The following is a 104464-nucleotide window of genomic DNA, read 5'->3' on the forward strand; positions in this document are numbered from 1 at the left end:
ATGGCCTGGCCCTGCTCGTCGGTGAAGCATTCGACTGTCAACGGATGGTGTGTGAGTTTGGGTGCGTCGTTCATGGCGCGAGCCTTTCAATGAGTGGTGTGTGCTGCATGTACAGATGGCTTCTCTAGATGGTCTCCGTGAGACGGTGTAGAGAGATGGGCAAAAGTGGCCCGGATAGCACCGTGAGACGGTGTAGGCGACACCTTCCCTACACCGTGAGACGGTGCAATAGGAGGCCTCTCTACACCGCGAGACGGAGTAAGAGGTGCGTTTTTGAGCAGGGCAGAATCTTGGTACGCTCCGCGCCTGAATGTCTCCAACGTGCCCACGTCGTAACCGGGAATGCGGTCGAGGGTCCGCCACGTAACGGCATACCAGCTGGCTCTATTGGGGCGATGGCCCTTGACTGTCTCAAAGATGAAACCAGCCTCCAGCAACTCGCGCTTGGCCCGGGTGATCACGTCAGTGCTCTTCCAACCACGTTTGGCCAGGTAGGCAGCAGACGCCAGCAGCCGCCCGTTGTTGTCGCGAACGAACTGACGCGCAAACTCAAAGAGCAGAGCACGCGCAGGATGCGACAAGCCAGCGTAGGCGGAGCAATCCAGGACGGACCATGGCATGGCAGCAAACCCGCCCGCATCGCGCCCAGAATCACCTTTGCGGCCAGGGTTACGACCATTCGCCATGAGCCTCCAGCGCCCCCGCGCTGCTGTCGAGCGGTCCATCACCCAAGGGATCAACCAATATTCCCAGCGGATCTCCAGGCGGCTCGCTAACCAGGGAGTACAACGCCACCCCACGATGCTCGTAGCCGTCACGGTCAAAGATGGTTACCGGGTCGGTGCTAATTCCAAAATTGAACTTGTCGCGCAGCTCCTTGATGCGTGCCGGGCATTGGTAGCAGCCCAGGCGGCGCAAGTCATAGGAGGTTTGCGGCCTGCGGCGCAGAGCCTGAATAATCCGCTTGTGCTGAGCATTGGCGCTGGTAGGCTTCGCGCTGTTGAGTGCTTTTCTAGATCCCTTGGATGGCCGTCCAGGGGATTTTTCATTTCCGGGGTTGGTTTCTGGATGGCTCATTTCAACACCTCCAGCGCACGGCCTAAATTGCCAAGCACGGCCTTGGCTTCCGCGTAGGCCTCATGGTGGTTTGCAGCACCATGCATTGCTTTGGCGGCCAGATCCTGCGCCACAATCAACAGGGATTGCTTCGGCGCTTGCAGGCCGGCACGCTGTCCAGCGCCGATGCCCACCACGCGGTTGACCAGCTTGTTCAGGTTCATGTGCGAAAAGCGCTCGTTCGGCGAACCTGCGGCCAGGGCGTGCAATTGATCGTGCAGCTCGTGGTAGCCGGGCAGGTATTCCGTCGCGTGCACCTGCGCGGCGCGGCGGGCCTCAGCGAACGCCTTTACCAGCTTGCCCTTCAGCTCCACCACGCGGGGGCTGTTGCGGGACAGTGCCACCAGGAAGAACGCCTGATCCTCGTTGAGCAGGGCGAAGCGCTCTTTCTGCCTGGTCCGGCTATCAGGCAAAGGTTCCGTTTTAAACAGAATCTTTCCGAATGCTGCCATCTGGTCGGCGTAGCGATCGATCAACGCCAGCGTGTTGTGATGTTGGTTACCAATATTGGCGGCCAGCAATCGACTGTCGACTCGGGGCATGTCTTTGATGACAAGCGGCAGGGGTTGGAGGCCATTTTTTGCGCCTGCCTGCTCGGTCAGGTCGGAGCAGATGTGGCGGGGGCTCATGCTGCGACACCGTCCATGGCGTCCGCGCGCTTGGCATGCAGGCGATTCACCAATTCTTTAATTTGCACCTGTGTCTGCCCGGCGATGCGAGCAGCATTGATCGCGGCAACCTCCGATGAAGGCCAGCCCACAGACCGCTCACCAATAGGCACAGGCTTTGTGAATAGCCCGGCACGGATGGCGGTGTAGATGCTGGCGTGGCTGCGGTGCCCGGTTTCGGCCTTAACAGCCGGCATGCGTAAGATTGACATTGCTTACCCCTATCTATCCGGCTTTGTCAGCCGTTGTTTCGATGGGGTGAATGCTCGGTTTTCAGACTACTTTACTGAATACCTAATGCGATGCAGAGGCTAGCCAATGCGATGCAGCAGCTAAGCTGGTGACTCCGTGTTTCTCAGCGCCTTACGCGCCGCACTGAATGACATACCTAAGGCTGCGCACTCTTGCTCAGCACAGATATCACGGCTCGAATATTTCCCGCTAGCCCATGTAGCGCGGATGGCATCGCGTTTTTCTCGATTCCCGCCAGGCTTGTTATGTAATGCTTCTGCAGCCTTACGACCTCGATCAGAACTTGCCATAGCCGCACTTTGCAACGACCTAGCGAGGGAATTGGCATCCCCGTTCACCCATTGTGCGATCCATAGAGCCGCGTAGCTCAATTGCACAGCTGCATTGCCCGCCGGCTTCCGAGAACCTGCAGAATAAAAATCACTGGCGGCATCCTGCAGTTGCTGCATGGTGAAAACATAAAAGGAAGCACGCAAATCGTCTGGCGATAGACCATCGATCTCACTTGCTATCGGCTGTTCACCACTTCGAGGAAATACAACATCGAGCACACGTAGATGTGCAGCATGAACATCGAGCAACGAAGTGAATCGTTCGCGAATCTTTGATCGAACTATTTTGACCAGTTGACGGATGTTCTCGTGCCGTTCAAGAAGTCTTCCTGACCCAGGAGAGACAATGGCAATTCCAAATCCCTCAAAGCTCACATCCTTCGGATTTACATCAAACTCCGGGATCTTCATCCAGTTGTCTGGGTCGCATTGGTCTACGGCCCAAGCATTCGCTGGGTATTTGGGTTTCATCGCCGGCATCCCTGTCGTATCACGCCCTAAGAAAGAAGCCAACGCCGCCAGGTCAGGGAGTCCCGGTTTTCGCCCTGGTTAATTACTCCAAGGCTAGGCGTGGCTGCAAAACCTCTATGCCGCCCGCAACTGCAACACGTCAGCCCCGGTAGCCAGCTTGTCCAGGTAATCGGCCCACAGCTGGATCTGGTCGAAGCGCTGCTTGAGGTACTGGGTGCGGTTGTAACTGCGCCCGTTGGTATCCTTCACAGCATGTGCCAGATTCGCCTCGATGGCCAGCGGGTCTAAATTCAGCTGGTCCACCAGCATCGTCCGGGCCGTAGCCCGAAACCCGTGCCAGGTTTGCTCTGTGCCAAAGCCCAACGCGTACAAGGCACTGCGCACGGAGTTATCAGACAGCGGCCGGTCATGGCTGCGCTCACCAGGAAAGACATAGCGCCCGTGACCGGTCAGCGGATGTAGGTTGCGCAGCATGGCGACGGCCTGAGTTGGCAGCGGCACAACATGTGCCTCCCCCTGCTCTTTTTCGACCTTGGTGCGCTTCATCTTCATGCTGGGGATGGTCCACAAAGCGGCATCCAGGTCCAATTCGGCCCACTCCATATCCCGGAGATTGCCAGGGCGCTGGTACAGCAACGGGGCAAGCTGTAGCGCCGTGCGTACCAGTGGCCCACCCTTGTAAGTCTTGATGGCCCGCAACAGATCGCCCAGACGCGCCGGCTCCACGATGGCGGCAAAGGTCTTGCCGCGGTAAGGGGTGAGCCGGCTTTTCAGCCCGTCGGCGATATTGCGTTGCTGCGCATTGGTGGTGGGCAGCCAGTATTCCCATATCTGGCGGGCGAGCATCAGCACCCGGTCGGCCGTTTCCAGCGCGCCGCGTTCTTCCACCTTTTGTAGGGCGGCCAGTAGCTCCATGGCATGGATATCCGCCATGGCTCGCTCGCCAATCCACGGGAACAGGTCACGTTCCAACTGTCGCAAAGACCGTTCGGCATGGCTGGTGCTCCACTGCGGGGCTTGCTTGGCGTACCACTCAAGAGCGATCGCCTTGAAGGTGTCGCCAGCCGTTCGATTGCCTTTCAGGTTTTCGATCTTGCGGGCCTGCACTGGATCACTCCCGCCCGATTTCTGGAGCTTCGCCTTATCCCTTGCCGCGCGGGCATCCTGGCGCTAACGCTGGGGTAGCTACCCAGTGCCATGCGCCCTTCTTTGCCGTCCTTGCGGTACTTCCAAAACCACCGCTTGGAGCCCGCTGGGCTTATCTCCAGATACAAGCCACCAGAACAAGCGAGCCTCGCACGGGTCTTTTCAGGTGGGCAGGTAGCGTTTTTGCATTCGGCATCCGTCAGCATGGGGGAACAACTCCGGGTACGGTGGGGGAACGAAGGGGTTTTCATTGGGAAATGGGGGAACAAAACACCCATAAACCCGATTTACCCCCACTTGTTCCCCCGGATGTTCCCCCGCTTTGCCATGCCTGTCAATATCGCTTGTTGTACGCTATTGCCCTGTAAGGCATTGATTTAGCAATGAAAAATGCCGCTAACTATCTCTAGTTAGCGGCCTTTGTCGTTTGTGATGGTGGAGCCGGGGGGATTTGAACCCCCGTCCGCAAGCCTTCTTCGAACAGTTCTACATGTGTAGCCATCTGGTTTAAGTCTCGCCTTTTACATCGCGCAGTGGCACGCTATGCAAAACGCCAGTAACCTATTTTCTCGAAACGCACTAAGTTACCCAGCGCGCCTCCAGCCAAATAAAATTACCCCGCAGCCTGGACTGCAATACCTTGCGGCATTGCAACCCTTGCCCAGCCTATTGGCTTGCTGTTGCGAGGCTCACGCGCAATTAAGCGGCGAGTGCGAAACGTTCGTCGTTTGCAGTTAGGTTTTTTCTGCTGTTTTACGAGGTGACAGAACCTCGACATGCCCTGCTGCGCGTCCGAACCCACGTCGAAACCAGTGCAGCCCCAATTTGCCTATTTTAAACGACGAATCCTGCCTGCGCATTTGGCAGCCATAGCAGCAACTCTTCCGGCGCATGGATCACCTGGTGCGCACCCCACTGGGCAATGTCGGCATTGTTTCCAAGGTAGCCATACGCTGCCGCCACCGTGTACATACCCGCAGCCAAGCCCGCGACAATATCACGCTCATCATCACCCACATATACACAACTCTCGGGGGTGACCCCCAAGCGACGCGCCGCCTCAAACAAAGGTTCAGGGTGGGGTTTGGCATGTGGGGTCGAATCCCCGCCCACAACCGCTCCTGCAGATGCAAAAATCGGCATGGCCTGGGTCAAAGGAATCGCAAATCGCTCTGATTTATTGGTGACCACTCCCCAGGCGAGCTGTCGCCCAGTAAGTTCCTGCAACAAAGCAGGTATGCCATCAAATGCATAGGTTTGAAGCGTCAAGCGTTGCTCATAGTTGCTGAAAAACTCTTCTCGCATCAGCGCGTAGTCGGAATGGTCGGGCTGTATACCGAAGGCGATACCGAGCATGCCTCGCGCACCCGCACCGACCATAGGCCGGTAACGCTCCGCCGGATAAGAGGAGAGGCCTCGATCTGTACGCATTTTGTCCGCCGCCGCCGAAAGGTCTGGTGCGCTGTCCACCAAAGTGCCATCCAGATCAAACAAAATCGCCCGGACATTCTGAAACTGGGAACCAAATGAAGATGTCATAGCTTTTGCGTCGCAAACATATAGTTCACACTGGTGTCCGCACTCAAGGCATAACGCTGGGTCACGGGATTGAACTCCAATCCACAGGTATGGCTCAGTGCCAGATCTGCTGAGCGGCAATACGCTGCAAGCTCGCTAGGACGGATCATTTTGGCGTACTCATGCGTACCACGCGGCAACATGTTGAGCACATACTCGGCACCCACAATGGCCATTAGGAAAGATTTTGCACTGCGGTGGATGGTGGAAAAAAATACCCACCCACCAGGCTTGACCAAAGTCGAACAGGCCCGCACTACAGAGGCGGGATCCGGCACATGCTCCAGCATTTCCATGCATGTCACCACATCAAAACTGCCCGCTTGCTCAACAGCCATATTTTCAGCGCTGATTTCCCGGTATTGAACCCTGGGTGTCCCTGACTCAAGAGCATGCAACTGCGCAACTTTGAGGGCTTTACTCGACAGGTCGATGCCTACCGCGTCCCCCCCGGCTCTGGCGATGGAGTCGGTCAATATGCCACCGCCACAACCAATATCCAGCACCCGCTTACCCTTGAACGAGGCCAAGCCGTCCATCCACGCCAGGCGCAAGGGGTTGATCTGGTGCAGAGGACGGAACTCGCTGTCCTTATCCCACCAACGATGGGCTAACTCAGAAAACTTGGCCAGTTCGGCCGGATCAGCATTCAGGCTTGGATTCATTCCATGATTTTCGCAGATTACACACGCTGGCTTGGCTCGCGATCGTGCCATACAGACGCAAAAAAGCCTCCCGAAGGAGGCTTTTTTGACTGGCATTTAGCCGAGTCTTTATCTATGCAACGCCAAAATACTTCAGCGCGGCTCCAGATAAATTACTTGTTGCGCGTACCAACCACTTCGATTTCAACACGGCGGTTCTTGGCGCGGCCTTCAGCAGTCTTGTTGTCTGCCACAGGTTGCTTCTCGCCCTTGCCTTCGGTGTAAACGCGGTTCTTTTCGATGCCGTTAGACACCAAGTAAGCCTTCACGGCTTCGGAACGACGAACCGACAGCTTTTGGTTGTAAGCATCGCTGCCCACGGAGTCGGTGTGACCCACGGCAATAATCACTTCCAGGTTGATGCCCTTGACCTTGCTGACCAGATCGTCCAGCTTAGCCTTGCCTTCTGGCTTCAGTACAGACTTGTTGAAGTCAAAGAAGGCATCAGCAGCGTAGGTTACCTTTTCCGCAACCATAGGAGCTGGAACCACGGCAGCAGCAGGAGCTGGTGCGGGAGCAGCAACAGGAGCTGGTGCGGGAGCAGCAGCAGGAGCTGGTGCAGCAGCAGGAACAATAGCGCCATCGCAGCCAGGAGCAGCCGTTGCAGGCGTCCAGTTGGCATCGCGCCAGCACAGTTCATTCGTGCCATTCTTCCAGACCAGCTCGTTCGTGCCGTTCTTCCAATTGTCAACAGACTGCGCACCAGCGGCGGTCACAAGCGCTGCGGAGGCAAACAACATCGCCACTTTGTTTAATTTCTTCATGGTTCTCCTCTGGGGGAAAAAGCTGCAGCAGCGCTGCAATAAGGGACGCCTGCAGTGACCATCACTGCAAACGTTCGTTGAATTGTGCCACACGCGTAAGGGGAAACGAGTAGGACAACAGGCTATCGCGAAGCCAGGCATGCGCGCACCGCGTATGTGTTGCTGCGTAGCGACAGTCACTTGGCCGTAAAATCCCATACTTCCTCTCGCACCACGTTTGCACTCCATGACCCAGTTCGCCAAAGAAACCCTGCCCATCAGTCTTGAAGAGGAAATGCGCCGGAGTTACCTCGACTACGCGATGAGTGTGATTGTGGGCCGTGCCCTGCCCGATGCACGCGATGGCCTCAAGCCCGTGCACCGCCGGGTATTGTTTGCCATGCATGAGCTGAACAACGACTGGAACCGCGCTTATAAGAAGTCGGCACGTATCGTCGGCGACGTGATTGGTAAGTACCACCCGCACGGTGACAGCGCGGTCTATGAAACCATCGTCCGCATGGCGCAGGACTTTTCGCTGCGCCATATGCTGGTCGATGGCCAGGGTAATTTCGGCTCAGTGGACGGCGACAACGCGGCCGCCATGCGTTACACCGAAATCCGCATGTCCAAGATCGCCCACGAACTGCTGGCGGATCTGGACAAAGAAACGGTAGATTTCGGCCCCAACTACGATGGCAGCGAGCAAGAGCCGCTGGTCATGCCAGCCCGCTTCCCTAACTTATTAGTGAATGGCTCGTCTGGCATTGCCGTGGGTATGGCGACCAATATCCCGCCGCACAATTTGAATGAAGTGGTAGATGGTTGCCTGCACCTGCTGCGCAACCCGCAGGCCAGCGTGGACGAGCTGATGGAAATCATTCCCGCGCCCGACTTCCCTACCGCCGGCATCATTTACGGTATCAACGGCGTAAAAGACGGCTACCGCACCGGCCGTGGCCGCGTGGTGATGCGCGCCAAGTGCCACTTTGAAGATATCGATAAGGGCCAGCGCCAAGCCATCATCGTGGACGAGCTGCCCTACCAGTGCAATAAGAAAACCTTGCAAGAACGCATGGCCGAGCTGGTGCACGAGAAAAAAATTGAAGGTATCAGCCACATCCAGGACGAATCGGACAAGTCCGGTATGCGCCTGGTGATTGAGCTCAAACGCGGCGAAGTTCCTGAAGTTGTTTTAAACAACCTTTACAAACAGACACAACTTCAAGACACCTTCGGCATGAATATGGTGGCCTTGGTGAACGGCCAGCCCAAGCTGTGCAACCTGAAAGACCTGATCGAAGTCTTCCTGGAGCACCGCCGCGAAGTCGTCACCCGCCGCACCATCTTCAACCTGCGCAAAGCCCGCGAACGCGGCCATGTGCTGGAAGGCCTAGCAGTCGCCCTGGCCAATATCGACGACTTCATTGCCATCATCCGCAATGCACCTACGCCACCTGTCGCCAAGCTGGAGCTGATGGCCAAGCCATGGGACAGCAAACTGGTGCGTGAAATGCTGACTCGCACCCGCGCCGACGGCGGCATGGTGAATGTTGACGACTACCGCCCGGACGGCCTGGACAAAGAACTGGGTATGGGCAAGGACGGTCTGTACCGCCTGTCCGAAGTGCAAGCGCAAGAAATTTTGCAGATGCGCCTGCAGCGCCTGACCGGCCTAGAACAGGACAAGATCGTTGCCGAATACAAAGAGGTGATGTCCGAGATTGAAGATTTCCTGGACATCCTGGCCAAACCAGAACGCGTGTCCGCCATCATTGGCGAAGAACTGACAGCGATCAAACTGGAATTTGGCCAAACCAAGATCGGCGCACGCCGCAGCCTGGTCGAGCACAGCTCATTCGACCTGAGCACTGAAGACCTGATTACTCCCACCGACATGGTCGTGACCCTGTCGCACAGCGGCTATATCAAGAGCCAACCGCTCTCTGAATACCGGGCACAAAAGCGTGGTGGACGCGGCAAACAAGCCACTGCCACCAAAGAAGACGACTGGGTCGATCAGCTGTTCATCGCCAACACACACGACTACATCCTGTGCTTCTCGAACCGAGGCCGCCTGTACTGGCTCAAGGTCTGGGAAGTACCGCAGGGTTCGCGTGGTTCACGTGGCCGTCCCATCGTCAATATGTTCCCGCTGCAGGACGGAGAGAAGATCAACGTCGTACTGGCGCTGACCGGCGCCGCTCGCAAATTCCCCGCCGACCAATACGTCTTCATGTCCACCAGCATGGGTACGGTCAAGAAGACCCCATTGGAAGATTTCAGCAACCCACGCAAGGCCGGCATCATTGCCGTGGACCTGGACCCGGGCGATTTCCTGATCGGCGCGGCGCTGACTGACGGCAAGCACGATGTGATGCTGTTCAGCGACGGCGGCAAGGCTGTGCGCTTTGACGAAAACGATGTGCGTCCCATGGGCCGCAATGCCCGCGGCGTGCGCGGCATGATGCTCGAAGAAGGCCAGACCGTCATCGCCATGCTGGTCGCCGAAGACGAGCAGCAAAGCGTGCTGACCGCCACCCTGAACGGCTACGGCAAACGCACCAGCATCACCGAATACACCCGCCACGGCCGCGGCACCAAGGGCATGATCGCCATCCAGCAAAGCGAGCGCAATGGCCGTGTCGTGGCAGCCACCCTGGTGCATGCCGACGACGAGATCATGCTGATCACCGACAAGGGCGTACTGGTGCGCACCCGCGTCAGCGAGATCCGCGAACTCGGCCGTGCCACCCAGGGCGTAACCCTGATCGGCCTGGACGAAGGCTCCAAGCTCAGCGGCCTCCAACGCATCGTCGAAAACGATGCGAATGTCGCGACTCCCGAAGCAGGCGAGGCAGATGCCGCCGGTGGTGGAGATGCGGCAGGCGACGAGACGCCCGAGGCATAAGCGCAGTCAACTATCAATTTAATAGCACCTCACGCATGTTAAATGTGCGTTGGAGGCCTATTTAACCTGTAAATCGCATGACCCGCCCATTCAACTTTTCAGCCGGCCCTGCGGCCATCCCCGAGGAAGTATTGACCCAGGCCGCCGCCGAAATGTTGGACTGGCACGGCAGCGGTATGGGCGTGATGGAGATGAGCCACCGCGGCAAAGAATTTTTGTCGATCTACGCGCAGACCAAGGCCGACTTCCGCGCGCTGATGGCGGTGCCACCCGAATTCAAGATTCTGTTCATGCAAGGTGGCGGCCTGGGCGAAAACGCCATCGTGCCACTGAACCTGTCGCGTGGCGGCGCCGTCGATTGCGTGGTCACCGGCAGCTGGAGCCAGAAGTCGCAAAAAGAGGCCCGCAAATACGCCCAGGTACATATCGCCGCCAGCGGCGAAGCCCAGAGCTACACCAGCCTGCCCGCCCCTACCAGCTGGCAGCTCAGCGCCGATGCCCAGTACGTGCACATCTGCAGCAATGAAACCATAGACGGCGTCGAATTCCAGACCCTGCCTGACCTCCAGGCCCTGGGCAGCAAAGCCCCATTGGTGGTGGACTTCTCGTCCCATGTGGCCTCGCGCCCCGTGGACTGGAGCAAGGTCGGCTTGGCCTTTGGCGGCGCCCAGAAGAACCTAGGCCCCGCAGGCCTGACCGTGGTGGTCGTGCGTGAAGACCTGCTAGGCCATGCACTGCCCATCTGCCCCAGCGCATTCAACTACGCGACCGTGGCCGAGAACCAGTCCATGTTCAACACCCCACCCACCTACGCCATTTATATGGCGGGCCTGGTATTCCAGTGGCTGAAGCGGCAGACCGAGAACGGCCTGCACGGCATCGAAGCCATGGAACAACGCAACATCGCCAAGGCCGAGCTGCTATACCGCAGCATCGACCAGTCACAGCTGTACTTCAACAAGGTAGACCCCAGCTGCCGCTCACGCATGAACGTGCCTTTCTTCCTGCGCGATGAAAGCCGCAACGATGCCTTCCTGGAAGGCGCCAAGGCACGCGGCTTGCTTCAGCTCAAAGGCCACAAATCGGTCGGCGGCATGCGCGCCAGCATCTACAACGCCATGCCGCTGGCCGGCGTGCAGGCGCTGGTGGACTATATGCACGCATTCGAGAAAGCCCAAGCCTGATCCATGACTGCCGCCACACCCGCTTCTGCCCCTCTGGACCTAGCCGATCTGCGCGTCAAGATTGACCAAATCGACCAGGAACTTCTGTCACTGCTGAACCGCCGGGCGCTGGTGGCCGAGCAGGTCGGTGAGGTCAAACGCCGCGAAGGCTCCCCCTTCTTCCGGCCCGACCGCGTGGCGCAGGTGATCGAAAAGATCCAGCACGCCAATACCGGCCCGCTAAAGAACACACATGTGGCCGCCGTTTGGCGCGAAATCATGTCCGCCTGCCTGGCGCTCGAAGCACCGCAACGCGTCGCCGTGCTGGGCCCTGAAGGCACTTTCACCGAACAAGCCGCCATCGAATTCTTTGGCAGCGCCGCCGAGCTGCTGTACTGCGCCAACTTTGACGAAGTCTTCCACGCTACTGCCGCAGGCACTACCCAGTACGGCGTGGTGGCGATTGAAAACTCCACCGAAGGCATGGTTGCGCGCTCTCTCGACCTCTTCCTGCACTCCCCGGTACATGTCGTGGGCGAAGTCAGCCTGCTGGTACGCCACAACCTGCTGCGCCAGGTGAACTCGCGCGATGACATCGAAGTCGTCATGGCCCACCCCCAGGCTCTGGCCCAGTGCCAGGGCTGGCTGACCCAGCATCTGCCGCATGTCGAGCGTCGCGCGGTCTCCAGCAATGCAGAGGGTGCACGCCTGGCCGCCGCCAACCCAACCTGGGCAGCCTTGGCGAGTGAGCGAGCCGCCTCCCAGTTTGGCCTGCATATCGTGTCCCATGCGGTGCAGGACGATGCGTACAACCGCACCCGCTTTGCCGTCATCTGCCTGCCCCAGACCCTGGCTACGCCGCCCGCGTCCGGCAAAGACTGCACCAGTTTGGTGGTGTCCGTGCCCAACAAGCCTGGCGCCATGCACGATTTGCTGGTGCCGCTGAAGACCAATGGCGTATCCATGACGCGCTTCGAATCGCGCCCGGCCCGCACCGGCCAATGGGACTACTATTTCTATATCGATCTGGACGGTCACCCCTCCCAGCCCCATGTCGCCAAAGCCTTGAAAGAATTGCACGCCCTGTGTGCGTTCTACAAGGTGCTGGGCACCTACCCTGTCGGTCCATAAGCGAGGCGCAACATGTTTGAACAACTGGGACTGATAGGCTGCGGCCTGATGGGCGGCTCATTTGCCCTGGCCATGAAGAAGGCCGGCCTGGTCCAACGCGTGGTGGGTTACAGCAAATCTCCATCCACCACCAGCCGCGCCCGTCAACTGGGCGTGATCGACGTGGAAGCGCCGTCTGCCCTGCTGGCCGTATCCGGTGCCGACATCGTCCTGCTGGCCGTACCAGTAGCCGCCACTGAAGCCACTTTCAAATCCATCAAGCATCTGATCACACCCAACACCCTGGTGATGGATGTGGGCTCAACCAAGCGCGATGTGGTGGATGCAGCGCGCCGCGCCCTGAAGGAGCAAGTCGGCTCCTTCGTCCCGGCACACCCCATCACAGGCAAGGAAGTGTCGGGCGTGGAGTTTGCCGACCCCTATTTGTACAGCGGCAAAAACGTCATCCTCACGCCTATCGAACGCACCCTCACCAAGCAATTGGCCCGCGCCCACGAAGTCTGGACGGCGCTGGACTGCAATGTGCTGCAGATGTCGCCCGAGTCGCATGACGCCACGTTTGCTGCTGTCAGCCACCTGCCGCATCTGATCGCTTTCGCGATGATGCACGGCCTGGTGTCCCAAGCCCAGGGCCAGGAATACCTGGCACTGGCTGGCCCGGGCTTCCGTGACTTCACCCGCATTGCCGCATCGGATCCGCATATGTGGCGCGATATTCTGCTGGCCAACAAGGAAGAACTGCTGGCCCAGTCCCGCATCTTCCAGCGCACCCTGCAGACCATGGAAACCATGATCACCAACAACGACGCGGACGCGCTGGTCAGCATGCTGGAGCATGCCAGCGACAGCCGCGCCGACTGGAGCATGGCCTCCATGAAACAGAAAACCTGATGTTCGCAACCGCCTTCCTAGACCTCCCCCCACTGGACAGTGCCACCGGTACCGTCGTACTCCCTGGCTCCAAAAGCATCTCCAACCGGGTTCTGCTGCTAGCCGCACTCAGCGGCGGCACCACCCGGGTTCACGACCTGCTGGACTCGGACGACACCCGCGTCATGCTGGACGCGCTTGGCAAACTGGGCTGCGGCATCCGCCACAGCGGCAATACGGTCGAAATCGACGGACTCGCCGGCCAACTCAGCGCCCGGCAGGCCGATCTGTTCATGGGCAACGCCGGTACTGCCATCCGGCCGCTGACAGCAGCACTGGCCGTGCTGGGTGGCGACTTCCGCCTGCACGGCGTGCCGCGCATGCACGAACGCCCGATTGGCGACCTGGTCGATGCACTGCGCCAACTAGGCTGCCAGATCGATTACACCGGCCAGGACGGCTACCCACCTCTGCGCATTGGCCAGCCCCAGTTACAACTGGGCGCGCCGATACGCGTGCGTGGCGATGTCTCCAGCCAGTTCCTGACTGCGCTGCTGATGGCGCTGCCCTTGGTCGCCCAGCAGAACGTGGTGATAGACGTGGTGGGCGAACTGATCTCCAAGCCCTACATCGAGATCACACTGAACCTGTTGACGCGCTTTGGCATCAACGTGCAACGCGAGGGCTGGTCCCGCTTTACCATCCCGGCCGGCAGCCGCTACCAATCGCCGGGCGACATCCATGTCGAGGCAGACGCCTCGTCTGCTAGCTATTTCATAGCGCTTGGCGCAATTACTGCCAGCGCTGGCGGCCGAATTCGCATTGAAGGTGTCGGTGCCGCCTCCATCCAGGGCGATATCCGCTTTATCGACGCCGCGCAGCAAATGGGGGCGCAGATCACCAGTGGTCCCAACTGGCTGGAAGTCAGCCGTGGCAGCTGGCCGCTGAAGGCCATTGAGCTGGACTGCAACCACATCCCCGACGCCGCCATGACTCTGGCCGTCATGGCGCTCTACGCCGACGGCACCACCACGCTGCGCAATATCGCCAGCTGGCGCGTCAAGGAAACCGATCGCATCGCTGCCATGGCGACCGAGTTGCGCAAGCTCGGCACCACCGTCGAAGAAGGCGCGGACTACATCCGCGTCACGCCACCCGCAACGGTTGCCGACTGGAAGGCCGCCAGCATCCATACCTACGATGACCATCGGGTGGCGATGTGCTTCTCGCTGACCGCCTTCAACCCGGCGAAGCTGCCGGTGCGCATCGAAGACCCCAAGTGCGTGGCCAAAACCTTCCCCGACTACTTCGAGGCCATGCTGGCGCTATCACAGACCGCTACAGCCCACATCCCGGTGGTCTGCATCGACGGGCCGACCGCCTCGGGCAAAGGCACGGTCGCAGCGGCTCTTGCCGCCAAGCTGGGTTACCACTTCCTGGATTCGGGCGCCATGTACCGCATCACCGCGCTGGCGGCTTTGCGTGCGGGGCTGAGCATCACCCCGGCCGACGAAGCTGCTATCGCCACCCTGGCCCAAACCCTGCCGGTTCGCTTTGACGCTGGCAAAGTATGGCTGGGCAAGGACGATGTATCAGAGGCGATACGCACCGAAGAAGCCGGCATGAACGCGTCCAAAGTCTCGGCCTTGCCCTCGGTACGGCTCGCCCTGGTGGACCTGCAGCACAGTTTCCAGCGCTTGCCGGGCCTGGTTGCCGACGGGCGCGATATGGGTACGGTGATCTTTCCGCAGGCCCCGCTCAAGGTGTATCTCACCGCCACTGCCGCCCGACGCGCCGAGCGGCGGCATAAGCAGTTGATTTCAAAGGGAATTTCAACTACACTCGAAGACCTTCGTGCTGATTTGGAAGCGCGCGACGCCCGGGACTCCTCCCGCAGCACCGCACCTCTCAAGCCAGCGCAAGACGCACTGCTACTGGACAACTCCGAAATGACCATCGAAACCTCGGTGGACCAGGTATTGGACTGGTGGCAGAGCAAACAACCGTTTCGGGCCGCCTGAAACGGTATTTTTAGGCCCACTTGGCCGCCACCGCGCCGCAGGCGTACTGGCTGAGTGGTTTTTAACCCTGTAACCCCGGTGGTCACACGACCGCCACACCGCCACGGCAGACCCCACGCAGGTGCAATCCCGCACCCGTATACCCCTGTTCCGTGGACTAGGAAACACATGTCAGAATCATTTGCAGACCTCTTCGCCGAATCGCTAACTCGCACGGAAACGCGCATTGGTGAAGTCGTCACCGCCGAAGTCATCCGTATCGAACACAGCTTCGTGGTTGTCAACGCTGGCCTCAAGTCCGAAGCCTACGTGCCGCTGGAAGAGTTCAAGACCGACAAGGGCGAAGTTGAAGTCCAAGTTGGCGAATTCATTTCGGTCGCCATCGTTGCCATCGAAAACGGCTATGGCGACACCATCGTCAGCCGCGACACCGCCAAGCGCCTGGCTTCCTGGATGTCCCTGGAGAAATCCCTGGAATCCGGCGAATTCGTCACCGGCACCACCTCCGGCAAGGTCAAGGGCGGCCTGACCGTTCTGGTCAACGGCATCCGCGCATTCCTGCCCGGTTCGCTGATCGACACCCGCCCCATCAAGGACTTGTCTCCCTACGAGAACAAGACCATGGAATTCAAGGTCATCAAGCTGGATCGCAAACGCAACAACGTGGTGCTGTCGCGCCGTGCTGTGGTGGAAGCCTCCATGGGCGAAGAACGCGCCAAGCTGATGGAAACCCTGAAAGAAGGTTCCGTGGTACACGGCGTGGTCAAGAACATTACCGAATACGGTGCGTTCGTGGACCTGGGCGGCATCGACGGCCTGCTGCACATCACCGACATGGCATGGCGCCGCGTTCGCCACCCATCCGAAGTGGTGCAAGCGGGTCAAGAAATCACCGCCAAGATCCTCAAGTTCGACACCGAAAAGAACCGCGTGTCCTTGGGTCTGAAACAAATGGGCGACGATCCATGGATGGGCGTGAACCGCCGCTACCCACAATCGACCCGTCTGTTCGGCAAGATCACCAACATCGCCGACTACGGTGCATTCGTGGAACTCGAACCCGGCATCGAAGGCCTGGTGCACGTTTCCGAAATGGACTGGACCAACAAGAACATCGCTCCCGCCAAGCTGGTTTCGCTGGGCGACGAAGTCGAAGTCATGGTTCTGGAAATCGACGAAGACAAGCGCCGCATCAGCCTGGGCATGAAGCAGTGCAAGGCCAACCCATGGCAAGAATTCGCGCAAGACACCAAGCGTGGCGACCGCGTCAAGGGCCCGATCAAGTCGATCACCGACTTCGGCGTGTTCGTGGGCCTGGCTGCCGGTATCGACGGCCTGGTGCATTTGTCTGACCTGTCTTGGAACGAAACCGGCGAAGCCGCCGTGCGTAACTACAAGAAGGGCCAAGAAGTCGAAGCCATCGTGTTGGCCGTGGACGTGGACCGTGAACGCATCTCGCTGGGTATCAAACAGCTGGACAGCGATCCATTCACCACCTTCACCACCATCAACGACAAGGGCCAAACCGTTACCGGTAAGGTCAAGACCGTGGATGCCCGTGGCGCTGAAATCGACCTGGGTGAAGACATCATCGGTTACCTGCGCGCTTCCGAAATCAGCCGTGACCGCGTTGAAGACGCACGTAACGTGCTGAAAGAAGGCGACGAAGTTACCGCTGTGGTGGTCAATGTGGATCGCAAGACCCGCAACATCCAGCTGTCCATCAAAGCCAAGGACGCTGCCGACCAAGGCGAAGCCATGGCTGCTCTGAGCCAAGCTTCTGCACGTGAAAACGCCGGCACCACCAGCCTGGGCGCCCTGCTGCGCGCCAAGTTGGACAACAACAATTAATTTGTTGCTGATATAGCCTAGTGCCACAAGCCGATCCGACTCGCAGGGGCGAGCGGGTCGGCTTGTTTCACTCTTGAGCAGGACTTATGCAATGCCTTCTACAGGCACACCCCTTACCGAAGGCATTGCATAACTCCGACTAACGTCCTTTTCCATGACCCGATCCGACCTTGTTGAAGAACTGGCCGCCCGTTTCAGCCAACTCACCCACCGCGATGCAGAGCATGCTGTCAAGACCATCCTGGATGCGGTCAGCGATGCCTTGGTGCGCGGGCACCGGGTCGAGATCCGTGGCTTTGGCAGCTTCTCCATCAACCGCCGGGCACCGCGCATAGGTCGCAACCCCCGTAATGGCGAGAGCGTCTCCATTCCCGAAAAGCGCGTGCCCCATTTCAAACCCGGCAAGGCTTTGCGCGAGGCGGTAGACCTGCGCACGGCTGAACTGGAAGCCCGAGACCGGCGCGAAGCCCGGGATTGACGGGCGCAGATCGCTAGAATGTTCTGAAGAGGAAGGACTCCCATGAAGAACCTGGCCAGGCTGCTTAAGTGGTTACTTAAAGCAGCCATTTTTTTTACCCTGTTTGCGTTTGCCCTGAATAACCAGCAAGACGCCACCGTGCATTTCTTCTTCGGTACGCAATGGCGCGCCCCCATGGTGCTACTGGTGCTGAGCGCCTTTGCCGCGGGCCTGGCGCTGGGCATACTGGGTATGGTGCCGCGTTGGTGGAAACACCGCGTCGTCGCCAAGAAGGCACAGCAGCCCCAACCGCCCCTGCCCACCAGCACAGCGACCGAAACCTCCCGTACGGAACCCTCATCCCCACCCCATGGACTTTGATCTCAGCTGGATATTGCTTGGCTTTCCGATTGCGTTTGTACTGGGCTGGCTTGCCTCTCGGTTCGACTTTCGGCAGCTACGGGTAGAAAACCGACTCGCCCCCAAAGCCTATTTCAAGGGCCTGAACTACCTGCTCAATGAGCAACAGGACCAGGCTATCGACGCCTTCATCGAAGCCGTTCAAAAAGACCCCGACACCTCTGAACTGCACTTCGCGCTGGGCAACCTGTTTCGCCGACGTGGCGAATACGAGCGTGCCGTACGGGTGCACGAACATCTGCTGTCGCGCGGCGACCTGAGCGCCGCCGACCGCGACCGCGCCCAGCACGCACTGGCGCTGGATTTCCTCAAAGCTGGCTTGCTGGATCGGGCCGAGACCGCGCTGCGCAAGCTGGAAGGCACCGATTTCGAGGCCCGCAGCCGCCTGGCCTTGCTGGCGATCTACGAGCGCTCACGCGACTGGGCCGACGCTTCCGAGATCGCTCATAAGCTAGAAACCGCTGGCCAGGGCAGCTTCAGCGGTCGCCAATCGCACTACCTGTGTGAACAGGCCGCGGCCCAGCCCGAGGCTGCCCAGGGTTTGCTGGAAAAAGCAATCGCCATCGCCCCCCAAGCCGCCCGCCCGCGCATCGACCTGGCCATCCTGCAACACCAGGCAGGCCAGTTGGATGAAGCCTTCAAAACCCTTCGAGCGCTTTCCGAATCTGCGCCAGCAGCTATACCTTTGGTAGCAGAAAGAATTGCCACCATCGCTGCCGCCGCCGGGCTCACCGACCCGGCCCTTGCGCTGCTCGAGACCAGCTACGCCCAAAGCGCCTCGCTGGACGTGTTGCAGGCCATTCTGGGCCTGCAAGTGCGCTCCGGCACGCCGATGACCGAGGTGCGCATGCGCTACCTGAAGCACTTGGAGCGAGAACAGTCACTGGTCGCAGTCGCACGCTGGATTGCAGGGGAAAAGCTGGAGCACGAAGAGTTTCATCCGCAGATCCAGCGCGCCCTGGACCACGCCGCCAGCCCCATGAAACGCTACCGTTGTGCTGCCTGCGGTTTTGAGGCGAAACAGCATTTCTGGCAATGCCCGGGCTGCCAGGCCTGGGATAGTTATCCAGCAAGGCGCGTGGAAGAGCTGTAAACAAAACAATATGACCAAACTCTTGACACTTTCCCGTGAAAAAATCTCCCAGGCACAAGTGCTGGTCGTGGGCGACGCCATGCTGGACCGCTACTGGTACGGCGCAGTAGACCGTATCAGCCCTGAAGCACCGGTACCGGTGGTGCGGGTCACGCGCGAGGAAGAGCGCGTGGGCGGTGCTGCCAACGTGGCCTCCAACATCGTTAGCCTGGGCGCACAGTCCTCGCTACTTACCGTAGTGGGTGACGACGAGGCCAGCCACAGGCTGGAAGCGCTAGTGGCAAAGACCGGTATCCGAACCCATTTCGGCCGCGACCCGCAGCTGCAAACCACGGTCAAGCTGCGCGTCATCGGCCGCCAGCAGCAGCTGATACGGGTGGACTTTGAAAACACCCCCAAAAGCGAAATCCTGGCCTCACAGTCCGCCAGTTTTGCCACCCTGCTACCGACCCACCAGGCCGTGCTGTTTTCCGACTACGGCAAGGGTGGCCTGGCCCATGTGGGCGACATGATTGCGCTGGCGCGCACACAGGGTAAAAGCATTCTGATCGACCCCAAGGGTTCGGACTACTCCCGCTACAGCCAGGCCACGGTGATTACCCCCAACCGCGCCGAACTACAGCAGGTGGTGGGCAGCTGGAACAGCGAGGAAGAGCTGCGCACGAAGTCGCAGAATCTGCGCCAGCAGCTGCAGCTGGAGGCCTTGCTGGTCACGCGCAGCGAAGAAGGCATGACGCTGTACGATGACCAAGGCGAGCTGCACGTGAGCGCCCAGGCCCGCGAGGTATTCGACGTGACCGGCGCCGGCGACACCGTGATCGCCACCCTGGCGGCCCTGGTCGCCGCGGGCTTAAGCCTGCGCGAGGCCATGCCCCTGGCCAACCGCGCTGGCGGCGTGGTCGTCGGTAAATTCGGTACCGCTACCGTCAGCTACGACGAACTTTTTTCCGCCGTTTAAGAGGATTCCCACCATGACCCGCATCGTCGTTACCGGAGCCGCCGGCTTCATCGGCAGCAACATCGTCAAAGGCCTGAATGCACGTGGCATCACCGACATCATCGCGGTAGATGACCTGACGCAGGGCGACAAATACCGCAATCTGGCCGACCTGCAGATTGCCGACTACGTGGATGCCGACGCCTTCTACTCCCGCTTCGCCCAGGAGGCTTATGGCCGTGTGGATACGGTATTCCATGAAGGCGCTTGCAGCGACACCATGGAGATGAACGGCAAGTACATGATGGACAACAACTACCGTGTGTCCTGCGACCTGTTTGCCGCCTGCCAGGCCCAGGGTACGCGCCTGCTGTATGCATCTTCGGCGGCCACCTATGGAGGCTCGGCTTCCTTCATCGAAACGCCGGAGTTCGAACGTCCGTTGAATGTGTACGGCTACTCCAAGCTCCTGTTTGACCAGCGCATGCGCCTGGCCTGCGACCCGGATTTCAAGCGCTCGCACAGCCAGGTGGTGGGTTTCCGCTACTTCAACGTCTATGGCCCGCGCGAGCAGCACAAGGGCCGCATGGCCAGCGTTGCCTTCCACCAGTTCAACCAGTTCCAGGCAGACGGCAAGGTCAAGCTGTTTGGCGAATACGGTGGCTACGCACCTGGCGCCCAGCTGCGCGACTTTGTGTTCGTGGACGACGTGGTGGCCGTCAACCTGTGGTTCTTCGACCACCCTGACCAGTCCGGCATCTTCAACCTGGGCACCGGCAAGGCCCAGCCCTTCAACGACGTGGCCCACGCCGTCATCAATGCCCTGCGCGCCCATGGCCAGCAGCCGGCACTCAGCCTGGCCGACGCGGTGACTGGTGGTCAGCTGGAATACGTGGCCTTCCCAGACGCCTTGCGCGGCAAGTACCAGTGCTATACGCAGGCCGACCTCACAGCGCTACGCAGCACCGGCTGTGACCACGTGTTTGCCGATGTGCACACTGGCGTCACACGCTACGTGCAAAGTCTGCTGCAAGCCTGAGCCCATGTACGCCACATCGGTACCGGTATTCCAGCGTTATCTGGGCCAACTGGCCCAGATGCTGGAGCGAGCCGAAACTTCGGGGCTGGACCCGCAGCGTTTGCTGCAGGCGCGGCTGGCGCCCGATATGCTGCCCCTGTCGCTGCAGGTTGAAATCGCCACCAACTTCGCCGTGCGAGCCTGCGCCCCGTTGGCAGGGCTGGAAGTGCCGCCATTCGGCGAACCCGGCCACTCGTTTGCCGCGCTGCACGCACGGATTACCCGGGCCCAGCAGTTTCTGGCGGCGTTGAGCCCAGCGCAAATGGCCGACAGCGCCCAGCGCATCTGCACCGACCAGGCCGGCCAAGCCACGCTGACGCTGCCCGGCGAGGTTTTTCTATCGCAGTACGCGTTGCCTAATTTCTTCTTCCACCTGAGCAGTGCCTACGCCCTGCTGCGCCAGCAAGGAGTCCGGCTGGGCAAGGCGGATTTCGATGGCTGGCACGTGTACTGAACCGCGCTAGCACGCACATCAGGACATGAACATCCCACCGTCCACGTTAACGGTCTGGCCCGTGATGTAAGCCGCATCGTCCGAGGCAAAGAAACTGACCAGTCCTGCCACATCCTCCCCCGTGCCCGCGCGGCCCATGGGGATGGCCGCTACCCACTCGGCCATCAGCTCACCCGGCTGGTAGTCACCCATCAGCTTACCCCAGGCCGCATCGTTGTAAGCCCACATATCGGTGGTGATGATGCCCGGGCAAAAAGCATTCACAGTGATGCCCGTCTTGGCCAGTTCCTTGGCCAGGCTCTGGGTGATACCCACCACGCCGAACTTGCTGGCAGCGTAGTGCGGGGTGAAGATAAAGCCTTGGCGCGCCTGGCCCGAGGCCGTGTTGATCAAGCGCCCCTTCTTGCCTGCAGCACGCATGCGTACCGCAGCTTCTTGGCAGCAGAGAAACACGCCCTTGGTGTTCACGGCCATGACCTTGTCCCACTCGGCTTCGGTCAAATCCTCCAGCCGGGCAACCGTGATGACACCGGCGTTCTGTACAGAAACATCCACCTCACCCAGCTCGCGCGCCACCTGTTCGTACATAGCCTTGACCTGCACCTTGTCCGTGACATCCAGCACCACGGCAATGGCTTGGGCACCGGCATCCCGCAAGGCCTGGGCTGTTTCATGTACCAGGGCCTCATTCGCGGCCACGCAGATGCGCGCACCCTCGCGGGCAAAGCGCTCGGCAATACTCTTGCCTATGCCCCGGCTACCGCCGGTTACAACCACCACTTTGTCTTGGAATCTAAGGGACATATCCAGCCCCTACCAGCAGACAAAACCGCCGTCTACGATCAGGTCCACACCGGTACAGAACGAGGCCGCCTTGCTGGACAGGAACACTGCGGGGCCGACCATTTCGTCCACCGTGGCCATACGGCCCAGGGGCGTATCGCGCTCGAAAATCTTGCACTGCTCGGCCACTTCGGGGCGGGCATTCATGGGTGTCATGGTGTAGCCGGGGCTGATGCTGTTGACACGCAAGCCGCGGTCACTCCACTCCATCGCCAGGCTCTTGCTGAGGTGGATCACCGCCGCCTTGGAGCTGTTGTAGTGCGCCTGCAGCAGCCCCCGATTCACGATGCTGCCCGACATGGATGCGATATTGACGATGCTGCCCCGGCGGCGCGGCAGCATCACGCGCGCCTGGGCCTGGCAGGACAAGAACACGCCCTCCACGTTGATTTGCATCATGCGCTGCCACTGCTCTATGGGCATATCTTCCGCAGCGGTCGCGTTGGCGATGCCAGCGCAATTGACCGCCACCGTCAGCGCGCCCAGATCCTTCTCGGTGGCAGCCACGGCCGCCTGCACATCTTCGGCCCGCGTGACATTCCCTTCCAGCGCCAGCGCACGCCGACCCAAAGCTTTGATGCGCTCCACTGTAGAGGACAAGCCGGCACTACCCGCCAAATCCAGGCAGGCCACGTCCGCACCCGCTTGGGCTAGACCCACGGCGATACGCTGGCCAATGCCGCTCCCCGCTCCCGTAACAAAAGCCACGTCGCCGCGCAATTCAAACAAGTCCATACATGCTCCTGTGCAATGCTGCCGGCCCCGTGGTCGGCAGGGTTAAGGTTGGTCCAGCAGTTGCTGGGCCGTGTGTAAATCGGTAATCAAAGTGGTCAGCCAGCCGCCACGCAGGGCAGCGCGTATGGCCTCGAATTTGCGCGCGCCTCCGGCCACGCCGATGCGGCGTCGCGTGCGGCGGATTTGGTCTATGCCTATGCCCAGTACACGCTCGCCAAACGGCGTGGTCACGTGCTTGCCATCGGCATCAAAAAACTGCATGCAGACATCGCCCACGGCGCCGGCATCGCGCAGATCGGCCAGGTCCTGCTCGGTAAATACATTACCGCTCTCACGCAACATGCGCGACGGCGGAATGGCGCCTATGCCCAGTAACAGGGCCGACAAATCGTCGAAACGCTCCAGGGCCTGGCGGCAGGTTGGGTCGCTCAGCATGGCGTTCTTGGCTTCCACGGTGCTGACGACGCCGGGCGCATTCATGAAAATGGCCTCGGCCTTGGACAGCTGCGCCAGCCGCTCCGTCAACCGGGTGGCAAATACCTGCGCCCCCGCAAAGCCCACACCGCCCAGCACCTGCACGATGCTGCGCGTATGGCCCGGACCGGCAGGTCGCATCACGTTGACGGCTGCCAGCAAACTGGAACTCCAGGACGACACGCCGATGGCACCAAAGGTCGGCACCATCAGCTCCAGATAGCGGGCAGTGGGGCCGGCCAGGGCCAGATTGGTACGCTCGTCGTCCAGCACATCGGCCTCCTCGGCTTCGACCACGATGACTTCGTCTAAGCCGTAGTGCGTTTCCAGCCGCTCTTCCAGGTCGGCATGCACGCCCTCGGGCACATGGACGGTGATGCGCACAATGCCCAACTCCTCGGCCTGCTTGAGCAGGCGTGATACCCGCGTCTGCGACAGGCCGAGCTGCTCGGCAATGCGCGGCTGCCCGATGCCGCGTTGGTAGTACATGCTAGCGATCCGGGTGATGAGACGCTGCAGGTCGTGGGAGCCATATTGATGTTTTGCCATGGCGCGGATTATCACTACGGCTCTTAAGAGACCGCCAGCTCCATAACCCGGGAGGGCGTAGCTTCCTCACGCGTCAAGACGCCCTGGTTCTCGCCCCGCGCCAGCACCACCACACGGTGCGCCAGGCCCAACACCTCGTCCAGATCGGAGCTGACCACCACCACGGCCATGCCGGCCCGCGCCAGCTCAGCGATCACCTCGTAGATGGCGGCCCGTGCGCCCACGTCGATACCGCGTGTGGGCTCGTCCAGGATGATGATCTTGGGGTCGTGCGCCACCCATTTGGCGATCACCACCTTTTGCTGGTTGCCGCCCGACATGCTGCTGGCCGGCAACTTGGGCTGGCCCTTCACTCCCAGGTGCTGGATCAGCTTGCGTGCGAACTCTGCGGTGCGTGCGGGTTGCAACCAGCCGCTGGGTGCCACGCGGTCCAGGTTGTTGTACAGCAGGTTGTCCTCGATGCTATGGGGCAGCACCAGGCCCAAGGCCTTGCGGTCGTCGGGTACCAGCACCAGATGGGCACGTATGGCGTCCATCGGGCTGCGCATCACGATGGCCTTGCCGTCGACTTCTATGCTGCCCTGGGCGATGGGGTCTATACCCACCACGGCCCGCATCAGCTCGGTGCGGCCGGCGCCCACGATGCCGGCAAAACCCAGCACCTCACCGGCACGCACTTCAAACGATATGTTCTTGAACCGGCCATTCGGTGCATGCAGATTACGCACCGCCAGCGCCACGGCCGCATCCGGTCCAGGTGCTGGAATGGAAGGAAACAGCCGGTCCACACTGCGCCCCACCATGTCGCGCACCAGCTGCGCGGTAGGTACCTGTGCCGTGGCATGGGTGGCGACCTGCACCCCATCGCGCAACACCAGGATGCGGTCGGCAATGCGCGCAATCTCGGCCAGCCGGTGGCTGACATAAATGAAGGAGACACCTTCTGCCTTCAGGCGATGGATCTGCTCGAACAGGCGGTCCGTTTCCTTGTCGCCCAGCGCAGCCGTGGGCTCATCCAGTATCAGCAGCTTGGCGTTCAAGGTCAGCGCCTTGGCAATCTCCACCTGCTGCTGTGCGGCGACGCTCAGGGTGCCGACTTTTTGGGTAGCGGGTACATCCAAGCCCAGGCGCTGCAATTGCACCTGTGCGCGCTGGACCATACCGTCGCGGTCGATGCGCCCGCCCTTCATGGGCAGGCGACCGACAAAAATATTCTCCGCAATCGTCAACTCGGGCAGCAGGCGCATTTCCTGGTGGATCAGGCCAATGCCCACATGCAGCGCATCCACAGGCGCCTGCGGCGCATAGGCCTGGCCTTGCCAGAACATGCTGCCGCCCGCGTCCGGTTGCACCACCCCGGCAATCACCGACGACAGCGTGGACTTGCCTGCGCCGTTCTCGCCCAGCAAAGCCAGCAACTCGCCGGGCTGCACCTGCAGATGCACCCCGCGCAACACAGTGGTCGGGCCATAGGTTTTGCCGATGTTGCGCAGGACCAGGCCGGTAGAGGTATCGACGGAGGTGTCTACTGAAGACGCAAGGGTGCTCATGGATGTACCAGGGGAAATAAATGCACGGCAGGCGCCAGGCCCCGTCCGAGGACGAGAGCCTGGCGTGCCCGCCTGATTAAGGATGTGCCTTCAGGAACTCTTCCACATTGGCTTGGGTGGTGACCTTGGCGTCGGTAGGTTGGTCCTTGGGCACGGCCTTGCCTGCGATCAGGCTGGTGGCGGCATCCACCGCCATGCGGCCCATGTTGAAGGTCTGCTGCGTGGCCGTGGCATCCAGCGAGCCGCTTTGCACGGCCTTCAGGCCACCCACATCACCGTCAAAACCGACGACCCAGATCTTTTGCGGCAACTTGGCCAGCTTGACCGCTTGCGATGCACCCAGGGCAATGCCGTCAGCCTGGCCCAGGATGACGTTGATGGAAGGGTCGCGTTGCAGCATGTCCTGGGCGATCTTGGCGCCCTCATCGGCCGACCAGCGCTCGGTCCACTGCTCTTGCTTGACCTTCAGGCCGCATTTGTCCAGGCCCTGCTTGAAGCCCTTGGTGCGATCCACTTCCGGCGTTGTGCCGCGCTGGCCGTGGATCATCACCACCGTGCCCTTGCCACCGGTCTTGTCGCAGACCATTTCACCCAGTGCCTTGGTGGCGGCAACCGACTGGCCGTAGATGAAGGTGTCGCCAGGCGCGCCTTCGGCGTTGCGGTCCACGTTGATGACCGGGATGCCCGCAGCGCGCGCGGCCTTCACCGGCACGGTAGCGGCGGTGGCACCGGCGGGGATGTAGATCAGCGCATCGATCTTTTGCGTGATCAGATCCTGGATCTGGTTCACCTGGGTGGTGGCGTCGCCCTTGGCGTCCACGGTGATGACCTTGTAACCCTTTTCCTTGCCGTAGGTTTCGACAGACTGCTTGATCATGTTGAAGAACTCTGCCTGCAGATTGGCCACGGCCAGGCCGATCTTCTTTTCTTGCGCAAAAGCGGCGTTGGATGCGACGAGGGATGCGGCCACACCGGCGGCGATGGCGATTTGCTTGAACTTAAACATGTTTGCTCCTAAATGATGTATTTGTAATTGCGGTCGGTTCCATCACGGCGCCACCAGACCATGCGGCGTCGGCTCAAGGGTTGAAAGGTGTATGAATGGCGTTGGGCGGTAGGTCCTCCTCTGTGCGGCGCTAGCCAATGCGGCGTTTGTTGGAATCCACCGCCACCGCCAGGACAATCACCCCGCCGATGACCACTTGCTGCACGAAGGGCGATACGCCCAGCAGGTTCAAGCCGTTGCGCAGCACCCCGATGGTCAGCACGCCCATCAGCGTGCCCCAGATGGTGCCCACACCGCCGGACAGACTGGCTCCGCCAATCACCACGGCCGCAATCGTGTCCAGCTCGTAACCCAGGCCGCCGCTGGGCTGGGAAGAATCCAGCCGCGTGGACATCACCGCTCCGGCCAGACCGGCCAGCAGGCCGCATACGGTATAGACCGCCAACGTCACCTTGCGCACCGGAATACCGGCCAGCCGCGCCACCTCGGCACTGCCGCCAATCGCATACAGGGACCGCCCGGCGGCGCGGTATTTCATGAAGATGGCAGCCGCGATGGTCAACACGATGAACAGCCCCACCGTGATCGACAGAAAGCCGAAGTAGCGGTTGATCGACATGGCCGAGAACCAGTCGGGGTAGCCCACGATCTGCGAGCCGTCGGTCACCATATTCGCCAGGCCACGGCAGATGGACATGGTGGCCAACGTGGCGATAAAAGCCGGCAGGCGTGCATGGGTGATCAGCAGGCCCGAGCCCAACCCGCAAATCGCGCCCATGCCCAGCGCCGCCAGGATGGCAATCGGCATGGGTATGCCCACCACGTTCGACAGCCAGCCCATCACCATCATCGACAAGGCCAGCACCGAGCCCACCGACAGGTCGATGCCGCCGATCACGATCACCGCCGTCATGCCCAGCGCCATGATGCCCAGCACCGTCAGCTGGTCCAGCACATTCAGCAGGTTACGGAAGGAAAAGAAGGTGTCTGTCGCCAACGACAACGCCACGCACAGCACCAGCAGGCTCAGCTCGGGGCCGTGGTCCACCAGCGTGCGCGCCCAATGGACACGGTGCTGCGGTGCGACGGTCGGGCGGGCCTTGTCAGGGCCGGCCGGGTTAGAAAGATCAATAGCCAAGATGCCTCCGGAAGATGGGCGTGAAATTGTGAAAACCTGGGTTCAGCCGCGCAGCCGTGCACGCGCCACCGCGTGCGACCAGTTATGCCGACTGGCCGCCACCTCGGCCGCGGCCAGGGTGGACGACACATCGTTTTGGGCACGGGCCAGGGCCTTCAAGCCCGCCCAGTCCCACACGCCCGCCTGCAGCCCGGCCAGATGCGCCACGCCCAGGGCCGAGAGCTCGGGATCGGCGCACTGCACCACCGGGCGGGATATATAGCCAGCCAACATGTCCAGCAAACGCGGATTGCGCGAAGGGCCGCCGTCCAGATACAGCTTGCGCATGCCGGGCACGCTCTGGTCCATGGCATCGATCACATCCGCCACCTGGTGCGCAATAGATTCCAACCCGGCCGCCATCAGCGCAGACTTACCGGCGCTCAACGTCAAGCCGCTGACCAGGCCCACGGCCTGCGTATCCCACCAGGGCGCGCCCAGGCCGTTGAAGCCGGGCACCAGGCAGACGCCATTGCTGGCACTGCGGCTGGCCAACTCCACCGCGTCGTCCAGTGGCATCTCGAACAGATCCGCCAGCCAGCGCAACGTGGCGCCAGCGGCGCGGATATTGCCCTCCAGCGCCTGCACCGGGCCCTGGCCGGCGTCCCAGGCAATCGTGAGGCACATACCGGGGTGGTGCGCCACGCCGCTGGGCGCCAGCGCCATCACCGACGAACCGGTGCCCAGCGTGGCCTTGACCTGCCCGGGCTCAAACCCGCCGTGCGCAAACAGGGCCGAATGCGAATCGGCCATGACCGACAACACCGGCACGCCTTCCAGCGCGGGATGCAGTTTGTCCGCGGTGGCAAACACGCCGCGAGACGCATGGACACGCGGTAGCAACTGGCGTGGAATGCCAAACAGCGCCAGCAAATCCGCATCCCAGTCGCCGGTATGCACATTCAGCAGCTGGGTGCGGGATGCATTGCCCACCTCGGTCACAAAGTCCGCGCCCAGGCGTCCCAACAAATAGGCGTCCACCGTGCCGGCGCACCAGTTGCCCGAGCGGGCCTGCTCGCGCTGCGGATCGAACTCGTCCAGCAGCCAGGCCAATTTGAGTGCGGAGAACATCGGGTCCAGCGGCAGGCCGGAGCGCTCGCGCACCATTTTTTCGACAGCATCGGTGCTCAAACGGTCGCGCAGTGCCACCGTGCGCTGGTCTTGCCAGCTCAGCAACGGGGTTACGGCCCGGCCATCGCTGCGCTGCCAGACCAGGGCCGACTCGCGCTGCGTGCTGATGCCCACACCGGCCACCTGCACGCCGGGAACTTGGGCCAGGCAGGCGTGTACCGCCTGCAGCACGCTCTGCCAGATTTCCTCGGCGTCCTGTTCTACCCAGCCGGGCAGCGGCAGGTATTCGGACAAGGGCGCGGTCGCCTTTGCCACCATGCGGCCGGCTGCATCCACCAAGATGCATTTGGTGGCGCTGGTGCCCTGGTCGATCGCCAAAATATGCGCAGCCATATATCAACCTTTATCAGCCTTTGCGTGCAGCCACCAAAGCCCGGGCTTGCGTAGCAATGCCCTCGGCGGTCAGGCCAAAGTGCTGCAGCAGGAAGCTGGTGCTGCCCGTGGGCGCAAAGCCCGGCACGCCCATGATGCGCACCGGCACCGGGTGGTTCTGCACCACCAGCTCGGCTACGGCGCCACCCAGGCCGCCATGCACAATGCCCTCTTCCACCGTCACGATGGCGCCCGTCTCACGGGCGGCACGCAGCACGGCTTCGTTGTCCAGCGGCTTGACCGACGACGCATTGATCACCCGCGCTGTAATGCCTTCGCGGCCGAGTTGTTCTGCGGCTTCTAGCGCGCGCGAGACCATGGTGCCGATGGCGATCAGGGTCACGTCCTTGCCTTCATGCAAGGTCGCGGATTTGCCCAGCACGAAGTCCTGCCCGTCCGGCATCACCGCCGGTACCTTGTAGCGGCCGATGCGCAGAAAGGCCGGGCCGCCCGAAGCGACAAACCAGCGCAGGGCCGCCCGCGTTTCCGCCGGGTCGGCCGGCACGATCACCGGCAGGTCGCCGATAGCACGTATCCAGGCCAAATCTTCGATGGAGTGGTGGGTAGGGCCCAGTTCGCCGTAGGCCATGCCGGGGCTCATGCCGCACAGCGCCACGGGAAAGTTGCTGTACGCCACGTCGGCCTTGATCTGCTCCAGCGCACGGCCGGTCAGGAACGGAGACGCTGCGCATACGAATGGCAGAAAGCCGCCATTGGCCAGGCCAGCGGCCACGCCCACCATGTTCTGCTCGGCAATGCCGACGTTGACCAGACGGTCCGGAAACTCCTTCTTGAAAGCCCCCAGGTTGCTGGAGCCCACCGAGTCGTTGCATACGGCGACGATGCGCTTGTCGGTGCGCGCCAGGGCCGCCAGTTCTTCGGCAAAGGCCACACGGCAATCGAATGTGCCGGCGACGCTGTTGTCTTCTTTACTCATTGATCCAACTCCTGCAAGGCTGCTTCATATTGCGCTGTGCTGGGCACTTTATGGTGCCACTCCACGCCGTTCTCCATGAAAGAGACACCCTTGCCCTTGACGGTGTTGGCGATGACAAAACGCGGTTGTCCGGGGTGCGGCGCGGTCAGGGCGGCCAGCAGCTCGGCATGGTTGTGGCCGTCTACCGTCACCACGTCCCAGCCAAAGGCGCGCCATTTGTCGGCCAGCGGCTCCAGTTCGTTGGTATCGGCCGTGGTTGCGCCCTGCTGCAGTCGGTTGCGGTCCACCACGGCGGTCAGCGAACCCAGGTGGCGGTGGGCGGCGCACATGGCGGCTTCCCAGTTGCTGCCTTCTTGCAGCTCGCCGTCGCCCAAGATGACGTAGGTACGCCAGTCCTGCTTGGAAATTTGTGCAGCCGAGGCGCAGCCCACCGCCACCGGCAGGCCGTGGCCCAGCGGGCCGGTATTGGTTTCGACGCCGGGGATTTTTTGCCGGTTTGGATGGCCATTCAACGGCGACAGATTGGCCATGAAATGCTGCAAACGGTCGGGCGAGAAAAAGCCGCAGGCCGCCAGCGTGGAATACAAAGCCGCCGCGCAGTGGCCCTTGCTCAGGATGAAGCGGTCGCGCTCAGCCCACTGGGGCAGTGCCGGGGCGATGCGCAGCACGGCCTCGAACAAGGTGGTCAGCACATCGGTCACCGAGAAGTCACCGCCGATATGGCCCAGGCCGGCGCCATGGATCATGTGCAGTACCTGGCGGCGCGTGGCGCGACTGGCCTCGGCCAGCAAAAGTGCCTGCTGCGCGGGCGAAGCCGCCGCCGCAAAGCGCGCACGCCGAGCCTGCCAGGCTTCAAGAGAAGAATGGTCCACGACAAGCGCTTGCGCAGGACCCTGGTTTGACTGTTCTTGCATATTTATTCATGTGTGAATTTATAGTTTTAATTGTAGAAAGGATTTGGAATGCAGGTATCAGGGTTTTCACCGGGAAGCCGGCAGATCACGACAATCCAGCATCCCAACCAGGCGCATGCGGCACTACAGTGGCAACTCTGCAAACTTGTCTTCCCACCCTGAACGCTATGCAATCTGTAGCTGCTAGCGCAGTTACTATCTGCGCTAGCAGCCCATTTGACTCACAACCCGAGAGGTCTAGCAATGGATACGTTCACCACCCTGGCCAGCATCCTGGCCGTGCTGTTCATAGGCGTAATCAGCCCCGGCCCCAGCTTTGTGCTGGTGGCCCGCACGGCGATTGGCAACTCGCGCGCAGCCGGCGTGGCGTCGGCGCTGGGCATGGCGGCTGGGGCCTGTGTGCTGTGCATCGTGGCGCTGCTGGGGCTGCACGCGGTGCTGCAGCAGGTGCCATTGGCCTATTGGGGTTTGAAGCTGGCGGGCGGCATCTATCTGCTGTACCTGGCCTACAAGATCTGGCAAGGCGCCAAGACGCCGCTGGTGCTTGCCGATGGTGCGCCACCCAGCGCTGCGGGCTGGTTGCGGCACTTTGTGATTGGCGCCGGCACCATGGTCAGCAACCCTAAGAACGTGTTTGCGATCTATTTGGGGCCACGCAGCTGCCTTTTCGGGAGGGGCTGGTAGGCGCGGCTCTTGCCAATAGCCCCGCTATTGGCAAGAGTCGCAACGCCCCAGACTGCCCGAAAAGGCAGCTGCCCTGCGGGTTGGGGAGAAATCGGGCGATTTGTCCGCCATCACCCTTGCATGGGCGGGGAGCCCATGCTGCAGGCGCTGACAGCCAACTCATCCCGATTGCTCCCCAACGCGGCCTCAAATAGATCGCAAACACGTTCTAGGGCTGCGGTGGTCTACGGCGTTATCTTCGCGGCCCTGCTGCCGGCGACGCCCTCCGCAGCGCTGAGCCTGGCGCTGCCGCCCAGCGTGTTCGTGCTGGAAGGCTGCTGGTATGTGCTGGTGGCTCTGGCCCTGTCGTCGACACGGCCAAGGCAAACCTATCTACAGGCCAAGACGGCCATAGACCGGGCCACAGGCGCAGTGCTGGGCCTGCTGGGGATCAAGCTGCTGCTGTCATCGCGTTAAAGCCGGTTGCTATTAAATAAATAGCTGCCTGCGCACGATCTATCTGCGCGAGCAGCCTATTTTCTTTGAGAATCGGCTAAGCCAGCGCCGCAGGACTCACGCACCACCAGCGGCATCAGCGCGTCGGGCACGATGGTGCGTACCGGGGTTTCATTGCGCAGCAGGGCCACCAGCATGGCCATGGCGTCACGGCCCAGGCCCATGGTGTCGGTGCGCACCGTGGTCAGCGGAGGGCTGGCAAATTCAGCCATGGGAATATCGTCGTAGCCCACGACGGCCACATCCTGCGGTACACGCAGGCCGGCCTCTTTCAGCGCGCGGATGGCGCCAAAGGCAATGGTGTCGTTGCCCGCGAACAGCGCGGTAAACGGTGCCTTGCGCGCCAGCAGCTCCTGCGTGGCGCGGTAGCCGCTGGCGGCGCTGATGTCGGCATAGGCCACCCAGGCCGGGTCTATCGCAAAACCGTGATCGGCCATGGCTTCGCGCCAGCCGCGCTCGCGCTCGTTCACCGCCAGGTATTCGGGTTGGGCGAAGTTGACGAAGGCAATGCGGCTATGGCCCAGGCCGATCAAATGGTTGACCGCCATCTTGGACGACAAAGAGGTGTCGTTGCCGGTGGTGTGGAAGCGGTCCATATCGGGCAGACCCGCGCCAAACACCACCATGGGAATGCCGGCCTCCAGCACGCGCTCCAGGTACTCGCGCCCCGGCATGCTGGGGTTGACCACGATCAGGCCGTCGATGCGGCGGCTGCGCACCAGGTCCACAAAGGCACCGGGTTCGCGTCCCTCGTCGTCGCTGGACTCGATCAGCATCTTCAGGCCGTAGCGGTGGCATTCCTGGTTGATGCTGGCCACCAGCTGCGCCAAAAACACGTCTACATACAGATGCGCGGCCTTGGGGATGACCAGGGCCACGGTGCCGGTGGTGCCGCCGGCCAGGGTGCGCGCGGCGGCATTCGGCTCGTAGCCGATGTCGCGGGCGGCGGCCAGCACTTTTTCGCGCGTGGCTTCGCTGATGCCCTGGTCGCGCACATTGTTCAGCACGAAGGACACGGTGGTGCGTGAGACGCCAGCTCGGCGTGCAACCTCGCTGCTGGTGGGGGGGGATTTCAAGGATCTGGACATGTCGCCCTATCGTATCCGAAACCCTTTATTTCGCGTTTTCCCTAGTACTAACGCGTGTTAATTAAACTACTATCAGCTTACTAACTCGCGTTAGCATAAGCGTTAGATACACAGGAGACACGATGCAAGCCACCTCACCGCATGCGCTCAGCCCCACCCGGCGCACCGAGACGCTGACAGCCTGGGCACTGGTGCTACCCGCCTTCATCGGCTTCGCTCTGTTCTATGCCTGGCCCACGCTGCGTGCCATTGGTATCAGCTTCACCGACTGGAACATGCTGCGCGCGCCCAAGTTCATCGGGCTGGACAACTACGCCCGCATGCTGGACGACGGCAAGTTTTGGCAGGGCATGAAGCTGTCTGCCATCTACGTGGTGTTGAACATTCCGCTGCAGGTGGTGCTGGGCCTGTTTCTGGCGGTGTCCATGGACCGGCTGACCAAGTCGCTGTTCGTCAAGTCCATCGTGCTGCTGCCCTATCTGCTGTCCAACGTGCTGGTGGCGCTGATGTGGTTCTGGATGCTGGACCCGCTGCTGGGCGTGGTGGATGCGCTGATCATGCAGATTGGCTTTGAGCGCCAGCCGTTTTTTGGCGGGCCGGACCAGGCCCTGTTCACGGTGGCGGCGGTGAACATCTGGCGCCACATGGGCCTGGTGTCCATGCTGTTCCTGGCCGGACTGCAGAACATTCCGCGCAACCTGTATGAAGCCGCCGCGCTGGAGGGCGCCAGCGAGTGGCAGATGTTCTGGCGCATCACCCTGCCGCTGCTGCGCCCGGTGATGGTGTTTGTGCTGGTGACCAGCGTGACCGGCTCGTTCCAGATATTCGACACCATCGCCGTGACCACCGCCGGCGGCCCGCTGGACTCCACCCGGGTGATCGTCTACTACATCGTGCAGAACGCCTTCAGCTTCTACAAGATGGGCTACGCCTCGGCCATGTCAATGACGCTGGCCGCCGTCATGCTGCTCTACACCGTGGTGCAGATGCGCGTCATGCGGGCCTCCCAAAACGATTTGGCTTGAAAGGCACGTCATGAACACACCTAGCTCTTCCGCCCACCAACCGGGCATCGCCTGGGGCCGCATCGCCGCCTGGGCCATGCTGATCCTGATGCTGGTCATCACGCTGATGCCGCTGTGGATGGCCGTCAAGACGGCCTTGATGCACCCCGCCGATCTGTACACCGAATCCACCCAACTGCTGCCTAACAAGCCCACGCTGGCCAACTTCAAGCGCGTGCTGGGCATGATGACGCAGGAAGAAAGCCAGGCCCTGGGCGGCTCGGGCGCCGAGATCAACCTCGCCCGCTCGCTGGGCAACTCGCTGCTGTTCACCGGCATCATTGTGGTGATGCAGGTGACGTTTGCCGCCATGGCCGCCTATGCATTTGCGCGGCTGCGCTTTCCGGGGCGCAATGTGGTGTTTGGCATGTTCGTCGGATCGATGATGGTGCCCGGCGTGGTCACCATGATCCCCAACTTCATCTTGATCAAGGACCTGGGCCTGCTCAACACCATGGCCGGCATGGTGGCGCCGTTCTGCCTGATGCAGGGCTTCTCGATCTTCTTCCTGCGCCAGTTCTTCCTGTCGATACCGCGGGATCTGGAAGAGGCCGCGCTGCTCGACGGCGCCACCCCGCTCTACATCTTCACCCGCGTGGTGCTGCCGCTGAGCATCACGCCGCTGGCCACCATCGCCATGCTGACCGGCATCAATATGTGGAACGAATTCTTCTGGCCCTTCCTGGTGGCCAAGGAAGAAGCGCTGCAAGTGCTGCCGGTCGCCTTGCAGTCCTTCAAGTCGCAAACCCCGCAAGGCCAGCCCGACTGGACCGGCCTGATGGCCGCCACCGCCATCACCGTACTGCCAACGATTGTGCTGCTCGTCACCCTGGGCCGCCAGGTGGTGGAGTCGGTGCAGTTCTCAGGCGGCAAATGATTTCCCGCAACCAAAACCAACCCTAACGGAGACAACCGATGAACTTCAAACTTTCCACCCTGGCCACAGTGAGCACTCTTGCCGCTCTGGCCGCAGGCACAGCCGGCGCCGCCGAAGTCAAATACATGCTGTGGGACGCCAATCAGCTACCCGCCTACAAGCAGTGCGCTGCCGACTTCACCAAGGCCAACCCCGGCACCACCATCAAGATCACCCAGTCCGGCTGGGACGACTACTGGAGCGCGATCTCCACCGGCATGGTCTCGGGCACCGCGCCCGACGTGTTCACCGACCACCTGGCCAAATACCCCGAGTTCGCCAAGAACGACCAGCTGGTGGACCTGACCCCGCTGATCCAGCGTGACAAGGTAGACCCCGCCAGCTACTCCGCCGGCCTGTACGACATCTGGGGCCGCAACGGCAAGCAACTGGGCCTGCCCAAAGACTGGGACACGATTGGCTTCATCGTCAACATGGACATGGCCAAGAAGGCCGGCGTCACGCTGGCCGACCTGCAGAACATGAGCTGGAACCCCAAGGACGGTGGCAGCTTTGAACAAGTGGTGCGCAAGCTCACGCTGGACGCAGCGGGCAACAACGCCACCTCGCCCAAGTTCGACAAGAAAACCGTCACCACCTACGGCTACCAGACACCCGGCACCACCAGCATGATGGGCCAGACCGAATGGAGCCACTTCGCCGTGTCCAACGGCTTCAAGTTCCAGGACAAGCCCTGGGACCCGAAGTTCTACTACGACGACCCCAAGCTGGCAGAAACCATGACCTACCTGGCGGGTCTGCCAGCCAAGGGCGTTTCGGCCAGCTTTGAGAACACCAAGTCCCTGGGCTCGGACGCGATGTTCGTCGCCAAGAAGGTCGCCATCGTGCCCCAGGGCTCCTGGATGATTACCTACTTCAAGGACAACGCCAAGTTCGACTACGCCTGGGTACCGCTGCCCACCGGCCCCATAGGCAGCCGCGCCACCATGTTCAACGGCCTGGCCGACTCCATCTGGGCCGGCAGCAAGGTCAAGGAAGAAGCCTGGAAGTGGGTCAAGTACCTGGGCTCGGCCAGCTGCCAGAGCGTGGTCGCCGGCTACGGCGTGGTGTTCCCAGCCGTGAAGGGCGAGGCCGAGCACGCAATCGCGGCGCAGAAAGCCAAGGGCGTGGATTCATCCGCCTTCATCACCATGTCCAAGTCCAAGACCTTCCTGGCGCCGATTGCCGACAACGGCAATGAAGTCAACGAAATCATGAAGTCCGCACTGGAGGCGGTGATGGCCGGCAAGTCCGATGCCAGCAGCGCACTCAAAGCCGCCAACACCAAAGTCAACCAACTCCTGAAGAACTAAAGGACCGTCCATGGCACGCAATCTCAAAATCACCCTCATCGGTGCCGGCAGCATCGTCTTCACCCGCAATCTGCTAGGCGACATCCTCTCCTACCCGGAGCTGGCGGGCTGCGAGATTGCGCTGCACGACATCGACGAGCACCGCCTGCAGCTGGCCGAAGGCGTGGCCCGCCGCGTGGCCGCCGCCCTGGGCGTGGTGCCCACCATCAGCGCCAGCACCGACCGGCGCCGTGCGCTGGCCGGCGCCAGTTTCATCATCAGCACCATCCAGGTCGGCGGCTACAAGCCGGCTACCGTGACCGACTTCGAGATCCCGAAGAAGTTTGGCCTGGAGCAGACCATTGGCGACACCCTGGGCATAGGCGGCATCATGCGCGGCCTGCGGACCATCCCCGTGCAGCTGGCCATGCTGAAAGACATGGAGGACGTGTGCGCCCCCGGCGCCGTGCACCTCAACTACGTGAACCCCATGGCGATGATCACCTGGGCGCTGAACGCGGCCAGCACCCGCATCCCCACCGTGGGCCTGTGCCACAGCGTGCAACACACCGCCGAAGAGCTGGCCCGCGACCTGAACATCCCGGCCGAAGAAATCCGCTACCAGTGCGCCGGCATCAACCACATGTCGTTCTACCTGCGCTTCGAACACCAGGGCGAAGACCTGTACCCGCGCCTGCGCCAGATCCACGCCGAAGGCCGCGAACCCGCATGGAACCGCGTGCGCTACGAAATGCTGCACCAGTTGGGCCACTTCCCCACCGAGTCGAGCGAGCACTTTGCCGAGTACGTGCCCTGGTTCATCAAGAAGGACCGCGCAGAGCTGCTGGAGAAGTTCAACATCCCGCTGGACGAATACCCCGGCCGCTGCGAAATCTTTGAACACGCCTGGCCCTACATCGAACGCGAACTGGCCACCCCCGGCTCGCAAGACCCGCAGGCCCTGCTGGCCCAGCTGCAGGCGGCCAACATCCATGTCATGCCGCGCTCGGTGAACGACGCAGCCCAGTTGCTGGAAGGCCTGAACACCGTCACCCGCTCGGTGGAATACGGCAGCTCCATCATCCATTCCATGGTGACCGACACACCCTGCGTCATCAACGGCAATGTGATCAACAACAACCTGATCGACAACCTGCCCCAAGGCTGCGCCGTCGAAGTGCCCTGCCTGGTGGACGCCAACGGCGTGCAGCCCACCCGCATCGGCAAGCTGCCCGTACAGCTGGGTGCGCTGATGCGCACCAACGTGAATGTGCAGGAGCTGGTGGTGGCCAGCGTGCTGGAACAAAACCGCGAGCACGTCTACCACGCAGCCATGCTGGACCCGCACACCGCCGCCGTGCTCGATCTGTCGCAAATCCGCGCCATGGTGGATGAGCTGCTGGTCGCACACCGCAGCTTCCTGCCTGAATACCTGCACGCCTGAAGAGAACCCGCACCATGGCCAGCATCGAACTCCAAGCCGTCAACAAAAACTATCTGAACGATGTGGCGGTCATCCGCAATGTCGATCTGCATGTCAAACAGGGCGAATTCTGCGTCTTCGTCGGCCCGTCGGGCTGCGGCAAATCCACCCTGCTGCGCATGCTGGCCGGGCTGGAAGACATCACCAGCGGCAGCCTGCTGATCGACGGCCAACGCATGAACGACACGCCCCCGGCCAAGCGCGGCGTGGCCATGGTGTTCCAGAGCTACGCACTGTTCCCCCACCTCACGGTGTATGAAAACCTGGCCTTTGGCATGACCCTGGCCCGCATGGACAAAAAGCTGGTTCGCACCAAGGTGACGGAAGCCGCCAAGGTGCTGCAACTGGACCACCTGCTGGACCGCAAGCCCAAGGCCTTGTCCGGCGGCCAGCGCCAGCGCGTAGCGATTGGCCGCGCCATCGTGCGAGAACCCGGCGTGTTTTTGTTCGACGAACCCCTGTCCAATCTGGACGCCGCGCTGCGCGTGCAGACCCGCTTTGAGATCGCCAAGATCCACCGCGACTTCGGTCGCGCCGCCACCGTCTACGTAACCCACGACCAGGTCGAAGCCATGACCCTGGCCGACCGCATCCTGCTGCTCAACGCCGGCCCCGCCGTGCTATCTGAGGGCAGCGTGGCCCAGTGCGGCAGCCCGCTAGAGCTGTACCACCGCCCGCGCAATATGTTCGTGGCCGGCTTCATCGGTTCGCCCAAGATGAACTTCCTGCCCGGAGAGCTGGTCAGCGGCAGCGCGGCCCTGGCCACCGTGCGCCTGCAGACCGGCGAAACCGTGGACGCCATGGTGGACGCCAGCGCGCTCAAACCTGGCCAACCGGTGGTCGTGGGCATACGCCCCGAGCATGCCCAGCTAGGCACCGCCACCCAGCACGTGGTGCGCCAGGTGCAGTGGCAGGAGCGCCTGGGCGAATCCACCTACCTGTTCCTGGACAACGGCTCCATCAACGCACCGGTGATCGTCAAAGCCCCCGGCCAGGCCCATGCCGACGCCGGTCAGCGCGTAGCCGTATCCCTGCCCGCCGCCGCGCTGCACGTGTTCGATGGAACGGGCCATGCGTTGGAGCGGCGCATCCCGATTTCCGATATGCAGATTCCGCACGCAGCCTGAAGGACTACAGAACCACCCGGCCCTCCACCACCGTTCGGGCTGAGCCTGTCGAAGCCCTTCGACAAGCTCAGGGCGAACGGGACATTTACCGCCACGCATCCCTTCACCCCCATGACCGATTTCCTCACCCTGCACAGCCGCAACAGCACGCTGGTCCTCGAATGCCCCACCAACGAGGCCCCCCTGTGGCGTTACTGGGGCCCGCGTTTGCCGGACAGCAGCACGCCCGGCGCGGCGCTGCGCAGCACCCGGCCCCTGCCCTCCTTCATGCTGGACTTTGACCAGCCGCTGACCCTGGTGCCCACCTTCGGCGTGGGCTGGTTCGGCCAAAGCGCGCTGCTGGCCCACCGCGCCGGCCAGGACTTCGCCCAGGCCATTACCCGCTGCGAAGTGGAATGGACCACACCCGGCTGCGCCGCCGTGTTGCACCTGTTCGACGACGTGGCCCGCTTCCGCATGGACGTAGCCCTGGCGCTGGACCCGGCCAGTGATGTACTGACCGTGCACACCACCCTGACCAACCTGGGCGACACAGCGCTGGACGTGCAATGGCTGGCCGCCGGCACCCTGCCCCTGCCCGGCCACGCGAACGCCGTGCGCTCCTACGCAGGCCAGCACAACCATGAATTCCTGCTGCAGACCGACACCCTCAGCCGCAGCCTGTGGCGCAAGGAAAACCGCCGCGGCCGCACCTCGCACGACTGCTTCCCCGGCGCCGTGGTCACCACGCCCGGCAGCACCGACCACGACGGCCTGGTGTACGGCGCCCACCTGGCTTGGTCGGGCAACCACCAGCAAACCATCGAGTGGCTGCACGACGGCCAATACCAATGGCAAATGGGCGAATGGCTGGCCCCTGGCGAAGGCCTACTGCCCCCGGGTCAGAGCCTGCGTACGCCCGACATGGTGGCCAGTTGCTCCACCCAAGGCCTGAACGGCCTGGCCGCCAACTTCCACGCCGCCCTGCGCGCGCGCATGGCCTGGCCCGGCGGCGCAATGCGGCCGCGCCCGGTGCACCTGAACACCTGGGAGGCTTTCTACTTCGACCTGGTGCCCACCGACGTGATGGCCCTGGCCGATGCCGCCGCCAGTGTGGGCGTGGAGCGCTTTGTGCTGGACGACGGCTGGTTCCACCGCCGCCACCACGACCGCGCAGGCCTGGGCGACTGGTGGCCCGACCAGGACAAGTTCCCCCAGGGCCTGGGCCCGCTGGTGCAGCACGTGAACAGCCTGGGCATGGAGTTCGGCCTGTGGGTCGAGCCCGAAATGCTCAACCCCGACAGCGATCTGCACCGCACCCACCCCGACTGGGCGCTGCAGATCGCCGGCCGCCCACTGATCACCTCGCGCAACCAGCTAGTGCTGGACATCTCCCGCCCAGAGGTTGCCGACTACCTGTTTGGCAAGATAGCCACCCTGCTGGCCGCCCACCCCATCCGCTACCTCAAGTGGGACCTGAACCGCGACCTGACCACCGCCGCCCTGGCCGGTGGCCTGGGCGGCCCCGGCTACCGCGCCCAGGTGCTGGCCGTCTACGCCCTGCTGGCGCGGTTGCGCAGCGCCCACCCCGAGGTGGAGATCGAAAGCTGCTCAGGTGGTGGCGGCCGCATCGACTTTGGCGTGCTGCAACACACCCACCGCGTGTGGGCCAGCGACTGCATAGACGCCATGTCACGGGTGCAGATCCAGCAAGGCTTTGGTCAGTTCTTCCCACCGGAGATCCTGGGTTCGCACATCGGCACCGCACCTGCCCACACCACCGGCCGCAGCCAGTCCCTGGCCTTCCGCGCAGCCGTGGCAATGACCGGCCACCTGGGCGTGGAGCTGGATGTACGGCATCTAGATGAATCGACCCGCAGCGCACTTAGCACCTGGATAGCGCGCTATAAAAATTGGAGGCACCAGCTGCACCACGGCCGCGTCTGGCGCGGCGAAGGCGCCGACAGCCTGGTCTGGCAAGCGCATGGCGATAGCGACGACCTGCTGCTCTTCGTCTACCGCTGCCAGCCCACCAGCCACCGCTACACGCCCCCGCTGCGCCTGCCCATGCTGGACCCGCAGGCCCGCTACCAGGTGGAGCAGCTGGTACCCATCGAAGGCGACGGCGCCGTCCAGTCCCCCGCGCCCTTCTTCGACCAGCTACAGGCCGGCGGCGTGGAGCTGCACGGCGCCTGGCTGACCCAGGCCGGCCTGCCCATGCCGCGCACCACGGCGGAGACCTGTTTTATCGTGCGGCTGCGGCGGGTGGGCTGAGCGCATATTTCTATCCAAACAGGCTTCTAGCGCAGGCAATACCTGCGCTAGAAGCTACGTTTTATATAGCAGATCAACCCTTGCTCTTCACCGCGCAGGTATTCCACCCAAACAGCGCATAAGGCGGGCACCAGCCCACCAGCCCGGTTGCCAGCGGCAGCAAGCCCAGCCAGCCCCAAGCCCCCACCGTGCCCGTAGCAGCCAAAGCCACCAGCCCGGCCCCCACGGCGATACGGAGAATGCGGTCTATGCCGCCGACATTGGTTTGCATGGTCATTCCTTGAAAGCTTAGATGCCCCATTGAACGCCGATTGGCGCACCAAGGCTCTGACCCAGATCAAGTTCAGGCTTCGATACGCCAGGCCATGGATTCAAAAGACGATAAATCCTAAATTGATAGCATGCTGCGCAGGTAATTCGTGCGCTAGCGAGTGATTTGGCTTGAACCTTTGGATTTACTTGATACTGCCAGCATCCCCAGCCGGGAAGTGCGCCCGGCGGCGCAGTCACCTTTCTTTGCGTCGCCAAAGAAACGTAACCCAAAGAAAGGCGAGCCGAAGTCGTCGCCCCCTTCGCTGCGCTCCGGGTACGCTGCGTTGCTCGGTCTGGTCGGGGTCCCGCTCGAACTCGCCGACGCCACACGGCGTGGGAGCGGACAGCCAAACAGCCAGATACCAACAGCCAACACCCAGCCCGGCGCAGCCGGTCTGCAACTACCTCGCGCCCTAGGCGCGATGTGGCGCACAGCGCCACCGATCCCGATCCCCGGGGTCCCCCTCTTTATGCGCCGAGGAGCACAGCTTTGGGCGGATCAGGGCTGGCGTTGTTTGAGCGAAGCGAGTTTAGCCAGACCCCGCCCAAAGCGAGCACCGCAGGTTTCCCAGTGCGATAGCGACGGGGCGCAGACAGTGGGGGTGCCTTTCTTTTGGTGCCTTTTGGTGTTCGCGTAACTTTGCTGCGCAAAGTGAGCGAACCCCGCGTGCACAGCACGCCTTTTGCGCAAAAGAAAACCCGCTTTGCGGGTTTCTATAAAAGGTACTCGCCCGCCGGGGCGAACTCCCGGCCAGGGATCCCATAGACGTCAGGCGCCATTCGCCCCCCCCAATCACAGATAGACCTTCAAATAAAAACTAGTTCCAACGCAAATTCAACCTGCGCAAGCAGCTATGAAAAATAGAGCACTTATTGGCTCCACCTTTTTGAGGTGAAGATGCCTGCGGGTAGGAAACCGATCAGTTACGCCGGGCTATAGTGGTTCATCGCTCAGCGTGCGGTGTTTGTCAGAACTTTTATACCTGTATAAAAAACGAGAACACCCCACGAAAAGCCAGTCTGCAAGCCACTTTCACGAGATTTTTATGACCAATTTAGACCGCATTGGCCTTTTTATCCCGCAGGTTTTGCGGTCTACATTTCGTTAGGCATCACAAATGCTGCGTCCGCTTGTCAGCCTAATCGCTTGCTTCTTATGCATGGCCCAGATGCAGCGCGCATCTGCAGCGGAACGCATCGTTGTCTTTTATCTCAATGAGCATTACCTTTCTGTAACGAGACTAGACCGCCTTCCGAATTTGACCCCAGGCCTCAAGGCACTCCTCGCGCTCTACACCCTCGAGAACGGCGCAGGTTGCGAGGGAAAAGACGAGAATAACCGCGTCAGATGCGATCTGACAGAGAAGCTTGGCCTTGGATCGAATTGCTCTGACGCTCACATCCAACTCGTCCGTTCCTGGTTCGATTCCACGCCGAACCTCACTTCAAGATGGAGCGCAGGCTGGAACGCGAAGACAAAAGCCCCTGGAGCGCTTGAGAACCTTTGCTACGGTCAGCCTGACACTGCCAGTTGGCACAACATATGGGAGGTCATCAAACTCAAATCGACTAGTGACACCGTGGAAGTCGAAGCCATACTGAGTTGGGGATCGCAATACGGGCATGGCCGCGTACGCTACAGAAACAGCTACAAGATTGGTTCGCAAACGATTGTCCAAACAGCCTCTCAAGTTACTGAGCTGAGTCGTAGCGAGGAATCAATCTTTGGGAGCGGCAACCAGTGATGCCTACCCTTTAATCGAGAGGACATGCCCCGGCAAGCCAGGTCACGCCTCTCATCTCAAACTTTGAATCGCAATGAAAAATTTGGCACTGCTGCTAATGATGATGATCTCGCTGCCCGCGTCGGCAGACGCCTTCTAAGTACTTGTTGGCTACGTTTGCGACCAGAGGGCCGACGAGCTACACATCACCTACGACGGCGCAGACAACGAAGCAGGAGAAGCAATGATGGCAAGTCGAACGGCAACTCAATGGGACCCGTGGCAGCTGACCATAGCTAAGGACGATGACCACATTGGCTCAATCAAGAAAGTCCATTCCAAGTGCCACTTGTCAAACGGAACCTATGAAATCGAAATTGCACCTTCTCCAGGAAATTGCAAGGGCGTTGCGGCGCTTGGATGACGGCTGGGGCCAAAATCACCAAGGACAAGAAAGTGGTCTATTCCATTGGCCGATTTGCCAACGACTGCATTGACATGGATTCGCCAATAGTGACTCGCGTGTTTATTGGCCCCAAGAGAACTGAACCGGTGGAGACTTCAGTAAGCTTCGATGAGTTTTACAAGTAGCTCGTTGCAGTTCAATCCATCGCTCCAGCGCACATAAACCCTGCACAAGCAGCTACTCTTTCAATAGCAAGGCCCACGCCGTGGGCCGTGCCGTTTACATCCCCAGCGACTTCAGCAAATCGTCCGTATCGCTGTTGGCCGCAGGTGCGGGCGCGGCCGGTGTGTGGTCGAAGGACTGGTCCATCAGCGCGGTGGGGTCAGGTGCGTCGGGCACGTCGAAGTCGCGGATCTTGATGAACTCGGTGCGGTCTACCGCCAGCTCCAGGTAGAAGATGTTGTTCTTGGCGGTGTAGAAGGTGACGCGGCGGGCCTCGGGCTTGTCGAGGTTGGCGTCCACGCTCATGATGACCTGCTTGTTCAGCACCAGCATCTTGGGCTGGTTCTGGGTGATCTGGGTTTGCAGCTCGCGGTGCACCTTGCCGGTGAAGTCGCCCACCACCTGGTTCATCAGCTCGCCCATCACGTTGCTGACCTCGTCCGAGGTAAAGGACGTGACCAGGTCTTCGCGCGACATGCCCATGTTCAGCAGATAGCTCTCGTACAGCTCCATCGCCGCCTGGGCTGTGAAGTTGATGATCACCAGGCCGGAGAAGCCGCCATCGAACAGCACGAAGCAGCCGATGTCGGGTTTGAGGCAGGTTTTGCTGATGCGCTGCACCATGCCGGAAAAGTGGATCGTGCTGTGGGTGGCCACGTTCAACACCCGGGTGACGGAGTTGCACAGGCTCAGCAGCAGGTCTTCGGTGCCGAATATGACGGCGGGCTCTTGTTTGCTCATGGTTTTTATGGTCCTGCAGTTGCAAAGCGATAGTGCGGCAAGCATAGGCCATGTAAGCGCCTGCTTACGATTAATTTAGCCCGTAAATAGCGCGTAAAACGCGGCTACGCACCATCCTCCGCCGCGCAACAGCAACCTACACCACCCCTGCCGCATGCAACGCGGCAATGGCCGCCGCGTCCAGGCCCAGCCCTGCCAGCACCTCGTCAGTATGTTCGCCCAAGAACGGCGGCGGGCGATGCAGCACCGGCGGCGTAGCTGTCAGGCGCAACGGACTGGCCACACTTGCTATTGATTCAATAGCTGCTGGCGCAGACACTACCTGCGCTACAGGCTGATTTAGCCTCAAGCCCCGGGCCTGCACCTGGGGGTCGGCAAAGGCCTGGGCGATGTCGTTGATGGGGCCGCAGGGCACGGCCTTGTCTTTCAGCAGCGCGATCCAGTCGGCGGTGCTGCGCGTGCGGGTGACGGCCTCCAGCAGCGGAATCAGCTCGGCGCGGTGGTTCACACGCAGGGTGTTGGTGGCAAAGCGTGGGTCGGTGGACCAGGCGCTGTGCCCGGCAGCGGTGCAGAAGCGGGCGAACTGGCCGTCGTTGCCCACGGCCAGCAGCATGGCGCCGTCTGCGGTGGGGAAGTCCTGGTACGGCACCAGGCTGGGATGGCTGTTGCCCTGGCGCTGCGGCACCTTGCCGGTATTGACGAAGCCGGCCGCCTGGTTGGCCAGAATGGCCATGCCCACGTCCAGCAAGGCCATGTCGATGTGCTGGCCCTGGCCGCTGCGATGCCGCGCCTGCAAGGCCGCCAGAATGGCGCTACAGGCATAGACGCCGGTGAACACGTCGATCACCGCCACGCCCACCTTTTGCGCACCGCCACCGGGCGCGCCGTCAGGCCGGCCGGTGATGGACATCATGCCGCTCAGGGCCTGCACCATCAGGTCGTAGCCTGCGCGCTCCGCGTACGGCCCGGTCTGGCCGAAGCCGGTGACCGAGCAGTAAATCAGGCCGGGGTTGACGGCCTGCAGGCTGGCGTAGTCCAGCCCGTACTGGGCCAGGCCGCCGACCTTGAAGTTCTCTACCAACACATCGCTTTGCGCGGCCATCTGGCTGATCAGCGCCTGGCCCGCGGGTTGCGCCATGTCGATGGTGATGGAGCGCTTATTGCGGTTGCAGGCGGTGAAATAGGTGGCCTGGTCGGTGTCATGGCCGTCGGCGTCCTGCAGGAACGGTGGGCCCCAGTGGCGGGTGTCGTCACCCACCACGGGCCGCTCCACCTTGACCACATCGGCGCCCAGGTCGGCCAGCATCTGGGTGCACCAGGGGCCGGCCAGCACGCGGGACAGGTCCAGCACCTTCAGGCCGGCCAATGCGCCAGAGGGGGATTCAGTGGTCATGGTCGGGACAAACGTAGGTGAAAAGCCCTTCGACAGGCTCAGGGCGAACGGTGGGGAGCATTCTTAAAACGCTGCGATGCCCGTTTGGGCGCGGCCGAGTATCAGCGCATGGATATCGTGCGTGCCCTCGTAGGTGTTCACCACCTCCAGGTTCACCAGGTGGCGTGCCACGCCGAATTCGTCGCTGATGCCGTTGCCGCCCATCATGTCGCGCGCCAGGCGGGCAATGTCCAGCGCCTTGCCGCAGCTGTTGCGCTTGAGGATGGAGGTGATCTCCACCGCTGCCGTGCCCGCGTCCTTCATCTGGCCCAGGCGCAGGCAGCCTTGCAGGCCCAGGGCGATTTCGGTCTGCATGTCGGCCAGCTTCTTCTGGATCAGCTGGTTCGCGGCCAGGGGTTTGCCGAACTGCTTGCGGTCCAGCACGTACTGGCGGGCGCGCAGCCAGCAGTCCTCGGCTGCACCCAGCGCACCCCAGGCGATGCCGTAGCGGGCGCTGTTCAGGCAGGTGAACGGGCCTTTCAAGCCCTGCACCTCGGGGAAGGCGTTTTCTTCGGGGCAGAACACGCCGTCCATCACGATCTCACCGGTGATGCTGGCACGCAAACCCACCTTGCCGTGGATGGCGGGGGCGCTGAGGCCAGCCATGCCTTTTTCCAGCACAAAGCCACGGATGGGGCCGACGTTGCCGGCCGCGTCAACTTCCTTGGCCCAGACCACGAACACGTCGGCGATGGGGCTGTTGGAGATCCACATCTTGGCGCCGCTGAGCTTGTAGCCGCCGGCCACCTTGTGGGCACGGGTGGCCATGGAGCCGGGGTCGGAGCCGTGGTCGGGCTCGGTCAGGCCAAAGCAGCCAATCCACTCGCCGGTGGCCAGCTTGGGCAGGTATTTCTGGCGCTGGGCCTCGGTGCCGAACTCATAGATGGGCACCATCACCAGCGAGCTTTGCACGCTCATCATGGAGCGGTAGCCCGAGTCCACGCGCTCCACCTCGCGGGCGATCAGACCGTAGGCCACGTAGTTCAGGCCGGGGCCGCCGTACTGCTCGGGGATGGTGGGGCCCAGCAGGCCCAGCTCGCCCATCTCGCGGAAGATGGCCGGGTCGGTGGTCTCGTGGCGGAAGGCCTGCAGCACGCGCGGCAGCAGCTTGTCTTGCGAATAGGCCGCAGCGGCATCGCGCACCATGCGCTCTTCGTCGGTCAGTTGCTGGTCAAGCAAGAACGGGTCTTGCCAGTGGAATGCGGCGTGGGCCATGGGAAGCTCTCCTGGGGAATGCTGGGGGGGTCTGCGCACCGGTCGTGCGCGGCATGTCCCATGGTAGAGCCAGGAGGGGCCTGACTGCAAACGATGAATCGTCACCCAGTTATGCGCTGAAGGAATGTTTAAAAACCAAACCGTCCCTCAACACCATTGCCAAATTGGCATCTTGCGCAGAATTTATCTGCGCTACCAGCTAGCAAAATTGCAGCAACGCCATCACTTAATTGTGTGCTCTACGCACTCCAATCAGCCCATGCGCTGGCGCCACTGTTGCAGCCAGCTGTCGCTGCTGACCAGCAACACGCCGGCCAGCACCAGCGCCGCACCGGCCAGAAAACTGGCCTCCAGCGGCTCGTTCAGCAGCCACACGCCAAAAGCCATGCCGAACAGCGGCGTCAAAAACGAAAACACGCTCAGCGGCGAGGCCAGGTAGCGGCGCAGTAGCCAGAACCACACCAGAAAACTCACAAACGACACACCCACCGCCTGGAAGGCCAGGCTGCCCCACAACAAGGGCGTGCCATGTACGGCAAGCTGGCCCAGGCCCATGGCCGCCAGCACGAGCAGCACAAAAGCGGCCACCAGTTGGTATAGCAAGGTCTGCGCCGCCGGCGCCCGCGACAAGCTGGTCGAGCGCAGCACCACCGTGGTCGCGCCCCAGGACGCGCCCGCCAGCAGGCCCAGCAGATCGCCCAGCAACATGTTCTGCCCAGCCCCCACCGCGGGTGCCGCGCGTCCGGTGAAAGTCACCACAATGCCGGTGAAGGCCACGCCTATGCCCAGCCATTTCACCGGGCTCAGCCGTTCGGACGGGAAGCGCCAGTGCAGGCCCAGGGCCACGAAAATCGGCGCGGTATAGAGAAACACGGCCATGTGCGAGGCCGTGGTGAAACGCATGCCCTCGCCCACCAGCAGGTATTCGAACGAGAACAGCCCGCCCGCCACCAGCCCCGGCCGCCAGGTGCCGGCCCAGTCCATGCCCGGCTCGCGCTGCCACAGCATCAGCAGGCCGACCAGCAGCGCGGCCACGCCCGAGCGCAGCCCGATCTGCAGAATCGGCGCCATATCGCCCGCCGTGGCCTTGATCAACACCTGCTGCAGCCCCCAGGTCATGCACAGCACCAGCATGATGCTGCTGGCGCGGGCGTCTAGGGGTTTGCGGGGTTCCATGGGTTTCCTTTGCGGCTGGGTTTACGTGGCCCTGCATTGTCCCGTAGACTGTTTTGATGGATATAGCGAAAATACGCCAAACCATGCCGTACAACAGCCAAACCGCCATGCCCGCCACCGCCAAGCACCTGCGGCTGCCACCGTTCAGCCAGAGCCTGCCCGCGCCCATCTTCTTTCGCACCGCGCACATGCAGGCCGAATCCACCTACCCGCAACACCGCCACGCCTGGGGCGAGTTCGTCTACTCGTTCAGCGGCGTGCTGGAGGTAAAGCTTGCCGACCACCACTACCTGGCCCCGCCGCAGTACGGCATCTGGCTGCCGCCGCATGTGGAACACACCGGCATGAACCGCTACGAAGCCTGCCACTGCTCGCTCTACGTGGCCGAAGAACTCTGCCAAGCCCTGCCAAGCTCCACTTGCGCGCTTACCCTCAGCCCGCTGTTACGCGCCCTGCTGGAGCATCTGCGCCAGCACCCTCCCGCCCTGCCCCGCAGCGCAGAGCAGGAACGCCTGCTGCAGGTGCTGGTAGACCAGTTGGCCCAAGCCCCCTGCGCCGGCAGCTACCTGCCCACATCGGATGACCCGCTGCTGGCCGCCGTGCTGCAGCTGCTGGAAGACAACCCGGGTGACAACCGCACCCTGCCCGAAATCGCCAGTGCCGTGCACAGCACCGAACGTACCCTGCTGCGCCGTTTCCAGCGCGACCTGGGCATGTCCTTCATCGAATGGCGCCAACGCCTGCGTGCCGTCAAAGCCATGCCGCTGCTGGAGGCCGGCCAAACGGTAGAGACGATCGCCCTGGACCTGGGCTACGGCAGCGCCTCCGCCTTCATCAGCATGTTCCGCAAGCTGATGGGAGTCACACCGGACGAATTTCGCAAAGGGGCGGTGGAGGCGCATGGCCTGACGCGTGCCAGATAATGGCCACGGCACCCTAGAGTGCCTGGGAGGCTTGTGTGCGGGTATTGATTGTCGAGGACGACCTTTTGTTGGGCGAAGCCCTGTCCACCGGCTTGCGCCAGTTGGGCCATGTAGTGGATTGGTTTGGCGACGGCACGCAAGCGAACGCAGCCCTGGTGGCCACAACCTTTGATGCCGTGGTGCTGGACCTGGGCTTGCCAGGCGTAGACGGCTTGCACTGGCTGGCGCGTTGGCGCAATGCAGGCTTCACCGTACCCATGCTGATTCTGACGGCCCGCGACGGCGCGGCCCACAGCATTACTGGGCTGGACAGCGGAGCCGACGACTACCTGATTAAACCCATCACCGTGGATGAACTCGCGGCGCGCCTGCGGGCTGTGCTGCGCCGCACCTCCGGCCACGCGCACTCGGTATGGCAGCACGGCGCGCTGGAATACAACCCGGCCACCAAAGCCGTGCTCTGGAAGGGCAAAAGCATCGAACTGACGGGCCGTGAACTGGCTCTGCTGGAAGCCCTGCTGAAGCATCCACAGCGCGTGCTGTCCAAGGCCCATCTTCAGGAAAAACTGTACGACTGGAGCAGCGCGGAGCCCGAGAGCAACACATTGGAAGTGCATGTGCACCACCTGCGCCGCAAGATCGCACCGGGCATCGTGCGCACGCTGCGCGGTGTGGGCTACGCCCTGGGCTCTGGAGAAGCCGAGCCATGAGCCTGCAGCGCCGCCTGTTGCTGTACCTGCTGCTGTGCGCGCCGCTGGTATGGGCCGTGACGCTGGTCGCATCCTTCACCCATGCGCGCCACGAGGTGAATGAGCTCTACGACAGCGAGCTGGTCCGCCTGGCCCGGCAGGTGCAGGCCCTGCTCAAACACAACCACGCAGCTGCGCTGCAAGCCCCCGCCGAACCCACCGTAAAAGATCTGTACGACGATGACAAGGACGATGTACGGCAGCTGGCCGTCGCGGTATGGAATGCCAAAGGGGAGCTGATACTGACCGACCGAGAAGGCATGCAACTGCAGCGCCACAGTGGCGCAGCGGGATTTGTGGATGCGCAGGTCCATGGCAATGCCTGGCGGCTGTACTACCTGCCGTCGCCAAACGGTGAATGGCTTATCGCCGCAGGCCAGGATGTGGCTGAACGCCGCGAACTGGTAACGGGCCTGACCTTCGGCCAGCTCATGCCCTGGCTGTTGATGCTGCCGTTTCTGCTGGTCGCCATGGCCTGGGCGGTGCGACAGGCATTGCAGCCCATCCGCACCCTGACCACCGAGCTACAAGAGCGCGATGCACAGGATTTGCAGCCGGTCTCGCCGCTGCGCGCACCCGCGGAATTGCAGCCGCTGCTGGTGGCCATGAACCACCTGTTCGCCCGCATCGAAGACACGCTGGAACGCGAGCGCCGCTTCACCGCCGATGCCGCGCATGAGCTGCGCACGCCGCTGGCCGTATTGCGCGCGCAATGGGACGTGGTGCGCCGATCGCACAGCGGGCCCGAGCGCGAACAGGCACAGGCCCGGTTCAGCACCGGCCTGGACCGTACCGACCGGCTGGTCATGCAGATGCTGGCACTGTCGCGCGTAGAAGCACGGTTGGGTTCAAACAACACCGCCTTGCTCCACGCCCCGGTGGACTGGCCGCGCATTGTTGAGCAGACCATGGGCGACTGCCTGCCGCTGGCCGAGCGCAGGCACATCGAACTAGCCTGCGAATGGCCCACCGAGGGCCAGCCCGCCCTGGCCATGCAAGGCGATAGCGGCCTTCTCGCCATGCTGCTGCGCAACCTACTGGACAACGCCATACGCTACGCCCCACAAAGTACGCTGGTAACGCTGCGGTTTACAGCGGACGAGATGGTGGTGGAAAACGCCGGCCCGCCGCTCAGCGCGGAAGACCGGGCCAACCTCGGCACACGCTTTCACCGGCCACGCGGGCAGACGGAAATAGGCAGCGGCCTGGGCATATCCATCGTGCAGCGGATTGCTAGCTTGCAGGGCCTGGCGGTGGTTTTTGGCGCTTGCGAAAGCGGACAAGGCATGCAGGTCCGGGTGCAAAGGAGCAGCCCTGGCGCACAGGAAAATAGGCACACTCACCGCTAAAGCACCCAAGGCCACGATCCAACGGATTGCGGCCATCAACCACCTCACACACCCATGCACGTCGAAACCATCCCCCCCGCCGGAATGTTTGAACCCATTGGTCCTTGGAACGTGTTCAAGGTCTTTTTGGGGCCGCGTTGGGGTGCAATCGGGATGAGTTGGCTGTCGGAGACCGCAGCATGGGCTCTCTGCCCATGCAAGGGTTCTGGCGGACAAATCGCCCGATTTCACCCCAACCCGGAGGGCAGGTGCCTGTTCGGGCGCTCAACGTCGTTACAAAACCAGCCAAGGCAGAAGCCTTGGCTTGGGTTTTGTGCCTAGCTGCGCATCCCGAACAGGCACCTGCGCGGCCCCAAAAAGACCTTGAACACGTTCTAACAGCCACCTCACCAAGGCTGGCCCCTTCATCAGCATCTCGGGAACGCCCGGCGTAGACCCGGCCACCGGCCAGATGGCCGGCACCGACGCCTACAGCCAGGCACGGCAAATCGTGAAAAACTTCGCCGCGATGCTCGCCGAGGTGGGTGCCACGCTGGACGACGCCATGCATGTCCATGTCTTCCTGAAGCAAGTCGGAGATTTCCAGGAAATGAACCGCGCCTACGCCGAAGAGTTCGGCGCCCACCGTCCTGCCCGCACCGTCATCTGCGTGGCCGACCTGCCCAAGCAAGGCGCCTTGATGACCATGAATTTGACGGCCTACGCTGACGGCAGCGCACGTAGATAGCATGCATAAACCGCATGTCTTACCAGCTGGATATTTAAGAGTTTCCGGCCTCTAGCGCATAGAATACCTGCGCAAGCAGCTATAAATACCGCAGCAGCACAAACCGTCAAACATGTATATTGCGCACACCATGCGCAGAAAAATCCCCTCCCTCCAAGCCCTGGCCTGCCTGGACGCCGCCGCCCGCCATGAAAGCTACACCCGCGCCGCCCAAGAGTTGGCGCTGACGCAGGGTGCGGTGTCGCGGCAGATCACGGCGCTGGAGGAGTTCCTGGGCATGGCGTTGTTCCGGCGCACCCGCCACGGCGTGGCGCTGACCGAGCGCGGCGCCGAATACGCCCAGCAGGTCGCAGCAAGGCTGCAGGGGCTGGAGCAGGACACGCTGCAGGCCATGTCGTCCCAAGGCAGCGCCGGCACCCTGCACCTGGCCGCCGTGCCCACCTTTGCCACGCGCTGGCTGATACCGCGCCTGCCGGCCTGGGCCGCGCTGCACCCGGACACCACGGTGCATATCGAAACCCGCACCCGGCCGTTCCTGTTTGCCGATACGCCGTTTGATGCAGCCCTGTACACCGGCACCGCCGAGCAGGTGGCCAACTGGGCCGGCACGCGCGCCGTGCGCCTGCTGGGCGAAGACATGGTGCCGGTGTGCAGCCCGGGCTTTCTGGGCGGCCACGGCAGCCTGAGCCCCGAGGCCATGGCCCAGCGCCCGCTGCTGCAGCAAAGCACCCGGCCCGAGGGCTGGCGCCAGTGGTTTGATGCGCTGGACGTGGCCGCACCCTCGGCCCTGCACGGGCCGCGCTACGAATTGTTTTCCATGACTGCCGCCGCAGCCGCCCAGGGCCTGGGTCTGGCCCTGGTGCCGCGTCTGCTGGTGGAGACCGAGCTGCAGCGTGGTGAGCTGGTGATCGCCTGCGCGCAGACCCCGGCCAACGCCCCGGGCCAAGACCAGGCCAGTCAGCGGGCCTACTACTGCGTGCTGCCCGAGCGCACCGAAGACCGGCCGCTGGTCACGACCTTCTTGCGCTGGCTGCAAGCAGCCAGCGCCTAGCGCAGGGCTTGGTCAACGGCTTGGAGCAGTGCCGGGTTGTCGGGCGTGACATCGCTGGGGAAGCTGGCCACCACCTTGCCGCTGCGGTCTATCAGGTATTTGTGGAAGTTCCATTGCGGCGTCTTGCCGGTGGCCTTGTCCAGCGCCGCATACAGGCCGTTGCGCGCCGCGCCGGAGACAACCGACTTGCCCAGCATGGGAAACTTCACGCCGTAGGTGTTGTAGCAAAAGTCGGCAATCTCCTTGGCCGAACCGGGCTCCTGCCCGCCGAAGTCATTCGACGGAAAACCCAGCACCACCAGGCCGCGCGGCTGGTACTTGGCGTACAGCGCCTCCAGCCCCTCGTACTGGCTGGTGAAGCCGCAATAGCTGGCAGTATTGACCACCAGCACGGCCTTGCCGGCGTACTGGCAGAGGTTCTGCGGCGCCTCATCCTGCAGACGCGGAAACTGGTATTGCAGGATGGCCGGGCAGGCGGCCTGGCCGGTGGCCGTGCCCGGGCCGACTGGCGCTACGGCCTGCGCGCCCTGCCCTATGAGCACCAGCGCAGCCACAGAAAGAAGGCGGGAGAGCAATTGCATGGTGGTTCCTTGGACGGAAGTCTCGGCCGTTGACTCTAGCCCAGTTGGCAATCCGCGTGGTGCGCGCGGTTTTATGCAGAAAAAAGGCCTATTGCGCAGGTAATACGTGCGGTAACAGCTATCAAAAACAGAGCACCACAAACCAGGGTGCTTGCGCCATAATTTTGCGCAGCCGGCGGCGCCATGGGCCGCCCCTCTACCCGGAAGGCGCATATGGACGAAGACCCCCGATCCAAAAGCTGGTGGCAGACCCTGCCCGGTATCCTGACTGCGGTGGCGGGCGCCATCACCGCCGTCACCGCGCTGGTGACAGCGCTGCACCAGGCCGGCTGGCTGGGCCGCACGCCAGCGCCAACGGCCAGCCCAACTTCCAGCGCTGGTATGCCACCAGCCCCTACCAACACCACCGCGGCGGTAGCCACATCCGCACCTGCACCCGCCGCGGCACCGCTTAGCGTCGTGCTACCCGAACGGGTGGAACTGGTGGCAGACACGCTGAGCTACCGCATCCTCAACGCCCAACTGCTGCCGCAAAACCCCGGCCAGCGCAGCCTGAAGTTCCAGGTGCGCGTAGCCAACAACAGTCGCTACGACGGTAACTTCTGGAGCGCCTCCTTCCGCCTGCTGGCCGACGGCAGCCTGCTGGCGCCGGTGAATGAACTCAACGAACTGGTGCGCGGCAATAGCAGCATGGAGGGCTGGGTGGAATTCACCGTACCCGACAGCCTGGCCCAGGCACAGCTGCAGATGGGCACCGTGGGCACGGGCGTGGCAGGCATCCCGATCGTGCTGAAGGCGGGGCCCTAGACACAAACACGCATCACCCGGTGGCACTGGCTGCAAAGACTCTGGTTGCCATGTGGCGAATCAGCCCCATGTACACACCAGGCCCGGCCGGCTGCTACGCTGACCATCTTTGTGCCGCCTGGGCACTTACTTCATTTTTCATAGCATCTTGCGCACGATATATCTGCGCTGGAGGCTTGTTTCATCTGTAAAGCAAAACATGATTCCCTTTTCCGTTCTGGACCTGGCCCCGATTGCCGAAGGCAGCACCGCGGCCGATGCTTTTCGCCACACGCTGGACCTGGCGCAGCATGCCGAAACCTGGGGCTACCAGCGCTACTGGCTGGCCGAGCACCATGGCATGCGCGGCATTGCCAGCGCGGCCACGGCGGTCGTCATCGGCCATGTGGCGGCGGGCACGCGCAGCATCCGCGTGGGCGCTGGCGGTATCATGCTGCCCAACCATTCACCGCTGGTGATTGCCGAGCAGTTCGGCACGCTGGAGTCGCTGTTCCCCGGCCGCATCGACCTGGGCCTGGGCCGCGCGCCCGGCTCGGACCAAGCCACTTCCCGTGCGCTGCGGCGCGACCTGCAAACCGATGCCCAGCAGTTCCCCCGCGACGTGCTGGAGCTACAGCACTACTTTGCCCCGGTGCAAGAAGGGCAGACGCTGCGGGCCGTACCCGGCGCCGGGCTGGAGGTACCGCTATGGATTCTGGGCTCCAGCACCTTTGGTGCGCAGCTGGCGGCCGAATTGGGCCTGCCCTACGCGTTTGCCTCGCATTTCGCGCCGGGTGACATGCTGTCGGCCATCGAGATTTACCGGGCGCGCTTCAAGCCGTCCAAACAGCTGGCCAAGCCCTATGTGATGCTGGGCTTCAATGTGTTTGCGGCGGACACGGACGCGGCCGGGCAGTTTCTGTTCAGCTCGCTGCAGCAAGCATTTGTGAACCTGCGCAGCGGCCGCCCGTCCCAGTTGCCGCCGCCGGTGGACGGCTTTGCCGAGCGCCTGCACCCGGCCGACAAGGCCATGCTGGACAACTCTTTGTCCTGCGCTGCGGTGGGCTCGCCCGACACGGTGCGCCGGGCATTACAGGCTTTCATTGAGCGCACGGGGGCGGACGAGCTGATGCTGACGTCGCAGATCTTCGACCACCAGGCGCGGCTGCGCTCTTACGAGATCACTGCTAGCTTGCGCGCGCAGCGTTAGCCCGCGTGGGCGCGTGGGTGTCCACCCACAGGCTGGGCTCAGGCACGGCCTGCGCGGGGTCGAAACGGCGCAGGCAGTGCTTGCCGCCCTGCTTGCCCTGGTACATGCCAGCATCGGCCAGCTTGAGCAGCATCTTGGGGTCCACGCCGTCCAGTGGCGCCAGGGCGTAGCCTATGGTCAGGCCGACCTGGAAACTGTGCTGCCCCAGGTCAAACGGCGCATGGAAGGCCTCCAGCAGTTTGTGGCCCAGGTCTTGTGCCTGGCGGTCGGTGTGCAGACCGCGGGCCACGATGACGAACTCGTCGCCCCCCATGCGCGACACCAGGTCGCTGCTGCGCACCAGCACTTGCAACCGGACCGCCACGGCGCTGAGCAGCACATCGCCCACATCGTGGCCGTACTGGTCGTTCACCGGCTTGAAGCCGTCCAGATCCAGCACATACACCGCCACCATGCTGTGCAGACCGCATTGGGCCAGGGCCTGTTCCAGCGCCAGGCTCAGGCCACGGCGGTTGGGCAGATCGGTCAACGGGTCGGTATGTGCCAGGGAATGCATGGCGTCGCGCTCCTGGGTGACACGCACGACCTTGGCCTGCGTGGCCCGGCTGCGCAGGGCCAGCAGGCGCATCAACATCAGCAGGTCCAGCAGCGCCGCCCATTGCACGGAGTGCTGGGTCCAGAAATTCACCCCCACCACGCCATACAACACGCCCACCATGGTCAAGACTGCAAAGAAATACACTAATGCGCCCAATACCAGGTAGATGCCCATCGCGTTGCCCTGACGCACCCGGCGCCAGGCCGGCGGCAAGGCCAGCAGAGACGGCAAGGCCCCCAACAGCCCGACCAGCGGACTGACCGCACGGGTGCTGAGCAAGTCCAGCGCATACACCAGCGCCACCAGCGCAGAAGCCAGCGCGCCCGCACGCATGGCGCGGCTGAAATGGCGGTATGCCCCCGGCCCCGCCAGCACATGCTCAAAAAACAGGAAGAAGCCGCAGGTAGATGCAAGCGCGGATAGTGCCGCCAGATGCAGTTCCAGCCACCGATTGCCGGCCCACAGGTACTGAACGCCCACGCCAAACTGCAGCAGCGAAAACACCAGGCCACCCACCACGATCAACGCGTACTTCAAAAACAGCGGGTCGCGTACGCCCAACCAGTGCATCAGGCTGTACATCAGCAGGCATAGCGACAGACCCAACATCAGGCCCTGCAGCATCTGTTCGCGCAGCGCATGCTCCAAAAACGCAGCCTGTGTATTCAGCGTGATGGGCAGCACCATGGCGCCACTGGTCTGCACGCGGATGTACAGGATGTAGGCCTGGCCCGGCTGCATGCGCAAAGACACGGTCGGCGATCGGGCGGCACGCGGACGCTCCAGGTTCTGGTGCAAATTGCCCAGCAGGGCCTGCTGCAGCACCTGGCCATCACGCACCAGGTAGATGTCCAGGCGGTTCAACACCGGGTAGTCCAGCTCTAGCGCCCAATCCGTCCCAGCAGACGGCTCCAGGCGCACCGGTATGCGCAACCACACAGGTGCAGAACGCATACCCAGGGTAGAGCGGGCGGTCTGCGGCGGCGCGAAATCAGCGCTGGCCTCTTGCACCTGGCCGATATCCATGCGACCCGTGGCATCTGGCAGCACCTGCACGGCCGGCCACAGGTCCTGGCGCCAGCTTTGCACATCCAGCACCGCCTCGGCCTGAGCCCATGCGCCCAGCGGCAGCAGCAAACCCACGCACAGCAGCACCCGCCATAACAGGCGCAGCACAGATTGCGTGGGAAATGGCGAATGCATCAGGTTTGTTACTGATTGTAAATTATTGTATTTTAGGTGCCCTTGGCGGGCTGTACCCTGCAGAAGCGCTAACGCAAGGGCCGCAGCAGCTCTTTCAGGCCGTTATGGTCGATCTCGTACATCAAGGCCAGCAGCCGGCCAATGTCACCCGGCGGGAAGCCCTCACGTGCAAACCAGTTCAGGTAGTTGCCGGGCAGGTCGGCGATGACCGTGCCCTTGTGCTTGCCAAACGGCATTTGCACGCTGACCAGGCGCTGCAATTGTTCAGAGTCCATATCTGTAAATGTAACAATCCCAAAAATGGACCCTGCGCACACCAAGTGCACGACGTACCCAATATTGGGGATGCGCTCCACAGGGAGCTGCCGAGTTACCTATATGTGGAAAACGGCAAGCGCCCCCACCAGCACGCCCAGGCCGCCGGTACCAAACATTGCGTATTCCAGCCATTTCTTCTTGGTCAGCAGCGCGATGGCGGCCATGGCGATAGAGATTTGCAGCACCGTGGTGGCCTGGGCCCAGCGGTGGTGCAGGTGCATCTGCTCGTCGCTTTTTTCGTCCCATTCGACGACTTCGGTTTCCAGCTTTTCGGCCACCGCCTTGATGCCGTCCTTTTCCTTCTCGTAGCGTTCCACCTTGGCCTGGTAGGCGGACTTCGCGGCCTCTGGCGACAGGTTCATCGCCAGCTCAGCCAACGCCTGCTTGGTGCTCTTGGCCTGGTAGTAATTCCATTGGTTGGAGGCCTCCGCCTTTTTCAGCGCGGCATTGTTCTTATACAGCCCCGCATTGGCTTGCGTCGCCCCGCCCATATAGGAAAAGATGGCCCCCACCGTAGCGATGATGGCGGTGAACATCGCAATCTGGTTCACCATGCCGCCACCGTGCGCACCATGTGCGCCTTGGGTGGCATGCTCCAACTCGTGGTCATGCGGACCGTGGACGTGAAACCCTTCACTAGACATACCTGTTTTCCTGAGAATTTATAAAAGTTATACGAAGCGTCATACGCAGACCCCGCTCCTACAGCTGGGGACAAGATCGGCGCCCGAGGATACAAGAACACCGCGGGGCCGCCCGTACACTTTGCGCATGCATCCTCCGAACTCCCCCCTGGCCTGGGGCATCATCGGCTGCGGCGCCGTGACCGAACTCAAGAGCGGCCCTGCCTTCAACAAGGTGGCGCATTCGCGCCTGGTGGCGGTGATGCGCCGCGACGCCACCCTGGCCCAGTCCTACGCAGAGCGGCACGGCGTACCCACCTGGACCACCGATGCCGACGCGCTGATCCACAACCCGCAGGTCAACGCCGTCTACATCGCCACCCCGCCAGACAGCCACCACTTCTATGCGCTCAAGGTGGCCGCGGCCGGAAAAATCTGCTGCGTGGAAAAACCCATGGCACTGAACCACCGCGAATGCCTGGAGATGTGCGCCGCCTTTGAAGCGGCGGGCCTGCCGCTGTTCGTGTCCTACTACCGACGTTCGCTTCCGCGCTTTGCCCAGGTCAAAAAATGGCTGGATGAGGGCACGATTGGCAACGTGCGCCATGTGCACTGGGCCTATACCCGCACGCCCAGCCCGACCGACCTGGCCAAAACGCCCAACTGGCGCACCGACCCGCAAGTGGCCGGCGGTGGCTACTTTGCCGACCTGGCCTGCCACGGGCTGGACCTGTGCATGCACCTGCTGGGCGACATCGTGTACGCCCAGGGCTTCAATGCACAGCAGCAGGGCCTGTATGCGGCCGAGGACGCGGTCACTGGGGTCTGGCAGTTTGCTAGCGGCGCGCTGGGCTCGGGTTACTGGAACTTTGGTGCCGCCGAGCGCGTGGACGCCGTCACCATCCTGGGCAGCCAGGGGACGATAGAGTTTTCGGTGTTTGGCAACCAGCCGCTGCTGCTGCGCAACAGCCAGGGCAGCCAGAGCGTGGAGATCGCCCACCCGGAGAACATCCAGCTGTTCCACATTGAGAACATGCAAAAACACGTGGCCGGGCTGGCCACGCACCCCTCCACCGGGCAGACCGCGCAGCGCACGGCCTGGGTGATGGAGCAAATCAACCGCCCGCGCGGTTGATCACACGGCCTAGCCGCCCGCGCGCTTGACCGTATAGCCCTGCTTTTGCAGCAGCGCGATCACCGTGTCACAGTGGTCGCCCTGCACTTCGATCACGCCGTCCTTCACCGTGCCGCCGCTGCCACAGGCGGCTTTGAGCTGCTTGCCCAACGCGGTCAGCCCCGCCAGATCCAAGGGCACGCCCTTAACCAGGGTCACGCCCTTGCCGGCACGGCCCTTGGTTTCGCGCGACACGCGCACGATGCCATCGGTCTTAGGCAGCGGCTTCTGGCCACAGATGCAGTCGGCCACCGGCTTGCGGCAGGTTGGGCACATGCGGCCGGTTTCGGTGGAATACACCAGGCCGCCGCTGGAGAGTTTGCTTTTCATACCCATTACTATCAAAAAAATAGCACCTAGCGCTGGTATTACCTACGCTAGGTGCCGATTTGGCTACAAACGCCGAGAGGGCTTAGCCCTTGGTGTAATTGGCGATGCCTTCGAGGATTTCCTTCTTGGCCGCGTCAATGCCTTCCCAGCCCAGCACCTTGACCCACTTGCCCTTTTCCAGGTCCTTGTAGTGCTCAAAGAAGTGGCTGATGGCGTTCAGGCGCATCTTGTTCACGTCATCCACACTCTTCCAGTGGGTGTACATGGGCAGAATCTTGTCGGTGGGCACGGCCAGCACCTTGCCGTCCACGCCGGCTTCGTCTTCCATCAGCAAAATGCCCAGGGGGCGGCAGGGCACGACCACGCCGGGGTACAGCGGGTAAGGCGTAATCACCAGCACATCCACCGGGTCGCCGTCGCCGCTCAGGGTCTGGGGCACGTAGCCGTAGTTGGTGGGGTAGTGCATGGCCGTGGTCATGAAGCGGTCCACGAACAACGCGCCAGACTCCTTGTCCACTTCGTACTTGATCGGGTCCGCATTCATCGGGATTTCGATCACGACGTTGAAGGCATCGGGGGCATTCTTGCCAGGGGTCACTTTATTCAGGGACATGGTGGTGTTGCAGTTAGGAGTTGAGAAATTGGATTCTGGTTAACCCGTGATTTTGCCTCACAGCGGTGACGCCAGCCTGACGGCAAAGCCAAAAGTAAAAAGGCGACACAGCCACCAGGTGCTGTGTCGCCCGCTTCGCAGCGCTCTAGCCGCTATCAGCTGGGTGTGCAGTACTGCGGCGTGGTGCTTGCCGGAATCGTGGGCAAATCGGTGGTGTAGGTGCCCACGGGACGTACGGTGACCACGCAGCTGGCGCTGACGTCGAACTCGAACAGATTCCAGTAGTCCGTGTTCGACGACTCGCCCGTGGCGGGCGGCGTAATCAGCTGCAGAGTGCGTCCTGGAATATTCACCTCTACCCGCGCGCCCGATGTAGCGATAGGGCCGTCAGAGTATCCAGAGTAGTTGCGTACGCTGTACTTGTAGGTACCCACCATCAGCTTGGTGATGGTCACCACCTCGGGGCCGTAGCTGGAGGTGTCGTCCACGTCCAGGTTGGCGAAAGGCGCTGTGGCAAGTGCCCCCTTGGCCGAGTAATACACATGGTCACCCGCCGGCGTTATCAGGTGCGAATCCAGGTCGCTGGGCAAGGCGCCCCAGGTCAGCTTCATGGTGATGCCAGCACCGCTCTGGCCCAGGCTCAGGCAATCCGTCAAGGTGATGTCGGTCGCACTGGCCGTATTGCGCACGGTGTTGGTCAAATATCCGCCGAACACGCCCACGATAGTGGCCTCGCTGTTGCTACGGATCGGCAGGCTGAAGTTACCGCTGGCATCGGTGTAGACCGAGCTGGTGCCGGAGTAGTCGATACCGTCGCTGGTGACCAACGCATTCGCCACCACGGCACCCGCCGCATTCTTCATGCAGCCATGGACGATGATGGTGTTGTAGGTCTGGTCGGCATTCCAGGTGGTGAAATGGCTGACCGTGCCTTCATAGTAGGCCGATGCGCCGGTGCCAACCAGAGTCGCCGTGCCTTCCTGCACCCACAAGCCGGTGCTGGTGTTGAAGTAAAACAGCGGGATGGTCGAAGGCACGGATGCATTGCGCGAAGCCAGGGGGATGCGGATGGTAGCGGTCTGGCCGCTGCGCAGATTCAGCGCGGCACCCGTGCTGTCGGTCAGCACCACATTGAGCGCGCCAAAGCTTTCAATCGGCACATTGCCGCTGCCCGTGGAGGTCAGGAAGTCGCCGGGCATCAGGGTCGTATCCACAGCCGGGTTGATGGGCGTGATGCTGACCGTGATATTGCCCGTGGGAAGACTGCCATCGGCACGCTGCACGCTATTTGCGGGCAAGGTGACCTGCGCGGTGCTGCTGGGCACCGTGACCGTGCCACCAGCCGTAACCGGAACCGTGCCGCTGGCACCGACCTTGACCAAACGGGCCTGCACATCGGTACGAGCATCGGCCACCACATTGGCAATGCGCACGCCTTCGGCGTAATCGCTGGAGGCAAAGACTACCGTCACGCGGCTGCTCGCCGTAAGACCGGTGAGGCTGAAAGTACCGTCGGCCGCCGTGGTGGTGGACAGGCTTCCAACCCGCACCGTCACGCCCCCTACGCCCAGTCCGGTCGCATCGTCCAGCACTTTGCCTGCGACGCCGGTTGTCGAAACCGGAGTGCTGGGTGTGGAACCAGAACCACCGTCGCCACCACAGGCCACCAGGAAGACCGAAGCCACCAGGCCTATGGCCAAGCCACGCCAATAAGTTTTTGAGAACCGCATAGAACACCCTTCATACATGGGAAATGACAGAACCTGTGGGCCGCAAGGCATGGATGCCTGGCTCCGCAAGTACGCGCCAGCCCTCGGTCGAATGCGTCCAAGGGCCATGGTTGTGCACCCCCACGTCCACCGCGCAAAGATGTGTCGCAGTGCTGAATTTGGGTGCGCTGCGAATTTAGAGTGCCAGCCCTCGGTTTACATACCGGACACAAAGAGTTACCGCAGTGCAGCAACTGTTTTTCCTTTATATTGGTGACGTTGGCCAATCGTCTCCGCCTCTTTGGATGCCGGATGCGCGAGGAAGCAACGCAGCGGGGGTACCACGCTAGCGTTGTGCTTCCATCACGCGACAACGACAAAAAAGGAGACATTCCTATGGCAGGTAACACAGCGCTGACACTGGCGCTCATATGTGGATTCATTGCGGTGGCCTACGGCTTCTGGGCCCGCAGCTGGATTCTTTCCCAAGACGCCGGCAACCCGCGCATGCAAGAAATTGCCGCCGCCATCCAGACCGGCGCCGCCGCCTATCTGGCCCGGCAGTACCGCACCATCGCTATCGTCGGGGTGGTGCTGGCCATCCTCATCGGCATCTTTCTCGACCCCATCTCGGCCATCGGTTTCGTGGTGGGTGCTGCCCTGTCCGGCGCCTGCGGCTTCATCGGCATGAATGTGTCGGTACGCGCCAATGTGCGCACCGCGCAGGCGGCCACCAAGGGCATTGGCCCGGCACTCACCGTGGCGTTCCGCGGCGGCGCCATCACCGGCATGCTGGTGGTGGGCCTGGGCCTGCTGGGCGTGACGGGTTTTTACTGGTTTCTGGTGCCGGACGGCATGCCCACCGCAGCGCGGCTGAACCCGCTGATCGGCTTTGCCTTTGGCTCGTCGCTGATCTCCATCTTCGCCCGGCTGGGCGGCGGCATCTTCACCAAGGGTGCCGACGTAGGCGCGGATCTGGTGGGCAAGGTCGAAGCCGGCATCCCGGAAGACGATCCGCGCAACCCGGCCGTGATTGCAGACAACGTGGGTGACAACGTGGGCGACTGCGCCGGCATGGCCGCCGACCTGTTCGAGACCTATGCGGTCACGCTGATTGCAACGATGGTGCTGGGCGCCCTGCTGGCCACCGCTGGCGGCGCCAGCACCGTGGTGTATCCGCTGGCGCTGGGTGCGGTGTCCATCGTGGCATCCATCATCGGCTGCTTCTTCGTCGTCGCCTCACCCGGCATGAAGAACGTGATGCCGGCGCTGTACAAGGGCCTGGCGGTGGCCGGCGTGCTGTCGCTGATTGCCTTCTACTTCGTCACCACCGCGCTGGTGGCCGACAACGCCTTGGGCGGCACCGGAGCAGCCATGAAGCTGTATGGCGCCTGCGCCGTCGGCCTGGTGCTGACCGCCGCGCTGGTGTGGATCACCGAGTACTACACCGGCACGCAGTACGCGCCGGTGCAGCACATCGCCCAGGCATCAACCACCGGCCATGGCACCAACATCATTGCCGGCCTGGGCGTGTCCATGCGCTCCACCGCCTGGCCGGTGATTTTTGTCTGCATCGCCATCTGGACGGCCTTCCATCTGGCCGGCCTGTACGGCATTGCGATCGCCGCTACATCCATGCTGAGCATGGCCGGCATCGTGGTGGCCCTCGATGCCTACGGCCCGATCACCGACAACGCCGGCGGCATTGCCGAAATGGCTGAGATGCCGAAAAGCGTGCGCGACGTGACCGACCCGCTGGACGCAGTGGGCAACACCACCAAGGCCGTCACCAAGGGCTATGCCATCGGCTCGGCCGGGCTGGCGGCGCTGGTGCTGTTTGCCGACTACACCCACAAGCTCGAAGCCTATGGGCACGTTATCAGCTTCGACCTGAGCAACCCGATGGTCATCATCGGCCTGTTCATCGGCGGACTGATCCCCTACCTGTTCGGGGCGATGGCGATGGAGGCCGTGGGCCGCGCCGCCGGCAGCGTGGTGGTCGAAGTGCGCCGCCAGTTCCGCGAGATCAAGGGCATCATGGAAGGCACGGCCAAACCCGAATACGGCAAGGCGGTGGACATGCTGACCACCGCGGCGATCAAGGAAATGATGATCCCGAGTCTGCTGCCGGTGGTGGTGCCGATTCTGGTCGGCCTGCTGCTGGGCCCAGCGGCGCTGGGCGGCCTGCTGATGGGCACCATCGTCACCGGCTTGTTCGTGGCTATCAGCATGTGCACCGGTGGCGGCGCCTGGGACAACGCCAAGAAATACATCGAAGACGGCCACCACGGCGGCAAGGGCTCGGAAACCCACAAGGCCGCCGTCACCGGCGACACCGTGGGCGACCCCTACAAGGACACGGCCGGCCCGGCGGTGAACCCGCTGATCAAGATCATCAACATCGTGGCCCTGCTGATCGTGCCGCTGGTGATGCAGATCCACGGCGGCAAATAGGGCGCCACCATGTAAAAAGCCGCAGCGCCCTCCATGGGCACTGCGGCTTTTTTGCGTCTAACGAGAAGCTCAGGGCAGCGCGACAACTTCCACGCGGCGGGCTTCGGCTTTGCTGCCGGAGCCGATCAGCGCTTCAGGCTTGACCAGTTCGATCTTGTCCTGGGCCACACCCAGACCTACCAACAGCTCACGCACGGCAAAGGCGCGCAACTTGGCCAGCTCTTCGTTCTTGGCCTGGTCGCCGGTGGCGTCATGGAAGCCGCTGATGCGCAGGCTCTTGCCCTCGCCCGCCAGCTTGACCACCTCGGCCAGCGCCACATCGGCGCCCTGGGCCACGTCGGCCTTGGCGGTGGCAAAGTAGAACTTGACCACACCGTTCTCGACCTTCACGCTGGCGCCATCCACGTCCAGCACCTCTTGCACTGCGGGCGCGGACTGGGGCTTGGCGCTGTGGGTCTTGTAGATGCCCATGCCAATCGCAAAGGCCACGGCAGCAGCCACAACGGCAAACAGAATTACGAATGCAGCGCTCTGGCTATCGTCTTTGTCAGAAGAAAACATGGTGAAAGCTCTCCAAAAAATGTGGCGCGATTGTAGAGGGCTGGCGTGACGCAAGCCGGCTCTTCTAGCTTGGTGGCGCCTGCCGGATGAAACCCTCTGTGCCTGGTGGAGCGCCATGCTGGGCCTGTATCAATTGCCGTAGCTCGCGCACTTCGCTGTGCAGCGCGGCGATTTCCCGCAGCAGATCGCGCTCAATCTGGCGCTCCTCGGTCTCCACGAACATGGCGGCCACCGAAGCGGTCACCAGGGACAAAATCGCCAGCCCCAGCAGTACCACGATCACCGCGAAAAACCGGGACGCATGGGTGCTCGGCACCATGTCGCCGTAGCCCACCGTGGCGGCGGTGGTGAAGGCCAGCCACAGGCCGTCGCCAAAGGTATGCACGCGCGGCTCCAGCAGCCAAAAGCCCGCTCCGCCCAGGCCCATGATGAGCAAGCCCAAGGCCAGCGAATACCACAACCCGCGTCGGGTGATGAAGAAATGGCGCGCTCGTACACGTCGCATAGCGCTACATTGGAAGCGCTGCACCGGACAGGCGGCTTGATCCAGATCAAGAACTGAAATGTCCACAAACCCGTATGAGAAATATGCCCCTTGCGCTCGTTCCACCTACGCTATAAGCTACCAAATTTATAGCATCACCACTATTACTGCAGATCCCAGCAGACAGCCCGGGCAGCGCTGCTGACATCTGGCAGCCCAGCCAGGCACTGGCACAATCGGAAACTCCATGAACACGACCTTTGTACCCCTTGCCAGGACCCGGCTTGCGCTCCGCGCTGGCAGGCCGCCCATGGCAAGGACGCGCTTGGTGCCGCCCTCGGCCGCTGAGCCCCACTTTGCCCAGCCGATTTAAATGCCACGCCGTGTCATTCCCCTGCGAGACCAGCGCCAGCTCGCGCCGCGCAGCCTCGCCCCCACATCCGGGCCGCTGGTCGACCAACTGGGGCGCCCGCTGCACGACCTGCGCATCAGCGTGACCGACCGCTGCAACTTCCGATGCAGCTACTGCATGCCCAAGGAAGTGTTTGACAAGGACTACCCCTATCTGCCGCACAGCGCGCTGCTGAGCTTCGAGGAAATCACCCGCCTGGCGCAAATCTTCGTGGCCCAGGGCGTGCGCAAGATCCGGCTGACCGGCGGCGAACCCCTGCTGCGCAAGAACATCGAGGTGCTGGTCGCCCAACTGGCCGCCTTGCGCACGCCCGATGGCCAGCCGCTGGACCTGACCCTGACCACCAATGGCGCCCTGCTGGCACGCAAGGCCCAGGCTTTGAAAGATGCCGGGCTGCAACGCCTGACCGTCAGCCTGGACGGCCTGGACGACACGGTGTTCCGCCGCATGAACGATGTGGACTTTCCGGTGCGCACCGTGCTGGACGGGCTGGAAGCCGCGCACAAAGCCGGCCTGGGAGCAGGCGGCGGGTTGAAGATCAATATGGTGGTGCAGCGCGGCACCAACGAGCATGAAATCCTGCCCATGGCCCGCCACTTCAAGGGCAGCGGTATGGTGCTGCGCTTTATCGAATACATGGACGTGGGCGCCACCAACGGTTGGCGCATGGACCAGGTCGTGCCCTCGGCCGAAGTCATACAAACGCTGCAAACCGAGTGGCCGCTGCGGGCGCTAGCGCCCAGTGCGCCCGGCGAAACCGCGCAGCGCTGGGCCTACGCCGATGGCAGCGGTGAGGTGGGCGTCATCAGCAGCGTGACCCAGGCCTTCTGCCGGGACTGCAACCGCGCCCGCCTGTCCACCGACGGCCGCGTCTACCTATGCCTGTTCGCCAGCCAGGGCCATGACCTGCGCGACCTGCTGCGCAGTGGCGCCGACGATACCCAGCTCGGCAACGCCCTGCGCGGCATCTGGCAAGGCCGCAGCGACCGCTATTCCGAGCTGCGCTCGGGCCTGGCAGCCGACACCGGCCCGGCGGCGCGGCGGGTGGAAATGAGTTACATCGGTGGCTGAGCTGGCGTTGCAAGACGTCACCGGACTGGTGCTCGCCGGCGGCCAGGGTGCGCGCATGGGCGGCCTGGACAAGGGCCTGCAGGCCTTCAAAGGCAAGACGCTGGCCCAACACGCGCTGACCCGACTACGGCCGCAGGTGGGCAGCCTGATGCTCAGCGCCAACCGCCATCTGGCCGACTATGCGACCTTTGGTGTTCCGGTGTGGACCGATGCCGAGTCCGAGTTGGAAGACGACTATGCTGGCCCGCTGGCCGGCATGCTGGCCGGCCTGGCCCACTGCCCCACCGCCTACCTGGCCTGCGTGCCTTGCGATGCCCCGCTCTTCCCCGCCGACCTGGTGGCCCGCCTGGGCGCTGCATTGCTGACGGACCAGGCCGATATGGCCGTGGCTGCATCCAGAGACCCCAGCGGCAGCCTGCGCAGCCAGCCGGTGTTCTGCCTGATGCGCAGCGACATGCACGCCAGCCTGGCGCAGTATCTGCAGCAAGGCGGTCGCAAAGTGGCCGTCTGGCTGGCCCAGCACCGTACGGCCACAGTGGCATTCGACGACGCCCAGGCTTTCTCCAACGCGAACACCTTGGCCGAGCTACGCGGCCTGGAACGATGAAGACTACCGACGCCATTGCGGCCACCATCCCCGGCTACAACCCACTGAACCTGCCGGTGCCGGCGGCCCAGGCCTTTTTGTCGGCCCTGGCCACACCGGTGACTGAGACAGAAACCGTGGACATCCTGCAGGCGCTGGGCCGGGTACTGGCGGCGGACGTGGTGTCCCCCGTCAGCGTGCCGCCGCACGACAACTCGGCCATGGACGGCTATGCCTTCGACGGCGCACAGCTGCAGGGCGGCCAGACCCTGTCACTACAGGTAGTCGGCCAGGTGCTCGCAGGCCATACCTGGTCCACCCCCATCGCCGCAGGCCAGTGCCTGAAGATCATGACCGGTGCGCCCATGCCGCCGGGGCTGGACAGCGTGGTGCCACATGAACGCGTGCAGCTGCAGGCTGGCTGCATCCATTTCGACCCCAGCCAGCTGCGGCGGGGTGCCAACCGCCGCCTAGCCGGCGAAGACGTGCAGCAAGGCCAGGCCGCCATGCGCCAGGGCGACCGCCTGGCCCCTGCGGCCCTGGGCCTGCTGGCCAGCCTGGGCCTGGCTCAGGTCAGGGTGTACCGCCGGCTGCGGGTGGCTTACTTCTCCACCGGCGATGAAATCCTCAGCCCGGGCGAGGCGCCCCGGGCCGGCGCCGTATTCGACAGCAACCGCTACACCCTGTTTGGCCTGCTGACCCGGCTGGGCGTAGAGATACTGGACCTGGGCGTGGTGCGCGACGACCCGGCCCAGCTGCAAACCACCTTGGCCCGGGCAGCCCGGCAGGCCGATGCGATTCTCACCAGCGGCGGCGTCAGCACCGGCGATGCCGACCACACACGCAACATGATGGCCGCACTGGGCGATGTGGTGTTCTGGCAGCTGGCGATGCGCCCGGGCCGTCCCATGGCAGTCGGCCGTATCCGCGCAGGTGCCTTGCAAGAATTACAAGAAAAAAACGGCTCCAGCGCAGATAACACCTGCGCTGGCAGCTATGAAAAACGCAGCAAACTCGACGCTCTGCTATTGGGCCTGCCTGGCAACCCAGTCGCAGTGGCGGTGGCTTTTACGGTACTGGTACGCCCGGTGCTGCTGCAAATGATGGGCTGCAACCCCGCGCACGCTGCCCCACAGCCGCTATTGCGGGTCCGCAGCATGCAGGCCATACGCAAACGGCCAGGCCGCAGCGAATTCCCACGCGGCACGCTTTGCCGCACCGAAGATGGCCAGTGCGGTGTGCGCCTGGTGGGCAACCAGGGCTCGGGCATCCTCAGCTCTGTGGTGCAGGCCGACGTGCTGGTGGTCCTGCCCGAGGCGCAGGGCGATGTGGCCGAGGGCGATGCCGTAGACGTGATGCTGCTAGAGGGCTAGGAACCTGTTCTAAGCTCCTGGCCGGTTCTTCAGCCAGTCCAGCATCTGCGGCAATGGCATGGGCCGGGCGAACCAGTAGCCCTGCATCCAGTGACAGCCCAGGGCTATCAGCGCATCGCGCTGCTGCTCGGTTTCTATGCCTTCGGCAATAACCCCCACGCCCAGCTCGCCGGCCAGGGCCATGATGACCTTGGCGATATGCGCATCGCCACGCCCCAGCAAGGTGACAAAGGAGCGGTCCAGCTTGAGAGTGGAGAACGGCAGGCTTTGCAGGCGGTGCAGCGACGAGTAGCCGGTGCCAAAGTCGTCCAGATGCAAGTGAAACCCCGCTTCGGCCAGCAGCTGCAGCTGGCGCTCGGCCAATTCTGCGTCCTTGGCCACGGCCGACTCGGTCAGCTCGAAATGCACGCAGGAACGGGGTATGCCCTGCCGGTCCAGCAGCTCGCACATATCTTCCACCAGGGTGGTCACCATGAGCTGCTTGGCCGACAAGTTGATGTTCACCACCGTGTACGGGTTTTGCGCCAGCAGCGCCGGCAAGGCGGCGGCAACCTTGTTGGCAATCGCCATGCCCAGGGCCACGATCAAACCGCATTCTTCGGCGATGGGGATGAATTTGTCGGGCGGACAGAAGCCGCCGTCCATCGGCCAGCGGGCCAGGGCCTCCATCATGGGCGCTGCGCCGGTACGCGCATCGACGATGGGCTGGAACCAGACCTCCAACTCATCCAAACGCAGACATTCGCGCAGCCGCTGCTCCAGCAGCATGCGTTCCTGCACATTGCCCAGCATCGATTCGCTATAAAAGCTGTAGCGGCCCTTGCCCGCCCGCTTTGCGTCGTACATGGCCAGATCGGCGTTGCGCAGCAGGTCGTCCTTGTTCGTCGAGGTGCCGTGGGCATAACAAATACCCATGGAGCAGCTGACGGTCAGGTAGGAGCCCTGGTATTCCCGGGTCTGGGCAATCGTCTCCTGCACCCGCTCGGCAAAGTGCCGCACACCCAGCTCATCACCCTGGGCCACGTACAGCAAGGCGAACTCGTCGCCCCCCAGGCGCACCACCACGTCACTGGTACGGATCAGCTTTTCCAACGAACGGGCAATGCTGGTCAGCAAAAAGTCGCCGGCTGCATGGCCCAGGGAATCGTTGATGAGCTTGAAGTCGTCCAGGTCGATCAGCAGCACCGCCAGGGTCAGGCCCGGCTGGCGCTGCTGCATGGCCAGCAGTTGGTCCAACTGTTCATGCAGCATGCGGCGGTTACCCAGCTCGGTCAGGGCATCGGTGCGGACATCGTGCTCCAGGCCAGAGCGCGCCTTGCCCAGCGCAGCCATCATGGTGTTCAGTGACAAGGCCAGCTCGTCCAGCTCGTCATGGCCCTGCACCGGCCACTGTCGCATCAGCGCCGGGTCGGTGCTGCGCTGGCTGCGCGCCAGCTGGGCAAACTTGCCCAGGCGTTTGAGAACCAGCCGATCGAGCAGAAAGACCACCGCCAGAGCACCCAACACGACCAGCACCAACGCGTTGGCCAGCAGCAGAAGCTGACTGGTTTGCTTCTGGGTGTGCTGCGTGGGTGGCGTATCCACCACCAGTTGCAGTTGGCTGGGTCCTGCCGTGTCTTTCAGGATGGCGCTGCTGTCATTGCTGGCTTGCGTGCCGTCCGCCAACGCATCCGCAGGCCGCAGCACAAAGTGGCTGCCGGTAAGTTTCATCAGACGTGTCAGGCGCTCGCCCTGCCATTCGCGGGCCATCAGCATCCAACCCACGATCGGGGAGCCGATCTGGCGCATGCGTACCGGACTGAACACCAGCAGCACCGGCTGGCCCTTCAACCAGCGCTTGAATTCACCGCCCTTTTCACGCAGCTCGGGAGGCAGCGCAAAAATGGCCGCCATGGCTTCCGCCAACACCGGGTCATTGCCGGCCAGAGGCTCAACCCGGCCTCGCCGTATATCCACGCTGGAATGCAATTGACCGGCCAGGGTCAAAAACGCTACATAGTCCACATCCAGGTTGCGTAGCGACTCCACCGTATAGCTTTGCGCCAAATAGCCAAGGTTGAAGTTTTGCATGTGTTGGGCCGACTCGTCCCACACGCCGTAGTCCAGGGCCGTACGCAACAGCGCGGTCACTTCCTGGCGCAGGCCCAGGTCCACACGCAGATACTGGTCATGCGCAGCGCGCTGGTCGAACGATGCCAGGCTGCGGTCCAGCAGTGACGAGCTGACCATGAAGCTGACCACGCCGACCACGCAAAACAGCAACGCCAGCAACCCCAGAATGCGTGCGCGCAAACTGCTCATCTTTGCATGAAGGGGTTATGTAGTTGCATCAGAAAGTCCGCATCGTAACGGTAAACAGGCCAGATATGAAATACAAATTATTACATTCTGCATACCCTAGCCTGAACCCCGTCACAGTGCCGCGTTGCGACTGGGCTTGGCCGCAACAGGCGGACGAATATGGCGTAGCGTCATGCCCAGCAAAAGCACCAGGTAAAACAAAAAGGCCAGACGCGGTACATCCAGCAAGCTGTCGAACAGGCCCACCACCACAAACCCGACCAGGCCGCCGGCAATGCCGGGAGCCAGCGGGTGGTCCTTGGCCCGCCCCACAGTGACACGCCATAGCGCCGCCAGGCCCATGGCGATAAACAGCGCCAAGCCCACGCCACCCTGGTCAAACAACACATTCATGAAGACGTTCTTGATGTGCCAGGGCAAGTGGTTGCGGTCGCTGGAAAAGAACCAACGCTGCAGGTCTTGCGAAAAATCACCGTTATCCAAAAGCTGGCGGCCATCCGCGCTCTTGAGCTGGATGTTGTCTACGTCCACCAGGCCCATGACGCTGTCGGTGGCAACCGAGAACGACACAATCCTCGGCGCAAACCAGGCACCACTGGACAGCTCGCCGCCCTTGAGCGGCACCTCGAAACTTTGCCATTCGGTGGTCTTGGGCTCGACATACACGCCACCCAATAAACAGCCTGCGCTGTATAGCAGGTGCTTCTCGCACACTTCCAGGTGCACATTCACCGGTTTGGTGACGCGCACCGACAGGCTGACGCTGACCAGGCCCTTGGGCGGCAAAATCCGCTGAGAGACGCGCAGTATCTCGCCCCAGCCCATGTATTGCTGCTTGCCGCCGGCCAGCACCAGATAATTATTGCCGGCCTGGCTGGACAGGCGGTAGTCGCCGGGATGCTCTATCGAGGAACGGGCAAAGAAGTAGCTGGACGGATAACGGCCCAAGCCCTTGCCCAATACCGGGTCCAGCGGCGCATCCAGCATCTGCCAGCCTTCGCGCCAATGCGCCAGACGCGTATCCAGATCGCTGCTACTGGTTGAAAAACGGTCCCCCATGTAGGCGCCACCGCCAAATACGCCCACGATGCCGCCCACCAACAGCATCGCAGCCCCAGTCGTTGCATGCCAGCGCAGGCGGTCGGGCCACAGGCCCACAGGCGCCACGCCTGCTCCAAATGCCAACAACACCAGCACCAGCACCACCGGCAAGGTGGCCTCCAGGCCCCGGCCATAGCCCCAGTGCTCAGCCACCAACCCCATGCCCATCAACAGACCCAGATAGCTGGCAAACGCCAGCTGTGCCATCAGCCCCGCGGGGCGGTGCCGACCCACCGGCACCGCCCCGCGACCGCTGGCCAGCAGCAGGCCGGCCGTCAACAGGGCACTGGCCGCATAGACCAGGTAAGCGCCCTTGTCCAGCGCTAGCGCAATACCCCACCAGGCAGCACACAGCAAACCACCAGCCACCAGGCCGACGATCCAGCCCGCCAGCGTAAAGCGTCGCAGCTGGGTGGCCAAGGGCATCAGCAAGCCCATGGCACCCAGCAAACAGGCCAGTCCGCGGTAGCCACTGGACGGGAAAGTCCACCACACCCCCAGGCTGAAAATAACGAGCAAGGCCAGCGCCGACAACAGCCGCATGGGCGCCGGCTTGACCGCCGATGCACCCGCCTCCGCCACCATGCGCCGGTGGGCCAACAGATACAAAGCCCCCGTCACGGCAATCGCTATAGGCAAAGCCAGGTAGACGCCGCGCGAAAAAGTGGTCAGACAGGCATAGGCTCCCATGCCCAGACATAGCGCAAAAGCACCCCAGCGACGCAACGAGCGGGCCACCAGCAGTTCACGCACCACGAAGGGCAGCGTCAGGGCCAAAAAGCCGTCCAGCGCCGCCCCCCCCACATGCATCTCCCAAAACAGGGCTGTAGTCCGGTAATCGGAAGAAAAATTGAACAAATCCACAAAGGCGGAGCGCTCCCACATCGTGGCCCAGGACGCAGCGGCCAGGCCCAGTGCCAGCCCCCCTGCCAGCCATCGGCTGGCCTGCTCGCCCCGGCGCACCACCGCGGCCCGCCAGAGCGGAAACACCAGCAAGGCCAGGAAGAAGCTTTTCGCCAGGCGCAGGCTGTTCATAGACTCGTGGTAGCCCTGGTACCAGCCAAAGCTAAAGCCACCGGCGTTATCAAAACCCCGGACCATGGCCACCAGAATTGAAATGCAAAACAGCAACACCAGCAGCCACACGCCGCCGGACGCATGCTGGCCGCTGCCCCGCCTGTGCGATGCCGACAACGGGTGAAGAGTGCGGCGGGCATACCCCCCTGCGGCTGCGGCCAGCACCAGCATGTCCAATTCTTCAAAGGTCAGCCAGCCCGTCCACGGTGCAAAGCCAACCAGTGGCAGCAAGCCCGGCACCACCAGCAGCCAGGTATCGGGCCAACGGTAGAAAACTGCGCAGGCCAGTACGAACAGCGCAAGCACCAGGGAAGGCAACACCGGGTAATGCAGAGCCAGGGCCAGACCGGCACCACCACTGGCCAGGGCCAGCAGCGCAAAACGTGCGCGAAAGCGCAGGGTTCGAGGCTCTGCGCGTACACCGGCCAAAAGCTGCTGTTGGGAGTCCATCCTGGTCCGCCGCCGTCCATGTTGAAGTGGGGTGATGGTATCGTACGCAAGCCCGACCAGATCGGATACGCCAGTGCATGCATTGCACTGTTGACCCGTCCCTTCACACAGCCATATGAGCGCCCAGCCACCCCGACATCGTGTATCGCCAATCCGGCTCATTCGCAGCCGTCCCCGCCTGTTTTCTTCGGCGCTGGTAGGCACTCTGGTCGTCCTGGCCCTGGGCTATTTACCAGCCTTCCAAACCGCTACCCGCTTGATATTGGGCTGGAACACCTTTGCCCTGATCTACCTGGCGCTGGCCGGACGCATGATCTTCTATTCCGACCACGACAAGATACGCCGGCGCGCGCAGCAACAGGACGAAGGCCGCGGCACGATACTGGCCCTGGTGGTGCTGGCCGCAATGGCCACCTTAGGCGCCATCATTGCCCAACTGGGAGTGGTGAAAGACTTGCAAGGGTGGTTGCGCTACACCCATCTCAGCCTGGCTGTCTTGACCATTGTTACGTCCTGGGCCTTTACCCACGTGATGTTTGCGCTGCACTACGCCCATGACTTCTATACGGCACTGGTGCGCGGCAAGCCCGTAGGCCTTTCCTTCCCGGGCACGGACAAGCCGGACTACGGCGATTTTCTGTATTTCGCCTGCATCATCGGCACCTCGGGCCAGACCGCCGACGTCAGCTTTACGACATCCGCCATGCGGCGTACCGGCCTGCTGCACTGCGTGCTGGCCTTCTTCTTCAACACCACCCTGGTGGCGCTGACCATCAATATTGCATCCGGGCTTCTGTGAATACTTCCTTCCCCACGTCTCCATTCCGTCGGCTGAACAACCCGGCCCTGGTCCTGCTGCTGCTCGCACTGTGGCTGCTGGCCACTTTGGGCGTGCGCCCCCTGCTGCTGCCCGACGAAGGGCGCTACGGTAATGTGGCGCGCGAGATGCTGCTGGGCGACGGCCTGGTGCCCACACTGAATGGCCTGCCCTTCTTCCACAAGCCGCCGCTGATGTACTGGTTGGACATGGCCGCGTTCCAGGTATTTGGGGTCAGCGCATTTGCTGCGCGGTTTGGCGCCTTCATTGGCGCCTGGCTGATGGGTGCATCGCTGTTCCTCGCGCTACGCCGCTGGGTCGGCCTGCGGTTTGCACTCATCGCGCTAGGCATACTGGCCACCTGCCCATTCTTCTATGTGGGTAGCCAATACGCCAATCTGGACATGCTGGTAGCCGGCATGCTGACCGTGGCCATACTGTGCTTTGTACGCGCGCTGGAACTGCCCAAGATAGACCTGGCCTGGCTGGTCGCCGGTTGGCTGGCCTGCGCACTGGCGATGTTGGCCAAGGGCTTAATCGGCTTCGTGCTGCCAGCACTGGTGCTGGGCCCATGGCTGCTGGCGCAGGGCCGTTGGCGCCAGATCATCGGCATGCTGCACCCGCTGGGCTTGCTGGCGTTCGGCCTGGTGGCGGCACCCTGGTTTCTGTGGATGCAACAGCGCTTTCCGGGGTTTTACGACTATTTCTTCATAGAGCAGCATTTCCGCCGCTTCGCCCAGGCCACGTTCAACAACGTCCATCCGTTCTGGTTCTACATTGCTGTGCTGCCACTGCTGACACTGCCGTGGAGCCTATGCTTGCGCAGCCAGTTGCAGCCCAGCCCCGACACACCAGCCCAGCCACTCAAAGGGCTAACCAGCCTATTGGTGTGGTGGGTACTGGCCATCGTCGGATTCTTTTCGCTGCCCAGCAGCAAGCTGGTGGGCTACATCCTGCCGGCATTGGCCCCCTGGTGCGCGCTGCTAGCCGTGGCGGTTGCGCGTGGCCGTGTCTGGCGTTGGCTGATACCGACCAGCGCAGCGCTGTGCGTAGCTGTAGTGCTGGGCCTGGCCTGGAAGGCACCCGGCTCGCACCGGGACGTGGCCAAAGAACTGGCCCGCGTGCAGCAGGCCGACGACCATGTGGTGTTCATCAACGAAGCGTTTTACGACGTGCCGTTCTATGCCCATTTGCGCCAACCCGCTATCGTGCTGAGCACCTGGAACGATACAGATATTTCCCAGCATGACAACTGGCGCAAAGAGTTTGCAGATGCCGCCCGCTTCGACACGGCCCAGGCCGCCAAAGTACTGTGGACACCCGACCGCCTCACCACGCTGCGCTGCAGCCCCGGCACGACCTGGCTGGTCGCCGAGAAAAACTACAGCCTGCCGCCAGAGATGGGAACTGCCAGCCCGGTCTTCACCGGTACCAACGCGCAGCTGCTGCGGCTGGAAAAAACCGGCTGCCCTTAAATCGTCCCCAGCACCACGCCCGCACTGCGCAAATCCAGCGCAAAAGCCTCGCTACGCAAATACGCCCATTCGCGTAGCCGAGCGGGAGCAATGGGGTCCACCACGGTGTGCGGTGGGCCTTCCACGCCAGGGTGGCAAAACAGCAAACCACCCTCGGCAGGCAGAGCCGCCAGCCAGGCACGCATACGCCCGGCATAGTCGGGATCAATAAAGTCGTAAGCCCCGGTCAAGCAAGGGTTGTGGCGTATACCCTGGCGGGCCAGCGCGCTTTGCAGCGCTCGGCCGCCGGTTGCCTGGATCAGCCATCGTTTCACCCCCTCGCCCGGCCCCAACAGGCGGCCGGTGGCACGCACGGCCGGCATCGGCGACAGCGACGTGACTAACTCCAGCAGCACCTGCCGCACACCGGGCAAGTGGTGCACATGCTGGTGGCCGTCCACGAATTGCGGGGCGCCGCCGGTCGCATCGGCAAAGGCCTGCCACTGTGCCCGCAACTCCAGAGCGATGACGGCCAATGGCAGTTGCCGCAGATGCGCCGCCAAAATCAGCTTGGGCAGGCTGAGAAAACGGGGCCAATGGTGGCGCAGCTCCGGGCTCAGGGGCTGGCCTTCGGTGAGGTTGAAATGCAGTCCGCGCTGCACGGCGGCAGGCATAGCCGCCAGCAAAGGTAAAGAAGCCTGCCAACCCGGCGCCTGCGGCATGCACGACACCAGATTAATACGACCGGCCTGGGCCAGCTCTGCAATCCCTTCGGAAATACCTGGCGTCAGACCAAAATCATCTGCGCACATAGCCAGAACACGCGTCACCCGGCCTGCCCTTCATCCGCTGCATCGGTAAACGTGCTGCGCCCTTGCTCGGACGCCACGATGTATATGGGCCGGTGTTTCACCTCATCAAAAATCCGCCCCACGTATTCGCCCAGTATGCCGATGGACAACAGCTGCACACCGCTGAAGAACATCATGCTGGTCGCCAAGGTGGCCCAGCCGGGCACGGCCTCCGAGTCTATGTAGTGCTCGATGATGATCCAGCAGCCAAACAGCAAGGCCCCCAACGCGATCAAGGAGCCCAAAGCGCTCCATAGGCGCAGCGGGAAATTGGTGAAGGTGGTAACGCCGGTAAACGCCAGCCGGGCCAGCCGCTTGAGCGAGAAACTGCTCTGCCCGGAAGCGCGCTCATGCGGTGTGTAAGGCAGTATCTGCGTGCGAAAACCCACCCAGGCAAACAGCCCCTTCATGAAGCGATTGCGTTCGGGCAAGGACTTCAGGGCGTCCACGACCCGACGGTCCATCAGCCTGAAATCCCCGGCATCCACAGGTATGTGCACCGAAGAGTTGGTGTTGATCAGCCGGTAAAACAACCAGGTCCCCAGGCGCTTGGCCGCGGTTTCGTCGGCGCGCGACGAGCGCGCGGCACACACCATGTCCACGCCGTCGCGCCAGGCATGCAGCATGGGGCCCAACATGTCCACCGGATGCTGCAAATCGGCATCCATACACACCACCACATCGCCCTGGGCGTGTTCAATACCGGCAGTGAGTGCACATTCCTTGCCGAAGTTGCGGCTCAGGCGCAAATAGCGCACACCGGATGCGCTGACCCAGGGCAACATGGCAAGGGGCGTGGCATCGCGGCTGCCATCGTCCACCACCAGCACCTCCCATTCGTCCGTCAACTGGCGCAGTGCGTGCGTCAGCCCAGTCAGCATGGCCGGCAGATTGGACGCCTCGTTATAGGCTGGCACCACCACGCTCATGCGCGGGCGCATGGAACGGGTTGAAAAAGAGGCCTGTACCACAGCCGGTTCGTTATTCATAAAAACTATATTATTCAAGCCCCCGGAGCCCCTGCCCGAGTCGCAAGTTCTAAGTGTAGGTGTTCACCGTAACGCTGCTGTGAACGCGCGTATTGGTGTTTCCTCTCCACTTAAAGCAACAAGCAACTGCTATATTGCACTGCAACAATACTTTCCCCCTGCTGAAACCCACCATGCTCTACCAAATCTACGAAACCCAGCGCGCGTTGATGGAGCCGTTTGCAGATTTTGCGCAAGCAGCTTCCAAGCTTTACAGCACCCCCTTGTCCCCCCTGGGTAAAACCAGCCTGTCGCAGCGCGTGTCTGCCGGCTATGACCTGCTCTACCGCCTGGGCAAGGACTATGAAAAGCCCACATTCGGCTTGCAAACCATCGAGGTAGATGGCACCAATATCGCCATCCACGAGCGCGTGGAAATCGACAAGCCCTTCTGCGAACTGCGCCGTTTCAAGCGCTTCACCGACGACATCCACACCCTGACCCAGCTCAAAGGCCAGCCCGCCGTACTGATCGTGGCCCCCCTCTCGGGCCACTACGCCACGCTGCTGCGCGACACCGTCAAAACCATGCTGAAAGACCACAAGGTCTACATCACCGACTGGAAAAATGCCCGCCTGGTGCCGCTGTCTGAAGGCGAATTCCACCTGGACGACTATGTGAACTATGTGCAGGAATTCATCCGCCACCTGCAAGGCATTTACGGCAACTGCCATGTCATGAGCGTATGCCAGCCCACCGTCCCGGTACTGGCAGCCGTGTCGCTGATGGCCTCGCGCGGTGACCTTACCCCTCTGACCATGACCATGATGGGCGGCCCTATCGACGCCCGCAAGTCTCCCACCGCGGTGAACAACCTGGCCATGAACAAGAGCTACGAGTGGTTTGAAAACAATGTGATCTACAAGGTGCCCTCCAGCTTCCCTGGCGCAGGCCGCAAGGTCTACCCCGGTTTCCTGCAGCACACCGGCTTCGTGGCCATGAACCCGAACCACCATGCCAAAAGCCATTACGACTACTTCCAGGACCTGATCAAGGGTGACGACGTGAGCGCCGAAGTCCACCGCAAGTTCTACGACGAGTACAACGCCGTGCTCGATATGGACGCGCATTACTACCTGGAAACGATCTCCACCGTGTTCCAGGACTTCAAACTGGTCAACGGCACCTGGAATGTGCGCGGCTTAGACGGCAAGATCGAATTGGTGAAACCGCAAGACATCCACCAAACCGCCCTGCTGACCGTGGAAGGCGAGCTGGACGACATCTCTGGCTCCGGCCAGACCCGTGCCGCCCATGATCTTTGCACCGGCATCCCCACCAGCCAGCAGTGGCACTACGAAGTCCAGGGCGCAGGCCACTACGGCATCTTCAGCGGCCGCCGCTGGCGCGAGATGGTGTACCCGGAAGTCAAGGCTTTTATCAAGGCGCACAGCCACATTGCCGCCACCGCTACGCCCAGCACCACCACACCCGCTACGCCTGCTGCACCGGCAAGCCCAGCTCCAGCAGCACCCGTAGCTGTCAAACCGGCAGCCGCAGCGCCCGTGGCCCGCAAGGTGGCAGCTCGCAAGCCTGCGCCCCAGAAAGCCTGATTCCGCGCAGGGTCCAGGTGCCAGTGCTTTCGCCCCCCTCGGCCCGCATGCTGCTGGCCGAGCAGATCAACGCTGCGCTTCCGCAAACCCAGTGCACCCGTTGCGGCTACCCGGACTGCGCATCTTATGCGCAGGCCATTGCCGCGCAGGAGGCCCCCATCAACCAATGCCCCCCCGGCGGGGCCGAGGGCATTGCGCGGCTGGCACGCATTACCGGGCAGGCGGTAATACCGCTGAATCCCGCCTTTGGGGTGGAAACCAGCCGCGCCGTGGCTGTAATCGATGAAAGCTGGTGCATAGGCTGTACCCTGTGCCTAGCCGCCTGCCCCACCGACGCCATTCTGGGCAGCAACAAACGCATGCATACCGTCATCGAGGCGCACTGCACCGGCTGCGAACTCTGCCTGCCTGTCTGTCCGGTGGACTGCATCCAGATGCTGAACGCCAGTGGCGAGCGCACCGGCTGGAACGCCTGGTCTGCCGCCGAGGCGCTTAACGCCCAAACTCGCTATGCAATCCATAGCAGCAGGCGCAATCAGGAAGAGCGCCAGACCGATAAAACATTTAAACAACCCAGCCAGGTAGCTGCCTCCACCTCACCAGCCAACGCGCTGCCCGCCGCAGACGCCAAGCAGGCCACCATCGCCGCCGCGCTGGCCCGCGCCCGCGCACGGCGCCAATCCGACGCCAGCTGACCAAGCCATCCACAAAGGGGAGCATGCCCCAGAGCCTGTGACTGCTAAAAGCCTACAACGCAGGAGTCGGCCTTGTTATAGTCAATTGGCGTTACAAAATGCCACATCGATCAGCCATTCCCAGGAGCCTGTCCATGCAAACCTCTCTGCGAAACATCCGAATCTTGGCCTGCACCCTGGGTGCTTTCTGGGCGTTCTCAGTGATGGCCCTGGACAAACCGGAGGGGCGCGTCATCCTGACCGTCAGCGGCGCGATCACCCAGGCCAATGTTGGCGCCAATGCGGAATTCGACATGAAGATGCTGGAAAAGCTGCCGCAAAAAACCTTCACCACGCAAACCCCCTGGTACGCCACACCGGTCAGCTTCACCGGCCCCTTGCTGCGCGATGTGCTGGCCGCCGCCGGCGCCAAGGGCAACAAGATCATGGCCACGGCACTGAACGACTACAAGACCGAAATCCCGTTTGACGATGCCGTCAAGTTCGACACCATCGTCGCCCGCCTGATGAACGACAAGCCCATGCCGGTGCGCGAAAAAGGCCCCTTGTTCATCGTCTACCCGTTTGACACCAAGCCCGAGCTACGCACCGAAACCTATTACAACCGCTCTGCCTGGCAGCTCAGCGGCCTGAAGGTTCAATAGAGTGTTTGCGGCCAACGGGTAGGCCAGCAGCCCTCAACCCAGGCCCCGCCACCGCGCAAACCGGCACAGACCGGCCCAGTCTTTCAGACGCTCTGTAGTAACTGCGTACGTGCCAGCCATGCCAGCACGTACCGAATGACGAGGAGATACCATGAGCCATCCATCCGATGTGCCAGACAGACTGACGGTACTGGTGGTAGACGACACGCCAGACAATCTGTCACTGATGAGCAACCTGTTGCGCAGCGTGTACCGGGTCAAACTGGCGCCGAATGGTGAGCGCGCGCTGAAGATCGCCCAGGCCGACGACAAACCAGACCTGATCCTGCTCGACATCATGATGCCCGGCATGGACGGCTACGCGGTGCTCCGCCAGCTGCAAGCCCAACCGGCAACCGCGAATATCCCCGTCATCTTCCTCACCGCGATGAGCGCCACGGAGGACGAGAAAATTGGCCTCGACCTGGGGGCCGTGGACTACATCACCAAGCCCATCAGCCCGGCCACCGTCATGTCCCGGGTACGCAACCACCTGGAGCTGAAGCGAGCACGCGACTTTCTGCAGAACCAGAGCCGCTTCCTGGAGCTGGAGGTGCAAAAACGCACCCGCGAAGTTGCAGCCATACAGGACATCACCGTGCGGGCCATCGCCCTGCTGGCCGAAACCCGCGACAACGAAACCGGCAACCACCTGCGCCGCACCCAGAAATACGTCAAGGCGCTGGCGCAGCAGCTGCAGACCCACCCGCGCTTCTGCGACGAACTGACCGATGCGGCCATAGAGTCGCTGTACAAATCTGCACCGCTGCACGATATCGGCAAGGTCGGCATACCTGACCGCATCCTGCTCAAGGAAGGCAAGCTGGACTTCAACGAATTCGAAATCATGAAGACCCACACCACGCTGGGCCACGCGGCGCTGGTCAAGGCCGAGGAAGGCGCGGACTACGCCACGGCATTCCTGCGCTACGCCAAGGAGATCACCCTGTGCCACCAGGAGAAGTGGGACGGCTCGGGCTATCCACAGGGCCTGCGCGGCGATGCCATACCCGCCTCAGCGCGTCTTATGGCGCTGGCCGATGTGTACGACGCCCTGATCTCCAAACGCGTCTACAAGCCCGGCTTCAGCCATGCCGAGGCCAGCGACATCATCCGCCGGGGCAGCGGCACACATTTCGACCCCGACATCGTGACGGCCTTTGGCGCAATCGAGGCGCAATTCCAGAAAATTGCCACCGACTTCGCCGACGATGACGGCATGGCGTCGGCCGAGGTGTACCGCATGGCCCTGGAGTTCGCGGCCGAATCCAGCATAAAGATTTAAGCTTGGACCTGCGCCCAGCGCGCGAATGCGCCCACCACCTCGGGCGGCGCCTGCACCAGCTCGATCAACACGCCCTCGCCCGACACCGGGAACACCTCGTTCGACTTGGGGTGCACAAAGCAGATATCGAAACCCGCAGCCCCCTTGCGGATGCCGCCCGGCGCAAAGCGCACGCCCTGGGCCGTCAACCACTCCACGGCCAGCGGCAAGTCGTCCACCCACAGCCCCACGTGGTTCAGCGGCGTGGTGTGCACCGCCGGCTTTTTGTCTATGTCCAGCGGCTGCATCAGGTCCACCTCGACCTTGAACGGGCCGCTGCCGAGGGCGCAGATGTCCTCGTCCACGTTCTCACGCTCGCTGACGAAGTTACCGGTGACCTCCAGGCCCAGCAGATCCACCCACAGTGTGCGCAAACGCTGCTTGTCGGGGCCACCAATGGCGATCTGCTGGACGCCCAGCACCTTGAAGGGCCTGTCCTGAGCCTGTCGAAGGGGACGGGTCATCGGTTTAGGACGCCAGCACGCCCGAGGTCGGCAGGCCCAGCTTGGCCAGCAGCTGGCGGTCAGCTTCCACATCCGGGTTGCCGGTGACCAGCAGCTTGTCGCCGTAGAAGATCGAATTCGCGCCGGCCAGGAAGCACATGGCCTGCACGGCCTCGCCCATCTGCTGGCGGCCGGCCGACAGGCGTACGCGAGCGGTCGGCATGGTGATGCGGGCCACCGCAATCACGCGCACAAACTCCAGCGGGTCCAGCGGCGGCGCATCGGCCAGCGGCGTGCCTTCCACCCGCACCAGGTTGTTCACCGGTACCGATTCGGGATAGGACGGCTCCAGATTCGCCAGCTGGGCCACCAGGCCAGCGCGCTGGGCACGGGTTTCACCCATGCCGACGATGCCGCCACTGCAGACCTTGACGCCAGCGCCACGCACGCGGTCCAGCGTGTCCAGGCGGTCCTGGTAGACACGGGTGTCGATGATGTCGCCGTAGAAATCGGGCGAGGTGTCCAGGTTGTGGTTGTAGTAGTCCAGGCCGGCGTCGCGCAGCTGGGCGGCGTGCCCGTCTTCCAGCATGCCCAGGGTGGCGCAGGTTTCCATGCCCAGGGCCTTCACGGCCTTCACCAGTTCGGCCACGTTGTCCACATCACGGTCCTTCGGGCTGCGCCAGGCCGCGCCCATGCAGAAGCGCGTGGCACCGGCCTCCTGGGCCGCCTTGGCCGCGGCGACCACCACGTCCACGCCCAGCATCTTGGTGGCGGGGGTGCCGGTGTCGTAGTGCACCGACTGCGGGCAGTAGCCGCAGTCTTCTGGGCAGCCCCCGGTCTTGATAGACAGCAGGGTCGAGAGTTGCACGTCACCTGCGGGGAAGTTCTCGCGGTGCACGGTTTGCGCGCGGTGCATCAGCTCCAGGAAAGGCAGCTCGAACAGCGCCTCGACTTCGGCCAGAGGCCAGCGTTCTTCGGAATTCACCACGGGTTTCGGAGCCGTACGGTGCAAAGTGATCGGCTGTTCAAGGGTCGCAGTATTCATGGGTATCTCTTATGCAAAACGGACAATGGGCTGGTCTACAGACAGGGATTCTCCCTTAGCTGCCAAGACCTCTTCCACCACGCCATCGGCGGCGGCGAACAGCACATTTTCCATCTTCATGGCTTCGATCACGGCGACACGCTCGCCGGCCTGCACTTTTTGCCCCGGCTGCACCGCCACATCCACCAGCAAACCCGGCATGGGCGAGAGCACGAAACGGCTCATATCCGGCGGCGCCTTGTAGGGCATCAGGGCGTGCAGGGCTGCTGCGCGCGGCGACAGCACCAGGGCATCCAGCTGGCGGCCGTCATGCGCGATGCGCAGGGCCAGCGGGTTGCGCGGCGTGCCCCGTTCCACCTGGGCGGTAAAGGCTTGGCCGTTGCATGTGCCATAGATACGCGGCGAACCCAGGCGGGCATCACTACAAAATTTATAGCTTCTTGCGCCGATAGATACTGCGCTGGAGCCTGTTTTCTCTTCAAAGTCCTGCACACGAACCTGGGTGTGCACCGTGTGCCCGCCGGCACCCAGGGCCACCACGGTAAAGGCCTCACCCACCTCCACCTCGTGCCCGGCCACCTGGCCGCGGATGCCGCTGGCGCGGTCGCGGTAGCGGCGGTGCACAAAGGCGGCCAGGGCCAGCAGAAAGTCGGGGTCTGCATGCGGCACGTCCTCGGCGCGGAAGCCGCTGGCGTAGTGTTCGGCGATGAAACCCGTGTTGAAGTCGCCGGCCACAAACTTCGGGTGCGCCAGCAGCGCCGCCTGAAACGGGATGTTGCTGCTTACGCCGCGGATCACAAAGCCGTTCAACGCCTCGCGCATCTTGGTGATCGCATCCAGCCGGTCCGTGCCGTGCACGATCAGCTTGGCGATCATGGAGTCGTAGAACATCGGGATCTCGCCGCCGTCCTGCACACCGGTATCCACACGCACGCCGTACAAGTCCTGCGTGTTCGCCTGGAACATGCTTTCCTTCGGCGGCTGGAAGCGCACCAGGCGCCCAGTGCTGGGCAGAAAGTTGCGAAACGGGTCTTCGGCGTTGATGCGGCACTCCATGGCCCAGCCATTGCGTTTGACCTCGGCCTGCGCCAGCGGCAGCTTCTCGCCCGCCGCCACGCGGATCATCAGCTCCACCAGGTCCAGGCCGGTGATGCATTCCGTCACCGGGTGCTCCACCTGCAGGCGGGTGTTCATTTCCAGAAAGTAAAAGCTCTGGTCCTTGCCGACCACGAACTCCACCGTGCCCGCGCTCTGGTACTGCACGGCCTTGGCCAGGGCCACCGCCTGCTCGCCCATGGCTTTGCGCGTGGCGTCGCTGATGAAGGGGCTGGGCGCCTCCTCAATCACCTTCTGGTGGCGGCGCTGAATGGAGCATTCGCGCTCGTTCAGGTAAATCACGTTGCCGTGTGCATCGCCCAGCAGCTGGATCTCGATATGGCGGGGTTCCTCGACAAACTTTTCGATGAAAACACGGTCGTCACCAAAGCTGTTGCGCGCCTCGCTGCGGCAGCTGGTGAAGCCCTCCAGCGCCTCCTTGTCGTTGTAGGCCACGCGCAGGCCCTTGCCGCCACCGCCGGCGCTGGCCTTGATCATCACCGGGTAGCCTATGCCCTGGGCGATCTGCACCGCGCGCTCGGCCGTTTCTATGGCGTCATTGACGCCCGGGATGCAGTTCACACCTGCTGCAGCTGCTAGCTTTTTGGAAGCAATCTTGTCGCCCATCGCCGCAATCGAATGGTGCTTGGGCCCGATGAAGACAATGCCCTCTTCCTCCACCCGCTTGGCAAACTCGGCGTTTTCACTCAAAAAGCCATAGCCCGGGTGCACCGCCTGCGCGCCGGTGGCCTTGCAGGCGGCGATGATCTTGTCGGCCTGCAGATAGCTCTCGCGGCTGGGTGCGGCGCCGATATGCACAGCCTCGTCTGCCAGCTCCACGTGGCGCGCGTCCTTGTCGGCATCCGAGTACACAGCCACGGTCTTAATGCCCATATTGCGGGCTGTTGTGATGACCCGGCAGGCGATTTCACCGCGGTTGGCGATGAGGATTTTCTTAAACATGGGTGGTCTCCGCGTTGAAATCGCCTGCGTGCGCTTTGCGCACCAAGCAATGTACAGAAACGACGGCTGCGCCGACGTTTTCACCGCGGTTGGCGATCAGTATTTTGGTGAACATGAAAATCCTATTCTTTTGATTTCAGCAAAGCTTTGCGTTCGGCGGTGAAATCCCACCAAGGTTGGCGTGGCCCACCGTTCATGAATTTCTTGGCTGCCATGAAGGCGTCCAGCACGCAGGGGTCGTGGCGCTGGCCCATGGGGCCGCGCAGGGCCTCGTAGACCGCCAGCGGGTCCATGGCGGCCACATCGGCGGGGGTCCGCAGACCCAGGCCACGCAGGTCTTGCGCGATGGATGCACCAATATTCGGGATGTCGGTCAGTACGCGGACCTGGGCAGCGGTATCGGCTTTGGGCATGGCTACTCCTCCATTCAAGACGCGCTGCGTCCGAGCACCCGGCGTTTGCCGACGAACCGGATCGACTCGACGTAGCGGTAGGAAATAAAAGACAGCACGTACACCAGCAGCACATAGGCGGTGAACCACAGCCACTCCAGCGCGCCACCTGCGGGGCGCCAGGCAATGGCATGCAGCAACACCAGCACCACCGGGTGCCAGAGGTAGGTGGAGTAGGAATAGTCGCCCAGCCGAACCAGAAAACTTGCCCCTGGCAAACGGCTGACCCAGTTGTTGCACAGCAGAGCACTCAGCACCATGGCGCAGGCCAGAAACATCTTGAACGCCCCCGAAAACTGCCAGACCACGGGCCAAGGGTAGGTCGCCAGATACGCCACCGTCACGCCTGCGATCGCAACGGCCAAAAGCAAAACACTACGCCGGCGCTGGTTCTGCGCAGGCAGCGCCAGCCATTGGCCGGCCAGCAGCCCCACCGCGAACAAAATCAAGAGTGGGCTGCTGGCGATGCTGGCCAACCACCACTGCGGCCCCCACACCAGCGGCAGCACGCACAAAACACCCAGGGTTGGCCACAGCCAGGCCCGCCTGAACAGGCCCAACATCAGCGCCAGCAGGGCATAAAAAAACATCTCGAAATTCAGCGACCAACCCACCACCAGCGTCGGGAACAGCCCCAGGCCCGCAGGGTGCTGGTGCGGAACAAAGGCCAGGGACAGCAGCAGGCTTTGCAGCGTCCACACACCCCAGTTCAAAGCGCCCAGCCCGACCACACTGGCCGCCAGAATCAGACACAGCGTCGCCACCCAGTAGGCCGGCACGATGCGCTCCACCCGCCTGGCAAAGAAACTGAGCGCGGACACGGGGCGCTGCGCCAGCGAACGCTGCATGATGAAGCCGCTGATCACAAAGAACACAAACACCGCGTAGGTACCCACCGCCCCGGCGAAATGCCACAGGCCTGGACTGTCATCCATGTTGTGAAAGAACTGGTGGTAGTGGTGCAACACCACCAGCCAAGCCGCCACGGCCCGCAGTATCTGCAGGGACAACAGCTTGTTCATCGCGCGCTCTGCATGCTTACAGCGGAATATTGCCGTGCTTGCGCCACGGGTTTTCGATCTTCTTGCTGGCCAACATGACCAGGCTGCGGCAGATGCGCTTACGGGTTTCGTGCGGCAGGATCACGTCGTCGATGTAGCCGCGCGCACCAGCCACAAAAGGGTTGGCGAAGCGGGCCTTGTACTCGGCTTCCTTGGCGGCCAGCTTGGCCGGGTCGCCCTTGTCTTCGCGGAAGATGATTTCCACCGCGCCCTTGGCGCCCATCACGGCGATCTCGGCATGCGGCCAGGCAAAGTTGACGTCGCCGCGCAGGTGCTTGGAGGCCATCACGTCATAGGCGCCGCCATAGGCCTTGCGGGTGATGACGGTGACCTTGGGTACGGTGCATTCGGCGTAGGCGTAGAGCAGCTTGGCGCCGTGCTTGATGATGCCGCCGAACTCCTGGCTGGTGCCGGGCATGAAGCCGGGCACGTCGACAAAGGTGATCACCGGGATATTGAACGCATCGCAGAAGCGGATGAAGCGCGCGGCCTTGATGCTGCTCTTGATGTCCAGGCAGCCGGCCAGCACCAGCGGCTGGTTGGCCACGATCCCAACCGTCTGGCCCTCCATGCGGGCGAAGCCGATGAGGATGTTCTTCGCGTATTCGGGCTGCAGCTCGAAGAAGTCGCCGTCGTCCACCGTCTTGGTGATCAACTCCTTCATGTCGTAGGGCTTGTTGGGGTTGTCGGGCACCAGGCTGTCCAGGCTGTAGTCCATGCGGTCGGCACGGTCGCCGCTGGGGCGCAGGGGTGCTTTTTCGCGGTTGTTCAGCGGCAGGTAGTTGTACAGGCGGCGCAGCATCAGCAGCGCCTCCACATCGTTCTCAAACGCCAGGTCGGCCACGCCGCTTTGCGTGGTGTGGGTGATGGCGCCGCCCAGTTCCTCGGCCGTCACCTCTTCGTGCGTCACAGTCTTCACCACCTCGGGGCCGGTGACGAACATATAGCTGCTGTCCTTCACCATGAAGATGAAGTCGGTCATGGCCGGGCTGTACACCGCGCCGCCAGCGCAGGGGCCCATCACCATGCTAATTTGCGGTACCACGCCGCTGGCCATGGCATTTTTCAGGAACACATCGGCATAGCCGCCAAGCGAAGCCACGCCCTCCTGGATGCGCGCGCCGCCCGAGTCGTTCAGGCCGATCACCGGCGCGCCCACCTTCATGGCCTGGTCCATGATCTTGCAGATCTTCTCGGCATGGGCTTCGCTGAGTGCGCCGCCAAATACCGTGAAGTCTTGGCTGAAGACAAACACCAGGCGGCCGTTGATCATGCCGTAGCCGGTGACCACGCCGTCGCCGGGAATCTTGTTGTCGGCCATGCCGAAATCGGCGCAGCGGTGCTCGACAAACATATCCCATTCTTCGAACGTACCCTCGTCCAGCAGCAGCTCCAGGCGTTCACGGGCTGTGAGCTTGCCCTTGCTGTGCTGGGCGTCGATGCGCTTTTGCCCACCGCCCATGCGGGCTTGTTCGCGCTTGGCTTCCAGCTGTTCCAGGATATGTTGCATAAGAATGGTTGCTCCGTTTTTGATAGCTATCTACGCAGATGTTTTCTGCGCCAGCAATAGATTTCGTGCTGCGGTGGATGCGGACAGCCGCCCTGCTGCTACCTCGGCCTGCAGCTGCGGCAACAAAGCCTGCACCTGCGGGTGCTGGCGAAAGGCCTGCTTCAGCCCCGCGTCAATGCGCTCCCACATCCAGGCCAGCGACTGCTGCTGGCGCCGGGTCTGCCAGTTGCCGTTGGCAGTTTGCAGTTTTTGGAACTGCAGGGCTGCGGCCCAAAACGCCTCTACACCCTGGCCGGCCAGCGCGCTCAGCAGCAGGGCCTGCGGCCGCCAGTGTGCGTCGTCGTGCGGGCCAAATAAACCCAACAGCTGCATCGCCGAAGTCATTTGCAACTGGGCACGCTGGGCCGCCAGTGCATCGATGTCGGACTTGTTGATCAGCACCAGGTCGGCCAGCTCGACCACACCTTTTTTGATGGCCTGCAGGTCGTCACCGGCATTCGGCAGCTGCATCAGTACGAACATGTCCGTCATGCCGGCCACCGCCGTCTCGCTCTGGCCCACGCCCACGGTTTCCACGATCACTACGTCATAACCCGCCGCTTCACACACCAGCATGGCCTCACGCGTCTTCTCGGCCACACCGCCCAGGGTGCCGCTGCTGGGGCTGGGGCGGATGTAGGCCTGCGGGTGCACCGACAGCTTTTCCATGCGCGTCTTGTCGCCCAGGATGGAGCCACCGGACACCGTGCTGGACGGGTCTATGGTCAGCACCGCCACGCGGTAGCCCAGGCCAATCAGGTACAGGCCCAGCACCTCGATGAAGGTGGACTTGCCCACGCCCGGCACGCCGCTAATGCCGAGGCGAAAGGATTTGCTGGTGTGCGGCAGCAGTGCGGTCAGCAGTTCGTCCGCCTGCGCGCGGTGGTCGGCGCGGCTGGATTCGAGCAGGGTGATGGACTTGGCGATGGCGCGGCGCTGGGCCGGGCTATCACCTGCCAAAAGGGCAGCAAGAAAGCTCATGCGATCTGCGCCTTCCAGCGGTAGTCGATGTCGAATGCGCTTTCCCCTACCACCTCGAAACCATGGCGCAGGTAAAAACGGTTGGCATCACTCAGGCGCAGTGCAGAAAGCGTGACGTCCTGGCCATGACTCTTGACCCACGCCATGGCCCAAGCCCCCACACCCTGCCCTTGTAGTCCGGGACGGACGTAGAGGTGCTCCAGGTGCAAAGAACTTTCATCCGTTGGCCTGAGCGTGACGTAGCCAATGCGCTCGTCCGCAAGGCAGATGTGCTGCATGTACTGCGGCGCAAAGGCGGCCTGCAAGCGTGCACGGGCGCGTTGCGGGTCGAAGCGCCCCAGCCGCTCCAAGCTTTCACGCAAGGCGGCAATGCGCAGCTCCACCATGGACTCGAAATCTTCCGCGACAACGGGGGCAAAACTCAAACGCATAAGGCTCCGGTTTTGGCTCAGGCCTTGGCTGCGCCCAAGGATTGGCGGATCTGCTCCAGCACATCCCGCGCACTCGCCGGAATCGGCGTGCCGGGCCCGTAGATGCCCTTCACGCCCGCAGCAAACAGCATGTCGTAGTCTTGTCGCGGGATCACGCCGCCCACAAAGACAATGATGTCGTCCGCGCCCTGCTTGCGTAGCTCGGCAATGATGGCGGGCACCAGGGTTTTGTGGCCTGCTGCCAAAGTCGATACCCCCACGGCGTGCACATCGTTTTCAATCGCCTGGCGCGCGCATTCCTCGGGGGTCTGGAACAGCGGACCCATGTCCACGTCGAAGCCCAGGTCGGCAAAGGCAGTGGCCACCACCTTGGCACCCCGGTCATGGCCGTCCTGGCCCAGCTTGCTAACCATCACCCGGGGGCGGCGGCCAAACTCCGTGGCAAAGGCATTGATGTCGGCCTTGAGAGCGTCCCAGAATTCCATGGTGTCCCCTTCGCCCGAGGCAGAGTCGTAGGCTGCAGCGTACACGCCAGTGACTTTTTGCGTGTCGGCGCGGTGGCGGCCGTACACCTTCTCCAGCGCATCGCTGACCTCGCCCACGGTGGCGCGGGCGCGGATGGCGTCTATGCTCAGGGCCAGCAGATTGCCCTGGCCTGTTTCCGCTGCAGAACTGATAGCAGCCAGCGCACGTTCCACCTGCGCGGAGTCGCGTTTTTGCTTGATAACTTTGAGGCGGGCAATCTGGCCGTCGCGCACGGCCACGTTGTCGATGTCGCGGCTTTCGATGGCGTCTTCGGTCTGCAGCTTGTATTTGTTGACGCCAACGATCACGTCCTTACCGCTGTCGATGCGCGCCTGCTTCTCTGCCGCGGCGGCTTCGATCTTCAGCTTGGCCCAGCCGCTGTCCACGGCCTTGGTCATGCCGCCCATGGCGTCCACTTCTTCGATGATCTTCCAGGCAGCGTCGGCCATGTCCTGGGTCAACCTTTCCATCATGTAGCTACCGGCCCAGGGGTCTATCACATGCGGGATGTGGGTCTCTTCCTGGATGATGAGCTGGGTGTTGCGGGCGATGCGGGCTGAAAACTCGGTGGGCAGGGCGATGGCTTCGTCGAAGCTATTGGTGTGCAGGCTTTGCGTGCCGCCGAATACGGCCGCCATGGCCTCGATGGTGGTGCGCACCACGTTGTTGTACGGGTCTTGCTCGGTCAGGCTCCAGCCGCTGGTCTGGCAATGGGTGCGCAGCATCAGGCTCTTGGGGCTCTTGGCGTCAAAGCCCTTCATGATGCGGCACCACAGCAGGCGCGCGGCACGCATCTTGGCCACTTCCAGGTAGAAGTTCATGCCTATGGCCCAGAAGAAGCTCAGGCGCCCGGCGAAGGCATCCACATCCATACCAGTGGCGATGGCGGTCTTCACATATTCCTTGCCGTCGGCGAGGGTGAAGGCCAGCTCCAGGGCCTGGTTGGCACCCGCCTCCTGCATGTGGTAACCCGAAATCGAGATCGAGTTGAACTTGGGCATGTGCTGTGCCGTGTAGCCGATGATGTCGCCAATGATGCGCATGCTGGGCGCGGGCGGGTAGATGTAGGTGTTGCGCACCATGAACTCTTTGAGGATATCGTTCTGTATGGTGCCGCTGAGCTGGTCCTGGCGCACGCCCTGCTCTTCCGCCGCCACCACATAGCCGGCCAGCACCGGCAGCACGGCACCGTTCATGGTCATGCTGACACTGACCCGGTCCAGCGGGATCTGGTCGAACAGAATCTTCATGTCCTCCACCGAGTCAATGGCCACGCCGGCCTTGCCCACATCGCCGGTCACGCGCGGGTGGTCGCTGTCGTAGCCGCGGTGGGTCGCTAGGTCAAACGCCACGCTGACGCCCTGGCCGCCAGCGGCCAAGGCCTTGCGGTAGAAGGCATTGGACTCTTCAGCGGTGGAGAAGCCCGCGTACTGGCGGATGGTCCAGGGCCGCACCGCATACATGGTGGCTTGCGGGCCACGCAGATAAGGCTCGAAGCCAGGCAAAGTGTGGGTGTATGGCAGGCCGGCCGTGTCCTCGGCGGTGTACAACGGTTTGACGGTGATGCCGTCGGGCGTATGCCAGTCCAGTGCCGATACATCGCCGCCCGGCGCCGACTTGGCGGCGGCTTTGGCCCATTGCGCGAGGCTGGCAGGGCTAAATTCAGGTACGGTGTGACTCATATGACTTAGGGCTTGGCTGCGTTGTGCGGCAGTTTACTGCATTCATAATTATAAATTCAGAATTATTTTTACCGTAGAATCCGGCCCATGGCTGCCACCACCCTTACTCCACTGACTCCCCGCGCGCTCTACGAAGAAGTGGCCGAGCTGCTGCGCCAACGCATTTTTGCGCGCACGCTGGAGCCCGGCAGCTGGATCGACGAGCTGAAGCTGGCCGAGGAATACGGCATCAGCCGCACCCCGCTGCGCGAGGCGCTGAAGGTGCTGGCCACCGAGGGCCTGGTGACCATGAAGGTGCGCCGTGGCGCCTATGTGACCGAGGTGTCGGAGACCGACCTGGCCGATGTCTACCACCTGCTGGCGTTGCTGGAGTCCGACGCTGCCGGCGTGGTGGCCACCCGCGCCACCCCCGCGCAGCGCGCCGAGCTGCAGGCCCTGCACGCCGAGCTGGAAGCCGCGGTGGACCAACGCGAGCAGTTCTTTGCCATCAACGAGCAATTCCATATGCGCCTGCTGGCCATCGCCAACAACCGCTGGCGCGACCAGATCGTGGCCGATCTGCGCAAGGTAATGAAGCTGAACCGGCACAACTCGCTGCTCAAGTCCGGCCGTATCCAGGAGTCGCTACAGGAGCACCGGGCGCTGATGGATGCCCTGCTGGCCCAGGACGCCGCGCGCGCCAGCCAGTGCATGCACCAGCACTTCCACAATGGGCTGGAAGCGGCCTCCTGACGGCTCAGAAAAGCTACAGTATTTGTAGCTGCCTGCGCAGATAAAACCTGCGCCAGCGCGTATTTTTACCGTCATCCCCTAAACAGATGATCGCCCCGCTGCACGGGTTGCCACGGGGCTTGGCGAATGCTCTAAAGCACTACAAAATGGGCCATACCTGCGGCCCGGCGCATATCCAACGCGTATACGGCCCGCCCCCCTGCCAGAGCCATCTCCAAGGAGCACCATGACATCGCACGAGTTGCTGGAAAAGTTCAATATCACCCCCCAAGATGTAGACCATGTTCGCAAGGCAGGCAGCATCATCGAGCCCCAGCTGGAGGCATTTGTGGAGGAATGGTATGTGTGGCTGCGCAAGCAGCCGGAGTACCTGCAGTTCTTTCCGGACAGCGACAACGTGGGCCGGGTGCGCAAGCTGCAGGTACGCCACTGGCAGCAGTTCTTTGCCGCCGAGATCAACGACTTCTACGTGGCCCGCTGCACGCATGTGGGCGCCATCCACGCCCATATCGAGCTGCCCAACGACATCTACTTCGCCGGTGTCAGCATGTTCTACCAGATGCTGGTGAAAAAACTGCGCACTACTGACCTGCCCACCGAGGAGGTGTTGGACATGGCACTGTCCATCAGCAAGCAGCTGAAGATGGACACATTTCTGGTGATAGACACCATCTCGCGCATCGCACGCGAACGCATCGCCGACCACAGCCGGGCCATGATGGAAATGTCCACCCCGGTCACGCCGATCTGGGAGGGCATCCTGCTGCTGCCGCTGGTGGGCATCATCGACACCACGCGCACGGCCGAGATCATGAACAAGACGCTGACCAAGATCGCCGAGAGCCGCTCCAAGGTCTTTGTGCTGGACATCAGCGGCGTGGCCTCGGTGGACACCGGTGTGGCCAACCAGCTGATCAAGATCACCAAGGCCACCCGGCTGATGGGCTGCGAGTCCATCATCTCCGGCGTGTCGCCCTCCATCGCCCGCACCATGGTCGAGCTGGGCGTGGTGATTGGCGAAGTACGCACCACCGCCACCCTGCGCGATGCCTTCGAACTGGCGCTGCGCGCAGTGGGCGTAACCGATGTCAGCGCCACCGCCCAACTTACCGGCGGCCTGCGTCCCCGGAACGGGTCGTAGGGACGCGTTGGCATGTCCGCCAGCATGCTCCACAACGTCTCCATGACCGAGGTGCAGGGCTGCCTGGTGGTGGCCATGCAGGCCGATTTGCGGGACGAAAGCTTTGATGCGCTGCACCAGGCCGTAACCGAGCGCCTGGTGGACAAACGGCTGCCAGCGGCCGTGCTCGACTTCTCTGCCGTGCCGGTGCTGGACCTGCATGAGTTCTCGCGCATCCAGGCCCTGGCCCGGGTGATGGGTTTTCTGGGCGCGCAGGTGGTGTTTGTGGCGCTCAATCCGGGCATTGCCAGTTTTCTGGCCCAGGCCGGTGCGAACATCGGCGACCAGCAGTTTTGCATGCACATGGAAGACGCCTTCGCGCTGCTGGCGTCCCAGGGTACGTATTAACCATGTCCGGCAGCACCCACGACAGCGCCGCCTTCCGCATCCAGTCCGCACTGGACCTGCGCATGGCCGTGGCCCAGGTGGGGCGCATGCCGGCACTGGCGCAGTACTCGGCGGTAGACCTGACGATGCTGGCCACCGTGGTCGCCGAGCTGGGCAGCAACATCCTGAAATACGCGGGCCAAGGCCAAATCCGCATCCAGCCCGTGCACAGCGGCTACCGCCATGGCGTGGACATCGTGGCCGAAGACGCCGGGCCGGGCATTGCCGACGTGGCCCTGGCCATGGAGGAACACTACAGCTCCTCGGGCACGCTGGGCCTGGGTCTGAGCGGCGTGCGCCGCATGGTGTCCGAGTTCCACATCGCGTCCGCCCCCGGACAGGGCTGCAAGGTGCAAACCCGCAAATGGTTGAACCAGTCTGCCCACACCATGGCCCTCTCCGCCGCCCCGCCGCAGCCCGGCCCTGCCCCATTGCAGGCTGCCGCCGCACCGCGGCCTGGCCAGGCCCCGAAGCTGTCGTTCGATCTGGCCGAAATCAACCGCCCACGCTACCCGGAGTACCTGTGCGGCGACAGCACAGTGGTACAACAGGTACCGGACGGCTTGCTACTGGCCTGCATCGATGCATCGGGCCATGGCAAACGCGCGCATGCGGTAGCCGAGCCGCTGGCCGACCTGGTGCGCACGGCCGGCAACACCCAACCGGACCAGCTGCTGCAGCGCATGCACCAGTACTGCATAGGCACGGTGGGCGCCGCTGCAGCCGTGGCCTTTGTGCATGCGGTACGCGGCGAGCTGTTGTTTGCCGGCGTGGGTAATATCCGCATCCGCTGCGTCGGGGCCATCCCCTGGGCCGGCATCTCACGTGACGGCGTGCTGGGCGAACGCTTCTCCTCGCCGCATGTACAACGCTTCCCCCTGCATGTCGATGATGTGGTGCTGCTCTATTCGGACGGCATACGCGAAACCATCAGCAGCCAGATGCTGCGCCGCGCCCGCCTGGGTACGGCACAGCAAATTGCCGAGTATGTGCTGCGCGAGGGCAGCAAAACAACAGACGATGCCAGCTGCATCGTGCTCAAGTGCAAGCGGTAGCCAGCATAGGCCAGCTGTCGCTGTATGCGGCCCACTCCTGCCTGGAGGCGCGCAGCAAGGTCTTGCATGCCCTGCTGGCCATTGAGGGCCCGTCGCCACACTGCACGCCCATGGCAGCATGTACCTCCGAGATGTGCCGCTGGCTGCTGGCCCATGGACAAGACCCGCAGCTGGCCATGGACATCTACCGCCTGGGGCTGCGCGATTTTGCCGGCCTGAGCTTCAGCGCCAGCACGCCGCTGCCGGCGCCTGCACTGGTATTGCGCGGTCTGGTGCACAACAGTGAAACCTTCCAGAAAGACGGCCGCCACGGCCTGCGCCTGTACTTTGCCCTGCAGCAAACGCTGCGCCCCGAGCGCCTGGACGACCTGCGGGCCCGGTTTGCCGAAAAGTCGCGCGAAGAGCTGTTCATGGAGTCCCGCCAGGCCGAGAGTGATATGCGCGCCATGCTGGAGCAGTTGCGCTTGGCCAAGGATGCAGCCGATGCAGCCAGCCGGGCCAAAGGCGACTTTCTGGCCAATATGAGCCATGAAATCCGCACGCCCATGAACGCCATCATCGGCATGTCCTACTTGGCGCTGAAGACCGACCTGAACCCGCGCCAGTACGAGTATGTGCTCAAAATCCGCCAGTCCGGCCAGCACCTGCTGGGCATACTGAACGACATACTGGACTTCTCCAAGGTGGAGGCCGGCAAGCTGCGCGTGGAACAAACCGCCTTCGAGCTGGACCAACTGCTGGAAAACGTGGCCACCGTAGTGGCCGACAAGGCGCAAAGCAAGAACCTGGAGCTGGTGTTCAAGGTGCCAGCCGACATGCCGCAAAGCCTGCTGGGTGACCCACTGCGCCTGGGTCAGATCCTTATCAACTACGCCAACAATGCCATCAAGTTCACCGAAGACGGCGAAATCGATATTGTCGTACGCATGGAAGAACGCAGCGACACCCAGGCCCTGCTGCGCTTCGAGGTACACGACACCGGCATAGGCCTCACGCCCGAGCAGATCAGTCGCCTGTTCCAGAGCTTCAGCCAGGCCGACAGCTCAACTACCCGCCAGTACGGCGGTACCGGCCTGGGCCTGGTGATCAGCAAAAACCTGGCCGAGCTGATGGGCGGCAACGTAGGCGTGTACAGCGATAAAGGCAAGGGCTCCTGCTTCTGGTTCACCGCCCGGCTGGGCCTGGGCGAGCAGCGTCCGCGCTGGCTGGCCCCCAGCATCGACCTGCGCGGACGCCGGGTACTGGTGGTGGATGACAACGACAGCGCCCGTGCCGTACTGGTGGACATGCTGGCCGCGCTGAACCTGAGCGTGGCCTCGGTCGCGTCCGGCCCACAGGCACTGGACGCCTTGCAGCTGGCCTCCGACGCTGGCACGCCCTTCGACATCGTCATGCTGGACTGGCAGATGCCCGGCATGGACGGTCTGGAGGTCGCGCAGCGCATTACGACGCTACGCCTGCCTCTGCTGCCACGCCGCGTAATGGTCACGGCTTATGGCCGAGACGAAATCGACGGCCAACATGCGGCCTTTATCGACGAACTGCTGCACAAGCCAGTCAGTGGCTCGGTGCTGTTCAACACCATGATGCGCCTGCTGGACGCACGCCCACCACAGGCAGGCGCACAGAATGCGTCCCCAGCCGGCAGTTCAGCCCTGGCCGCGCTGGCCCCCTTGCGCGGCGCGCACATCCTGCTGGTGGAAGACAACCCTTTGAACCAACAGGTGGCCAGCGAGCTGCTGCAAGAGGCGGGCTTCCAGGTCAGTCTGGCCGACAACGGCCAGATCGCCATCGACATGGTGTGCGCGCGGTCTGTGCAACAAGCTTTTGACGTGGTGCTGATGGACATGCAGATGCCGGTGATGGACGGTATCCACGCCACGCTGGCGATACGCGCGAACCCCGATTTCGCCCAGATGCCCATCCTGGCCATGACGGCGAATGCCATGCAGGCAGACCGCGACCGCTGCGCCGCCGCCGGCATGCAAGGCTTTATCGCCAAGCCGATAGACCCCGAAGAACTCTGGCGGGCTCTGGCGCGCTGGATACACCCGCGTGCCGGGCTGGGCGGCGTGGCATCCATTGCAGCAGCCCCACCCGGCCCAGCCCTCTCCCTGACCAGCCGGCTGCGGGCGGTGCCCGGGCTGAACGTCACCATGGGGCTGGAGCACATGATGGGCAAGGAATCCTTCTACGGCAGCATGCTGGGTAAGTTTATCGACGGTCAACATGACTGCTGCACACGCATACGCCTGGCCCTGCAGCAGAACGACCCCGCCATAGCCGAGCGCCTGGCCCACACCCTGCGCGGCGCAGCAGGCACGATTGGCGCCGCGGGCCTGCAGCACGCCGCCGCCCAGGTGGAGTTCGCCATCCGAGACCAACGCAGTCCGACCGAAGTGGAAGCCCTGTTGCAACTGCTGCAGCAGCCGCTGGATATCCTGGTGCAGGCCACCCAATCGGTACTGGGCAAGGCGCCGTCCCCAGCCCGGGCCACAGACCCCATACCTGCTGAAGTGATGCAACGCTTCGTGCTTCAGCTGCAAGACAACGACCCAGATGCGCGCGATGTTTTCCAGCGCTACCGCGAGCCCTTCAGGGCCGTGCTGGGCGGCCGCCATGCCGACATGGAAGCCGCCCTGCGGGATTACGACTTTGAACTGGCACTGACCGAGCTATCCCAGGCCATGCAGGCCTGACTCAGCTCCAGAAGGTCACCTGTCGACCACTGGTTACGCTATATCCATTACGCTCAAAGTTCCAAGCCACACGGTGTTCGGTATATTGGCAGCTCGCCACCCTGGGGCTGCAAGCGAAAAATCAGGCCCGTCTACCAACCGATATGAATTACAAAGAAAATAGACCTGTGGCGCAGATAAATCGTACGCAAGCAGCTATTGAATATATAGCACCCAAAATACGTGCGAACGCCCTGAGGCCCGCACATGCGGCGAGCCATACCGCACACCATCACCGCAATAGAAACAGCGCACCATGAAAGCCTGGCTGAACCGCCGGTTGATATCGCAGAAAGTGGCCCTGCTGGGTTTACTCAGCCTGTTGCTGCTGGCCTTGCCCATGGCCCTGTACCTGCGCGAGGCCAACACCACCACCGACACACTACACAAAGAGCTGCAGGGCGTACCGCCGATACGCTCGGTGCTGACACTGGTGATGCAGCTGCAAAAACACCGTGGACTGGTGGCACAAACCTCGTCCAGCAGCCCCACCGCCGGGCTGCGTGACGCACGGGCCGGCGTCCACACGGCGATGGCGCGTGTCCAGTCCCTGCTGCCCGGCATACGCACGCCGGTGATCTCCGCCCTGTGGGAGCAATGCCAATCCGAGTGGCTGGACCTGCAGGACACGCTAAACAGCAAGCACCCGCTGCAGGATCAGAGCTTTGTCCAGCACACCACGCTGATACGCCTGCTGACGAAGATCAACGACCAGCTGGCCGACGACTTCGGTCTGAACCTAGACCCGCACGGCGAGAGTTATCTGCTGGAGCGTGTGGCGTTGATCGAATCTCCCTCGCTGCTGGAATCGCTGGCGCAAGTGCGTGACAAGGGCGTGGAACTTATCAACAAGATCGATGTATCGGCCGAAGAGCGCAACTACCTGACGGCCCAGATCGGCCGCATCACCGACGACTTCGACGAGCTGCAAAACACACTGGAAAAAGCCGTACGCGCCAACGCAGACTTCCGCGAACCGCTGCAGACACCGGTGCTGGCCAGCAGCTTCCACTGGCAGCGCATCTACAAAAACCTGCATGCCCACATCCTGCAGCCGGAGATCTTCGGTCGCAATGCGCCCGATGATTTCCAGACCCTGAACGAAATCATCGACACCCAAAACCGGTTCACAGAAGCGGCCTTCCTGGCACTTCAAAGCAGCCTGGACCAGCGCCTGGACGCACTGACCACCACCAAGTACACGCTGCTCACCGTGGTCGCCTTGCTGTACCTTGTGCTGGCGGTGCTGGCCTACTTCATAGGCCGATCCATCAGCGAGCCGGTACTGCAGGCCGTGCAGATTGCACGCCAGGTTGCCGCCGGCAACTTGTACGACACCCCGCTGCCGCACGACAACAACGAGATGGGCCAGCTGCTGGCCTCGCTGAACGACATGAACCAAAGCTTGCTGCAAACCAACCGGGCGCGGCAACAGTACGAGGAACGGCTGGCGGTTGCACTGCGTGAGCAGGAAACCATTTTCGAATCGGTAAGCCTGGGCGTGATCTTCGCCGTGGACTACACCATCCAGCGCTGCAACTCGGCCATGGAGCGCATGTTTGGCTACGGCCCGGGCGAACTGCTGCAGCACGGAACCAAGGAGCTATTCCTGTCCGAGAAAGACCTCTCCGCCATCCGCCGGCGGGTCAACCCGGCCATGCAGGCCAGCGGATTCTTCTCAGGCGACGTGGAATTGCGGCACAAGGACGGATCGCCACTCTGGGTGCACACCTACGGCCGTGCCATCAATCCAAAGAAGCTCGAAGAAGGCGTGGTATGGGTCTATGAAGACATCTCCATCCAGCGCGCCACCGCCACCGAACTGCGCCGCGCCAAAGAAGCAGCCGAATTGGCCAGCCAGGCCAAGAGCGACTTTCTGGCCAATATGAGCCACGAAATCCGCACGCCTATGAACGCCGTCATCGGCATGTCGCACCTGGCGCTAAAAACCGACCTGGACCCGCGCCAGCGCGACTACCTGCAAAAGATCTACAAGTCAGGCCAGCACCTGATGGGCATATTGAATGACATCCTGGACTTCTCCAAGGTCGAGGCAGGCAAGCTGCAGGTGGAGCACATCGCCTTCGACCTGGAGCAGGTGCTGGGCAATGTGGTCACCGTGATTGCCGACAAGACCCAGGCCAAGAACCTGGAGCTGGTGTGCGACCTGCCCGCGCAGGTACCGCAGCAGCTGGTAGGCGATCCGCTGCGGCTGAGCCAGATCCTGATCAACTACGCCAACAATGCCATCAAGTTCACCGAGCATGGCGAGATTGAAATATCGGTGCGTGTGCAGGAGTACACGCCCAGCGGCGTCGTTCTGCGCTTCACCGTGCGCGATACCGGCATCGGCCTGAGCGCCGAGCAAATTGGCCGTCTATTCCAAAGCTTCAGCCAAGCCGACAGTTCCACCACCCGGGAGTACGGCGGCTCGGGCCTGGGGCTGGTGATCTGTAAGCGCCTGGCGGAACTCATGGGGGGCCAGGTCGGCGTGGACAGCACGTCGGGCCAGGGCTCCAGCTTCTGGTTCACGGCCCGCATGGGACTCGGTCAACGGGTGGCACGCCCATGCCTGAGCGACATGCAGCTGCGTGGCCGCCGGGTGCTGGTGGTAGACGACAACGACTCTGCGGCCACGGTGCTCAGCGAAATGCTGCGCAGCATGGATTTTGTGGTGGAAACCGCCTCCAGCGGTGCGCTGGCACTGGAAGCTGTCAGCAGCCGCGCCCAGGGCAGCAGCCCCTTCGATCTGGTGATGATGGACTGGCAAATGCCCGGCATGGACGGGCTGCAAGCCATACAGCGGCTGCGCGCCCTGAAGCTGCCAGCCGAACCACATGTCGTGCTGGTCACGGCCTTCGGCCGCGAAGAAGTCATGCTGGGCGCAGGTGATGCCCACGTTCCCAATGTGCTGCTCAAGCCTATCAGCCCCTCCCTTCTCTTCGACACCATGGTCAACGCGCTGGGGCAGCACACGACGCTCAGCCCGGCCCAAGACACGGCCGCGCACACCAGTGCCGCACTGCGCAGCCTGGCGCCGCTGCGCGGTGCACGCATCCTGTTGGTGGAAGACAATCTGCTGAACCAGCAGGTTGCCGGCGAGCTGCTGAAGTACGCTGGCTTTCATGTGGATATGGCCGACAACGGACAAATCGCAGTGGACATGGTTCAACAAGTGGCCTACGACCTGGTGTTGATGGACATGCAGATGCCGGTGATGGATGGCATCACCGCTACCGAGGCGATTCGCCAATTGGGCGCCGGCAGCGCGCTGGCCACGCTGCCCATCGTGGCCATGACCGCCAACGCCATGCAAGCAGACCGCGAGCGCTGCCTGGCCGCCGGTATGAACGGCTTCGTTGCCAAACCCATAGAACCCGATGAACTCTGGTGTGCGCTGGCGCAGTGGGTACTGCCCCGCAGCGGCCTGGGCCTGGACGTCAAGCCACCAGAGGTCGCTACCGAGCCGCCAGCAGATGCCGTGCCGCAGCACATCGCCGCGCTGGACACCGCTCTGGGCCTGCGCCGCGTCATGGGCAAACAGTCGCTCTATGTATCGATGCTGCGCAAATTTGCCCATGGCCAGGCGCACACCGCCAGCGCTATAGCCCAAGCACTGGAGGCGGACGACGCAACCAGCGCGGAGCGCTATGCCCACACCCTCAAAGGTCTGGCCGGCAATATTGGAGCCACCGATTTACAACATGCCGCGAACCAGCTGGAGGCCGCCCTGAAAGCCCGGGAACCCGCAGAAGCCGTGGCCATACTGCTTGCCCTGGTCGCAAGCCAGCTGGCCGCGCTGGTTGAAGGCATACAGGCAGCCCTCCCCAGCACCAAGACATCCAGCACCGAAGCAGACCCGGTACTACTGGCTGCCACGCTGGATACGATTCGCCGGCAACTGGCCGACAGCGACCCGGAAGCCCTGGACACCTGGCAAGAGCACAAAGGCATGCTGCAAGACGCGCTAGGGGAGACCTACCGCACGGTATCTGCTGCCATGGCCAACTACGACTTTGAAACCGCGCTGGTCGAATTGAAGTAAAAACGTCAGTGGGCGTGGGCCAGGGCCATCACCTCGCGCGGTGGCGTGGTTTTCAGGCGGTGGTCGCTCCACACCTGGCGCCAGCGGCGCGCACCGGGCAGGCCGTGGCGCAGCCCCAGCATGTGGCGGGCAATGCCATACCAACCCAGGCCTTGCTCTGCGGCCAGGCGCTCCATATAAACCACCATCTGCTCTTCCACGGATTCACGCGTAGCCTCGCTAGGCGCCGCACCGTAAAAAGCCTGGTCCCAGCCCGCCATGGACCAGGGGTTGTGGTAGGCCTCGCGGCCCACCATCACACCGTCCAGCAGGTCCAGCTGCTCGGCAATCTGCTGCTGCGTGGTGATGCCACCGTTGATGGCAATCGTCAGCGCCGGAAAGTCGCGCTTGAGGCGGTGCACCAGCTCATAGCGCAACGGGGGAATCTCGCGGTTTTCCTTGGGGCTCAGGCCTTTGAGCCAGGCATTGCGGGCGTGGACGATGAAGGTGCTGCAACCGGCCTCGGCCACCGTGCCGACGAAGTCGCGCACAAACTCGTAGCTCTCGGTCTTATCGATGCCGATGCGGTGCTTCACCGTGACGGGCACATCCACCACATCCACCATGGCCTTCACGCAGTCGGCTACCAGCGGCGCCTCGTTCATCAGGCAGGCGCCAAAGGCACCGCGTTGCACCCGCTCGCTGGGGCAGCCGCAGTTGATATTGATCTCGTCATAGCCCCACTGCTCGCCCAGCACGGCGCAACGCGCCAGGTCGACCGGCTCACTGCCACCCAGCTGCAGCGCCACCGGATGTTCTTCGGCATTGAAGCGCAGGTGCCGAGGCACGTCGCCATGCAGCAAGGCGCCGGTGGTCACCATCTCGGTATAAAGCAATGTGTGGCGGGAAATCAGACGGTGGAGATAGCGGCAATGCGCGTCAGTCCAGTCCATCATGGGCGCAACGGACAGGCGCCAGGGACTGTGGGCAGGGGACGTCATGGAATGCAGGGCTTGGGGAAATAGGCTAACCCGTGATTGTCCTGCTTTTCCCTATCTAGATCAGAGCCGCGCAACAGAAGCCATCCATGCCGATGCAGTAGGGGTTTAAAGTTAAGGCAACGCTGAACAAGCCTCTTCAAAATAGGCCCATGCATCTACCAGGGTCCGATTTCGGCCACTTGGGCGT

The 104464-nt window shown here is 62.6% G+C and carries 90 protein-coding genes, 1 other RNA gene and 2 pseudogenes; 45 read left to right on the top strand and 48 right to left on the bottom strand.

Translation table 11 applies throughout. The features are described from left to right. Nucleotides 1-669: 669 nt before the first annotated feature. The 9 genes and pseudogenes from AC07VY_RS20840 to ompA all read right to left on the bottom strand — a co-directional run bounded on the left by AC07VY_RS20840 (nucleotide 670) and on the right by ompA (nucleotide 7031). Nucleotides 670-1077: a helix-turn-helix domain-containing protein gene (locus AC07VY_RS20840; protein ID WP_495099130.1), complete on the bottom strand. Its 408-nt coding sequence runs from the start codon at nucleotides 1075-1077 to the stop codon at nucleotides 670-672. Continuing rightward, nucleotides 1074-1745, bottom strand: coding sequence for a Rha family transcriptional regulator (locus tag AC07VY_RS20845; RefSeq protein ID WP_495099131.1), 672 nt, complete (start codon nucleotides 1743-1745; stop codon nucleotides 1074-1076). The genes AC07VY_RS20840 and AC07VY_RS20845 overlap by 4 nt, the downstream gene beginning before the upstream one ends. After that, nucleotides 1742-1996, bottom strand: coding sequence for a helix-turn-helix transcriptional regulator (locus AC07VY_RS20850; protein ID WP_495099132.1), 255 nt, complete (start codon nucleotides 1994-1996; stop codon nucleotides 1742-1744). Before AC07VY_RS20850 ends, AC07VY_RS20845 begins: the two co-directional genes overlap by 4 nt. Before the next feature lie 120 nt (nucleotides 1997-2116). After that, nucleotides 2117-2839, bottom strand: coding sequence for a hypothetical protein (locus AC07VY_RS20855; protein ID WP_495099133.1), 723 nt, complete (start codon nucleotides 2837-2839; stop codon nucleotides 2117-2119). Nucleotides 2840-2953: 114 nt separating this feature from the next. Next, nucleotides 2954-4191: pseudogene (locus AC07VY_RS20860) on the bottom strand (tyrosine-type recombinase/integrase). A gap of 227 nt (nucleotides 4192-4418) precedes the next feature. Further along, nucleotides 4419-4807: a transfer-messenger RNA gene (gene ssrA, locus AC07VY_RS20865) on the bottom strand. 12 nt (nucleotides 4808-4819) lie between these two features. Next, a complete protein-coding gene (locus AC07VY_RS20870) occupies nucleotides 4820-5524 on the bottom strand; it encodes an HAD family hydrolase (RefSeq protein WP_495099134.1) in 705 nt (234 codons plus the stop codon). Then, a complete protein-coding gene (gene ubiG / locus AC07VY_RS20875; RefSeq protein ID WP_495099135.1) occupies nucleotides 5521-6228 on the bottom strand; it encodes a bifunctional 2-polyprenyl-6-hydroxyphenol methylase/3-demethylubiquinol 3-O-methyltransferase UbiG in 708 nt (235 codons plus the stop codon). Before ubiG ends, AC07VY_RS20870 begins: the two co-directional genes overlap by 4 nt. A gap of 152 nt (nucleotides 6229-6380) precedes the next feature. Then, the gene (ompA, locus tag AC07VY_RS20880; protein ID WP_495099136.1) at nucleotides 6381-7031 is read right to left on the bottom strand and encodes an outer membrane protein OmpA; all 651 of its coding nucleotides are present in this window, start codon (nucleotides 7029-7031) and stop codon (nucleotides 6381-6383) included. Between the two features lie 226 nt (nucleotides 7032-7257). Between ompA and gyrA the strand changes: the two genes are divergently transcribed. The 12 genes from gyrA to AC07VY_RS20940 all read left to right on the top strand — a co-directional run bounded on the left by gyrA (nucleotide 7258) and on the right by AC07VY_RS20940 (nucleotide 21396). Beyond that, on the top strand, nucleotides 7258-9921 hold the full coding sequence (gyrA, locus tag AC07VY_RS20885) for a DNA gyrase subunit A (protein ID WP_495074747.1): 2664 nt from the start codon (nucleotides 7258-7260) through the stop codon (nucleotides 9919-9921). A 77-nt stretch (nucleotides 9922-9998) separates the two neighbouring features. Beyond that, nucleotides 9999-11105: a 3-phosphoserine/phosphohydroxythreonine transaminase gene (serC, locus tag AC07VY_RS20890; RefSeq protein WP_495099137.1), complete on the top strand. Its 1107-nt coding sequence runs from the start codon at nucleotides 9999-10001 to the stop codon at nucleotides 11103-11105. 3 nt (nucleotides 11106-11108) lie between these two features. Beyond that, the gene (gene pheA, locus AC07VY_RS20895; RefSeq protein WP_495074749.1) at nucleotides 11109-12215 is read left to right on the top strand and encodes a prephenate dehydratase; all 1107 of its coding nucleotides are present in this window, start codon (nucleotides 11109-11111) and stop codon (nucleotides 12213-12215) included. 12 nt (nucleotides 12216-12227) lie between these two features. Then, complete coding sequence (locus tag AC07VY_RS20900; protein ID WP_490590425.1) at nucleotides 12228-13106, top strand: prephenate dehydrogenase; 879 nt, start codon at nucleotides 12228-12230, stop codon at nucleotides 13104-13106. Beyond that, on the top strand, nucleotides 13106-15106 hold the full coding sequence (locus tag AC07VY_RS20905; protein ID WP_495099138.1) for a bifunctional 3-phosphoshikimate 1-carboxyvinyltransferase/cytidylate kinase: 2001 nt from the start codon (nucleotides 13106-13108) through the stop codon (nucleotides 15104-15106). The genes AC07VY_RS20900 and AC07VY_RS20905 overlap by 1 nt, the downstream gene beginning before the upstream one ends. 168 nt (nucleotides 15107-15274) lie before the next feature. Continuing rightward, nucleotides 15275-16957, top strand: coding sequence for a 30S ribosomal protein S1 (gene rpsA, locus AC07VY_RS20910; RefSeq protein ID WP_495074751.1), 1683 nt, complete (start codon nucleotides 15275-15277; stop codon nucleotides 16955-16957). 154 nt (nucleotides 16958-17111) lie between these two features. After that, complete coding sequence (locus AC07VY_RS20915) at nucleotides 17112-17435, top strand: integration host factor subunit beta (RefSeq protein ID WP_490590428.1); 324 nt, start codon at nucleotides 17112-17114, stop codon at nucleotides 17433-17435. A 42-nt stretch (nucleotides 17436-17477) separates the two neighbouring features. Further along, complete coding sequence (locus AC07VY_RS20920; RefSeq protein ID WP_495074752.1) at nucleotides 17478-17795, top strand: LapA family protein; 318 nt, start codon at nucleotides 17478-17480, stop codon at nucleotides 17793-17795. Then, the gene (gene lapB / locus AC07VY_RS20925; RefSeq protein WP_495074753.1) at nucleotides 17785-18927 is read left to right on the top strand and encodes a lipopolysaccharide assembly protein LapB; all 1143 of its coding nucleotides are present in this window, start codon (nucleotides 17785-17787) and stop codon (nucleotides 18925-18927) included. Before AC07VY_RS20920 ends, lapB begins: the two co-directional genes overlap by 11 nt. Nucleotides 18928-18937: 10 nt before the next feature. Further along, on the top strand, nucleotides 18938-19885 hold the full coding sequence (rfaE1, locus tag AC07VY_RS20930; protein WP_495074754.1) for a D-glycero-beta-D-manno-heptose-7-phosphate kinase: 948 nt from the start codon (nucleotides 18938-18940) through the stop codon (nucleotides 19883-19885). Nucleotides 19886-19898: 13 nt separating this feature from the next. Continuing rightward, on the top strand, nucleotides 19899-20903 hold the full coding sequence (gene rfaD / locus AC07VY_RS20935; RefSeq protein WP_495099139.1) for an ADP-glyceromanno-heptose 6-epimerase: 1005 nt from the start codon (nucleotides 19899-19901) through the stop codon (nucleotides 20901-20903). Between the two features lie 4 nt (nucleotides 20904-20907). Beyond that, entirely contained in the window at nucleotides 20908-21396 is a 489-nt protein-coding gene (locus AC07VY_RS20940; RefSeq protein WP_495099140.1) for a DUF1993 domain-containing protein, read from the top strand. Nucleotides 21397-21414: 18 nt separating this feature from the next. Here the strand turns inward: AC07VY_RS20940 and AC07VY_RS20945 are convergent, their stop codons facing one another. The 9 genes from AC07VY_RS20945 to AC07VY_RS20985 all read right to left on the bottom strand — a co-directional run bounded on the left by AC07VY_RS20945 (nucleotide 21415) and on the right by AC07VY_RS20985 (nucleotide 31042). Further along, nucleotides 21415-22200, bottom strand: coding sequence for an SDR family oxidoreductase (locus tag AC07VY_RS20945; protein WP_495099141.1), 786 nt, complete (start codon nucleotides 22198-22200; stop codon nucleotides 21415-21417). Nucleotides 22201-22209: 9 nt separating this feature from the next. Then, nucleotides 22210-22974: an SDR family oxidoreductase gene (locus AC07VY_RS20950; protein WP_495099142.1), complete on the bottom strand. Its 765-nt coding sequence runs from the start codon at nucleotides 22972-22974 to the stop codon at nucleotides 22210-22212. Nucleotides 22975-23016: 42 nt separating this feature from the next. Then, a complete protein-coding gene (locus AC07VY_RS20955) occupies nucleotides 23017-23997 on the bottom strand; it encodes a sugar-binding transcriptional regulator (RefSeq protein WP_310370795.1) in 981 nt (326 codons plus the stop codon). Between the two features lie 23 nt (nucleotides 23998-24020). Continuing rightward, entirely contained in the window at nucleotides 24021-25547 is a 1527-nt protein-coding gene (locus AC07VY_RS20960) for a sugar ABC transporter ATP-binding protein (protein WP_495099143.1), read from the bottom strand. A gap of 76 nt (nucleotides 25548-25623) precedes the next feature. Continuing rightward, complete coding sequence (locus AC07VY_RS20965; RefSeq protein ID WP_116604708.1) at nucleotides 25624-26553, bottom strand: sugar ABC transporter substrate-binding protein; 930 nt, start codon at nucleotides 26551-26553, stop codon at nucleotides 25624-25626. Nucleotides 26554-26683: 130 nt separating this feature from the next. Continuing rightward, nucleotides 26684-27691 carry an ABC transporter permease gene (locus tag AC07VY_RS20970; RefSeq protein WP_315232518.1) on the bottom strand — a complete coding sequence of 336 codons (1008 nt, stop codon included), beginning with the start codon at nucleotides 27689-27691 and terminating at the stop codon, nucleotides 26684-26686. Between the two features lie 42 nt (nucleotides 27692-27733). After that, nucleotides 27734-29194, bottom strand: a complete 1461-nt coding sequence (locus AC07VY_RS20975; protein ID WP_495099144.1) for an FGGY-family carbohydrate kinase — start codon at nucleotides 29192-29194, stop codon at nucleotides 27734-27736. Between the two features lie 13 nt (nucleotides 29195-29207). Further along, entirely contained in the window at nucleotides 29208-30170 is a 963-nt protein-coding gene (locus tag AC07VY_RS20980) for a transketolase family protein (protein WP_116604710.1), read from the bottom strand. Next, nucleotides 30167-31042, bottom strand: coding sequence for a transketolase (locus AC07VY_RS20985; RefSeq protein WP_495099145.1), 876 nt, complete (start codon nucleotides 31040-31042; stop codon nucleotides 30167-30169). Before AC07VY_RS20985 ends, AC07VY_RS20980 begins: the two co-directional genes overlap by 4 nt. Nucleotides 31043-31327: 285 nt before the next feature. Here AC07VY_RS20985 and AC07VY_RS20990 point away from each other — a divergent pair, with 285 nt between their 5' ends. Together AC07VY_RS20990 and AC07VY_RS20995 are read left to right on the top strand one after the other, a co-directional pair. Continuing rightward, complete coding sequence (locus tag AC07VY_RS20990) at nucleotides 31328-31768, top strand: LysE family translocator (RefSeq protein WP_495099146.1); 441 nt, start codon at nucleotides 31328-31330, stop codon at nucleotides 31766-31768. 219 nt (nucleotides 31769-31987) lie between these two features. Continuing rightward, nucleotides 31988-32224 (top strand): LysE family transporter, encoded by a 237-nt coding sequence (locus AC07VY_RS20995; protein WP_495099147.1) that lies wholly within the window; start codon nucleotides 31988-31990, stop codon nucleotides 32222-32224. Between the two features lie 56 nt (nucleotides 32225-32280). On the opposite strand, the gene AC07VY_RS21000 is transcribed toward AC07VY_RS20995, so the two are convergent. After that, nucleotides 32281-33351: a LacI family DNA-binding transcriptional regulator gene (locus AC07VY_RS21000; RefSeq protein WP_495099148.1), complete on the bottom strand. Its 1071-nt coding sequence runs from the start codon at nucleotides 33349-33351 to the stop codon at nucleotides 32281-32283. A gap of 122 nt (nucleotides 33352-33473) precedes the next feature. On the opposite strand from AC07VY_RS21000, the gene AC07VY_RS21005 reads away from it, so the two are divergent. The 6 genes from AC07VY_RS21005 to AC07VY_RS21030 all read left to right on the top strand — a co-directional run bounded on the left by AC07VY_RS21005 (nucleotide 33474) and on the right by AC07VY_RS21030 (nucleotide 41486). Continuing rightward, nucleotides 33474-34376: a carbohydrate ABC transporter permease gene (locus tag AC07VY_RS21005; RefSeq protein ID WP_495074766.1), complete on the top strand. Its 903-nt coding sequence runs from the start codon at nucleotides 33474-33476 to the stop codon at nucleotides 34374-34376. 10 nt (nucleotides 34377-34386) lie between these two features. Then, nucleotides 34387-35292: a carbohydrate ABC transporter permease gene (locus AC07VY_RS21010; RefSeq protein WP_495099149.1), complete on the top strand. Its 906-nt coding sequence runs from the start codon at nucleotides 34387-34389 to the stop codon at nucleotides 35290-35292. Between the two features lie 38 nt (nucleotides 35293-35330). Next, nucleotides 35331-36644, top strand: a complete 1314-nt coding sequence (locus tag AC07VY_RS21015; protein WP_495099150.1) for an ABC transporter substrate-binding protein — start codon at nucleotides 35331-35333, stop codon at nucleotides 36642-36644. 10 nt (nucleotides 36645-36654) lie between these two features. Continuing rightward, nucleotides 36655-38067 (top strand): alpha-glucosidase/alpha-galactosidase, encoded by a 1413-nt coding sequence (locus AC07VY_RS21020; protein WP_495099151.1) that lies wholly within the window; start codon nucleotides 36655-36657, stop codon nucleotides 38065-38067. Between the two features lie 14 nt (nucleotides 38068-38081). Continuing rightward, the gene (locus tag AC07VY_RS21025; RefSeq protein WP_495099152.1) at nucleotides 38082-39233 is read left to right on the top strand and encodes an ABC transporter ATP-binding protein; all 1152 of its coding nucleotides are present in this window, start codon (nucleotides 38082-38084) and stop codon (nucleotides 39231-39233) included. A 111-nt stretch (nucleotides 39234-39344) separates the two neighbouring features. Continuing rightward, nucleotides 39345-41486: an alpha-galactosidase gene (locus tag AC07VY_RS21030; RefSeq protein ID WP_495099153.1), complete on the top strand. Its 2142-nt coding sequence runs from the start codon at nucleotides 39345-39347 to the stop codon at nucleotides 41484-41486. 73 nt (nucleotides 41487-41559) lie between these two features. Here the strand turns inward: AC07VY_RS21030 and AC07VY_RS21035 are convergent, their stop codons facing one another. Then, nucleotides 41560-41757 (bottom strand): YgaP family membrane protein, encoded by a 198-nt coding sequence (locus AC07VY_RS21035; protein WP_495074772.1) that lies wholly within the window; start codon nucleotides 41755-41757, stop codon nucleotides 41560-41562. Nucleotides 41758-42916: 1159 nt separating this feature from the next. Between AC07VY_RS21035 and AC07VY_RS21040 the strand changes: the two genes are divergently transcribed. After that, a complete protein-coding gene (locus AC07VY_RS21040) occupies nucleotides 42917-43543 on the top strand; it encodes a hypothetical protein (protein WP_495099154.1) in 627 nt (208 codons plus the stop codon). Between the two features lie 664 nt (nucleotides 43544-44207). Here the strand turns inward: AC07VY_RS21040 and AC07VY_RS21045 are convergent. The 4 genes from AC07VY_RS21045 to AC07VY_RS21060 form a co-directional block, all read right to left on the bottom strand. Further along, entirely contained in the window at nucleotides 44208-44891 is a 684-nt protein-coding gene (locus AC07VY_RS21045; protein ID WP_495074773.1) for a DUF3334 family protein, read from the bottom strand. A gap of 136 nt (nucleotides 44892-45027) precedes the next feature. Continuing rightward, a complete protein-coding gene (locus tag AC07VY_RS21050; RefSeq protein ID WP_495099155.1) occupies nucleotides 45028-46284 on the bottom strand; it encodes a CaiB/BaiF CoA transferase family protein in 1257 nt (418 codons plus the stop codon). A gap of 63 nt (nucleotides 46285-46347) precedes the next feature. Continuing rightward, complete coding sequence (locus tag AC07VY_RS21055; protein ID WP_495099156.1) at nucleotides 46348-47538, bottom strand: acyl-CoA dehydrogenase; 1191 nt, start codon at nucleotides 47536-47538, stop codon at nucleotides 46348-46350. 252 nt (nucleotides 47539-47790) lie between these two features. Beyond that, nucleotides 47791-48714, bottom strand: a complete 924-nt coding sequence (locus AC07VY_RS21060; protein ID WP_495099157.1) for a DMT family transporter — start codon at nucleotides 48712-48714, stop codon at nucleotides 47791-47793. 56 nt (nucleotides 48715-48770) lie between these two features. Between AC07VY_RS21060 and AC07VY_RS21065 the strand changes: the two genes are divergently transcribed. The 5 genes and pseudogenes from AC07VY_RS21065 to AC07VY_RS21085 all read left to right on the top strand — a co-directional run bounded on the left by AC07VY_RS21065 (nucleotide 48771) and on the right by AC07VY_RS21085 (nucleotide 53513). Then, nucleotides 48771-49637 (top strand): AraC family ligand binding domain-containing protein, encoded by an 867-nt coding sequence (locus AC07VY_RS21065; protein ID WP_495099158.1) that lies wholly within the window; start codon nucleotides 48771-48773, stop codon nucleotides 49635-49637. Between the two features lie 35 nt (nucleotides 49638-49672). Then, entirely contained in the window at nucleotides 49673-50347 is a 675-nt protein-coding gene (locus AC07VY_RS21070) for a response regulator (protein ID WP_495099159.1), read from the top strand. Beyond that, on the top strand, nucleotides 50344-51735 hold the full coding sequence (locus AC07VY_RS21075) for a sensor histidine kinase N-terminal domain-containing protein (protein WP_495099160.1): 1392 nt from the start codon (nucleotides 50344-50346) through the stop codon (nucleotides 51733-51735). Before AC07VY_RS21070 ends, AC07VY_RS21075 begins: the two co-directional genes overlap by 4 nt. A gap of 391 nt (nucleotides 51736-52126) precedes the next feature. After that, nucleotides 52127-52462: pseudogene (locus AC07VY_RS21080) on the top strand (RidA family protein); the annotation flags it as partial. A 130-nt stretch (nucleotides 52463-52592) separates the two neighbouring features. Further along, entirely contained in the window at nucleotides 52593-53513 is a 921-nt protein-coding gene (locus AC07VY_RS21085) for a LysR substrate-binding domain-containing protein (protein WP_495099161.1), read from the top strand. On the opposite strand, the gene AC07VY_RS21090 is transcribed toward AC07VY_RS21085, so the two are convergent. Beyond that, nucleotides 53510-54094 carry a glutathione peroxidase gene (locus AC07VY_RS21090; RefSeq protein WP_495099162.1) on the bottom strand — a complete coding sequence of 195 codons (585 nt, stop codon included), beginning with the start codon at nucleotides 54092-54094 and terminating at the stop codon, nucleotides 53510-53512. The genes AC07VY_RS21085 and AC07VY_RS21090 overlap by 4 nt on opposite strands. A 213-nt stretch (nucleotides 54095-54307) precedes the next feature. On the opposite strand from AC07VY_RS21090, the gene AC07VY_RS21095 reads away from it, so the two are divergent. Then, a complete protein-coding gene (locus AC07VY_RS21095) occupies nucleotides 54308-54901 on the top strand; it encodes a hypothetical protein (RefSeq protein ID WP_495099163.1) in 594 nt (197 codons plus the stop codon). 199 nt (nucleotides 54902-55100) lie between these two features. Beyond that, a complete protein-coding gene (locus tag AC07VY_RS21100; RefSeq protein WP_495099164.1) occupies nucleotides 55101-56090 on the top strand; it encodes an LLM class flavin-dependent oxidoreductase in 990 nt (329 codons plus the stop codon). On the opposite strand, the gene AC07VY_RS21105 is transcribed toward AC07VY_RS21100, so the two are convergent. The 3 genes from AC07VY_RS21105 to AC07VY_RS21115 all read right to left on the bottom strand — a co-directional run bounded on the left by AC07VY_RS21105 (nucleotide 56068) and on the right by AC07VY_RS21115 (nucleotide 58853). Continuing rightward, the gene (locus AC07VY_RS21105; RefSeq protein WP_495099165.1) at nucleotides 56068-57891 is read right to left on the bottom strand and encodes a diguanylate cyclase domain-containing protein; all 1824 of its coding nucleotides are present in this window, start codon (nucleotides 57889-57891) and stop codon (nucleotides 56068-56070) included. The two genes, AC07VY_RS21100 and AC07VY_RS21105, sit on opposite strands and share 23 nt — an antisense overlap. 68 nt (nucleotides 57892-57959) lie before the next feature. Further along, a complete protein-coding gene (locus AC07VY_RS21110; RefSeq protein WP_495074786.1) occupies nucleotides 57960-58166 on the bottom strand; it encodes a DUF3820 family protein in 207 nt (68 codons plus the stop codon). Nucleotides 58167-58265: 99 nt separating this feature from the next. Next, a complete protein-coding gene (locus tag AC07VY_RS21115; protein WP_495074787.1) occupies nucleotides 58266-58853 on the bottom strand; it encodes a DUF4337 domain-containing protein in 588 nt (195 codons plus the stop codon). 127 nt (nucleotides 58854-58980) lie between these two features. Between AC07VY_RS21115 and AC07VY_RS21120 the strand changes: the two genes are divergently transcribed. Continuing rightward, a complete protein-coding gene (locus AC07VY_RS21120) occupies nucleotides 58981-59967 on the top strand; it encodes a Gfo/Idh/MocA family protein (RefSeq protein ID WP_495099166.1) in 987 nt (328 codons plus the stop codon). Between the two features lie 9 nt (nucleotides 59968-59976). On the opposite strand, the gene AC07VY_RS21125 is transcribed toward AC07VY_RS21120, so the two are convergent. The 3 genes from AC07VY_RS21125 to AC07VY_RS21135 all read right to left on the bottom strand — a co-directional run bounded on the left by AC07VY_RS21125 (nucleotide 59977) and on the right by AC07VY_RS21135 (nucleotide 62679). Continuing rightward, complete coding sequence (locus AC07VY_RS21125; protein ID WP_495074790.1) at nucleotides 59977-60336, bottom strand: translation initiation factor Sui1; 360 nt, start codon at nucleotides 60334-60336, stop codon at nucleotides 59977-59979. A gap of 82 nt (nucleotides 60337-60418) precedes the next feature. Beyond that, nucleotides 60419-60949 carry an inorganic diphosphatase gene (gene ppa, locus AC07VY_RS21130; protein WP_495074791.1) on the bottom strand — a complete coding sequence of 177 codons (531 nt, stop codon included), beginning with the start codon at nucleotides 60947-60949 and terminating at the stop codon, nucleotides 60419-60421. A 155-nt stretch (nucleotides 60950-61104) separates the two neighbouring features. Next, nucleotides 61105-62679: a YfaP family protein gene (locus AC07VY_RS21135; protein WP_495099167.1), complete on the bottom strand. Its 1575-nt coding sequence runs from the start codon at nucleotides 62677-62679 to the stop codon at nucleotides 61105-61107. Nucleotides 62680-63054: 375 nt separating this feature from the next. Here AC07VY_RS21135 and AC07VY_RS21140 point away from each other — a divergent pair, with 375 nt between their 5' ends. Next, nucleotides 63055-65112 (top strand): sodium-translocating pyrophosphatase, encoded by a 2058-nt coding sequence (locus AC07VY_RS21140; protein ID WP_495099168.1) that lies wholly within the window; start codon nucleotides 63055-63057, stop codon nucleotides 65110-65112. Nucleotides 65113-65181: 69 nt separating this feature from the next. On the opposite strand, the gene AC07VY_RS21145 is transcribed toward AC07VY_RS21140, so the two are convergent. Both AC07VY_RS21145 and AC07VY_RS21150 read right to left on the bottom strand, forming a co-directional pair. Further along, the gene (locus AC07VY_RS21145; RefSeq protein WP_495099169.1) at nucleotides 65182-65673 is read right to left on the bottom strand and encodes an OmpA family protein; all 492 of its coding nucleotides are present in this window, start codon (nucleotides 65671-65673) and stop codon (nucleotides 65182-65184) included. Nucleotides 65674-65737: 64 nt separating this feature from the next. Next, nucleotides 65738-66178, bottom strand: a complete 441-nt coding sequence (locus tag AC07VY_RS21150) for a potassium channel family protein (protein WP_495099170.1) — start codon at nucleotides 66176-66178, stop codon at nucleotides 65738-65740. A gap of 352 nt (nucleotides 66179-66530) precedes the next feature. Here AC07VY_RS21150 and moaA point away from each other — a divergent pair, with 352 nt between their 5' ends. The 3 genes from moaA to moeA are packed head-to-tail and all read left to right on the top strand — an operon-like array spanning nucleotide 66531 to nucleotide 69599. Beyond that, complete coding sequence (gene moaA, locus AC07VY_RS21155) at nucleotides 66531-67640, top strand: GTP 3',8-cyclase MoaA (RefSeq protein ID WP_495099171.1); 1110 nt, start codon at nucleotides 66531-66533, stop codon at nucleotides 67638-67640. Continuing rightward, nucleotides 67633-68247: a molybdenum cofactor guanylyltransferase MobA gene (gene mobA / locus AC07VY_RS21160; RefSeq protein ID WP_495099172.1), complete on the top strand. Its 615-nt coding sequence runs from the start codon at nucleotides 67633-67635 to the stop codon at nucleotides 68245-68247. Before moaA ends, mobA begins: the two co-directional genes overlap by 8 nt. Continuing rightward, nucleotides 68244-69599 (top strand): molybdopterin molybdotransferase MoeA, encoded by a 1356-nt coding sequence (gene moeA, locus AC07VY_RS21165; protein WP_495099173.1) that lies wholly within the window; start codon nucleotides 68244-68246, stop codon nucleotides 69597-69599. The genes mobA and moeA overlap by 4 nt, the downstream gene beginning before the upstream one ends. Before the next feature lie 9 nt (nucleotides 69600-69608). Here moeA and AC07VY_RS21170 read toward each other — a convergent pair whose 3' ends face one another. Beyond that, nucleotides 69609-71900: a putative bifunctional diguanylate cyclase/phosphodiesterase gene (locus tag AC07VY_RS21170; RefSeq protein WP_495099174.1), complete on the bottom strand. Its 2292-nt coding sequence runs from the start codon at nucleotides 71898-71900 to the stop codon at nucleotides 69609-69611. A gap of 111 nt (nucleotides 71901-72011) precedes the next feature. Beyond that, nucleotides 72012-74528 (bottom strand): hypothetical protein, encoded by a 2517-nt coding sequence (locus AC07VY_RS21175; RefSeq protein WP_495099175.1) that lies wholly within the window; start codon nucleotides 74526-74528, stop codon nucleotides 72012-72014. Between the two features lie 115 nt (nucleotides 74529-74643). On the opposite strand from AC07VY_RS21175, the gene AC07VY_RS21180 reads away from it, so the two are divergent. Next, nucleotides 74644-75327 carry a DUF1345 domain-containing protein gene (locus AC07VY_RS21180; protein ID WP_495099176.1) on the top strand — a complete coding sequence of 228 codons (684 nt, stop codon included), beginning with the start codon at nucleotides 74644-74646 and terminating at the stop codon, nucleotides 75325-75327. Beyond that, on the top strand, nucleotides 75324-76820 hold the full coding sequence (locus tag AC07VY_RS21185) for a phospholipid carrier-dependent glycosyltransferase (protein ID WP_495099177.1): 1497 nt from the start codon (nucleotides 75324-75326) through the stop codon (nucleotides 76818-76820). Before AC07VY_RS21180 ends, AC07VY_RS21185 begins: the two co-directional genes overlap by 4 nt. Here the strand turns inward: AC07VY_RS21185 and AC07VY_RS21190 are convergent. Both AC07VY_RS21190 and AC07VY_RS21195 read right to left on the bottom strand, forming a co-directional pair. Beyond that, nucleotides 76817-77611 carry a ChbG/HpnK family deacetylase gene (locus AC07VY_RS21190; RefSeq protein ID WP_495099178.1) on the bottom strand — a complete coding sequence of 265 codons (795 nt, stop codon included), beginning with the start codon at nucleotides 77609-77611 and terminating at the stop codon, nucleotides 76817-76819. The two genes, AC07VY_RS21185 and AC07VY_RS21190, sit on opposite strands and share 4 nt — an antisense overlap. 14 nt (nucleotides 77612-77625) lie before the next feature. Next, nucleotides 77626-78639 (bottom strand): glycosyltransferase family 2 protein, encoded by a 1014-nt coding sequence (locus AC07VY_RS21195; RefSeq protein WP_495099179.1) that lies wholly within the window; start codon nucleotides 78637-78639, stop codon nucleotides 77626-77628. Nucleotides 78640-78812: 173 nt separating this feature from the next. Between AC07VY_RS21195 and AC07VY_RS21200 the strand changes: the two genes are divergently transcribed. The 4 genes from AC07VY_RS21200 to AC07VY_RS21215 all read left to right on the top strand — a co-directional run bounded on the left by AC07VY_RS21200 (nucleotide 78813) and on the right by AC07VY_RS21215 (nucleotide 82894). Then, a complete protein-coding gene (locus AC07VY_RS21200; protein WP_495099180.1) occupies nucleotides 78813-80231 on the top strand; it encodes a polyhydroxyalkanoate depolymerase in 1419 nt (472 codons plus the stop codon). Nucleotides 80232-80278: 47 nt separating this feature from the next. Next, nucleotides 80279-80926: an RnfABCDGE type electron transport complex subunit B gene (locus AC07VY_RS21205; protein ID WP_495099198.1), complete on the top strand. Its 648-nt coding sequence runs from the start codon at nucleotides 80279-80281 to the stop codon at nucleotides 80924-80926. A 134-nt stretch (nucleotides 80927-81060) separates the two neighbouring features. Next, nucleotides 81061-81570: a putative pterin-binding protein gene (locus tag AC07VY_RS21210; protein ID WP_495099181.1), complete on the top strand. Its 510-nt coding sequence runs from the start codon at nucleotides 81061-81063 to the stop codon at nucleotides 81568-81570. A 151-nt stretch (nucleotides 81571-81721) separates the two neighbouring features. After that, nucleotides 81722-82894, top strand: a complete 1173-nt coding sequence (locus AC07VY_RS21215; RefSeq protein WP_495099182.1) for a response regulator — start codon at nucleotides 81722-81724, stop codon at nucleotides 82892-82894. On the opposite strand, the gene AC07VY_RS21220 is transcribed toward AC07VY_RS21215, so the two are convergent. From AC07VY_RS21220 to scpA, 10 genes are read right to left on the bottom strand one after another with little or no spacing between them, the layout of a single operon-like run. Then, the gene (locus tag AC07VY_RS21220; protein ID WP_495099183.1) at nucleotides 82891-83397 is read right to left on the bottom strand and encodes a VOC family protein; all 507 of its coding nucleotides are present in this window, start codon (nucleotides 83395-83397) and stop codon (nucleotides 82891-82893) included. The genes AC07VY_RS21215 and AC07VY_RS21220 overlap by 4 nt on opposite strands. A 4-nt stretch (nucleotides 83398-83401) precedes the next feature. Next, a complete protein-coding gene (gene bioB, locus AC07VY_RS21225) occupies nucleotides 83402-84421 on the bottom strand; it encodes a biotin synthase BioB (protein WP_495074810.1) in 1020 nt (339 codons plus the stop codon). A 9-nt stretch (nucleotides 84422-84430) separates the two neighbouring features. Then, a complete protein-coding gene (locus tag AC07VY_RS21230; RefSeq protein ID WP_495099184.1) occupies nucleotides 84431-86479 on the bottom strand; it encodes an acetyl-CoA carboxylase biotin carboxylase subunit in 2049 nt (682 codons plus the stop codon). Next, the gene (locus AC07VY_RS21235) at nucleotides 86472-86594 is read right to left on the bottom strand and encodes a hypothetical protein (RefSeq protein ID WP_495074812.1); all 123 of its coding nucleotides are present in this window, start codon (nucleotides 86592-86594) and stop codon (nucleotides 86472-86474) included. The genes AC07VY_RS21230 and AC07VY_RS21235 overlap by 8 nt, the downstream gene beginning before the upstream one ends. Nucleotides 86595-86601: 7 nt before the next feature. Continuing rightward, the gene (locus AC07VY_RS21240; RefSeq protein WP_495099185.1) at nucleotides 86602-86892 is read right to left on the bottom strand and encodes a helix-hairpin-helix domain-containing protein; all 291 of its coding nucleotides are present in this window, start codon (nucleotides 86890-86892) and stop codon (nucleotides 86602-86604) included. 14 nt (nucleotides 86893-86906) lie between these two features. After that, complete coding sequence (locus AC07VY_RS21245; RefSeq protein ID WP_495099186.1) at nucleotides 86907-87953, bottom strand: acyltransferase family protein; 1047 nt, start codon at nucleotides 87951-87953, stop codon at nucleotides 86907-86909. 16 nt (nucleotides 87954-87969) lie between these two features. Further along, the gene (locus tag AC07VY_RS21250) at nucleotides 87970-89502 is read right to left on the bottom strand and encodes an acyl-CoA carboxylase subunit beta (protein ID WP_495099187.1); all 1533 of its coding nucleotides are present in this window, start codon (nucleotides 89500-89502) and stop codon (nucleotides 87970-87972) included. 30 nt (nucleotides 89503-89532) lie between these two features. Continuing rightward, a complete protein-coding gene (meaB, locus tag AC07VY_RS21255; RefSeq protein WP_495099188.1) occupies nucleotides 89533-90522 on the bottom strand; it encodes a methylmalonyl Co-A mutase-associated GTPase MeaB in 990 nt (329 codons plus the stop codon). After that, nucleotides 90519-90953 (bottom strand): GNAT family N-acetyltransferase, encoded by a 435-nt coding sequence (locus AC07VY_RS21260; protein ID WP_495099189.1) that lies wholly within the window; start codon nucleotides 90951-90953, stop codon nucleotides 90519-90521. The genes meaB and AC07VY_RS21260 overlap by 4 nt, the downstream gene beginning before the upstream one ends. Before the next feature lie 17 nt (nucleotides 90954-90970). Further along, nucleotides 90971-93160: a methylmalonyl-CoA mutase gene (gene scpA / locus AC07VY_RS21265; RefSeq protein WP_495099190.1), complete on the bottom strand. Its 2190-nt coding sequence runs from the start codon at nucleotides 93158-93160 to the stop codon at nucleotides 90971-90973. Nucleotides 93161-93247: 87 nt separating this feature from the next. On the opposite strand from scpA, the gene AC07VY_RS21270 reads away from it, so the two are divergent. The 6 genes from AC07VY_RS21270 to AC07VY_RS21295 all read left to right on the top strand — a co-directional run bounded on the left by AC07VY_RS21270 (nucleotide 93248) and on the right by AC07VY_RS21295 (nucleotide 103297). Continuing rightward, nucleotides 93248-93892 carry a GntR family transcriptional regulator gene (locus AC07VY_RS21270; protein WP_495099191.1) on the top strand — a complete coding sequence of 215 codons (645 nt, stop codon included), beginning with the start codon at nucleotides 93248-93250 and terminating at the stop codon, nucleotides 93890-93892. 226 nt (nucleotides 93893-94118) lie between these two features. Next, nucleotides 94119-95033, top strand: a complete 915-nt coding sequence (locus tag AC07VY_RS21275; protein ID WP_495099192.1) for a protoglobin domain-containing protein — start codon at nucleotides 94119-94121, stop codon at nucleotides 95031-95033. 12 nt (nucleotides 95034-95045) lie between these two features. Next, complete coding sequence (locus AC07VY_RS21280; RefSeq protein ID WP_495099193.1) at nucleotides 95046-95420, top strand: STAS domain-containing protein; 375 nt, start codon at nucleotides 95046-95048, stop codon at nucleotides 95418-95420. 2 nt (nucleotides 95421-95422) lie between these two features. Next, nucleotides 95423-96514, top strand: a complete 1092-nt coding sequence (locus AC07VY_RS21285; RefSeq protein ID WP_495099194.1) for a SpoIIE family protein phosphatase — start codon at nucleotides 95423-95425, stop codon at nucleotides 96512-96514. Then, a complete protein-coding gene (locus AC07VY_RS21290; protein WP_495099195.1) occupies nucleotides 96502-99213 on the top strand; it encodes a response regulator in 2712 nt (903 codons plus the stop codon). Before AC07VY_RS21285 ends, AC07VY_RS21290 begins: the two co-directional genes overlap by 13 nt. A 295-nt stretch (nucleotides 99214-99508) precedes the next feature. Next, nucleotides 99509-103297: a response regulator gene (locus AC07VY_RS21295; protein WP_495099196.1), complete on the top strand. Its 3789-nt coding sequence runs from the start codon at nucleotides 99509-99511 to the stop codon at nucleotides 103295-103297. A 5-nt stretch (nucleotides 103298-103302) separates the two neighbouring features. Here the strand turns inward: AC07VY_RS21295 and dusA are convergent, their stop codons facing one another. After that, the gene (gene dusA, locus AC07VY_RS21300) at nucleotides 103303-104277 is read right to left on the bottom strand and encodes a tRNA dihydrouridine(20/20a) synthase DusA (RefSeq protein ID WP_495099197.1); all 975 of its coding nucleotides are present in this window, start codon (nucleotides 104275-104277) and stop codon (nucleotides 103303-103305) included. Between the last annotated feature and the right edge of the window lie 187 nt (nucleotides 104278-104464).

The sequence above is a fragment of the Rhodoferax sp. GW821-FHT02C08 genome, assembly GCF_059421805.1.

Coding starts and splice junctions, on each gene's coding strand:
- AC07VY_RS20840 (WP_495099130.1), bottom strand. CDS start 1,077: ATGAGCCATCCAGAAACCAACCCCGGAAATGAAAAATCCCCTGGACGG.
- AC07VY_RS20845 (WP_495099131.1), bottom strand. CDS start 1,745: ATGAGCCCCCGCCACATCTGCTCCGACCTGACCGAGCAGGCAGGCGCA.
- AC07VY_RS20850 (WP_495099132.1), bottom strand. CDS start 1,996: ATGTCAATCTTACGCATGCCGGCTGTTAAGGCCGAAACCGGGCACCGC.
- AC07VY_RS20855 (WP_495099133.1), bottom strand. CDS start 2,839: ATGAAACCCAAATACCCAGCGAATGCTTGGGCCGTAGACCAATGCGAC.
- AC07VY_RS20870 (WP_495099134.1), bottom strand. CDS start 5,524: ATGACATCTTCATTTGGTTCCCAGTTTCAGAATGTCCGGGCGATTTTG.
- ubiG (WP_495099135.1), bottom strand. CDS start 6,228: ATGAATCCAAGCCTGAATGCTGATCCGGCCGAACTGGCCAAGTTTTCT.
- ompA (WP_495099136.1), bottom strand. CDS start 7,031: ATGAAGAAATTAAACAAAGTGGCGATGTTGTTTGCCTCCGCAGCGCTT.
- gyrA (WP_495074747.1), top strand. CDS start 7,258: ATGACCCAGTTCGCCAAAGAAACCCTGCCCATCAGTCTTGAAGAGGAA.
- serC (WP_495099137.1), top strand. CDS start 9,999: ATGACCCGCCCATTCAACTTTTCAGCCGGCCCTGCGGCCATCCCCGAG.
- pheA (WP_495074749.1), top strand. CDS start 11,109: ATGACTGCCGCCACACCCGCTTCTGCCCCTCTGGACCTAGCCGATCTG.
- AC07VY_RS20900 (WP_490590425.1), top strand. CDS start 12,228: ATGTTTGAACAACTGGGACTGATAGGCTGCGGCCTGATGGGCGGCTCA.
- AC07VY_RS20905 (WP_495099138.1), top strand. CDS start 13,106: ATGTTCGCAACCGCCTTCCTAGACCTCCCCCCACTGGACAGTGCCACC.
- rpsA (WP_495074751.1), top strand. CDS start 15,275: ATGTCAGAATCATTTGCAGACCTCTTCGCCGAATCGCTAACTCGCACG.
- AC07VY_RS20915 (WP_490590428.1), top strand. CDS start 17,112: ATGACCCGATCCGACCTTGTTGAAGAACTGGCCGCCCGTTTCAGCCAA.
- AC07VY_RS20920 (WP_495074752.1), top strand. CDS start 17,478: ATGAAGAACCTGGCCAGGCTGCTTAAGTGGTTACTTAAAGCAGCCATT.
- lapB (WP_495074753.1), top strand. CDS start 17,785: ATGGACTTTGATCTCAGCTGGATATTGCTTGGCTTTCCGATTGCGTTT.
- rfaE1 (WP_495074754.1), top strand. CDS start 18,938: ATGACCAAACTCTTGACACTTTCCCGTGAAAAAATCTCCCAGGCACAA.
- rfaD (WP_495099139.1), top strand. CDS start 19,899: ATGACCCGCATCGTCGTTACCGGAGCCGCCGGCTTCATCGGCAGCAAC.
- AC07VY_RS20940 (WP_495099140.1), top strand. CDS start 20,908: ATGTACGCCACATCGGTACCGGTATTCCAGCGTTATCTGGGCCAACTG.
- AC07VY_RS20945 (WP_495099141.1), bottom strand. CDS start 22,200: ATGTCCCTTAGATTCCAAGACAAAGTGGTGGTTGTAACCGGCGGTAGC.
- AC07VY_RS20950 (WP_495099142.1), bottom strand. CDS start 22,974: ATGGACTTGTTTGAATTGCGCGGCGACGTGGCTTTTGTTACGGGAGCG.
- AC07VY_RS20955 (WP_310370795.1), bottom strand. CDS start 23,997: ATGGCAAAACATCAATATGGCTCCCACGACCTGCAGCGTCTCATCACC.
- AC07VY_RS20960 (WP_495099143.1), bottom strand. CDS start 25,547: ATGAGCACCCTTGCGTCTTCAGTAGACACCTCCGTCGATACCTCTACC.
- AC07VY_RS20965 (WP_116604708.1), bottom strand. CDS start 26,553: ATGTTTAAGTTCAAGCAAATCGCCATCGCCGCCGGTGTGGCCGCATCC.
- AC07VY_RS20975 (WP_495099144.1), bottom strand. CDS start 29,194: ATGGCTGCGCATATTTTGGCGATCGACCAGGGCACCAGCGCCACCAAA.
- AC07VY_RS20980 (WP_116604710.1), bottom strand. CDS start 30,170: ATGAGTAAAGAAGACAACAGCGTCGCCGGCACATTCGATTGCCGTGTG.
- AC07VY_RS20990 (WP_495099146.1), top strand. CDS start 31,328: ATGGATACGTTCACCACCCTGGCCAGCATCCTGGCCGTGCTGTTCATA.
- AC07VY_RS21000 (WP_495099148.1), bottom strand. CDS start 33,351: ATGTCCAGATCCTTGAAATCCCCCCCCACCAGCAGCGAGGTTGCACGC.
- AC07VY_RS21005 (WP_495074766.1), top strand. CDS start 33,474: ATGCAAGCCACCTCACCGCATGCGCTCAGCCCCACCCGGCGCACCGAG.
- AC07VY_RS21010 (WP_495099149.1), top strand. CDS start 34,387: ATGAACACACCTAGCTCTTCCGCCCACCAACCGGGCATCGCCTGGGGC.
- AC07VY_RS21015 (WP_495099150.1), top strand. CDS start 35,331: ATGAACTTCAAACTTTCCACCCTGGCCACAGTGAGCACTCTTGCCGCT.
- AC07VY_RS21020 (WP_495099151.1), top strand. CDS start 36,655: ATGGCACGCAATCTCAAAATCACCCTCATCGGTGCCGGCAGCATCGTC.
- AC07VY_RS21025 (WP_495099152.1), top strand. CDS start 38,082: ATGGCCAGCATCGAACTCCAAGCCGTCAACAAAAACTATCTGAACGAT.
- AC07VY_RS21030 (WP_495099153.1), top strand. CDS start 39,345: ATGACCGATTTCCTCACCCTGCACAGCCGCAACAGCACGCTGGTCCTC.
- AC07VY_RS21035 (WP_495074772.1), bottom strand. CDS start 41,757: ATGCAAACCAATGTCGGCGGCATAGACCGCATTCTCCGTATCGCCGTG.
- AC07VY_RS21040 (WP_495099154.1), top strand. CDS start 42,917: ATGCTGCGTCCGCTTGTCAGCCTAATCGCTTGCTTCTTATGCATGGCC.
- AC07VY_RS21045 (WP_495074773.1), bottom strand. CDS start 44,891: ATGAGCAAACAAGAGCCCGCCGTCATATTCGGCACCGAAGACCTGCTG.
- AC07VY_RS21050 (WP_495099155.1), bottom strand. CDS start 46,284: ATGACCACTGAATCCCCCTCTGGCGCATTGGCCGGCCTGAAGGTGCTG.
- AC07VY_RS21055 (WP_495099156.1), bottom strand. CDS start 47,538: ATGGCCCACGCCGCATTCCACTGGCAAGACCCGTTCTTGCTTGACCAG.
- AC07VY_RS21060 (WP_495099157.1), bottom strand. CDS start 48,714: ATGGAACCCCGCAAACCCCTAGACGCCCGCGCCAGCAGCATCATGCTG.
- AC07VY_RS21065 (WP_495099158.1), top strand. CDS start 48,771: ATGGATATAGCGAAAATACGCCAAACCATGCCGTACAACAGCCAAACC.
- AC07VY_RS21075 (WP_495099160.1), top strand. CDS start 50,344: ATGAGCCTGCAGCGCCGCCTGTTGCTGTACCTGCTGCTGTGCGCGCCG.
- AC07VY_RS21085 (WP_495099161.1), top strand. CDS start 52,593: ATGCGCAGAAAAATCCCCTCCCTCCAAGCCCTGGCCTGCCTGGACGCC.
- AC07VY_RS21090 (WP_495099162.1), bottom strand. CDS start 54,094: ATGCAATTGCTCTCCCGCCTTCTTTCTGTGGCTGCGCTGGTGCTCATA.
- AC07VY_RS21095 (WP_495099163.1), top strand. CDS start 54,308: ATGGACGAAGACCCCCGATCCAAAAGCTGGTGGCAGACCCTGCCCGGT.
- AC07VY_RS21100 (WP_495099164.1), top strand. CDS start 55,101: ATGATTCCCTTTTCCGTTCTGGACCTGGCCCCGATTGCCGAAGGCAGC.
- AC07VY_RS21105 (WP_495099165.1), bottom strand. CDS start 57,891: ATGCATTCGCCATTTCCCACGCAATCTGTGCTGCGCCTGTTATGGCGG.
- AC07VY_RS21110 (WP_495074786.1), bottom strand. CDS start 58,166: ATGGACTCTGAACAATTGCAGCGCCTGGTCAGCGTGCAAATGCCGTTT.
- AC07VY_RS21115 (WP_495074787.1), bottom strand. CDS start 58,853: ATGTCTAGTGAAGGGTTTCACGTCCACGGTCCGCATGACCACGAGTTG.
- AC07VY_RS21120 (WP_495099166.1), top strand. CDS start 58,981: ATGCATCCTCCGAACTCCCCCCTGGCCTGGGGCATCATCGGCTGCGGC.
- AC07VY_RS21125 (WP_495074790.1), bottom strand. CDS start 60,336: ATGAAAAGCAAACTCTCCAGCGGCGGCCTGGTGTATTCCACCGAAACC.
- ppa (WP_495074791.1), bottom strand. CDS start 60,949: ATGTCCCTGAATAAAGTGACCCCTGGCAAGAATGCCCCCGATGCCTTC.
- AC07VY_RS21135 (WP_495099167.1), bottom strand. CDS start 62,679: ATGCGGTTCTCAAAAACTTATTGGCGTGGCTTGGCCATAGGCCTGGTG.
- AC07VY_RS21140 (WP_495099168.1), top strand. CDS start 63,055: ATGGCAGGTAACACAGCGCTGACACTGGCGCTCATATGTGGATTCATT.
- AC07VY_RS21145 (WP_495099169.1), bottom strand. CDS start 65,673: ATGTTTTCTTCTGACAAAGACGATAGCCAGAGCGCTGCATTCGTAATT.
- AC07VY_RS21150 (WP_495099170.1), bottom strand. CDS start 66,178: ATGCGACGTGTACGAGCGCGCCATTTCTTCATCACCCGACGCGGGTTG.
- moaA (WP_495099171.1), top strand. CDS start 66,531: ATGCCACGCCGTGTCATTCCCCTGCGAGACCAGCGCCAGCTCGCGCCG.
- moeA (WP_495099173.1), top strand. CDS start 68,244: ATGAAGACTACCGACGCCATTGCGGCCACCATCCCCGGCTACAACCCA.
- AC07VY_RS21170 (WP_495099174.1), bottom strand. CDS start 71,900: ATGAGCAGTTTGCGCGCACGCATTCTGGGGTTGCTGGCGTTGCTGTTT.
- AC07VY_RS21175 (WP_495099175.1), bottom strand. CDS start 74,528: ATGGACTCCCAACAGCAGCTTTTGGCCGGTGTACGCGCAGAGCCTCGA.
- AC07VY_RS21180 (WP_495099176.1), top strand. CDS start 74,644: ATGAGCGCCCAGCCACCCCGACATCGTGTATCGCCAATCCGGCTCATT.
- AC07VY_RS21190 (WP_495099178.1), bottom strand. CDS start 77,611: ATGTGCGCAGATGATTTTGGTCTGACGCCAGGTATTTCCGAAGGGATT.
- AC07VY_RS21195 (WP_495099179.1), bottom strand. CDS start 78,639: ATGAATAACGAACCGGCTGTGGTACAGGCCTCTTTTTCAACCCGTTCC.
- AC07VY_RS21200 (WP_495099180.1), top strand. CDS start 78,813: ATGCTCTACCAAATCTACGAAACCCAGCGCGCGTTGATGGAGCCGTTT.
- AC07VY_RS21205 (WP_495099198.1), top strand. CDS start 80,279: ATGCTGCTGGCCGAGCAGATCAACGCTGCGCTTCCGCAAACCCAGTGC.
- AC07VY_RS21210 (WP_495099181.1), top strand. CDS start 81,061: ATGCAAACCTCTCTGCGAAACATCCGAATCTTGGCCTGCACCCTGGGT.
- AC07VY_RS21215 (WP_495099182.1), top strand. CDS start 81,722: ATGAGCCATCCATCCGATGTGCCAGACAGACTGACGGTACTGGTGGTA.
- AC07VY_RS21220 (WP_495099183.1), bottom strand. CDS start 83,397: ATGACCCGTCCCCTTCGACAGGCTCAGGACAGGCCCTTCAAGGTGCTG.
- bioB (WP_495074810.1), bottom strand. CDS start 84,421: ATGAATACTGCGACCCTTGAACAGCCGATCACTTTGCACCGTACGGCT.
- AC07VY_RS21230 (WP_495099184.1), bottom strand. CDS start 86,479: ATGTTTAAGAAAATCCTCATCGCCAACCGCGGTGAAATCGCCTGCCGG.
- AC07VY_RS21235 (WP_495074812.1), bottom strand. CDS start 86,594: ATGTTCACCAAAATACTGATCGCCAACCGCGGTGAAAACGTCGGCGCA.
- AC07VY_RS21240 (WP_495099185.1), bottom strand. CDS start 86,892: ATGCCCAAAGCCGATACCGCTGCCCAGGTCCGCGTACTGACCGACATC.
- AC07VY_RS21245 (WP_495099186.1), bottom strand. CDS start 87,953: ATGAACAAGCTGTTGTCCCTGCAGATACTGCGGGCCGTGGCGGCTTGG.
- AC07VY_RS21250 (WP_495099187.1), bottom strand. CDS start 89,502: ATGCAACATATCCTGGAACAGCTGGAAGCCAAGCGCGAACAAGCCCGC.
- meaB (WP_495099188.1), bottom strand. CDS start 90,522: ATGAGCTTTCTTGCTGCCCTTTTGGCAGGTGATAGCCCGGCCCAGCGC.
- AC07VY_RS21260 (WP_495099189.1), bottom strand. CDS start 90,953: ATGCGTTTGAGTTTTGCCCCCGTTGTCGCGGAAGATTTCGAGTCCATG.
- scpA (WP_495099190.1), bottom strand. CDS start 93,160: ATGAGTCACACCGTACCTGAATTTAGCCCTGCCAGCCTCGCGCAATGG.
- AC07VY_RS21270 (WP_495099191.1), top strand. CDS start 93,248: ATGGCTGCCACCACCCTTACTCCACTGACTCCCCGCGCGCTCTACGAA.
- AC07VY_RS21275 (WP_495099192.1), top strand. CDS start 94,119: ATGACATCGCACGAGTTGCTGGAAAAGTTCAATATCACCCCCCAAGAT.
- AC07VY_RS21280 (WP_495099193.1), top strand. CDS start 95,046: ATGTCCGCCAGCATGCTCCACAACGTCTCCATGACCGAGGTGCAGGGC.
- AC07VY_RS21285 (WP_495099194.1), top strand. CDS start 95,423: ATGTCCGGCAGCACCCACGACAGCGCCGCCTTCCGCATCCAGTCCGCA.
- AC07VY_RS21295 (WP_495099196.1), top strand. CDS start 99,509: ATGAAAGCCTGGCTGAACCGCCGGTTGATATCGCAGAAAGTGGCCCTG.
- dusA (WP_495099197.1), bottom strand. CDS start 104,277: ATGACGTCCCCTGCCCACAGTCCCTGGCGCCTGTCCGTTGCGCCCATG.